Genomic DNA, 115,343 nt, shown 5'->3' on the forward strand with positions numbered 1-115,343 from the left:
GCCCGAGCACCACCGCGCGCGATTCCTTGCCGGTGCGCGTGGCGATCTCGTCCGCCAGCCAGGTGCCGATGCCGCCGAGCCGCACGTGCCCGAACGCGTCCTTCTCGCCGGTCAGCAGCTTCTCCTCGCCGCCCTCGGGCAGCGCGCCCTCGGCGACCACGATGATCGGCGCGTACTCCTTCTCGAACCGCCGCTCGACCCAGGAGACGACCTGGTCCACGGAGAAGTGCCGCTCCGGCACCAGGATCACGCTCGCCCCGCCGGCCAGGCCGGAGTGCAGCGCGATCCAGCCCGCGTGCCGACCCATGACCTCGACCACCAGCGCCCGGTGGTGCGATTCGGCGGTGGTGTGCAGCCGGTCGATCGCCTCGGTGGCGATGGACACCGCGGTGTCGAAACCGAACGTGTAGTCGGTGGCGCCGAGGTCGTTGTCGATCGTCTTGGGCACGCCGACCACGCCGATGCCGTCGTCGGTGAGCCGCTTCGCCACGCCGAGGGTGTCCTCGCCGCCGATCGCGATCAGCGCGTCCACGCTCTGGTCGGCGAGGACCCTGCGGATCTTCTCGACGCCGCCGTCGACGTTGTACGGGTTGGTCCGCGAGGAGCGCAGGATGGTGCCCCCGCGGGTGAGGATGTCCTCGACGTCGGAGAGGCCGAGCGGGCGGCTCTGCCCGGTCAGCGGGCCCTGCCACCCGTTGCGGAAGCCGACGAACTCCCAGTCGTGCACCTCGATGCCCTTGCGGACCACCGCGCGGATCACCGCGTTCAGGCCGGGGCAGTCACCGCCACCCGTCAGCACACCGACACGCATCTGTCGCCTCCGTACTCTTCTCATGGGGAGATTGGGGTCACAACGCGGCCAGCGTAGCGGGTTTCCTCTGGATCGGTGCAGGCCGTACCACCTGCCGAATCGGTCCGCGGCCGGGGGGGTGCCGGCTGTGCTACGGTGGCGCCGTGCAGCGCTATTTCTGGTTTACGAAGCCGGCCCCGGGTGGGTCTGGCGGCGTGACCCTGCGCTGAGCCCCACCCCGAGCCGGAGTAGTTCCCGGCTCGGCGAGTTCCCCGCGGGCCGGTTCCCCCAGAAAGGACCGCCCGCCCATGCCCATCTCCTCTCTCGCCGCCGCCCCTGCCGGGACGAGTGCGCTCGATCAGCAGCGGACCACCTCGGTCAGCCCGCTGCTCTCCCCCGCCCTGCTGCGCGAGGAGTTCCCGGCCGACGCCGCGGTGGCGAAGGTCGTGCGGACCGGGCGCGCGGAGACGGTCGCCGTCCTCGACGGCCGGGACGACCGGCTCGCGGTGATGGTCGGCCCGTGCTCGGTGCACGACCCGGACGCCGCGCTCGACTACGCGCGCCGGCTGGCCGCGAAGGCCGAGCGGCTGCGTGGCGAGCTGCACATCGTGATGCGTGTGTACTTCGAGAAGCCGCGCACCACGCTGGGCTGGAAGGGCCTGATCAACGATCCGGACCTGGACGGCACCTTCGCCGTGAACAAGGGCCTGCGGATCGCGCGGGAGCTGCTGCTCGCGGTGTCCGCGCTCGGGTTGCCGGTGGGCTGCGAATTCCTCGACCCGATCACCCCGCAGTTCATCGCGGACGTGGTGACCTGGGGCTCGATCGGGGCGCGCACCGCAGCCAGCCAGGTGCACCGGCAGCTGTGCAGCGCCTTGTCCATGCCGGTCGGGATCAAGAACTCGACCGAGGGCGACGTGCAGGTCGCGGTGGACGCCACCCGCGCGGCCGCCGCGTCGCACGTGTTCCCCGGCATCACCCTCGACGGGCTCGCCGCGCTGATGACCACCGCGGGCAACCCGGACTGCCACGTGATCCTGCGCGGCGGTTCGGCGGGCCCGAACCACGATCCGGCGACGGTGGCCGAGACCCTCGGCAGGCTCGCGAAGGCCGGGCTGCCGCAGCGCCTGGTGGTCGACGCCAGCCACGGCAACAGCGGGAAGGACCACGTCCGGCAGGCCGGGGTGGTGCGGGAGCTGGCCGCCCGGATCGCCGGTGGGGAACGCGGTATCGCCGGGCTGATGCTGGAAAGCAACCTGCTCGCCGGGCGGCAGGACCTGGTGCTCGGACGGGCCGGCGACCTCGCCTACGGCCAGTCGATCACCGATGCGTGCCTGGACTGGAACGCCACCGACGACCTGCTGGACACCCTGGCCGCGGCGGTGCGCGAACGCCGGTAAATGCGGGACCCCGGCGGATGCACGGCTTTCGCCGGGAGGCCACAGTGGACATACCGGATGGGCGGACCGCAGATCGCCTCCTCGACCAAGTGAGCCGCCCAGCCACCGCGGCGGTCCACCGAACGGTGAAAAGCCGGGCACTACTCGTTCGAGGGATCGCGTTCCGCGCTCCGGAGAGTAATGTTCTGCTCACCGAGAGCATCGATTGCGGACTCGCGGTGTCGCCGGAAAAACCGTGCATTCACCCGCGAATCCCGTGACCTGGCACGGCCGTCCCGGAGCAGGGAAGGAAGACGGAGGCATCGAACGTCCGCGATAGCCCGTTCGATGCCTTTTCCCTGCCCGCGTGCAGACATTTCCACGCGGGTTCGCTCCGGGCGGCCGCAAACCTCACCGTGTCACGAGAGAAAATCCTGTCACGAGAGAAAAGGTATCCCCATGGGATCTCTGTCCCGCATCGGCGGACGGGCATTGGCACTGGCCTGCGCGGCCCTGATCGGTGGCGCCGCGGTGGCCGTGGCCGAACCGGGTGCCGCGCATCGGATCATCATCTTCGACGGCACTGTCCAGGCGGTCCAGGAATCGTCGGGCGCCCCCTTTCTCTGCTCGGTCAATCAGGTGCTGCTGGGCCGGTCGCACAACGGTGACCAGAACGGCGGCGCCACCTACTACTGCGGCCTGGTCCTCGTCGACGGGCAGCAGGTCACGGTGAGCGCGCCGGTCTGGAGCACCGCGCAGCAGGAGAGCAATTCCTCCTTCGCCGCCCCGGCTGATCGCGTCCTGGTCGGCCAGGATTCCGCGAACGGGACCACAAGGTACGCGACCGCCACCATGTCCGCGTGGGGACGCACCGTGCAGCTCGCTTCCCACCGGTGGTCACCGGATCAGAAGGAGAGCAGCAGCTACTCCAAGGGCGGCGACTACGAGGTGATGGTGGGCCGTCAGCACTCCGGCGACCAGCACGGCCAGACCCGCTACCAGTACGCGAAGGTCGTCGGCTGATCGGAGCGTGGCCGTGCGGGTCACGGGCTTCGGCCCGCACGGCCACGCAGGTTCGGCGGCTCGCACACTCGTGGCGGGCAGATCCGGCCGGGCCGAGGAACCTCGCAGCGGCAGCTTCGGTCGGCACCCGGCCGGCCGATTACCCACACTCCCAGGTGATAAGCCCGGGAATGTGGTGACTCTCGGCGACGATGGGGCCCGCGTCGGCCCGGAGCGGGCGATGGCCAGCGGCAAGATCGACATCGCCGCGGGCGAGCCGCCGCATCGGCGCAGGAAACCGGCACCGGGAAAGAACAGGTGACTCCACCAAACGACGGAAAGCCGGGCATGACTCGTTTGAGGGATCACATTCCCGCACCCGGCGAGTAATGTTCTGCACACCGAGAGCGGCAACGGCGGGCTCGCGGTGTCGCCGGAAACGGGCATTCCCCTGCGAATCCTGTGACCTGACCCTTCCGCCCCGAAATCACAGAAGAGGAGACGGAAGCACCGGACGGGAACTCTGTCCGGTGATTTTCCCTGCGCGCGTGAAGACATTCTCACGCGGGCTTTTCCGGCGACTGGCGAAATCAGACTATCACAAGAGAAAAGGAATCCCATGGGATCTCTGTCCCGTATCGGCCTGCGGGCACTGGCACTCGCCTGCACAGCAGGAATTCTCAGCGCCGGCAGCGCCGCGGTGGCAGTAGCCGCACCGAGCACCACCGCCGAGATCATCATCATCGACGGCTATACCCAGACCGTGAAGGAATCGTCGGGCACTCCCGTCCTCTGCCCGACCAACCAGGTCCTGCTGGGCCGGTCGCACAGCGGTGACGAGAACGGCAACACCACCTACTACTGCGGCCTGATCCTCATCGACGGGCAGCAGGTCCGCGTCGGTGCGCCGACCTGGAGCGCCTCGCAGAGGGAAAGCAATTCCTTCTTCGCCGCTCCCGGCGACCAAGTCCTGGTCGGCCGTCAGCATTCCGGCGACGAGAACGGGAGCACGAGGTACGCGACCGCCACCATGTCCGCGTGGGGACGCACCGTGGAACTCACCTCCTACCGGTGGTCGCCGGACCAGAAGGAGAGCAGCAGCTATTCCAAGGCTGGCGACTACGAGGTGATGGTCGGCCGTCAGCACTCCGGCGACGAAAACGGCCAGACCCGCTACCAGTACGCCAGGATCGTCGACTGAGCCGAGCGTGGCCGTGCGGGTCATGGGCTCAGGCCCGCACGGCCACGCAGATCCCGCGGCTTCGCGTACGCGGAGAACCCGGGAATTCCCCGTGAAGACCCCCACCTTCAGGAGAAAACTCATGCGTGCCACCATTTCCGGCCGCCTGCGAAACGCCCCGCGCGGCGTCCTCGCGATCGCCTCGGCCGTCGTGCTCCTGGCAGCCTGCCCCGCGGCGGCGCAGGGCGCCCAGCAGAAGCCCACCGCGATCGTGTCCCTCGGCGACAGCTTCATCTCCGGGGAAGGCGGCCGGTGGCAAGGCAACGTCGACCTGGCCTACAGCACGACCCACGACATGTACGGCACCGACCGGGCCACCGTATGCGGCCAGGCCGGGTGCACGAAAGACCCGTTCGCCATTTACGGGAACACCTATCTGGACCCCACGACGGGCAAGGAGAACGGCTGCCACCGCTCGGATGTCGCTGAGATCGTGTCGTCGGGGATCGCCGCGGACCGCGCGGTCAACCTGGCCTGCTCCGGAGCGGTCACCGACAACGTCCTGCCCGGGTACGCGGGCGGTAAGCCCTTCAAAGGGCAACAGCCGCAGGCAGACGCGCTGCGGGACCTCGCGAGGACGCACGAGATCAAGCTGATCCAGCTCTCCATCGGCGGCAACGATCTCGGGTTCAGCGGCATCATCGAGAGCTGTATCAAGAATTACGTCGCCGGACCGGTAGGCGGATACTGCTGGCAAAAGTGGGACTGGGAAGTCGAAGAGAAACTGGCCCGGGAGGTACCGGACAAGATCGCGAACGTGATCGACCGGATTCGCGAGGTCATGCGCGCGGCCGGGCAACCCGACAACTCGTACACCTTCGCTCTCCAGTCCTATCCCTCACCGGTTCCGGTCGCCGGAAACTACCGGCATCCGGAAAGCTGGACCGGCACTCTCTCCGACCGGTACAGCCCGGGCGGATGCCCGTTCTTCAACCAGGACACCGATTGGGCCCGACGGCGGGTGGTCCCGGGCATCGCCGAGATGCTGGAAAAGGTCGCGACCCGGAAGGGTCTCTTCTACCTGGACCTCCAGTGGGCCTTCGACGGCCACGAGGTGTGCGCCCGGAATGTCCGCCAGGCACGCCAGGGCGAGAGCCTGACGCACCCCGTCCCGGACCGGGACGCGGAATGGATGCGGTTCCTGTCCGTCGGAATCTTCCGGCCGCAAGGGCAGAAAGAGGAGTCCTTCCATCCCGATTCCTACGGCCAGCAGGCGCTGGGGAACTGCCTGCGGGAATTCCACCGGCAGACCCAGGCCACCGGGTACCCCGAGTTCGAATGCCTGAACCGGCCGGGCCAGGGCGTGGCGGGCATGTACCTCGAACGGCTGGACCAGTGACCCCGCAGCGGCTCAGCGGCGGCGGAACGCGGTCTCGATGACGTCCCAGCGGTCCCGGTTGTGCCGGGCGTCGGCGAGGGCATCGTGCTGGTCGGTGGGGGCGGCGGGCAGCTTCGGCTTGCCCGCGTCCTCCCAGCGCTGACGCAGATCGCGGGTGAACCGCGGCAGCTGACGCGGCAGCGCGGGCATCGGGCCCCACAGCTGGGCCAGCGCGACGTGGTCGTAGGCGGCGAACCAGGCCCACAGCTCGATCCCGCCGGGCGGCTTGCCGAAGAACTCCAGCAGGTCGGTGCGGATCCGCTCGCGGCCGCGCCAGGCCGGGTCGGCCGGGGAGGGCAGCTTGGGCAGGACGTTCTCGCGCACCCACGGGCCCGCCTTGCCCGGGTCGAAATCGGTGGACACGGCGTAGAACTCGCGGCCACGCTCGTCAACGACACCGATCGACACCAGATCGATCGTCACGCCGTCCTCGATGAACTCGGTGTCGTAGAAAAAACGCACCGGCGGAGGTTAGCAGCGCCGCAGGGGGTGACCGTGGCGGGCGCTACCCTGCCTTGCGCTCGGGCACGCGGTCCGCGTCCAGGCCCACGGGCTGCGCGGGCACCTGGGGCTGAGCCCCGGCCGCCTCCGCGGCCAGCAGCTCCTTGGCCTTGGCTGCGTAGATGTCCACGTACTCCTGGCCGGACAGCTCCATCAGGGCGTACATGATCTCGTCGGTGATCGAGCGCTCGATGAACCGGTCGCCCGCCATGCCCTCGTAGCGGGAGAAGTCCAGCGGGGCGCCGAACCGGATCTCCAGCCGGCGCGGCCACCACATCTTCGAGCCGATCGGGTTGACCTTGTCCGTGCCGACCATGGCCACCGGGACCACCAGGCCACCCGATTCCAGCGCGATCCGGGCCACCCCGGTCTTGCCCTTGTACAGCCGGCCGTCCGGCGAGCGGGTGCCCTCCGGGTAGATGCCGAGCAGGTGCCCTTCCTTGACCAGCCGGGTGGCGGTGTCCAGCGCGGCCTGCGCGGCGTTGCCGCTGGACCGGTCGATCGGGAACTGGCCGACCCCGGTGAAGAACCACTTCTTGAGCAGGCCCTTGAACCCCGGCTCGGTGAAGTACTCGGATTTCGCCGGGAAGGTGACCTTGCGGCGGACCCGCAGCGGCATGAAGAACGAATCCGCCACCGCGAGATGGTTGCCGGCCAGGATGGCACCCCCGGTGCGCGGGATGTTCTCCGCGCCGACCACCTTGGTGGGCCACAGCGTCTTGAGCAGCGGTCCGATGAACACCCACTTCATCAGCAAGTACAGCACCGCGCGCCAGTCCTTTCACCGCGGGAGATCCGCCGACCAGACAGCCTACGGACCCGGACCGCCGCGGACAACGCGCGGCCACCCGATCACCCCGGGCCAGCGATCGATCTCACAGCGCGGTGCCGGTCCCCCGGCCCGCCCAGCGCGCCCACAACCCGGCTCCGGCGTGAGAGCATGGAAGAACTCCACCGCCACCCCCGATCGGAAGGCGTTCGTCATGGGCGTGCTCGCCGGCGCGGAACCGTTCGCCCTCCCCGGCACGTCCGGTGCGGGCTTCCTGCTCTGCCACGGCTTCACCGCGACCCCGGCCGGCCTGCGCGGCTGGGGCGAGCACCTGTCCGCGGCCGGTTTCGCGGTGCGCTGCCCGCTGCTGCCCGGCCACGGCACGCGCTGGCAGGATCTCAACCGCACCACCTGGCAGGACTGGTACGGCGCGGTCCGCGAGGAGCTGCTCGCGCTGCGCGCCGAATGCGATCAGGTGTTCGTCGGCGGCCTGTCCATGGGCGGCACCCTCGCCTTGGCGCTGGCCCAGGAGTTCGACTGGATCTCCGGGCTCGTGCTGGTCAACCCGTCGGTCACCCGGCTGAGCATGGACGCCAAGGTGCTGCCGCTGCTGGCCAGGGTGATCCCCTCGATTCCGGCGATCGGAAACGACATCGCCAAGCCCGGGGAGACCGAGCTGGCCTACCCGCGCACGCCGGTGCGGGCCGCGGCGAGCCTGGCGAAGCTGTGGCGGGTGGTCCGTACCCGGCTGGATCAGGTGACCCAGCCGGTGCTGCTGCTGCGCTCCCGGGTCGATCACGTGGTGGAGCCGGAGAACGCGCGGATCGTGCTGGCCGGGGTGGCCGGCCCGGACGTGACCGAGGTGGTGCTGGAGAAGAGCTTCCACGTGGCGACCCAGGACTACGACGCGGAGCTGATCTTCAACCGGAGTGTCGAGTTCGCCCGGCGGCTGCGGGCGGGACAGGTGGGTGCCGGATGACCCGCGGAAAGGGCCCGGACGGGCCGGAGGACGTCGACGCCACCTTCGCCGAGATCGTGGCCGATCTGCGCGCCGAGGGCGTGGGCAGCTTCCTGGAGGAAGAGCCGTCCGCCACGCTCCTCGAAGAGGAGCCGCCGGAGGCGAAACCGGCCGCCACGCCGCTGCCGGTCGAGGACGGCTGGCGGACCGGCGGCACCGACTGGGACACCACGATGCTGTCGGAGGACCCGGCCGGCGACGACGAGCACTTCGAGCCGCCGGAGCCGCCGCCGCTGCCGCGCTGGCGCAAGGGTGCGTTCGTGGTGCTGCTGTTCTTCGTGGCAGGACTGCTGCTGCTGATCGTGCCGAACCTGATCGGGGTGGGCCCGGCGCTGGCCACCCCGCTGGGCATCCTCGCGCTGGCCACCGGCATCGCGCTGCTGCTGTTACGGGTGCGGCAGGGACCGCCGCCCGGTGCGGACCCGAGCAACGGCGCCCAGGTCTGACCGGGCGGGCATGCGGATCGATTTCACGCCGTCGGCGCGTTCGACGGTCGGGGCGGAGTGGGAGCTGGCGCTGGTGGACCGGCGCAGCGGCGAACTGCGATCGGTGGCCGGGGAGATTCTCGCGGCCGTGCGCCCGGACGGCGCCGCCGAGCACCCGCGGATCAAACAGGAACTGCTGCTGAACACGATCGAGGTGATCAGCGGAGCGCGGCGCACGGTCGCCGGAGTCAAGGCCGATCTGGCGGCGGCGCTGGACGAGCTGCACCGGGTCGCCGATCCGCTCGGCGTGGAGCTGTTCTCCGCCGGTTCGCACCCGTTCTCCTCGTGGTACCGGCAGAAGGTCACCGACCAGGCGCGGTACGCCAAGCTGATCGACCGCACCCGCTGGTGGGGCCGGCAGATGCTGATCTACGGCGTGCATGTGCACGTCGGCCTCGATCACCGGGACAAGGTGCTGCCGGTGCTGGACGCGTTGCTCTGCTACGCCCCGCATCTGCAGGCGCTGTCGGCGTCCTCGCCCTACTGGAGCGGGGAGGACACCGGGTATGCGTCGAATCGGGCGCTGATGTTCCAGCAGCTGCCCACCGCCGGGCTGCCCTTCCAGTTCCGGGAATGGGCCGAGCTGGAGCACTACGTCGGCGACATGTTCAAGACCGGCGTGATCGACGCGTTCTCCGAGATCCGCTGGGACATCCGGCCGGCGCCGCACTTCGGCACGATCGAGACCCGGGTGTGCGACGGCCTGCCGACGCTGCAGGAGGTCGGTGCCGTCACCGCGCTCACCCAATGCCTGGTGGAGGATTTCAGCACCCGGCTGGACCAGGGCGAGCGCCTGCCGGTCTTGCCGCCGTGGCACGTACAGGAGAACAAGTGGCGGGCCGCCCGCTACGGCACCGACGCGATCGTCATCCTCGACGCCGCCGGTCGCGAGCGGCTGGTCACCGAGGACCTGACCGACCTGCTCGAACGCCTCGCCCCGGTCGCGCGGCGGCTCGACTGCGTCCGCGAGCTGGCCGACGTAGCGGAAATCCTGCGCGTCGGCGCGAGCTACCGGCGGCAGCGGACGGTCGCGGAGAACTGCCACGGTTCGCTGAAGGCCGTTGTGGCTTCGCTGGTGGCGGAGATGCGGGATGGCGTGCCCCACGGCTGAACCAGGCCTTCGGGCCTGCTGACGACAAGCCGAACGCGGACGACCCGGCCGCGGGTCTACGTGCGAGATCACCGCATCGGCTCGGCCCCCGAGCACGAAACCCCGGTGCAAGCACGGACACTCGGCTCTCGCGGCCGATTACCGAAGATCTCGCGGACCTCCTCGGACGGCGGTCCCCGGCTGCGCGGCGACTGGACCGCACCCGCGAGACAGCCGACGTGGCGCAGATCCTGCACGTCGGCGCGAGCCACCGGCGGCGCGCACTGACTGCCACGGCTCGCCCAACCCCGTGCGGTACAGCTGATCTCCGTACCAACGCGACCCGTTGAGGATCAAGCAGTTCCCCGCGGATCAGCTCAGCTCGCGCAGCAACGCACCCGGGCCCAGCACCCCCGCGCCCAGCGCGGACACCCGGCCACGCAGCTCACGATCGGCGGTCGCGACGACCACGTGGTCCGTCGTCCTCGTGCGAGCATCGGCGGTGACCTCGACGATCTTCGAATCGCCGTCCGTGTCCGCCGAAACGACGTCGACGCCAGGAATCGTGGACACTCCCCTGGCCTTGCCCTCCACCACGAGCACCACCCGCGGCCACCATCGCCACTGTGGCCCCGCGCCGATCCCGGTGACCGCGTCGTCCAGGCCTTCGACGGCGAGCCCGGCCAGCTGGTCGCGCAGCCGTTCGGCGGCGCCGCGACGATCCCGCCACCAGCCGTCCGGACGCGAGCCCATCACGTTCGCCGCGTCGACCACCAGGACCAGCTCCCGGCCCAGCTGGGCCCGCAATGTCGGCCAGACCTCGGCGAAATCGCGGTGCAGCTTCAGGTCCGGCACCTCGCCGGGCGGGATCCAGCGCAGTTCGGCGCTCTCCTCGTTCGCGACCCTGGCTTCGAGATCGCTGCCGGTCACGCCGAGCACGGTCGTGTACTGCCACGCTCCGTGATCGAGCACGAAGGCGGACGTCGCCCGGAACGCCGACGAGGGCACGTCGGCCTCTTCCCACGCCTCCCGGGCCGCGGCCTCCCGCACGGTCTCCCCGATTTCGAGCGCACCGCCGGGCAGCGCCCAGGTACTACCGTTGTGCACCCACCAGGCCCGCCGTTGCAGCAGTACGCCGCGCGCGGGATCGCAGAGCAGCAGACCGGCCGCGCCCAGCGCTCCCCAATGCAACCGGCCGCACGAACACCGCACGAAACGGTTGGCGGTCTTCGGCGTCACCTTCTCAGCCTTCCACACCGGCCCGCCAGGCTGTGAAGGGTCCCTTCACGGACTCAGAGTCCGTGAAGGGACCCTTCACAGCCGTGCGGCGGGGGGTCAGCCGGTCGCGCCGAGGGCGGGAGTGCGGGCGGCGTCCAGCGCGAGGGCAGCGGCGCCGACGATGGCCGTGTCGTCGCCGAGGTGTGCGGTGCGGATACGGGCCAGCGGACGGAACCGGGCACCGGTGATCGCACCCGAATAGTGCTCGCGGGCCTCGTCGAGGAACAGCGGCGCGGATTCCGACACCCCGCCGCCGATCACGATGATCTCCGGGTCGAACACGTCGGCCACCAGCGCCAGCCCCTCACCGAGCCACTTCGCCAGCTCGGCCATCGCGCGCAACGCGATCGGGTCGCCGTCGCGGGCGGCGCCGGCCACCCGGCGGCCGGTGACCGAACCCGGGTCCCCGGCGATCTCCCGGGACAGCACGGTGGACTGGCCCGGGTAGCGGGCCAGCAGCTCGACCGCGGTCGCCGCGAGCGCGGTGCCACTGCAGTAGCGCTCCCAGCAGCCGTACTTGCCACACGGGCAGGCCCGGCCGTCCGGCACCACGGTCAGGTGGCCCAATTCCGGCGCCACGCCGTGCGCGCCGCGGTAGATCTCGCCGTCCAGCAGCAGGCCCGCGCCGATCCCGGTGCCGAGCGCGACGAGCGCGGCCACCCCGGCGCCGCGCGCGGCCCCGAACCGGTGCTCGCCGATCACCGCCGAGTTGACGTCGTGCTCCAGCGTGACCGGCAGGCCGACACGCTTGGCGATCCGGTCCGCCACCGGCGCGTCGCGCCACGCCAAGTGCGGCGCGAACATCACCGACCGCCGGTCCCGCGTCACGAATCCGGCGACGGCCAGCCCGACCGCGGCGACCGCGTGCCGGTTGCGCAAGTCCTCGACGACGCCCGCGATGGCGTCCTCAAGCGCGTTCTCCTCACTCGGCGTCGCGACGCGCGCGGTGTCGAGCAGGGAGCCCCGCTCGTCCACCACCCCGGCACGTACGCTGGTCCCGCCGACGTCGACCCCTATGGTCAGCACTCAGTTCTCCTGCTCCGGCCGCCGGTCTTCCCGCCGGCGGACGACGATGCGCTGCACCCGCGGCGACTCCGCGGCAGTGGTTTCCCCGGTCTCCCCGGCCGCCGGGCGCGTGGCAGGCCGGAACCCCGGCATGTGCACTCCCTCGTCCGGTTCCCAGCGGTCCGCGAGCACCGCCCGCAGCAGTGCCACGAGCTGCGCCGCCTGCTCCAGCAGCCGCGCCGCGAACTCCGGCCGCTCGCCACGCACGACGGCGACGATCGCACACAGCGGGCACCAGCCGCACGCCGAGGCCTCCTCTTCGTGGCCCGGCGCACGGTCCGGCTCGCCGTGCCCGGCCGCGACCACCCCGTCCAGCCACGGCGCGGCCCGCTCCAGCACCATCTCGACCAGCAGCCGGATCTCCTCGGCCAGCCGCAGGCCCGCCGGGTCCTCCGCCGTCCCGTCCGTCTCGCTCACCCGGGCCCCCGGTTCCCGGCCAGGGTGATCACCAGGCCCTCGGCATCGGATTCCGCACCGGTGATCCGGCACGGGCGCAGGGTCTCCGGCAGGGCGACCAGCCGGCGGAACCCGTCCACGGTGATCGCCAGATCGTCGTCCACCCGCGCCAGGTCCACTGCCGAGCCCCGCTCCAGCGGGATCGCCACACGCAGCCGGAAACCGTCGTCCACGGCCTGTACGCGCAGCAACGGGGTGACCGGTTTCCCGTTGCCGGACAAGGGATCCCGGCTCCCGTACAGCTCGTGCGCGAGCTGCCCGAGCGCGGCCGGGCCGACCGGCTCGCCCGCCCGGTGTTCCACCAGCGCCAGCTCACCGGGCCGGATCCCGGCGTCCCGCAGTTCGCCGAGCACCGCGTCCTGCTGAGAGCGGCGCGTGCGCAGCCAGTTCGCCGCCGAGCCACGCCAGAACCCGGGCGCGGGCATCAGCCGGTTCACGATCAGCCCGTCCACCGCGATCCCGCGCAACGCCAGCGAAGTGAGCGTGCGGCGGGCCTCGGCGACCACGACCCGTTCCGGGGTGAGCACCAGCCGCACAGTCGTCACGGCCGGATCCGTGAGCAGCTCCCGCAGCGTGTCCAGGTGCGCGCCTAGCCGCCGCACCGAGTCCGCCATCCGACGGCGGCGTCCGCCGTGCACCCGGTTCAGGTAGCCGGAAATCGCCTCCGGCAGGGCGAGCAGCCGCAGTGTCTCCGCGGTGGGGCCGCAGTCGACCACCACGGTGTCCCACGGACCGTGGGTAGCCAGCCGGCGCACCTCGCCGAGCGCGAGCAGCTCGTCCACGCCAGGCAGAACGGTCAACTCCTCGGCGTCCAGCAGGTCCAAGCCGGCGCCGGCGAGCACAGTGTGCAGCTCACGACGCAGCTCGTGCCAGCTCCGGTCGGCAAGTGACCGCGAATCCACCTGCGCCGCCCAGAGCCCGGCCGGGCTCCCGTCGCCACGTACGTCGACTTCGGCCGGTTCGCTGCCCAGCTCGGCACCGAAGGCGTCGCCGAGCGAATGCGCCGGATCGGTCGAGACGACCAGCGTCTTCCTGCCACGGACGGCGAGCGCGAGCGCGGTCGCCGCGGCGAGCGTGGTCTTCCCGACGCCCCCCTTGCCGGTGAACAGCAGGATGCGCATCTAGCCCTCGGCCCGCCGCTTGAGCTCCTTGAGCGCGGTGTCCATCACCATCTTCTCCGCCTTGCGCCGCAGCAGCCCGATCATCGGCAGCGCCAGCTCGACCGACAGCGTGTAGGTGACCCGCGTACGCCCGCCGCCCAGCGGTTCGAGCGCGTACCGGCCGTCCTGTGCCTTCTGCATCTGGCCCTTCACCAGGTGCCAGCTGACGCCGAGGCCGGAGGCGTCCCAGTCGTATTCGAGGGTGTACACGTCCTTGATCGGACCGGCGTCCAGGGTCAGCTTGACCTGCTTCGCCCGGCCGTCGTCGCCGGTGCCCAGCACCTCGGTCTCCCGGACGGCCTTGGCCCACTCCGGGTACGCGGGGAAATCGGCGATCACCGCCAGCACCCGCGCGGGCTCGGCGTCGACCTCGATGGACTGCGTGGACTGCTCGGCCATGAGACGAAGGGTAGCCGGACAGCCGGGTCACCAGCGCAGCACGTAGGGCTGCCCGGTCTCCTTGAAGTGACCGACGTTGCGGCATTCGGTGTGCCCGACCCGCCGCCGCGCGGCCAGTGGCTGGTGCACGTGCCCGAACAGCGACCAGCGCGGCTGCTGCCGCCGGATCAGCCGCAGCAGCGCCTGCGAACCCAGCTCGGACCGCCGGGCGATCACGTCGTAGGTCAGCTCCGGCACCGCAGGCGGGATGTGCGTGCACAGCACGTCGAGATCGGCCAGCCCGGCCACTGCCTCGTCGAACTCCTCGCGCACCCGCAGATAGGGCCGCCAGGCCGCGCCCTTGCGCGGACGGGGGACGACGCCTTCGGGCAGTACTGCGCCACCGACGAAGCCGAAGCGCAGCCCGCCGATGACGGCCGCTTCGCCGTCGAGCACCTGTACCCCGGATCCGGTGAACTCCGGCCACAGCGCGGGCGCGTCGACGTTGCCGGGCGTGGCGTAGGTCGGCGCGGTCATCGCGGCGAACAACGCCGCGTACTGCTCGCGGATCGCCTCGTCCACCGCCGCGGCGGGGTCTGCCAACGTGGTCCAGAGCGTGCGGGAGTAGGCCACGGTGTCCTCACGGGTGCCTTCGCGGCGCAGCCGGGCGAACTCGCCCACCTTGTCCGCACCGAACAGCACGCCCATGATGCCCTTGTCGTGGTCGTGGTAATCCACGAAGTCCAGCAGGTCGCCGAGTACCACCAGGGCGTCCGCCCCGTCCCCCGCCCGCTTCAGCGCGTCGGCGTTGCCGTGCACGTCCGAAACGACGTGAACCCGCACAAGACCTCCCTAGTCACCGGTGCCCGGCTCCCCGGTCCGGGGCGGCACACCCGGCTCGCGCCCGTCCTCGAGGATCTCCTTCAGCCCCAGTGCCACATCTTTCGACGCGCGTGCCCGCCGGTCGATCTCGCGGCGCAGCTCGCGTGGGCGCAACGCACGCGGGGCACCGCCGGGACCGGCGGGCGTCGCGCGCAGGAAGTAGTGCAGCACGGTGCCGTCGAGCACGGGTTCCAGCCAGATCTCCATGGTACCGATCAACGCCCCCGTGACCGTCCAGCGCAGGCCCTTGTCCCCGCGGTCGGTGTAGACCTCGAGCACCAGGTCCGGCCAGTACCGCCGCCAGCACGCGGGGTCGGCGAACGCGGCGGCGAGCGTGCCCGGCGGCACGGCGATGAACGTCTCGTCCACGAGGTCGAGCACAGGCGGTGCGGGAGTCACCGCGTCACGATGTCACGGTCCCGCCGACCAGCCGTGCCGGCATGGTCTTAAGGTCTCCGGCACGCTAAGTTGACCGGCGGGTAACCGCACGCGTCGAACACGGAGGTCCACGTGCGCGAATACAGCGCCCCCACCGGCAAGCCGGTGACCGGCGACGAGAACCTGAGCGACGTCGTCTGGGCGAACGCCGAGCGGTTCTCCGACGTGGTGAGCTTCCGCAGGCAGGTCGAGGGCACCTGGCTGGACGTGACCGCGAAGGACTTCTCCGACCAGGTCGCCGCAGTGGCCAAGGGACTGATCGCGGCCGGGATCGGGCCCGGCGACCGGGTCGGCCTGATGGCCAAGACCCGTTACGAGTGGACGCTGATCGACTTCGCCATCTGGGCGGCGGGCGCGGTCACCGTGCCGGTCTACGAGACCTCGTCGTCCGAGCAGGTGCACTGGATCCTGTCCGATTCCGGGGCGAAGGCCGTGGTGGTCGAGACCGCCGAGCACCGGGATTCGGTGGAACAGGTGCGCGGCCGGCTCGACGGGCTGGCGCAGACCTGGGTGATCGAAGGCGACGCCCCCGCGGTCGACGAGCTGACCGCGCTCGGCGCCGAGGTCTCCGACGAGGATCTGCGCACCCGCCGCCGGGGCGTGACCGCGGACGACATGGCCACCATCGTCTACACGTCGGGCACCACCGGGCGCCCCAAGGGCGCGGTGCTCACCCACCGCAATCTGCTGGCCGAGATCCACGCCGAGATGGAGGCCTTCCCCGAACTGCTGGGGCACGGCAACTCGTTGCTGTGCTTCCTCCCGCTGGCGCACATCCTCGCCCGCGCGATCTCCGTGTCCGCGCTGACCGCGCGGGTCACCCTCGGGCACACGCCGGACGTCAAGAACCTCGTGCCGGACCTGGGCACGTTCCGTCCGACGTTCGTGGTCGCGGTGCCGCGCGTGTTCGAGAAGGTCTACAACACCGCGAAGCAGACGGCGCACAGCAGCGGCAAGGGCAAGATCTTCGACGCCGCCGAAGCGACCGCGGTCGCCTACAGCGAAGCGCAGGAGCGCGGCGGCGTCGGCCTCAGCCTGCGAGCGAAGCACCTGGTGTTCGACAAGCTGGTGTACGGCAAGCTCCGCGCCGCGCTCGGGGGCCGGTGCGTCGCCGCGATCTCCGGCGGCGCCCCGCTCGGCGCGCGGCTGGCGCACTTCTTCCGCGGCGTCGGCGTGCCGGTGTTCGAGGGCTACGGCCTCACCGAGACGACCTCGGCGGCGAACGTGAACACCACCGGGGCGTTCCGCGTCGGCACCGTCGGGCGGCCGGTCTCGGGCACCTCGGTCCGCATCGCCGACGACGGCGAGATCCTGCTCAAGGGCGCCGTGGTCTTCGGCGAGTACCACAACAACCCGGCGGCCACCGCGGAAGCCCTCACCGACGGCTGGTTCCACACCGGTGATCTCGGCGCGCTCGACGAGGAGGGCTTCCTCCGGATCACCGGCCGCAAGAAGGAGATCATCGTGACCGCGGGCGGCAAGAACGTCGCCCCGTCCGGGCTCGAGGACAGCATCAAGGCCGCGCCGCTGATCAGCCAGGCGATGGTGGTCGGCGATCAGCGGCCGTTCATCGGCGCGCTGGTGACCGTGGACGAAGAGTACTTCCCGTCCTGGAAGAGCCGGCACGGCAAGCCCGCCGGGGCGACCGTCGCGGACCTGGCCCAGGACCCGGACCTGCGCGCCGAGATCCAGGCGGCGGTGGACGAGGCCAACAAGCACGTCTCACACGCCGAGGCGATCAAGAAGTTCACCGTACTGGCCAAGGACTTCACCGAAGCGGGCGGCGAGATCACGCCGAGCATGAAGCTGAAGCGGGGCGTGGTGAGCAAGCACTACGCGGCCGACATCGAGGCGCTCTACCAGAAGTAGGGCCCGGCTCGCCGCTCAACACACGCCGGCCCTGGTGCCTCCCGGCCAGGTCTGTGAAGGGGCCCTTCACAGACCTGGCCGGGACACCGCGGCGGCCGGTCCTGCCGCCGCGGTGCCGGGTCACTGCTGCGGGGCCTGGAACTGCTGCTGCGCCGGGGGCTGCTGCGCCTGCTGGTGCTGCGGGGCCTGCTGCGGCGGGTGCGGCTGCTGCGGGGCGCCGTCGGGCACCACGTACACCGCCGTGCCGTACGCGGCGATTTCACTGGCGCTCTGGGCGATTTCGTTGCAGTCGAAGCGCAACGCGAGCACCGCATTGGCGCCCTGCTGCACGGCTTCCTGCGAAAGCCGGAAGAGAGCTTCGTTCCGGGAGTCCGCCAGCAGCTTGGACAGGCCCTTCAGCTCACCGCCCGCCATCGACTTGAAGCCGGCGCCGATGTTGGAGAACAGGTTGCGGCTGCGCACGGTAAGGCCGAACACTTCGCCGAACACACGGACCACCCGGAAGCCGGGCAAATCGTTCATCGTGGACAGCATGACCGGGAACTGCTGGTACGTCGGCTGCTGCGGTGCTGGTGGCGCGGGTTGAGTCATGCCGCGGATCGTAACCGCGCGCGGACGCGCTCACGGGTTGATTCGGCAATCCCAGTCGAGGTGATGTTCGTAGAGCCACCCACGGTCCTCGCCCACGTCCTGCCCGGCGCTCGCCGCCACCAGTTTCTCCACCCGGGCGCGGCGGCGGCCCTCGTAGACGGCGAACGCGGCCGCCGGGTCCGGCAGGTCCCGCAGGCACATACCGAGCACCACCGCGTCTTCGAGGGCCATCGAAGCGCCCTGCCCCGCCGCCGGGGACGCAGCGTGCGCGGAATCCCCCGCCAGCACCATCGTCGAAGTCGACCACCGGCGGGTTTCCGGGAGATCGTAGGAATGCCCGCCATACACTTCGTCCCCGGTCGCGGCGATGATCTCCGCGCACGGCAACGGGTCTCCGGCGAACGCCGCACCGGCGAACTCGCGCCAGCCGGCCGGGGTGACCGCGGCGAGTTCCGCGCGGGGACGTTCGACGTCCGGGATCCGGGCGAACCAGAAGGTCGCCCCGTCGGGCGCGGTGGTGAAGCCGAAGGCAGCGCGGGTACCGCGGATCATCCGGTAAATCCCGGGCGCGGAAGGCAGACCTTGCGCACGGGTGTAGCCGTAGACAACGGTCAGCCCGGTGAACCGCGGGGATCCGGCGGCGGGGTCGATCAGCTTCCGGACCACCGAGTGCAGCCCATCCGCGCCGATCAGGACGGCCCCGGATGCGGTGACGCCGTCGGCGAAGGTCGCGGTCACCCCGTGCTTTCCGGAGGCCACTGAGACCAGCCGCCTGCCGTGCTCGAAGGCAATGCCCCGGCGCTGCGCCTCGGTTTGGAGCGCGCGGTAGCAGGCGGCCCTGGTCAGCGTGCGTGGACCGGCCAGGCCCTCGGTGTCGAACTGACGGGTGCTCACCGTGGCGCCGTCCGGGCCGACCAGCTCGACCCCGAGCGCGGCGAACGAGGATTCGACCACCGGACCGTCGGCGCCGATCGCCCGCAGGGCGTCCATCCCGTTGTGCATCACGGTGAGGAAGGCGCCGGCGTCCGCGCCTCCGGTAGGACGTGCCTCGAAGACCACCGGTTCGTGGCCGGCGCGCTGCAGCGCCATCGCCGTGACCGTGCCCGCGATACCGCCGCCCGCGACGAGAACCCGCATCACGCCCCCTCGAAAACGATCGTGCCGCCGCCACCGTAGCGGGTGGCGGCGGCACGGGTGAAGCCGTTCAGCCGCGCTCGGCGACCGCGAGCCGCAGGCAGACCGCGAGGGCGCGCACGGCCTCCTCGACCTCCGCAGGCTCGGGGAACGACGGGGCGATCCGGATGGTCGAGTCGGCCGGGTCGTCGCCGTGCGGATGGGTGGCCCCGGCCGGGGTCAGCGCGACCCCCGCCGCCTTGGCCAGCCGCACGATCTCCTTCGCGGTGCCCTCGGGCGCGGTCAGCGAGACGAAGTACCCGCCGGCCGGCTTGGTCCAGCTGGCCAGCCCGCTGCCGCCCAGCTCCTCGGTCAGGATCCGGTCCACCGCGGCGAACTTGGGCGCCAGGATCTCCGCGTGCTTGCGCATGTGCGCGCGCAGGCCCTCGGTGTCGGAGAGGAAGAGCGCGTGGCGCAGGTGGTTGACCTTGTCCGGGCCGATGGTGCGCTTGCCGATCAGGCCGAGCCACCACGCGATGTTCGCCTCGGACGAGCCGAAGAAACCGACCCCGGCCCCGGCGAGGGTGATCTTCGAGGTGGAGCCGAACACGAACGCGCGGTCCGGGTTCCCGGCCTCCGCGCAGAGCGCGAGCAGGTCGGCCAGCTCGGGCTCGGCCTCGGTGAGGTGGTGCACCGCGTACGCGTTGTCCCAGAAGATCCGGAAGTCCGGCGCCGCCGTCGGCATCGCGGCCAGCCGGCGGACGGTCTCGCCGGAGAAGGTGACCCCGGTCGGGTTGGAGTACTTGGGCACGCACCAGATGCCCTTGATCCCGGCATCCGCCGCGGCCAGCCGCTCGACCTCGGCCAGGTCCGGGCCGGTCTCGGTGATCGCGACCGGGATCAGCTCGATGCCGAACCGGGCGGCGAGGTTGAAGTGCCGGTCGTAGCCGGGCACCGGGCACAGCATCGCCACGCGCGGCTCGTCGGCCCACCGGCGCTGCCCGCCGGGCAAGGTGGACAGCATCGCCTGGGCGACCGCGTCGTGCATCAGCTCCAGGCTCGAGTTCCCGGCCGCGAGCAGCTGCTCCACCGGCACCTGCAGCGCGTCCGCGAAGATCCGGCGCAGCTCGGGCAGGCCCTTGAGCCCGCCGTAGTTGCGGGTATCCGACCCGTCCTCGGCGCGGTACTCGCCGCGGGGCAGGCTGAGCAGCTCCGCGGAGAGGTCGAGCTGGCGGGGCGCGGGCTTGCCACGGGTGATGTCCAGGGAGAGGCCGCGGTCGACGAGCGCCGCGTATGCGCGGCGGGCGGAGTCGACGTCGACGGAAGCTGTGGTCATGCCTCCACGCTAAACCGCTCGGCAAAGCGGTTTCGGACAGGGTGGGCTAGCGTGGGCGGGTGCGGTACGTAGTGCATGCGGATCTGCGGCAGTTCTCCTTGCGGGACACCAGTGCCTGGCGACCCGGCGACGGCGGCTGGACCGACGAGGCGGTGACCTCGCACCGGATCGCGGTGGAACCCTCGGCACTGTCCGTGGCGACCGCGCGCTCCGATCTGGTCGAGGTCGAGGTGTCCGCGCACCCCGGCCCGCCCCCGGTGCTGCCCGGCGCGGAGCACGTGGTCGAGGCCGACCTGGCCGTCCCCGGCGGCACCCTGACCCTGATCGGTCCGGCCGATTACCCGGACCGATCCCGCCCGCTGCCGCTGCCGCCCGGCCGTTACCGGGTCCGAGTGTCCTATGTGGAGGGTGAACCGCCGGAGGGGTGGCACGAGCACGAGTTCGGCGCGCACCTGCGCTACGTGCTGGACCTGTGGCCGGCCGCGGAACCGGCCCCGGTGACGGTCCTGCGCGCCGGGGCACCGATCTGGGACGGCTGATACCGCCCTGTGGCTGGGGACGACCGATCCGGACGTCTGGTGTTATGGCCGGTCTTCCGCACCGAGGCGAGGGCATTGGTTCGTCCCGCGCAAGCGGCGGCCGGCTGGTGACCCTCCACAGAGAACACACCGCCTGCTCCGGGTTCGGCGACCGACCACGCCGGGAAACGCCCTGTGCCGGTTCACCTGTACCACGCGCTGGATGATCCGACGACTGGCTTGCTCGGCAGCGACTCCCCCGGTCGGGCGACCAGCCCACCCGCGGCAGCGCGACCAGCCCATCCCGGCGACACGACCAGACGCCCGACCGGCTCACTCCGGCGGCGTGATCGGCCGCAACCGGCGCGGACCGGTGTCGGGGCGCGTCGGCGGCGGGCCGAGCACCATCCGGGCGTTGGCCACGAACGCGCCGTCCGGCGAAGCGAGGATCGGGTCCAGCGCGAGCGAGCGGACCTCCGGGTTGTCCTCCGCGAGCGCGGCCACCCGCAGGACCATGTCCTGCAACGCGGCCAGATCCGCCGGTTCGTCACCGCGATACCCGGTCAGCAGCGGCGAGGTACGCGGCTCCCGGATCAGCGTCGCGGCGTCCACATCGGTCAGCGGCACCGCCCGGTAGGCCCGATCCCCCAGCAGCGTGCTGACCAGACCGGAAAGCCCGAACGACACGAGCGTGCCGAAGGAAGGGTCGTCCTGCAGGCCGATCACGCAGGACAGGCCTTTCGGCGCCATCCGCTGCACATACACGTCGTCATCGCCGGAAACCGCGCACAAGTTGCGGTAAGCGACCCGGACCGAGTCCTCGGACGTGAGATCCAGCCGTACCCCGGCGAGGTCCGGCCGTCCGCGCAAACGCTCGTCGAACGCCTTGAGCGTGACCGGGTAGCCCAGCTCCCCGGCCGCCGCGGCCGCATCGTCCACACTGGACACCACGCGGAACGGGACCACGTCCACGCCGTAACAGCCGAGCAACCGCACCACATCGTCGTCGGACAGCAACGTCGCGGTGCCGTCCCCGGGCAGCAGCTCGCGCACGAGTTCCTGAGCCTGCTCGACATGCAGCCCGGCCGGCCGCACCAGCGTGCCCTGTGGACGCTGTCGCCACGCCGCGTACCGGACCACGCGAGCCAGCGCGTTCACCGCGCGTTCCGGGCTGGGATAGGACGGGATCGACCCGCGCACCGGGACGCCGTCCTCCGACAGCACTGCCAGCTCGTCCGGAATCCCTTCCGCGGCAAGGAAAGTGGAAACGATCGGTTTCGTCTGCTCCTGCGCCTGCACGACTTCCCTGAGTGCGCGGGCGTACGCCGTGCCGGGAATCGCCACCGGCGGCGCGAACACCACGATCAGCGCGTCGGTGTCGGCCGAGTCCAGCGCGTCACGGACCGCCGCGGCGAACTCGTCCGGCCCGGCCTGGGGTCCCACGTCGACCGGTTCGAAGGCAGGCCGCAGCCCCTCGGCTCGCGCGGTGTCCGCCGCCAGCAACCCGATCGCACTGGAATTGCCGACGATGCCGATCCGCGGCCCCGCGGGCAACGGCTGGTGCGCGAACACCAGCGCGGTGTCGAACAGCTGCGCCAGCGATTCGACCCGGACCACCCCGGCGTGTTCGAACAACGCCTGCACACTCGCCTCGTCGACCTCGGCCGAGGTCGCCGCCAGCTGCGGGCGCACCGCGTGCCGCCCGGACTTCACCGCGACGATCGGCTTGGACCGTGCCAGCCTCCGCGCGAGCCGGGCGAACTTGCGCGGGTTGCCGAACGATTCCAGGTACAGCAGCACAAGGTCGGTCTCCGGATCGGTCTCCCAGAACTGCAGCAGATCGTTGCCGGACACGTCGGCGCGGTTGCCCGCGGAGACGAATGTGGACACTCCGAGCCCGCGTGCGCCCGCGTCGGCGAGGATCGCCGTGCCAAGCGCGCCGGACTGGCAGAAGAACCCCGTTCGCCCGCGTTTCGGCAGCCGGGGCGCGAGGGTGGCGTTGAGCCGGACGCCCGGGGCGGTGTTGAGCACCCCGAGCGCGTTCGGCCCGACCACCCGCATCCCGTGCGCCCGCGCCTCCCCCACCAGCCGCAGCTCAGCGTGCAGTCCCAGCGGCCCGGATTCGGCGAACCCGCCGGACACGATCACCAGCGTCTTGACCCCCTTGGCGAAGCACGCGTCGAGCACCGCTTCGACGGCTTCCGCCGGCACCGCGACCAGCGCGAGATCGACCGGATCCGGGATGTCCAGCACCGACGGATACGCCCGCACCCCGCGCACCGACCGGTGTTCGGGGTTGACCGGATAGACGGTCCCCGCGAAGTCCGCGACGAGCAGGTTCGCGAACGCCACGTGCCCGACCTTCGCCGGATCCACGGACGCCCCGATCACCGCCACCGACGCCGGATGCAGCAAATTGTGCACACTGCGTGCCTCGGCCGCCTGCTCCCGCGCCCGCGCCACCGCCAGCGATTCCTCCGTCGGGTCGATGTCGAATTCGAGGTGCAGCACCCCTTCCTCGATGGCCCGGCTGACCTGATAGCCGGCGTCCCGGAACACCCGCACCATCGCCGCGTTCTCGCTCAGCACCTCGGCGACGAACCGCCGCACCCCGCGCTCCGAGGCCGCCGCGGCCAGATGCTCCAGCAGAATCGACCCGAGCCCCCGCCCCTGATGCCCGTCGTCGACGAGGAACGCCACCTCCGCCGACGGCCCCCCATCCAGCCGCTCGTACCGCCCCACCGCGACCACGTCGTCCCCCAGCAACGCGACGAACGCGACCCGGTCGTGATGGTCCACAGTGGAGAAATGCTCGAGATCCCGGGCCGGAATCCGCGGGTAGGCGCCGAAATAGCGGAAGTACCGGCTCCGCTCGGACAACCGGCCGTGCAACGCCACCAGCCCCGCGGCATCGCTCGGCACGATGGGCCGGACATGCACCGTGCCCCCATCGGACAGGACGACGTCGGCCTCCCAGGCCCGGGGGTAGTCGAAGGGGTCGCGGCGGGTTTCGGTCGGCTCAGCCGGCCCGGTCGGTTTGGGCGGCTCGGCCCTCCCGCTCGGCTCGCTCGGTCCAGTCTGCCCCCTCGGCTCACTCGGTCCAGTCTGCACGCTCGGCTCACTCGGCCCGGCCAGTCCCCTCGGCTCGCTTGGTCCAGTCGGCTCGGCCGCCCCAGCCGGCTCGCCCAGCTCGGTCGACTCGCCCGGTCCGGTCGGCCCGCCCAGCTCGCCCGGTCCGGTCGACTCGGTCGGTCCGGTCGACTCGGTCGGTCTAGTCGGTCCGACTGCGGCAGCCTCGACGGTCCCCTCAGCCTCTCCGCCCGTTTCACTCGCACTGGCCTCACCGAATCCGCCGGTCTCCGCGGCATCGTGACCGGCGGCGGCATCACCGACAGCGCCGGGATCACCGGCCTCGTGTGCCCCGCGGCTCGCGCCGGCCCCCTCGGCCGCGCCGGCGTCGCACCTGGCCGCCCCGAGTGGGCCGGAAGCGGGGTCGGCGGGCGCCCGGTGAGCGGGGTGCTCCGGTGGATCGGCCGAGTCGTCGGGCATGGTCAGTCCCTCGGGTCATCCGGGTCCAGGCCGTGCAGCGGGAAGACGGCACGGCGGGTGTCGCGAATGGCGATGTCCACCGGTTCGTCGGCGGCGTCGCCCCAGTGTTTGAAGGTGGTGTCCTTTTCGTCCGTCATGGCGCGGGGAATTCTCGCGGCGGGGGCGGCCCGGCCTACCGTGGTGGTCCAGTTCGGGGGGAGCGGCGTCTCCGGCGGGACGTCCCGGTCGAGGACGGTGGCCAGCAGGTGCGTCCACGACCGCGGGACGACGCGGATCAGCTGGTAGCCCCCGCCTCCGACGGCCAGCCAGCGACCGTCCGCATAGCGTTCGGCGAGGTCGCGCAAGGTGCAGTAGATGGCGCGATGCCCGTCGACCGAAAGTGATAGGTCTGCGAGTGGGTCTTCCTCGTGCGAATCGACCCCGCATTGGGTGACGAGCAGCTGAGGACGGAACTGCTCCAGCAGCGAAGGCACCACCGCCTGGAACGCGCGCAGCCATCCGGGGTCACGGGTTCCCGGCGGCAGCGGGATATTCACCGCGGTGCCATCGCGACCGGTCTCCGCGGCGTAGCCGGTGCCGGGCCAGAGGGTGAACGGGTGCTGGTGCAGCGACATGGTCAGCACGCGGGGGTCGTCGTAGAAGGCGGCTTGCACGCCGTCGCCGTGGTGCACGTCGGTGTCGACGTAGGCGATGCGGTCGAAACCGTGGTCGAGCAGCCAGGAAATGGCGATCGCGCAGTCGTTGTAGATACAGAACCCGGCGGCATGGTCGCGCATCGCGTGGTGCAGCCCGCCCGCGATGTTCACCGCGCGCCGCGCCGCGCCGTCGGCGATCTTCCGGGCGGCCAGCAAAGTCGAGCCGACGACCAGCGCGGACGCCTCGTGCATCCCGTTGAACACCGGGTTGTCCGTGGTGCCCAGCCCGTGCCCGACGTCCCAGCCGACCTCCGGTGCCTCCCGCACCGCGGCAAGGTATTCGGGGACGTGCACTCGCAGCAGTTCCTCGTCCCCGGCGGCAGAAGGCACGAGCAAGTCCACCCCGTCCAGGACGCCCAGCTCGGTGGCCAGCCGGATGGTCAGCTCCAGCCGCACGGGGTTGAACGGGTGGTCCCCGCCGAGGTCGTACCCCAGCAGCGCGGCATCCCAGACAACGGCACGCGAGGACATGCCCCGCACTGTACTGGCCGATCGCCGCCCCGGCCCGGTGCCGACGGTCTGATACGCCCGGCCGGGACGGCTCCGGCAGCGCGACCGGACCGTGCCCTGGGCCTCGTCGCCGAGCATCGTCTCGACCCGGCCGCCGCGTCGATGCACGCGATCTGCTGCGGCTCCAAGCTCGCTGGTGACGCAGCCCGCGGCGATTCAGTGATTGGCCCTGGCGGCGGGGTTGGTCGTCGCGCGGTGATACGTCGTGTGTGGCTGTCCTGGCAGTAGCGCGCCGGTGCACGGCGCGCCGATCAGGACGTACCGCCGCACATCTGTGAACACAGGTGGCAACGCGCACGGCCGATCACCGCCACAATGCCCGGCGCAGCAACGGTTTCAGCCACGATCAGACCCGGTCGCGGCCGGACGCTCCGGATCGCGTGACCAGTGCGACCACGAACCCGCGTACAGCGCGGCAGGCACGGCATGCCCGGCAACCTCCAGCGCGAGCACGACCGAAGACGCCGTGACACCCGAACCGCAGTAGGCGCCGACCGGGGCGTCCGCGCTCAGGCCGAGCGCCGCGAACCGCTCGGCGAGTTCGCCCGGCGAGCGCCACCGCCCGTCCACACCGGTGTGCTCGGACGTCGGCGCGCTGACCGCACCCGGGATGTGTCCGGCCCGCGGGTCGATCGGCTCGGTCTCGCCGGTGTAGCGGACGTGGGCCCGCGCATCGAACAGCACGCCCTCGCGAGCCAGCGCGGCCGCGGCGTTGGCCGTCAGCACGGGCATGGCCCCCGGCCGGACCTCGATGTTTCCCGGCTCCGGGGACGGCATCTCGGTGGTCACCGGATGCCCTTCCGCCTGCCACGCCGCGTATCCACCGTCGAGCACTGCCACCTCGCGGTGCCCGGCCCAGCGCAGCAACCACCACGCCCGGGCCGCGACGGACCCGTCCGCGTCGTCGTACACGACCACCGGCTGTCCCGTGCGCACCCCGGCTTTCCGCAGCGCCCGCTGCAGATCGGCAGCCTCGGGGAGGGGATGCCGGCCACCTTCGCCGGACGGCGCGGCAAGCACCGTGTCCAGGTCCGTGAACACCGCGCCGGGCACGTGTCCTTCGCGGTAGGACTCGGCCCCGGGCGGTCCTCCCAGCCTCCAGCGGACGTCGAGGACGACGGGACGCCCAGAGCAGGGGAAGGCCGCGAGCCCGGCGGGCGAGATCAGCGCATGCATGGCCTCCATCCTGCAGGTCCGGCGCAGGTTCACGCACCGCGGCCGGACTTTTCCGCACGGCCGGGTTGTTACCCCCACGCGTGCCATCGCACCCGGAGCCAGCGACTACGATGAGCTACGCGGACGAAGGGGACAGGCGTGAACGATCTCATCGACACCACCGAGATGTACTTGCGTACGATCTACGAACTCGAGGAAGAAGGTGTCGTCCCGCTGCGGGCCCGGATCGCGGAACGGCTGCAGCAGAGCGGCCCGACGGTGAGCCAGACCGTGGCCAGGATGGAACGCGACGGCCTGGTCGTCGTCGCGGACGATCGGCACCTGCAGCTCACCGACCACGGTCGCGAGCTGGCCATCGCCGTGATGCGCAAGCACCGCCTCGCCGAGCGCCTCCTGGTCGACGTGATCGGCCTGGAGTGGGAGCACGTGCACAACGAGGCATGCCGCTGGGAGCACGTGATGAGCGAGGCCGTGGAGCGCAAGCTGGTCAAGCTCCTCGACCACCCGACCACCTCGCCCTATGGCAACCCCATCCCGGGCCTGGACAAGCTCGGCGACGGCGAACCGGCACCGCCGGCGGAGTCCGATCTGGTCCGGCTCGACGAGCTGGCCCGCACCGGCGGCGGCGAGGCGGAGATCCGCCGCATCGCCGAGCACGTACAGCTCGACGAATCGCTGCTCACCGAGCTCAAGTCGGTCGGCATCGTGCCCGGCGGGCTGGTCAAGGTGGGCAAGGTGAGCGGGGGCAGCGTGACCATCCAGGTCACCGGCACCGGCAGTTCCGCGCAGGTCTCGGCCTCCGCGCTGCATGCCGTGCTGGCGCTCGCCAGGTGAGCCCCGCGACCGACGCGGCCGCAGCGTTCCACCGCGTCCACGGGCGGCCCCCGGCCGGGGTCTGGTCCGCGCCGGGACGAGTGAACCTGATCGGCGAGCACACCGACTACAACGACGGGTTCGTGCTGCCGTTCGCCCTTCCCCACCGGCTCGCCTCGGCCGCCTCCCCTCGCGACGACGGCAAGCTCGGCGTCGCCACGCTCGGCGACGACGACCAGCTCCAGCACTCGGGCCTGCTCGACATCGCCACGCTCGCGCCCGGCTCGGTCGAAGGCTGGGCCGCCTACCCCGCGGGGGTCGCCTGGGTGCTGCGCGATCAGGGCTACGCCGGCGGCGCTGACGTGGTCATCGCCGGTGACGTGCCGTCCGGCGCGGGCCTGTCCTCCTCGCACGCACTCGAATGCGCGGTCTCGCTGGCCCTGCTCGGGGTGGCCGGAGTGGAACTCGACGGCAATGCGCCGGACACCCCGAGCCGCCCGCAGATCGCCCGGTGGGTGCAGCGCTCGGAGAACGACTTCGTCGGCGCCCCCACCGGCCTGCTCGACCAGACCGCTTCGCTGTGCTGCCAGGGCTCCCGCGTGCTCTTCCTCGACGTCCGCTCGGGCGAGCAGGAGCAGGTACCGTTCCCGCTGGCCGAGGCCGGGGTCCGCGTGCTGATCATGGACACCCGGACCAAGCATTCGCACGCCGGGGGCGGGTACGGCGAACGCCGCCGCGGTACCGAGCGCGCCGCCGACCTGCTCGGGGTCAAGGCGCTGCGCGATATCACCGTCGCGGGTCTGGGTGAGGCCCTCGCCCGGCTGCCGGAAGACCTCGCCCCGCTGGTCCGGCACGTGGTCACCGAGAACCAGCGCGTGCTCGACGTGGTCTCGTTGCTGCGCGCGGGAAAGCTGGCCGAGATCGGGCCGTACCTCGACGCCTCGCACGTGAGCATGCGCGACGACTACCGCATCTCCACGCCCGAACTCGACCTCGCGGTCGACTCCGCCCGGTCGGCGGGCGCCCTCGGCGCGCGGATGACCGGCGGCGGGTTCGGCGGTTCGGCGATCGCCCTGGTCCGGGAAGACGATCTCGCCGCGGTGCGCACCGCCGTCGAGGCCGCCTACGACCGGGCGCATCTGCGCCGTCCCCGGATGTTCACCGCGGTGCCCTCCCGGGGCGCCGGCCGCGACCAGGTCTGACCACACCGACAATCTCCTCGGCCCCGCCACCGGACGCCACGGTGGCGGGGCCGAGGTGTCTGCCGGAACAACCCCCGGAAGAAGCGGCGCGCCCGGTGCGGGGAACACTGTGCGGCACGGTCATCGCTCCTCATCAGAAAGGCCCAGACGTGTCGGACCAGCAGAACCCCCTGAAACTGATCGTGACGGGCGGCGCGGGGTACGTGGGCAGCGTATGCGCGGCCCGGCTGATCGAAACCGGGCACGAGGTCACCGTCGTCGACGACCTCTCCACCGGGCACGCCGACGCCGTGCACCCGAACGCTCGCTTCGTCCAGGGTGACGCCGCCGAGGTGGCCGCGGACATCCTCGGCGAAGGGTTCGACGGGGTGCTGCACTTCGCGGCCAAATCGCTCGTGGGCGAGTCGATGACCGATCCGGCGAAGTACTGGGAAGGCAACGTCGTCACCTCGCTGCGGCTGCTGGAGGCCATGCAGGCCAACGGCACGCCGCGGCTGGTGTTCTCCTCGACGGCCGCGACGTACGGCCAGCCCGAGGTGTCGCCGATCCAGGAAACGGCGCCAACCCAGCCGACCAACACCTACGGCGCCTCGAAGCTCGCCATCGATCACGCCATCACCAGCTTTGCTCGCGCCCACGGCCTGGCCGCAGTGAGCCTGCGCTACTTCAACGTGGCAGGCGCGTACGGCTCGTTCGGTGAACGGCACACCACCGAAACCCATCTGATCCCCCTCGTTCTCCAGGTCGCCTCCGGCGACCGCGAACACATCTCCCTTTACGGGGACGACTACCCCACCCCGGACCGGACAGCGGTCCGCGACTACATCCACGTGGTCGACCTCGCCGACGCGCACCTGCTGGCCCTGCAGCACGCCACCGCCGGCGCGCACCGCATCTACAACCTGGGCAGCGGCACCGGGTTCTCCGTGCTGGAGGTCGTGGAGTCCTGCCGCCGGGTGACCGGGCACGCGATCCCCGCCGTGGTCGCTCCCCGCCGGGCGGGTGACCCGGCGGTCCTCGTCGCGTCGAGCGCGAAGGCCGGGGAGGAACTCGGCTGGGCCCCGAAGCGGACCGACCTGGACGGCATCGTGGCCGACGCGTGGGAGTTCACCCAGGCCCGCCAGCGCTCCTGACCCGGCGGGCACGCGATCGTTCACGATTCCCCCGCCAAGCCCAGATCGACGCCCGTGGCGAGGGAGGCGAGCCCACCCAACCGTTCCGGGGCGATTCCGGTGTTCCAGGACGCGTGCAGAAGCCGCGCCAGCAGGCTGCTGGGATCGGCTTCGAGCGCGGCGGCCACGGCCATCCCCGCCAGCGCTCCCTCACCACGAAGCAATGTGGCGTAGGTGAGCAGGCAGGCTGCTTCGGCCTGATGGGGTGCGGGCAGTTCCTGTACCAGGGAGAGCCACACCTGCTCGGCTTCGCGGGCAAGCGGGCTTCCGACCGGGAGGGCCGTGGCGAGGCAGGCATCACGGATCGGCTTCAGACTGAGCGCGTGTGCCAGCCGGACGGCCTGTCTGTCACTGGGCGGCCCGAGTCTGGTGCGGTGGCGGAAGAATGCCGATCGGACCTCGGCTGCCGCGAGGTCGAGCAGGACGCGGTGCGGCATCTGCCGGCCCGCATGTTCCGGCGGCGCAGTGGTGATTTCCGGATCGCACAAGGGTGCGGGTGATCGCGCGAGGAGCGCGGCACGGCGAACGAGCGCCCGGGGCGAACGTGGACGGAGCAGGGCCGCGACCTCTTCACGATCGCGGTAGACGACGAATCCTGCCCGCGTGGTGGCTGCCGCGACGACGGTGCCTTGCGGATCGGGCAGCACTCCGCCGCAATCGGGGTCCTGGTAGCACGCCCAAGGCGCGCCTGCCGCGGTTCTCGCCGTCCACAGTGGATGGAACAGCCGGAGACCGTGGTCTTCGAGGGCGCGGGCGAGCTCGGCGACGAAATCCGCGTGCGGTGGTCCGTTGTCGTCCGGGGTGCCGCCGATGAGGACGGCGGTGACCCCGGCGTGCTCTTCGCCGAGGAATCGGGAGGCGAGGGAATCTGCCTGCTCGGCAAGGAGTTCCCGCGGCGGGAGGTCGGCGCGCAGGATCAGTCCGACCGCGGTGCCGGGTACCCGGTGCCCGAGCAGGACGACGGAATCGGCCGGGTGGAAACCGAGCAGGTACGGGAGCGCCGCGATGATCTGGTCCGGAGCGCGGAGGGCGATGCGGTCGGCGCCGGGTGGGGTCGAGGTGGTCACGCACTCCACTGTGCGCCGGGGATCGGGCTTTCGGGGCGGTGGCGGGAAATCTGTGGACAGGGTGGGTGGTTGTGGACAGCTGCGGTGGTGGGTCGGGGTTCGGGCGGGAATTGTCGGTGGGGTGTGCATGGGGTGACGTGGTCGCCGTTCGGGGAGGCGCGGGCAGGTGGGATTGTGGCTGCCGGTGGGACGGGAAGGCGCGGTGCTGGACGCGGTGGGCTTCTGCCGGGCGGCGAGGTGCCAGCGGTGGCGAGTTGTTCGAGCGCAAGGGTTTTCGTCGGGAATGGGTGGTGACGAGTGGGCAAGCCGGAGCGAGGAGGGGCGGGGCGGGCGACCCAGAAACCGACGAGGCGGGGCGGCTCAGAACACGGCGGGGGCGAGGCGACCCAGAGCACGACCGGGGGACCCAAACGGCGGGGAAAACCCAGGAACGCTGGGGCGGGACAAAGAGGACACCCAGCATGCCCCGAAGCCAGGCCACAACAACCGGCACCACCCACTCGACCGCGCCCCGAACGCCGACACCGTTCACCCCCGGAACCGGCGTGCGGGAAGGCGCCGCCGGAAGCCGACATCGTTCGCCCGGAGCCGGCGTGCCAGAGGGTCCCCCGGCAAGCCGGAAAGCCGACACCCTTCGCCCGGAATCGGTGTGCCAGAAGGTGCCCGCCGAGGCGAAAAGCCACACCCGGCCCGGCAAAGCCGGAAGGCAGTACATTTCCCTACAAGCGGGAAGGTGGAACGGATGAACGCACTGCGACGGCTCGAAGGCATCGACTGGGTGCGCTGGGGTCTGGTCGCCATGCCTTCGCTGTTCGCCATCCCGACGGCGCCGAACGGGACGTGGCCGGTGATCGCACTGGTGGCGGTGCTCTCTCTGCCGGTGCTGCTGTTCGATCAGCTGTCCCGGCCGCCCTGGCTGCTCCCGGCGGCGCTGGTCCTGTTGATCGCCGCGACCGGGAGTCTGTGGGTAGTCCACCCGAACGGGTTCACTTCGGTGTCGATGTTCGCGGCCACGTTCTCCACGTTGCGCTCGTTCGGCCGGATCACCTCCGCGCTGGCACTGCTCGCCGCGGCGGCCGCGATCGTGGTGTGGTCGATCAAGGAACAGCTCACGTGGGTGAACGCGGTCGCGCTCCTCAGCGTGCTGATCGTGATGATCCTGCTGGCAGCCAACCGCCGTAGCCGGGTCGAGCGGCTCGAACAGACTCAGCTCGCACTGGCCCGCGCGCAGACCGCGTCGGAGGAGCACGCCCGTGCCGCGGCCCTGGCCGAACGCGCGCGCATCGCCCGCGAGCTGCACGACGTGCTGGCGCATTCACTCGCCGGGCTCGCACTGAACCTGCAGGGCGCCCGCCTCATGCTGGTCCGGGACGGGGCGAGCAGCGAAGCGCTCGCGCAGATCGAGCGAGCGCAGAAGCTCGCGTCGGACGGTCTCTCCGAAGCTCGAACGGCGGTCGCGGCGCTTCGGGAGGATGTTGTTCCGCTGGAACGCACGCTGTCCGATTTGCTCGCCGCGTATCGGCTCGACAGTGGCGTGCGGGCCGACTTGGTCATCGAGGGTGAGCAACGCGAGCTGGACGCGTCCGTGGTGGCGACGTTGGTACGCGCGGTTCAGGAAGCGCTCTCCAACACGCGTAAGCACGCCCCGGGTGCGGCTGTGGACGTGAACCTGATCTTCGGCGCTGAGGCGATCACGGTGACCATCGCCGACCGGCAAGGCAGGCGTCCGCCGAAAGCACCGGCAGAAGGATACGGTTTGCGCGGCATGGGCGAGCGAGTCGCGCTGCTGGACGGGAAGCTCGAAAGCGGGCCAGGGGAGGATGGATGGCTGATTCACCTGACGGTGCCGGCATGACACTGCGCGTGGTGCTGGCCGACGATCAGGCCGTGGTACGGGAAGGGCTGGTCACTCTGCTCGGGCTGCTGCCCGAGGTGGAGGTCGTCGGCGCGGCGGCCGACGGCGTGCAGGCGCTGGAGCTGGTGGCCGAGCACCGGCCGGATGTGCTGCTGGTCGACCTGCGGATGCCCAACCGGGACGGTGTGGAGACCACCGAGCTGGTCCGCGCGCAGTACCCGGAGACCGAGGTCGTCGTGCTCACGACCTACACCGACGACGAGTCGTTGCTCGGCGCGCTCAAGGCGGGCGCGCGCGGGTTTCTCACGAAGGACGCCGACGCCGAAGCGATCGCTCGCGCGCTTCGCTCGGCCGCTGCCGGACAGTCTACTGTGGACGGCCAGCTCCAGGCACGGCTGGTAGCCGCCGCGACAAGCCGCGCACCCGTACGCAAGCAGGAACTCGAAGGGCTGACTGCGCGCGAGGTGGAGGTACTGCGGTTGATCGCGGCCGGGCTGTCGAACACGGAGATCGCGCGCACGCTGGTGGTCAGCGAAGCAACGGTGAAGACCCACGTGAACCACCTGTTCGCGAAGGCCGGGCTACGCGACCGCGCGCAGGCTGTCGCATTCGCGTATCGGGCTGGGATCGCCGACTAGAACGCCTCCCCCAGCGCCGTCTTCCCGCCTACCACGGGCAGCGTCACGTTGGTCCCGGTGAGGTCGAGCGACAGCCCGGCGCCCGGACGTGGGCGAAGCGTGTAGTCATGGTCGCTGGAAGCCAGCACGAACTCCAGCCGGTGCCCGGTCGCCAGTACGTAGTCCTTCGGCATCAGGTCGACCCGGATGGGATACCACCGGCTCGGAGTGATCGGTGTGGTGACTGCGGCGCTTTCGCGGTTCTGTGGGTCGGTCCAGCCGCGGCTGATGACGCGCGACTTGCCGTCGGGAGCACGGTCCAGCAGGACTGCGGTGACGTTCGCCGCCGGGTGATCGAACGAGAGCCGCAGGTCGGTGTGCGCGGTCCCGGACAGCCGCAGCGGACGCTTCGCCGCAGGCGAGGCGTAGCGCAAACGGTTGCCGGAGGACGGGGCATCGGCGAGCTGTTCGATCGTCTTGCTCGCGTCGTCCGCGAGGGACTCGACAGCCGGCTTTCCCGGGACCGCTTGTCCGGTGAGAGTGCCGACCGCGCGACCGCCGGGCGAAGGATGCAGCGAAACGTCCGCAGCTGTGGGAGCGGGCCAGTCCGCCTCGTCGGTCCACGACTTGTCTTCGCGCTGGATCGTCGCCTTCGGCTCGCGTTCGATGCTGTTGTCCACGCCGTACAGGTAATGCGACATCCACTTGTTCAGCGTTGCGAGCCACACGTCGCGGCGGACCTTGATCGGGTCGGTGTGTCCGCCCTGATGCAGCCAGATCTTGTGCGCGACGCCGTGCGCCTTCAGCGCTTCGTACCATTTCGCGACCTGGTCGCTCTTCACGTTCCAGTCGTTGAGCCCGTGCACTGCGAGCACCGAAGCGTGCACCTTGCCGACGTCGTTGCGATAGTTCCGTACGTCCCAGAATCGGCTGTAGTCACCGGTCACGCGATCCTGCGCAGCTGTCAGCTGGTCGATCACCGGACGGCATATGTTCCGATCTGCACGCGTGTACACGTACTTCGCGAGCACGTCGGCGTCTTCGCCTTGGTAACCGCCGGCAGCAACTACCGCGCCGGCGTTGCGGTAGTACTCGTACCAGCTGGAGATGGCACCGATCGGCACGATCGTTTCAAGGCCTTCGACACCAGTGCTGGCGACAGCGTTCGGCAGCGTGCCGTTGTAGGACACGCCCATCATTCCGGTCTTTCCGGTGCTCCAGGCGGCAGCGACAGACGCTCCCGCCGCGTCGCGCGCGGACGCGCGGCCGTTCAACCAGTCGACTACGGAGCGAGCGCCGATCGTCTCGTTCACGTCGCCCGTCGTCGGGCAACCCGTGGATTGCCCGGTGCCGAGGGATTCGCCGTACACCATCGCGAACCCGCGCGCGATGAAGTAGTCCTCGTAGCCCGACTTGATCGGCCCCGCCGCATGCGGCCCGGGTACATAGAGCTCTTTGTCGACGTTGTGGTTCGCGGTGTCGTTGCCTCCGGCAAAGTACGGACTCGCCTCGTACACGACCGGAACCTTCATGCCCTGCTGAGTTGCTTTCGGCCGCACTACTTGGGCGTGTACGACATCAGGGCGGCCGTCGTGGTCACTGTCGACCGGTGCAGTCACCCACACGTCTTCGCGCACTACGTCGGCAGGGTCGAACACTGGCTGCGCCTGTCCGTCTTTGAAGACCGCCGAAGGTGGCGAAGCCGCTTCTGCGACTGTGGGCGCAGCGAGCGCGAGGACGGCGGTGAGAACGACAGCAACGCGAGCAGTGACCCTCACAGGACTCCCAAGCCGGACGACGCACATTAGGACCTGTTCGAGACTTCCGACAACGGCGTACACCGTCAACCGACGAACGTCGGGTCAGCAGATCCGTACGGCGCCTGATCGGCTCAGCCCTCCGAGGGCTTCACCGGCGGCCCTAAGCCACAGTGGACAGTCCGGAAAGGACAGGCGTCCACTGCGGAGATCGAACCTGCGCGCGAGCTGATCGAAGCGCGCGATCAGCCCTGCGCGATGTAGGCCTCAAGCTGCTCCTGGCTGCGTTCGAGCTGCTCCATCCGGGTCTTCACCACGTCCCCGATGCTCACGATGCCGGCCAGCCTGCCCTCGGCCAGCACCGGCACGTGCCGGATCCGCCGCTCGGTCATCAGCACGCTGAGCCGGTCTATCGGGTCGTCCGGCGTGCAGGTGGCGACGAGCTTGGTCATGATGTCGGCAACCGGGCCGTCGAGGACCGCCGGGCCGTGGTCGTGCAGCCGGCGGACGACATCGCGTTCGGAGACGATCCCGGCGAGGCTGCCGTCCGGCGCGACCACCACCATCGCGCCGATGTTGTGCCGGGCCAGCCCGGCCAGCAGCTCGGTCACCGTCGTCCCGGGAGAGACAGTGGCGACGGTCGCGCCCTTGTGCTTGAGCAGCTCCGCGATTCGCATGGCGAACCCCTCTCCTCGGTGAGTTGGGCCACCTCAGATTAGGGCCCGGGAGCCGCGGGCGAAAGTCCGGCAAACCGGACCGGATCGTGCTAAGCGCCGGTTCAGCCACTCGGCCCAACCAGTCAGCCCAGCCGCCCGGCCAGCCCGTCGAGCGCGAGCCGGATGCCTTCGGCGTAGTCGTCCTCGCCCAGCGCGTCCAGCTTCTCCCTGGCGGCGGCGAGATGGCGCCGAGCCGCCTCGAAATCACCCAATTTGCGGTAGTCCTCACCGAGGTTCAGATGCAACGACGGGTAGAACCCGCGGACCGCGAGAGTCGCATGGTGTTCCTGTACGCGGGCGTCGGTGAGGCTGTCCGCCGCAGCCAGCGCCCGCAGGTCCCACTCGAGTTCCTCGGCAGGCTCGTCACAGACGTCCGCGAGATGGTGGGCGAGCGCGCACCGGTGCAGCGGATCGCCGTCCTCCCCGATACGCTCCCACAGCGCGAGGAGATCGATCTTCGCCCCGGCTCGGTCCCCGGCGAGGTGCTTGCGGAGCCCCGCATCGATCGCCACCATCACGTCGTCGGTCATCAATCCCCTTCGCCGAACAGCCGACCGTCCTGTCCCACCGTAGCCGAACCGGCGGCACGTCCGTCCACTTCGGACGGAGTGCGCCTGCGGGCATCAGCTGACCTCGTCCTCCGGCGCCGACCAGGTGTTGCACGCGGCCGGGCCGCCACCCGCGTAGCCCGCCTTCGCCCAGGCGATCTGATGTTCGCGGGTGCCGTGATCACCGCTGTCGTCGGCTCGGCCGTAGTCCGCCACCGCGGCGTTGGCCGTCGCCCGGCTGATCGAACCGCGGCCTGCGGCGGCCGCAAGGAACAGCGCGCCGAAGCAGTTGGCCTGCAGCTCGATCCGCCGGACCACGGCCTTGTCCGCCGCGGACTTCGGATGGTCCGCGCTCATCTTCTCGCCTGCCGCGTCCAGGATGCCGCTCTCGCGCTGTACGTGGTGGCCGTACTCGTGCGCGATGGTCGCCAGGTGCCGCGCGCGATTCAACCCCGCGTCCGACAGCATCCACTCGGTGGGCGCGTAGATCGTCGTGTCGCCGCCGCAGTAGTACGCCACCGCTTCCTCCCGGGACGGCGCCGAGCCACACGCGCTCACCTTCGGCAGCGTGACCGAGACACGGACCTCCCCCGACGGCTCGTCCGCGCGCTCCAGCGCCGGTCGCCACGCTTGTGCCAGGCAGCCGGACAACGCGCGGTAATACTCCGACAGCCGGGGACCGGTGCGGCCAAGCTCCGGCAGATCGCACGAAACCGGGCTGAGCTCGACGTCTCCGGCGAGCAGCGGGTTGGTGCCCAGCTCACGGACCGGGCTCCGGGCGTCCTCCCGGGCGCGCGCCACCGGAGCACCGGACGCCGCCACCGCCTGACCGCGTACCTCGTGCGGAACGACGGCGACCAACCCGGCCGTCACCAGCACGACCACAAGCGCCAGCAGCACCCCGAGCACGCGCCCGCGACGGCGTGGTGGCGGCGAAACGATCATGGATCCCCCTCGCCGTTCAGCATACGGAGGAGGTCCCGCCAGCCGAATCACGAAACGAAAACGCCGACCCACTTGGCCGGACGGCGCGCGGACGGCAAGACTGGGCAGCATGACTGTCGAAGATCCGTACCTGTGGCTGGAGGACGTGACCGGCGAAGCGGCGCTCGAGTGGGTCCGCGCCCGGAACGCTGAGACACTGGACGTACTGACGGCGGGCGAGCGGTTCGGGCAGCTGCGGGACTCGATTCGCGAAGTGCTCGACGCGGGCGGCCGGATCCCGTACGTGGTGCGTCGGGGGCCGTACCTCTACAACTTCTGGCAGGACGCCGAGCACCCGCGCGGGTTGTGGCGACGCACCACTCTGGAGCAGTACCGCACCGCCGAACCCGACTGGGAGCTGCTGCTCGACATCGACGCGCTCGCGGACGCCGAAGGCGAGAACTGGGTGTGGAAGGGCGCCGCAGTGCTTCGCCCCGGCCATCGGCTCGCGCTGGTGCAGCTGTCGCGCGGCGGGGCGGACGCGACCGTCGTCCGGGAGTTCGATGTCGACGCGCATGAGTTCGTCGACGGCGGTTTCACGCTGTCCGAGGCGAAGAACCGGGTCGGCTGGATCGACGCCGACCGGCTGTACCTCGGCACCGACTTCGGTCCCGGCACGCTGACCAGTTCGGGATACCCGCGGATGGTGAAGGAGTGGCGGCGCGGGGCGCCGATCGAAGAAGCGATCCCGGTGTTCGAGGGCAAGCCGGACGACGTCGCGGTCGGCGCCTACCACGACCCGACCGAGGGCTTCGAGCGTGATTTCGTCTACCGCTCGCTGGACTTCTTCCGCACCGAGGTGTTCGAGCGGACCGCGTCCGGGCTCGTGAAGCTGGACCTGCCCGACGACGTCGACGTGTCCGCGCACCGTGAATGGCTGCTCGTTCAGCCGCGTACCCCATGGACCGTTGGCGGCGTCGATCATCCCGCGGGCGCGCTGCTCGCCATCCGGTACGACGCGTTCGTCGCCGGCGATCGGGACTTCACCGCCCTGTTCACCCCGGACGCGCACACGTCGCTGGACTACCACGCCTGGACCCGTCACCATCTGCTGCTCGGCACGCTACGCGACGTGAAGACCGAGCTGCGTGTACTCACCCCCGGCGAGGACGGCTGGACCGAGGCGTCGCTGGCCGGCGCCCCGGAATTCGGCAGCGCGCAGATCGTGGACACCGAGCCCGACCTCGACGACGAATACCTGGTCGACTCCTCCAGCTACCTCCAGCCCGCCACGCTCGCCCGTGGCGTCGTCGGCGGCGACGTCGAGGTGCTCAAGCAGGCGCCGTCGTTCTTCGACCCGGACGGGATCGAGGTGAACCAGTACTTCGCGACTTCGGAGGACGGCACGAAGATCCCGTACTTCGTCGTACGCCCCGAAGACACCGGGGACGGGCCGACGCTGCTTTACGGGTACGGCGGCTTCGAGGTCTCGCTCACGCCGTCCTACAGTGGTTCGATCAGCCGGTCCTGGGTGAAGCGCGGGGGCACGTACGTCGTCGCGAACATCCGCGGCGGCGGCGAGTACGGCCCGGAGTGGCACGCGCAGGCCGTGAAAGCCAACCGGCACAAGGTGTACGAGGACTTCGCCGCCGTAGCGAGAGACCTGGTCGCGCGCGGCATCACCACTCCGGAACGGCTCGGTATCCAAGGCGGCAGCAACGGCGGGCTGCTGATGGGTGTAATGCTCACGAAGTACCCGGAGCTGTTCGGCGCGATCGTCTGCCAGGTCCCGTTGCTGGACATGAAGCGTTACCACCTGTTGCTGGCCGGTGCTTCGTGGATGGCCGAATGGGGCGACCCGGACGTGCCCGCGGACTGGGCGCACATCGCGCAGTACTCGCCGTATCAGAACGTACGGGCGGACCGGGAGTACCCACCGATCCTGTTCGTCACCTCCACTCGTGACGACCGCGTACACCCGGGCCACGCGCGGAAGATGGCCGCCCGCATGCGCGAGCAGGGCCATCCCCGCGTCGAGTACTACGAGAACATCGAAGGCGGCCACGGCGCGGCGGCGGACAACGAGCAGCTGGCCTTCCGCACGGCGCTGGCCTACGAGTTCCTCTGGTCGAAGCTGGCGCGCTAGGCCAGTCCCCGGGGCCGCGCCCGCAACCGCGGCCCCGGGACCGGCGCCGGTCCCCGCCGCAGGTCCACCAGCACCTGCTCGAACAGCGCCCAGGTCTGTGCGGTGAACGCGATCCGCGGCACGCCCAGCGTCCGCAACGCCCTGCCGTGTCCGAAAAGGACGATCGCAAGCGCGGCCGCGGTCGGCACCCGCCACGCCGGCCGCACGACCCGGCGGATCCCCAGCTCCCGAAAGCGATCGACGTGGAAGGGCACATGCCGCTCCTTGTCCGCGAGGATGCGCGCGGCGACGTCCGTGGCAAGCCGGTCACCGGAGCCGTCCCGCAACGCGCGGTGATAGCCCAGCGCGACCAGTTCCGCGATCAGCAGCACCATCAGTTCCAAGCGGACCCCGAGCGCCCGGCGGGCCCGGACGAACAGGGTGTCCGACCAGTGCCCGGCGATCGTGCCGACACCGGCCGTCGCGAGCGGATTCGCCAGCAGCCGCGCGTGGTTACGCTCCTCCTCGAGGAACAACCCGACCGCGACCCGGTGCCGCCCGGCGTCGGCGATCAGGTTCTCCCCGTCACCGGACTCTCCCACCTGGAACCGCTCGACACTGCGCACGACCACCGGGTCCAGCCGCGCACCACCGGACCACTCCGGCTCGGGCCGGGTCCGCCGCCTGCGTGCTTCCGCCTCGAATTCCGCTCTCCAGTCCACGAGGGGCATGCTGCCCGCCGGATGTGCCGCGACGGCGGGGACGGTGTGGAGGTTCGGTGGAGAAACGGGCTGGGTCCGATTCGCTGCGGTGCGCCGGATCTCCGTGCCAGAGTGGGCCGGACGATCCGGGGAGGGTTCGATTTGCACGATGACCTGCTGCACCACGCCAACGGACCGGAGGGCGAACCGGCTGGAGGACTGGGACCCTGACCGGGTCCGGCTCGGACTGGCTTCACGGGCCGAAGGAGGTGATCGAGCACTTCGTCGGCGGCCTGCCTCGCGCACGACCGCTCGCCGCGCCGGCGTGGCCGTACCGGGTCCGGCTGGATTTCACGCCGGAGCAGCATACGACGGATTTTCCTTGCGCTGCTTCAGGAAGTCCTCATCATCCGGCTCCGCCGCCGGGGTTTCCTCGACGGCGCCGTGGCGCTGGACTTTCCACAACGTCCCGGCGGAGGACGGGTCCTGGAACTACACCGAAACCGGCGCGCTGGTCCGGCGGGCGAAGGACGACGACGCGGACGCCGCCGGACTGCAGCTGATCGAGAAACTCGAGACGGCCGTCGCCGCGCACCTGTGGCTGGACACGGCGACGACTGTGCTCGCCGTGCCGGGGCATGTGCGGGGAAAGGCGTCCAGCGTGTTGATCGCCACCCTCCTGGCGCATCATCTCGGCCTGCCGATGGTCGAGCCAGCGGGAACGCAAGGCCGCGAAGCTGATGACGACGGCGGAACGCTCGGCCCTGCCGCAGGGATACCGGGTGCGGCAGGACCTCGGCGGGCAAACGGTGCTGATCGTGGACGACATCTACCAGACCGGCTACACGATGGCCGGCGTCGCGCACGTAGCCCGTCAAGCCGGTGCTTCGACCGTGCTCGGCATCGCCGCGACGCATGCGTTCACCTGGACCACCGCGACGGACCGCAGCCGTGCCAAGCGAAACTGAACGGTCGCCGCGGGCCACCCGGGGGTGGCCCGCAGACGAGCCGATCAGCTGCAGCCTGACGTGGCGCCGCAGCCTTCGCAGGCGTAGCAGGACCCGGCCGGGCGCATCTTCGTGCCACAGGTCATGCACAGCGGTGCGTCGGCGGCCTTGCCGAGGTGCAGCTCCATCAGTTCGGCCGTGCTGTGGGCCGAACCCGGCTCCAGGCGGGCTTCGCCGGGGGCCACGGACGGGGTGGAGTCGACGCTGGTGCGCAGCGCCTCCAGGTCCATGCTCCCGCCGTAGTTCTGTTCGACCTCGGCCGATCGCTCGGCGGCGGTGAAAATGCCCAGCTGCGCCCGCTTCTCGTAGGGCAGGTAGTCCAGCGCGAGACGGCGGAACAGGTAGTCCATCACGCTGGTGGCGATCCGGATGTCCGGGTCGTCGGTCATCCCGGCCGGTTCGAAGCGCAGGTTGGAGAACTTCGAGACGTAGAACTCCAGCGGGATACCGTGCTGCAGGCCGACCGAGATGGACATGGAGAACGCGTCCATCACCCCGGCCAGGGTGGAGCCCTGCTTGCCGAGCTTGACGAAGATCTCGCCGAGACCGTCGTCCGGGTACGAACCGGCGTGCAGGTAGCCCTCGGCGCCGCCGACGGTGAACGACACCGTCTGGCTCGGACGTTTCTTCGGCAGGCGACGGCGCACCGGGCGGTATTCGACGAGTTTCTCCGGCTCGGCCTCGGTCTCGGTGGTCTTCGCGGTGGACAGCGGCTGCCCGACCTTGCAGTTGTCGCGGTAGATCGCGAGGGCCTTGAGGCCGAGTTTCCAGCCCTGGAAGTAGATCTCCTCCACGTCCTCGACGGTGGCCGCTTCCGGCATGTTCACCGTCTTGGAGATCGCGCCGGACAGGAACGGCTGCACCGCGGCCATCATCCGCACGTGCCCCATCGGCGCGATGGACCGCTCGCCGACCGCGCAGTCGAACACCTCGTAGTGCTCGGACCGCAGCCCCGGCGCGCCGACCACGTGACCGTGCTGCGCGACGTACTCGACGATCGCCTCGACCTGCTCGTCCTGGTAGCCGAGCGCCCGCAGCGCCCGCGGCACGGTCTGGTTCACGATCTGCATGGACCCGCCGCCGACCAGCTTCTTGAACTTCACCAGCGAGAAGTCCGGCTCGATGCCAGTGGTGTCGCAGTCCATCATGAAGCCGATGGTGCCGGTGGGCGCGAGCACCGAGGCCTGCGCGTTGCGCCAGCCGTGCCGGCCACCCAGCTCGATCCCGCGCTGCCATTCCTGCGAAGCGAGCGCGCGAACCGCCTTGTCGTTCTCGTGGTAGGTGCGGATCAGCTCGCTGGCCGCGGCGTGCTTGCGCATCACCCGCTGGTGCGCCTCGGCGTTGCGGGCGTAACCCTCGTACGGACCGACCACCTCGGCCAGCTCGGCGGAACGGCGGTAGGAGACCCCGGTCATCAGCGAGGTGATGGCCCCGGCGAGCGCCCGGCCGCCTTCGGAGTCATAGGCGTGGCCCAGCGCCATCAGCAGCGCACCCAGGTTCGCGTAGCCGATGCCCAGCTGACGGAACTTGCGGGTGGTCTCGGCGATCGGCTCGGTCGGGAAGTCCGCGAAGCAGATCGAGATGTCCATCGCGGTGATCACGAACTCGACCGCCTTCGCGAACAGCGGGGCGTCGAAGGTGCCGTCGGCGGACACGAACTTCAGCAGGTTCAGCGAGGCCAGGTTGCAGCTGGAGTTGTCCAGGTGCATGTACTCGCTGCACGGGTTGGACGCGGTGATCCGGCCGGATTCCGGGCAGGTGTGCCAATCGTTGATCGTGCCGTCGTACTGCAGGCCGGGGTCGGCGCACTCCCAGGCGGCGCGCGCCATGCTGCGGAACAGCTTCTTCGCGTCCGTGCGCTCGATGACCTCGCCGGTGAGCCGGGCGCGCAGGCCGAAGTCGGTGCCGTTCTCCACCGCCTGCATGAACTCGTCGGAGACGCGGACCGAGTTGTTCGCGTTCTGGTACTGCACCGAGGAGATGTCCGCGCCGGAGAGGTCCATGTCGAACCCGGCATCGCGCAGGACCTTGATCTTCTCCTCCTCGCGCGCCTTGGTCGCGATGAACTCCTCGATGTCCGGGTGGTCCACGTCGAGCACGACCATCTTCGCCGCACGCCGGGTGGCGCCGCCGGATTTGATGGTGCCCGCGGAGGCGTCCGCGCCGCGCATGAAGGAGACCGGGCCGGACGCGGTGCCACCGGAGGTCAGCAGCTCCTTGGCGGACCGGATGCGGGAGAGGTTGAGGCCGGCGCCGGAGCCGCCCTTGAAGATCAGGCCCTCCTCGCGGTACCAGTTCAGGATCGACTCCATCGTGTCGTCGACCGCGAGGATGAAGCAGGCGGAGACCTGTTGTTTCGACGGTGTGCCGACGTTGAACCAGACCGGCGAGTTGAAGCTGAAGACCTGGTGCAGCAGCATCCAGGTCAGTTCGTGCTCGAAGACCTCCAGGTCGGCGGGGCCGGCGAAGTAGTCGAACTCGGCGGCGGCCTTGACGTAGGTCCGCACCACGCGGTCGATGAGCTGCTTGAGGCTGCTCTCGCGCTCGGCGCTGCCGACGGCACCGCGAAAGTACTTGCTGGTGACGATATTCGTCGCGTTGACCGACCAGAACTCGGGGAACTCGACCCCGCGCTGCTCGAAGTTGACGCTGCCGTCGCGCCAGTTGGTCATCACGACGTCGCGCTTCTCCCAGGCGACCTCGTCGTACGGGTGCACACCCGCGGTCGTGAAGACGCGCTGCACCCGCAGCCCGCCCGCGGCCTTCTTCGCATTGCTCCGCCCGGCATCGGCGCCGGCTCCCACGGTTTCGGTCATGCGGTCCTGTCCCTTTGCTCCCCACGCACGGCTAATCGTCGGCCGTGCGCTCGCTTTCGCTGTCCTCCACGCTGTCCGCTATGGCCTTCCGCAGGTCGGCGATCTCCTTCTCGAAGTCCTCGACCGAGGAGAAGGAGCGGTAGACACTGGCGAACCGGAGGTAGGCGACCCCGTCCAGCTCCCGGAGCGGGCCGAGGATGGCGAGGCCGACCTCGTGGCTCGGGATCTCCGCCAGCCCGGCGGAGCGGATCGACTCCTCCACCCGCTGCGCGAGCTTCTGCAGCGCGTCGTCGTCGACCGGCCGGCCCTGACACGCCCGGCGCACCCCGGTGACCACCTTGTCCCGGCTGAACTGCTCGGTCACCCCGGACCGCTTCACCACGGCCAGCACCATCGTCTCCGACGTGGTGAACCGCCGGCCGCACTGCGCGCACGAACGGCGCCGCCGGATCGCCTGACCCTCGTCCACCTCTCGGGAGTCGACCACCCGAGAGTCCGCATGCCGGCAGAACGGGCACCTCATCCGCCAGTCACCTTCCCTCCACAACGGCCGAATCCTGTTCCCCCGGCCCGATGCCGCCACGCTACGGCCCGGACTTCGATCCCTCCGCGCGACCCCGCGCCTGGTGATCGACATGTGGACAGCCGGTGGATGAACACTCGTCGACTGTGGACAACTGGGTTCAGTCTACCCCTACCTGTGGACCATTCACAGCGGTGTAACTACTAGATATAGGGGTAGACCCTAGATCGGCACTCGAATGGACGCAAGCGGCACGAGTGGGTGAAAGCTGGGTCGGGGGGCTGGGGTCGGGGGGCTGGGTTGGCGGGTTGGGTCGGGGGTCGGGGAGGTCGGTGGGGAGTCGGCAGGTCGGCGGGAGGCAGGAGGCTTCCGGTTCGGGGTCGGTTCCAGGTGGCGGCGGTGGCGGTGGCGGTGGCGGTGGCGGTGGCGCACCGTAGCGGTCACAGTGCAGCAGCGGCGGAGTTAGCGCCGCAGTGGCGGTGAGGCCGGCTGATCGCGGGTGCTGCGTGGTCGGTGGCGGCGCGATCGTTGGCGGCGGCGCGGTGCGGCGGCGACGGCGCGATCGTTGGCGGCGGCGCGATCGTCGTTCGTGGCGGCGGCTGATGTGCGCGTTGACGGCTGGCAGGTTTGCGGCACTGCCGTCGGAGAGACGTTCCCCTGAGCGGGTCCGCCGGCCACGCGACTGTTGACAGACAGGTATTCCCGCGACGCGATCGTTTGCGGCGCAACCATTCTCGCGACACGTAGCGAGATTCGGCCTGCTCCAGGCCGTGCGTCAGAGGCCTTGAGCATCAACGATCTTGCACCGCCCACGGTCTTTGACACGCTGGGCTCGTTTAGGTCATAGGCCTCCCGGGTCTCCGGCAATCGGGACAGTGAGCGGGAATCCGGGTGTCAGGGCGGCGTCGTCCAGGTCGTTGAGCTGTTTGATGCGGGTGACCATGGCCGCCTGGTCGGCGTTGGGGGCATAGCGGGCGGCCAGCGCATTGAGCGTGTCGCCCGAGCGGACCGAGACGGAGGCGGTGCGTTCCGGCACCGGCCCGCCGGTGACTCCCCCGGCGAAGATCCCCAGTGCACTGACGAAGAGGCAGGCCACGGCGGCGACCGCGATCAGCCATGGCCAGCGGACCGGGGCGCGCCGGGGCTGCGGGCACCCTGCCGGGCCACCACGGCGTCCGGCGACGACCCTCTCCCGGGTGGGCGGGCGCAACGGCTCGCCTCGCCGTTCCCGCGCGGTTCGCCCCGGAGCGGGCGGGGCCGCCGCGGGGACGTGCCGGACACCGGTGCGGCGAACGGGAATCTCGCGGACGGCCGGGGCGCCGGATCGGACGGCACCGGGCGCGCCGCCCCCTCGGGATACGGGCCCAAGGGTCGAAACCGCGCGGGCGTCGGTCTCGGCCTCTTCCCGTTCTGTACCAGGTTCGCCGGGCTGGACCAGCCTCAGGGCAGGGCGCGGAACCCCGCCTCGATGGGCTGCGGGGGCACGCCGAGCGGGTGAACCGGCCGGTTTCCGTTCGAAAGATTCACCTTTTCGGGTGAAGTGAGCGCCAGGTGAGGAAGCGTCGTGATCCTCGAGTTCCGCCGCTGGCGAGGTGGAGCCGGAGAGGGTCCGCCACGAGCCGGAATCAGGGCACGACTGAGCGTCGGGGTCGCTGACCTGCCCGGAAGGGGCGGGCCGGAGCGGGCGGACAAACCCACGATCGGCCAGGATCGACATGGCGGAACCTCCTCGTGACCTGCTGATCTGCTCACCCCGGGGACTCGCCGCGACGAGACCGTCCGGGTCGAACAGGCGTTCTATCGAACGTCCGTGCGAAGGTTTACCACCCCGCGCCGACAAAATCGAGAGGACACGGCGTGTCGATCGAACAGATGTTTGAAATCGTCGCTCGGAGTGACTAACGTCGTCGATCAGGAGATCTGCTCGGGCAGATCACGCCGGCTCACGGAGCGGAGCCGGCGCGAGCGGGAAAGCGCGGAACGCCTGCCGGCGGCCGCGGAGGAGCTGGAGGCGACGCAGCGTTGGAGAAGGACACGGTGAAGAACACCGCGGCGAAAGGGGCCGGCGGCGGTCCCGGCCGGAGCGGCGGGGGCAAGGCAGGCGCCCTGCCGGAGGTGTACGACGTGGACGAGACGCTGACCGTCCGCCAGCAGCAGGTGCTGGACGTGATCCGCACCTGGGTGAGCCGGTTCGGGTACCCGCCGAGCGTCCGCGAGATCGGCGAGGCGGTGGGGCTCACGTCCACCTCCTCGGTGTCGCACCAGCTGCGTGCCTTGCAGCGCAAGGGATACCTCCGCCGGGATGCGAACCGGCCACGGGCGGTCGGGGTACTCGCGTCCACCGACGACAATCCGATGGGCATCGACATCGACCAGCAGCCGTCCGTGCCGAAGGCCGCGTACGTACCGCTGGTGGGCCGGATCGCGGCCGGAGGGCCGGTGCTCGCGGAGCAGTCCATCGAGGACGTCTTCCCGCTGCCCCGGGAGATCGTCGGCGAGGGCGAGCTGTTCCTGCTGAGCGTCACCGGTGATTCGATGGTCGACGCCGCCATCACCGACGGCGACTGGGTCGTGGTCCGGCAACAGCCCGCGGCGGAGAACGGCGACATCGTGGCCGCCATGATCGACGGCGAGGCCACGGTGAAGACCTTCAAGCGCAAGGACGATCACGTCTGGCTGATGCCGCACAACGAGGCCTACGAACCGATCCCGGGCGACGACGCGACGATCCTGGGCAAGGTCGTGGCCGTGCTGCGCAGGCTCTGACCCACGGCGGGGCGGCGAGGCGGCAGACTCGGCGCCCTCGCGTCCGGCCGGGGCCGGGGTGAGCGGGAAATGCTTGGGTACCAAGCGCATCCGCTTTTCGGCGTCCGGGGTTCGGTAGGCCGCAGCACACGCAGCACACGCAGCACACGCAGCACACGCAGCACACGCAGCACACGCAGCACACGCAGCACACGCAGCACACGCAGCACACGCAGCACACGCAGCACACGCAGCACACGCAGCACACGCAGCACACGCAGCACACGCAGCACACGCAGCACACGCAGCACACGCAGCACACGCAGGGAGGAGCCTGCCACCGGCCAGCCGCCAGGACCACAAGACCGGCCATGAATCCGGGCCAAGAATCCGGGCCGGCAGCCGCGTTCGCCGAGATCACGGCGAAAGATATCGAACCCACAAAACCCAAGTCACAGAAGCAAAACCGCGGCCCGAAGCTGCGAACCCAGCGTGCCGGGAGGCGAAGCGGTCAGCGGCGGCGGAGCCGGCTCAGGAGGAACCACCCCGCCAGGACCACCGCCACGGCGATCCCGGCGGCGGGCAGGATCGGGACACCGCCGTTGTCTTGAGCAGCGCCGGAGTCAGCACCGGATTCAGCACCAGCCGACGGCGAGCCGGGGGACTGCGGAGACACCAGCGCGGCGGCGTTCCGGAGTGCGCGGACCGGTTGCCCGGTTCCCTCGCTGGCCGACAGCAGCGTGCCATCGGGGTCGAAAGCGATTGCCTCGCCTTGTTTCTCGTCCGGTAGGGGGATGCGCACGGGGTCGCGGCGCAGGGCGGCGGCCACGTCACCGTCGGGGGCCGGGTAGAGGTAGGCGTCCGTATAGGTGCGCAGGGCAACGACGGTGCCGTCCGCGCTGGTCGCACCGCCGGTCACGAGGACTGAGCCGAACGCGCCGATCGGGCCGCCGGGGGTATCCGTGCTGTGCACCCGGAGCGTGCCGACCTGTTCCAGCGAGGTCGGGCCGGGAGTCGTCAGTGGGCCGGCCGGGCGGTAGACCTTCGCATCGCCCAGGACGTCCTTCGTCACCAGGTACGGGACGCCGGAACGGTCGAGCAGCAGTGCTTCACCGTCGTGGGCGCCGTCGGGATAGGTCAGGCGATGCAGGACCGCTGGGCCGCCGGACGGCTTCAATTCCAGGAGCGCCACCGTGCTGCGCTGATGACGGTTGTCGCCGGTGTCGGACAGCCACAATGTGCCGTCCGCGGCGCGGGCGAGGTCCTCGACGTCGTACGGGTCGGCCGGGTCGGTCCGCACCTGCTGCACCCGGCAGCTCCGGTCGAGGACGAAGACCTGCACCTGCGTGCCGCCGTCGTTGATCGCATACCAACGCTCGCCGTCGGAGGCCAGGCCGGATAGCTCGTCCAGACGCGAATCGGTGATCCGGCAGACGGTCTCCGGTGCCGGCACCGGGGCCGCCGAAGCGGGCAACGCCCCGAACACCAGCAAGGCGAGCACCACCGGCAGCACGCGTACCCAGTCACCTCCGTAGTGCGCGGGCCGAGATGCCCGCGCACTACGGAAGACGTTCAGAGCGCCGAGGAGTTGGTCTCGAACTGACGCAGGGCCGCGGCCAGATCCGGGCGGACCCGCACCAGCAGCCGCGTGCCGTCGGCGACGTGCTCCTCCTCCAGCACCTCGCCTTCCGCGTGCGCACGGGCGACGAGCTCGCCGCGCGCGTAGGGCACCAGCACGTCCACCTGCCGGTCCGGCCGGGGCAACCGCTCCGCGAGTACCTCGGCCAGCTCGGTCATCCCGGCACCGGTGCGGGCGGACACCTGCACCGAGCCGGGCAGCGCGTGCCGCAGCCGGGCCAGGGTGACCTCGTCCGCGGAGTCCGCCTTGTTGATCACGAGCAGCTCTGGTGGCAGCGATTCCTTACGGCTGCGGGTGATCTCGCCGAGCACCTCGCGCACCGCGTTGACCTGGTCCTCCGGCACCGGATCGGCGCCGTCGACCACGTGCAGCAGCAGGTCGGCGTCGGCGGCCTCCTCCAGCGTGGACCGGAACGCGTCCACCAGCTGATGCGGCAGGTGCCGCACGAACCCGACGGTGTCGGTGAGGGTGAACGCGCGCCCGTCCGCCGTGCGCGAACGCCGGGTGGTCGGGTCGAGGGTGGCGAACAGCGCGTCCTCCACCAGCACCCCGGCCCCGGTCAGCGCGTTGAGCAGGCTCGACTTCCCGGCGTTGGTGTAGCCGACGATCGCCACGCTCGGCACCTCGTTGGCCAGCCGGCGGCCGCGCTTGGTCTCGCGGATGGTGTCCATCGCGGCGATCTCGCGGCGCAGCTTGGCCACGCGCTTGCCGATCCGCCGCCGGTCGGTCTCCAGCTTCGTCTCACCGGGACCGCGCAGGCCCACGCCGCCGTTCGCGCCGCCCGCACGGCCACCGGCCTGCCGGGACAGCGCCGAGCCCCAGCCCCGCAGCCGCGGGACCAGGTACTGCAGCTGGGCCAGCTCGACCTGGGCCTTGCCCTCCCGGGAACGGGCATGCTGGGCGAAGATGTCCAGGATCAGCGCGGTCCGGTCGATCACCTTGACCTTGACCTTGTCCTCCAGCTGACGTAGCTGGCCGGGCGAGAGCTCCCCGTCGCAGACCACCGTGTCGGCGCCGGTGGCGACCACCACCTCGCGCAGCTCCCGCACCTTGCCGGAGCCGATGTAGGTCGCCGGGTCCGGCTTGGTGCGCCGCTGGACGAGCCCTTCGAGCACCTCGGAACCGGCCGTCTCGGCCAGCCTGGCCAGCTCGGCCAGCGAGGCCTCGGACTGCGCCGCGGTGCCCTCGGTCCACACCCCGACGAGCACGACGCGTTCCAGCCTCAGCTGCCGGTACTCGACCTCGGTGACGTCTTCGAGTTCGGTGGACAGGCCCGCGATCCGGCGCAGGGAGGCGCGGTCTTCGAGCTCCATCTCGCCGACGGAGGGATCGTGGCCGGCGAAGTCGGTTTCGTTGGGATCGTTGTGGGTGAGTTCTGTCATCGTGCCTCCATGCTCCCACGATTCGGCGCGGGAGCCGAGCGGATTACCGGCTGGGATAGATCGAGAGGTACACGGCGGTGCGGGCGGCGGCCGGATCCGGCGGCCGGGACTGGAACTCGTCGAGCAGCTCCGTGATCCGCCGGGTGAACTCCGTGACCTCGGCCGGCGCGAGCTGCAGCACCAGCCTGCTCGCGTCGACCTCGGCCGGTTCGGCCTCGGCCAGCTCGGCCAGGAAGGCCTCCAGCATCGCCTCGCCGACGGCGGCCGCGGCGGCCGCCGAATGGTTCGACAGGTGCCAGGAGAGGCCGGTCGAGCGGTACGGGATCTCCTTCGCCCCGCGCGTGCCGCGCCGCGGCGGGAGCGGGACCAGGAAACCGGTGTCCACCAGCCGCCGCACGTGGTGCAGCGTGGTCGCCGGATCGCGGCCGAGCCGCTGTGCCAGCTCCTGGTTGGTCATCGCCTCGAAGGAGGTCAGCCGGATGATGCGCAGGCGTATTCCGGAGGCGAGCGCGGCCGCCTCGGCTTCGGTGGAAGGTCGTTGTTTCCGCACCACGCCCGCAGCCTAGTTCGCCCGAGTGATTGACACTTTCCAATCACTTGATGACACTCGTTCAGGTGAGACCTGACTCGCTGCTGCGCCATCCCGGCTTCCGGCAGCTGTTCGCCGGCGACTCGGCGAGCCAGCTCGGCACCTTCGTCGGCATGACGGCGATCCCGCTGCTGGCCGCGGTCACGCTCGCCGCCACGCCGTTCGAGATGGGCCTGCTGACCACGGCCGAGACGCTGGGGTTCCTGCTCATCGGCCTGCCCGCCGGGGTGTGGGTGGACCGGCTGCGCAAGCGTTCGCTGATGCTGACCGCCGACCTGGTGCGCGGGGGCCTGCTGCTGAGCATCCCGATCGCGTGGTGGGCCGGGGTGCTGACCATGCCGCAGGTGCTGGTGATCGTCCTGCTCACGAGTTTCGCCACGGTCTTCTTCGACGTCTCCTACCAGGCCTACCTCCCCGCGCTCGTGGGCCGCGAACGGCTCTTGGAGGGCAACGCGAAGCTGCAGGGCGTGCAGTCCTCCGCGCAGATCGCCGGGCCGAGCGTGGCCGGGGTGCTCGTCCAGTTCCTCGGCGCGGCGAGCACGGTCGTGCTGACCGGGGCCGGTTATCTCGCCTCCGCGCTGTGCCTGTGGCGGATCCGCACGGTGGAACGGCGGCCCCCGCGGACCGGGCACGCACGGCTGGTGCCGCAGATGCTGGAGGGGCTCCGATTCGTCGCGGCCGATCGGCCCCTGCGCGCGATCGTCGCGTGCACCGCGACCGCGAACATGTTCGGCGCGGCCGCGCAGGCGGTGGAAGTGCTGTTCCTGACCCGCACGGCCGGGCTTTCCCCGGCCGAGGTCGGGATGCTGCTGGCGGTGGCCGGCGTCGGCGGGATCGGTGCCGCGCTGTGCGCCGGGCCGATCGTGCGATGGTTCGGGCAGGCGCGGTCGATCTGGCTGCTCCCGCTGCTGACCTGGCCGGGCGGCCTGCTGGTACCACTGGCCGGGCCGGGGTGGGGGCTGGTGCTCGCCGGTTTAGGGCTGGCCCTCACCGGATTCGGCGTGATCCTCTACAACATCGCGCAGGTTTCCTACCGCCAGGCGATCACCCCGGATCGGCTGCTCGGCCGGATGAACGCGAGCGTCCGGTTCGTGGTGTGGGGCGCGATGCCGCTGGGTGGGCTGCTGGGCGGCGCCCTCGGCGAAGGGCTCGGCCTGACCGGCGCGCTGTGGGTGGCTATGGCCGGGCAGACGGCCGGTGCGCTCTGGGTGGTCTGCTCGCCGTTGCGGCGCATGCGCGATCTTCCCGTCGCCGAAAAGGAAGCGCAGGAAACTGCTTTACCGACCGCCTAAGGTCGGGTTCATGAACGCCACTCCCGAGGTCCCGCGCAAGGTCGGTGTCGACGGACTCGAAGCCAAGTGGGTACCGGTATGGGAGCACGACGGCGTCTACCGCTTCGACCGCGCGCAGAGCGACGTCTACTCGATCGACACCCCGCCGCTGACCGCGAGCGGGTCACTGCACATCGGGCACGTCTTCTCCTACACGCACACCGACGTTCTCGCGCGCTACCAGCGGATGCGCGGGCGTTCGGTGTTCTATCCGGTCGGCTGGGACGACAACGGCCTGCCCACCGAACGCCGGGTGCAGCACCACTTCGGCGTGCGCTGCGAACCGGCCCTGCCCTACGACCCGTCGTTCATCCCGCCGGAAAGGCCGGGCAAGGCCGTGATTCCGGTGTCCCGGCGGACCTTCGTGGAGCTGTGCCGCGAACTGTCCGAAAAGGACGAGAAGGTCTTCGAGGAGGTCTGGCGCCGGATCGGGCTGTCCGTGGACTGGACGCTGGCCTACCAGACCATCGACCCGTCGACCACGCAGATCTCGCAACGCGCGTTCCTGCGCAACCTCGCCCGGGGTGAGGCCTACCAGTCCGAAGCACCGACGCTGTGGGACGTCACCTTCCGCACCGCGGTCGCGCAAGCCGAACTCGAAGATCGCGAACGTCCTGGGGCATACCACGATCTGGCGTTCACCACCGCCGACGGCGCGGAGGTGCTGATCTCCACGACCCGTCCCGAGCTGCTCCCCGCCTGCGTCGCCCTCGTGACGCACCCGGACGACGAGCGGTATCGCCGTCTCGCCGGGCAGACCGTGCGCACCCCGTTGTTCGGCACCGAAGTGCCGGTACACGCGCATCACCTGGCCGATCCGGAGAAGGGCACCGGCATCGCGATGGTGTGCACCTTCGGCGACACCACCGACGTGACGTGGTGGCGTGCGCTGCAGCTGGACACCCGGCCGGTCCTCGGACGGGACGGGCGATTCCGGCCCGAAGCACCGCATGGGGTGTCCGCCGAGGCGTACGCGCCGCTGGCCGGCAAGACTGTCCACACTGGACGGCAGATCCTGGTGGACAGGTTGCGGGAGACCGGTGCGCTGCGTGGGGAACCACGGCCGATCACGCATCCGGTGAAGTTCTACGAGAAGGGCGACAAGCCGCTCGAAATCGTCACCAGCCGGCAGTGGTACCTGCGCAACGGCGGACGCGACGAGGCCCTGCGCGCGAAACTGCTCGGCCGTGGCGAGGAGCTGAACTGGGTGCCGCCGCACATGCAGGTCCGGTACCGCAGCTGGGTGGAGGGGCTCACGAGCGACTGGCTGATCAGCCGTCAGCGGTTCTTCGGGGTGCCGATTCCGGTCTGGTATCCACTCGACGAGCACGGCGAGCCCGATCACGACGCCGTGCTCACCCCGGACGACGCGAGCCTGCCGGTGGACCCGAGCACCGACGTGCCACCCGGGTACACCGAGGCGCAGCGCGACGTGCCCGGCGGGTTCACCGCCGAGCCGGACGTGATGGACACCTGGGCCACCTCGTCGCTGACCCCGCAGATCGCCGGCCGCTGGAGCCTGGACGACGACCTGTTCCGCCGGGTCTTCCCGTACTCGCTGCGGCCGCAGGCGCACGAGATCATCCGGACCTGGCTGTTCTCCACGGCCGTGCGCGCGGAGCTGGAAGAAGGCGTCCTGCCGTGGCGGGACGCGGTGATCTCCGGCTGGGTGCTCGATCCGGACCGGAAGAAGATGTCGAAATCGACAGGCAACGTGGTGACCCCGGCCGATCTGCTCGACCGGCACGGGTCCGACGCGGTGCGGTACTGGGCGGCGAGCGCCCGCCCCGGCGTGGACACGGCGGTCGACGAGGGACAGATGAAGGTCGGCCGACGGCTCGCGATGAAGTTGTTGAACGTCAGCCGGTTCGTGCTCGGGCTCGGGCTGCCCGCCGCGGATGCGGTCGCCACGGAGGCGCTGGACCGGTCGGTGCTCGCCGCGCTGGGCCGGGTGATCACCGAGGCGACCGCGGCGTTCGAGGCGCTCGACCAGGCCCGGGCACTGCAGGTGACCGAGACGTTCTTCTGGACCTTCTGCGACGACTACGTCGAACTGGTGAAAGGCCGCGCGTACGGCGACCGAGGGGAGTCAGCAGCCGAATCAGCCCGGGCTGCGCTGACGACGGCGCTCTCCGCGCTGGTTCGGATGCTCGCGCCGGTGCTGCCGTTCGCAGCCGAGGAAGTGTGGTCGTGGTGGCAAGAGGGTTCCGTGCACCGCGCGCCCTGGCCGACCGCTCCCGGCGGGGACGGTGATCCCGCGCTGCTGCCGCTCGCCGGCTCGGTCATCGGCGCCGTGCGCCGGGCGAAGACCGACGCGAAGGTGTCGATGCGCTCCCCGGTAGACGAACTCGTGGTGACCGCTCCGGCCGGCTCGCTCACCGGCTTCGCCGAGGTGGCCGATGACGTCCGGATCGCCGGAGTGGTCACGTCCATGGCCACCCGCGAAGGCGACCTTGCCGTGAAGGTGACACTCAGCGGCGCGCGCTGAGGCTGTGAAGGGGCCCTTCACGGACTCAGCGTCCAGGGTGTCGGCAAAGTCGGTGTGAGGGGCCCTGCGCAGACTGCGGAGGTCTGTGAAGGTCCGTGAAGGGACCCTTCACGGACTCTGAAGCTGTGAAGGGGCCCTTCACAGACCCGAGACAGGTCCGGCGCACAGCGCGAGGTGGTCGCGCCTCGAATAGCTCCGCATCGTCCGTTGCCGGGCGTGATCGACGAAGAGGGCAGGCGCCATCGATGATGACGCGGCAGCCACGGCTCACTCTGCTGATCACGGGTCCTCGACCAACTTTGCCGGAACCCTGGCCTCAAAGTCCGTGAAGGGGCCCTTCACAGCCTCTGAGTCTGTGAAGGGCCCCTTCACAGACCGCCGGGAGCGCCCGCCGCGGCCCACCAGGCCTCGTCCAGCTCACCGTGCGCGACGATCTCCGCCGGGCCGGTGAGCGTGGCCGCGCCGCGCTCCACGGTGACCAGCACCCGGCCGCCAGGGATGTCCACACTGGCCTCCCCGGCGTCGGTGCCGGCCAGGTGCAGGGTGGCGGCGACGGCGGCCACCGTGCCGGTGCCGCAGGCACGGGTCTCCCCCACGCCGCGTTCGTGCACGCGCATCCGCAACGCGCCCTCGCCGAGCACGTTGACGAACTCCAGGTTCACCCCGGACGGGAACACGTCGTGGTCGTACTCGGGCTGCTCACGCAGGTCGAGCCCGGCCACGTCGTCGTCCAGCGCGGTCACCAGGTGCGGGTTCCCGACGTCGACGGCCACCCCGGAGAACGGCCGCCCGGCGACCATCGTGACCGAGGTGCCGGTGATCGTGGCCGGTCCCATGTGGACGGTGACGGAACGGTCCGGGTGCACCACGACCGGCCGGTCGCCGGCGCGGGAGCCCACGGTGAACTCGCCCTGCTCGGCGAGGCCTGCGTCGACCAGGTGACGGGCGAAGACCCGCACTCCGTTGCCGCACATCTCCGCGATCGAACCGTCCGCGTTGCGGTAGTCCATGAACCATTCGCCCGCCGACTCCACGCCGAGCGCGCTCGCCCGCACCACGCGCAGCACGCCGTCCGCGCCGAGGCCGCGCCGGCGGTCGCACAGCGCGGCGACCCGCTCCGGAGTCAGGTCCAGCCGCGCGGAAGGGTCGGGCAGCAGCACGAAGTCGTTCTGCGTGCCGTGGCCCTTCAGGAACTCGATACCGCCCATCGGACCAGTTTACTGGGCCAGCGCGGCGAGAACCCGCGCGGCCAGGTCTGCTTCGCCACCGTCGAACCAGCGGATCCGCTTGTCCCGGCGGAACCACGAACGCTGCCTGCGCACGAACCGGCGGGTGGCCTGCGCGGTCGCCGCCGCGGCCGCCGCGAAGTCCTCCGCACCGTCCAGCTCCGCGAGCACCTGCTGGTAGCCGAGCGCCCGCGAAGCGGTCTTGCCCTCGCGCAGCCCACGGCCGGCCAGCTCGCGTACTTCGGCGACAAGACCGGCCTCGAACATTCGCTCGACCCGCAGGTCGACTCGCTCGTCGAGAGCGGCGGGCTCGCGATCCACACCGATCAGCACGGTGCCGTACCGGGCCGGTCCCGGCTTCGGCAGATTCGCCGAGAACGGTTCGCCGGTCAGCTCGATGACCTCCAGCGCCCGCACGATGCGGCGGGTGTTCGTGGGCAGGATCGCGGCCGCGGCCGCCGGGTCCCGCTCCGCCAGCCGCGCATGCAACGCGGCGGTGCCGAGGTCGGCCGCCTCGGCGTCGAGCCGGGCGCGGATCGCCGGATCGGTGCCGGGGAAGCGCAGGTCGTCGAGCACCGCCTGCACGTACAGGCCGGAGCCGCCGGCCAGCACCGGTACCCGGCCCTGGGCACGGATCCGCTCGATGGTGGCCCGGGCGTCGCGCTGGTAGGCGGCGACCGACGCGGTTTCGGTCACGTCGAGGACGTCGAGCAGGTGGTGGGGCACCCCCTGGCGTTCCTCCGGGGTCGCCTTGGCCGTGCCGATGTCCATCCCGCGGTAGAGCTGCAGCGCGTCCGCGTTCACCACTTCGCCGCCGAGCGCCCGCGCCAGCCGGACGGCCAGCGCCGTCTTCCCGGTGGCGGTGGGGCCGACGACGGCCACCGGGACGGGCGGTTGAGCGGGGCTGATCACGGTGGCGAAGGGTACCCGGGCGGGTCCGGGCACGGGCACGGAGCGCCACGGAGAAGTAGGATCAACGCCTTCGGGCAGCTCACCAGTACCACGGCGGGCGCTGAGCTGCTTGAATGCCGCTGGGGCACCTTGCCCCCGCACGAGAAGCGCAACCCGGCCCCGCTCCCGCGGCGGGGCGCCCGCAGCTGCGGGCGTACAGGCGATAAGGAGCCTGCGATGGCCCAGGAGAACACGTCCCCCGGCACCCCGGCGCCACACCCGGTGCCGCACGCGCACAGCGCTGGCCATGCCGCACCGTCCGTGCCGCCCGCCGAACCCACCCCGGCCACGTGGGGACGGGTCGACGAGGAGGGCACCGTCTACGTCTTCACCGCCGAAGGCGAGCGGACCGTCGGGGTCTGGCAGGCCGGTACGCCCGAGGAGGGGCTGCTGCACTACGCCCGCCGCTTCGACGACGTGCGGACCGAGGTGGAGCTGCTCGAAACCCGGCTGAACTCCGGGGCCGGCGACCCGAAGCACGCGCTGACCAGCGCGACCCAGATCCGGGACGGGCTGGGTGAGGCCGCCGTGGTCGGCGATCTCACCGCGCTGGCCGCCCGGATCGAGTACGTGATCGGGGTCGCGGAGAAAGCGCTGGCCGCCGTCAAGCAGGAGCGCGAGCAGGCGCGGACCGCGGCCATCGCCCGTAAGCAGGCGCTGGCCGACGAGGCGGAGAAGATCGCCGCCGAATCCACGCAGTGGAAGGTCGCGGGCGACCGGCTGCGCTCGATCCTGGACGAGTGGAAGACGGTCAAGGGCGTCGACCGCAAGACCGACGACGAGCTGTGGAAGCGGTTCTCGAAGGCGCGCGAATCGTTCAACCGGCGTCGTGGCTCGCATTTCGCCGAGCTGGACAAGCAGCGGGCGAGCGCGAAGCACCGCAAGGAAGAGCTGATCGCCGAGGCCGAGGCGCTGTCCGATTCGGACGACTGGGGCGCCACCGCGGGCCGGTACAAGGACCTGATGGCCGAGTGGAAGGCCGCCGGCCGGGCTCCGAAGGACAGCGACGAAGCGCTGTGGCAGCGCTTCCGCGCGGCGCAGGACGCGTTCTTCGCACGCCGTTCCGCGGTGTTCTCGGAACGGGACGCGGAGTTCGCCGGCAACGCCACGCGCAAGGAAGAACTCCTGGTCGAGGCCGAGAAGATCGACGCCGGGGCGAACCTCGAAGCGGCGAAGTCCGCACTGCGCCGGATCCAGGAGCAGTGGGACGAGATCGGCAAGGTGCCCCGCGAGCGGATCCGCGAGCTGGACGGCCGGCTGAAGGCCGTGCAGGACAAGGTGAAGTCGGCCGAGGACAGCCGCTGGCGCCGCACCGACCCGGAGGCACAGGCGCGCGCCGCGCAGTTCCGTGAACGCGTGGAGCAGTTCGAAGCCCAGGCCGAGAAGGCCCGCGCGGCCGGCGACGAACGCCGTGCGAAGAAGGCCGACGAGCAGGCCGCGCAGTGGCGCGAGTGGTTGAAGGCCGCCGAAGCCGCCGTCGCGGACCGCTGAGGGGTCCCCGCTTAACGCTGTGAAGGGGCCCTTCACGGACTCTGAGTCCAGGGTGTCGGCAAAGTCGGCGTGGAGGGCCCCGCGCAGCTGCGGAGGTCCGTGAAGGGCCCCTTCACAGACTCTGAGTCCGTGAAGGGGCCCTTCACGGACCCGAAACCGGCCGGGCAGCCACGGCTCTCTCTGCTGATCACGGGCCCTCGACCAACTTTGCCGGGACCCTGGACTCTGCGGCGATGAAGGACCCCTTCACGGACTCAGGCGCGGGAGAAGGCGGTGCGCATCCAGAGCGAGGCGAGGATGATCGTGACCACCCAGGCGATGATCATCCCGACGCCCGGGCCGCTGCCGGTGGCCCCGTTGGCGTGCGCGGACTGCTGGGACCAGATGGCCAGCAGGCCGTCGACCGAGGCGAACCAGCCGCCGGCCGCGCTGCACCAGGCCACCCACCAGCGGCGGGTCACCAGGGCCACGGCGCCGACGAGCACTCCGACGCCGGTGGAGGTCACGGCGAACAGCTGGGGGATGCCGCCGGCCGCACCGGCCAGCGTCTGCCAGCCCGCGTGCCCTTCGGCCCACGGCAGCAGCTGCACCACCAGCAGCGCGAAGATCAGCAGCGAGATGGTGAACCCGCGCCTGCCCAGCTCCACGGTCCGGGCCACGCGCCGGCCCGCCTGGTCGATCTCCTCGCTCAGCTCGTGGTCGAACTCGGCCGGGACACTCGGTTCACTCATCGTGCACACTCGCTCACCGGGGCCGGCTGCACCGGCGGAGCGCCGAAGCCGGGCAGGCCCAGCGCGACCCCGTTCGTCGTCGGCCGAAGACCCGCTTCGGCATTGTCGCCCGCGCGAGTACGGCGGTGCGCGCGAAGATCACCGTCGGCGACCAGGTGGTGCGGCGCGCCGTACGTGAGCACCGTCCGCACCACGTCGCCTGGGCGCACCGCGCGGTCCACGGCCGGGCCGGTCGGCGTGAAGTGCACGAGCCTGCCGTCCCGGGCACGCCCGCTCATCCGGCGCGTCTCGGCGTCCTTGCGTCCTTCGCCCTCGGCGACCAGCAGCTCGACCTCGCGCCCGACGAGCGCCCGGTTCTCCGCCCAGGAGATCTCGTTCTGCAGCTCGACCAGCCGCTCGTACCGCTCCTGCACGACCTGCTTGGGCACCTGGTCCGGCATCGTCGCGGCGGGCGTGCCGGGCCGCTTCGAGTACTGGAAGGTGAACGCGCCGGCGAACCGGGCCTCGCGGACCACGTCCAGCGTCGCCTGGAAGTCCTCCTCGGTCTCGCCGGGGAAGCCGACGATGATGTCCGTGGTGATCGCCGCGTCCGGCATCGCCCCGCGCACCTCTTCGAGGATGTTCAGGAACCGGGTGGACCGGTACGACCGGCGCATCTCGCGCAGCACCCGGTCCGAACCGGACTGCAGCGGCATGTGCAGCTGATGGCACACGTTCGGCGTCGCGGCCATCGCCTCGATCACGTCCGACGTGAACGCCGCCGGGTGCGGCGAGGTGAACCGCACGCGCTCCAGGCCCGCGATCCCGCCGGTCGCGCGCAGCAGCTTGCCGAACGCGAGCCGGTCGCCGAACTCCACGCCGTAGGAGTTCACGTTCTGGCCGAGCAGCGTCACTTCCAGCACGCCTTCCGCGACCAGCGCCTCGACCTCGGCGAGGATCTCGCCCGGCCGGCGGTCGCGCTCCTTGCCGCGCAGCGACGGCACGATGCAGAAGGTGCAGGTGTTGTTGCAGCCGACCGAAACCGACACCCAGCTCGCGTACGAGGACTCACGCCGGGCGGGCAGCGTGGACGGGAACGTCTCCAGCGATTCGAGGATCTCCACCTCGGCCTGGGCGATGTGCCGCGCGCGCTCCAGCAGCGCCGGCAGCGACCCGATGTTGTGCGTGCCGAACACGACGTCCACCCACGGCGCACGTTTGACGATCTCGCCGCGGTCCTTCTGCGCGAGGCAGCCGCCGACGGCGATCTGCATCCGCGGGTTCGCGATCTTGTCCGGGCGCAGGTGCCCGAGCGTGCCGTACAGCTTGTTGTCCGCGTTCTCCCGCACCGCGCAGGTGTTGAACACGATCAGATCCGGGCTGCCGGCGCTGCCCGCGGGCACGTAGCCCGCCTGCTCCAGCTGCCCGGCGAGCCGCTCGGAGTCGTGCACGTTCATCTGGCAGCCGAAAGTGCGGATCTGGTAGGTTTTGCGAACCTGGGTCTCGGTCATCGCCCTCCAGGATATCCCCCGCCCCACCTGCCGGAACCGGCCCCTGCCACCGGTGCGGGCGAACCGCCGTTACCGTCCATTCCCGACAGTGCGCGCGCACGCGTGCGCCCGGCCCGCGCGAGGTCTGGCACGATCTCGGGATGCGGACGTTGCGGAGGCGCACGGCGATGATGGCCGCGCTGGCGGCGGCCGGGTCGCTGCTGGCCGGCTGCGGCCCGGACTTCCCGGGGCTGCGGCTGCGCATCGCGGCGGGCGCGGTCGGCGGGGTCTACCACGATCTGGCCGGGCCGCTGGCCGGGGCGTGGGCCGGCGGGCTCGACATCGAACGGCCGACGGTGCTGGCCACCCACGGCTCCGGCGACAACCTCAACCGGGTGCTCGCCGGGACCGCCGACGTCGCGTTCGTGGCCGCGGACCTGGCCAGCGATTCGGCCGCCGCGCATCCGGGCAAGCTGGCCGCGCTCGCCCGGATCCACGACGACTACCTGCACATCGTGGTGCGCCGGGACTCGCCCTACACCTCGGTGCCGATGCTGCGCGGGCAGCAGATCGCGGTCGGCTCGCCGGAGTCCGGCGTGGAGTACATCGCCCGGCGGGTGCTGCAGGTGGCCGGGTTGAGCAGCGCGGTCACCGTGCGCAGCCTCGGCCTGGAGGACTCGCTCACCGCGCTGGTGGAGCACAAGGTGGACGCGCTGTTCTGGTCCGGCGGGCTGCCCACTCCGCTGATCACGGAGTACACCCACACGATCGGCCTGCGGCTGCTCGACATGAGCGGGCTGATGCGTGGCATGCAGCGGTTCAGCCCGGTCTACGGCAACGCGACCATCCCGGCCAGCACCTACGACCAGCCCGGCCCGGTGACCACGCTGGTGGTGCCGAACTTCCTGGTCGTGCCCACCTCGATGCCCGCCGACGTGGCCGAGGAGCTGACCAAGGGCCTCTACGCCGCCCGTCCGGAACTGGCCGCGGCCAATCGCGCGGCGCTGTCCATCGACGTGCACCCGGGCATCGAGACCGCCCCGGTCCCGCTGCATCCCGGCGCGCTGAACTACTACCGCGCGGAGAAGCTTTAGCGTCAGGCGTGGTCCTGCGCCACGGGAAAGTCCATGGTGATCTGCAGCCCGCCGCCCTCGGGCAGGGACAGCCGCAGCTCGCCGTCGGAGTGCCGGACGATCTCGCGCACGATCGCCAGGCCGAGGCCCGAACCGGGCACGTTCTGGTGCGCCGTGCTGCGCCAGAACCGGTCGGTGGCCCGCTCCAGCTCCTCCTCGCGCAGACCGGGACCGTGGTCGCGGACGGACAGCGTGACCCGGTCGGCGGCCCGGTCCGCGGCGACCCGCACCGAACTACCCGAAGCGGTGAACTTGAGCGCGTTGTCCAGCAGCGCGTCGAGGATGACCTCCAGCCCGCGCGGCGGTGCCTGCACCCGCGCACCGTCGACGGTCACCTCGCTTTCGAGCGTGACCTCGCGCGCCGCGCCGACCACCGACCAGTCCGCGACACGGTCGGCGATCACCGCGGCGAGGTCCTCGGGCACCAGCTCCCCGCCGGCCGCTTCCGCCCGTGCCATGGACAGCAGCTCGTCGAGAATCTGGTTCAGCCGCTTGGCATCCACTTGCGCGGCGGCGAGATCGGCGGCCGCCACCTCGTCCCCGACCTGACCCTTCAGGTTGCCCAGCCGGATGTTCAGCGCGGTCAGCGGATTGCGCAGCTGATGGGAGGCGTCCGCGACGAACGCGCGCTGCGCGGCCAGCGCCTCGGACACGCTCGCCGCCATCTGATCGAACGACCGGCCTAGCTTGCGCAGCTCCGGCGGGCCACTGCTCTCCCCCACCTTGACCGCCGGCCGCCCCCCGACCACGGACGCCACGAGCGCGCCGGTCGCCTCGTCGAGCCGCCGCACCGGACGCAGCGTCCAGCGCACCACCGGGATCCCGACGAGCAGTGCGAGACCGAAGGCGATCACCGCCCCCGCGGCCAGGAACAGCCACCGCCACAACAGCACCGTGCGTACGTGCCCAGTGCCCGATTCGGTGACCACCACACCGCGCACCTCGCCGTCGATCAGGATCGGCTCGGCCAGCACGAGCGGATCGGCCTTCCACGGCAGCAACAGCGGGCCCGGCACCGGCGGGCGGCCGGCCAGCGCCTCGTTCACCGTTGTCCGGATCGCCGCCTGGTCGACGCGGGCCGCATCGGTGCCGCCGTAGGAGCTGAGCACCGGGGCGCCGTCCTGGTTCACCACGACCACCTGCACGTCGTAGACCTCGGTGTAGCGGCGCAGCTCGGGTTCGAGCAGGCTCAACCGGTCGTCCAGCAGCGGTCGCTGAGCGAGCGAGGCGAACCGCGAGGCATCGGTGAGCCGGTCGAGGAAGAGCTGCTGCTGCAGGCTGCCGGCGATGCTCAGCGCGAGCGGGATGCCCAGCCCGAACACCAGCAGCGCGACGAGCGTGACGACGATTCCCTGCAGCCGGACCCGCACGGCTCAGCCTCCTCCGCCCAGCCGGTAGCCGACCCCGCGCACCGTCTCGATCAGCGCCGGGCGGCCCAGTTTCGTGCGCAGCGTGGCCACGTGCACGTCCAGCGAGCGGCTCTCCGCGGCACCCCGGTGCCCCCACACCTCGTTGAGCACCTGCTCCCGCGAGCACACCGCGCCGCGCGCGGCGGCGACCAGCGCCAGCACCTGGAACTCCTTGCGGGACAAGGCGACCACCGCCCCGGCCACCACCACCTCGTGCCGCGCCAGGTCGATCCGCACGTCGCCGACCTCCACCACCGGCGCCGCGGCCGCCGCCGGCTCGCCGCGGCGCCGCCGGACCGCCTCGACCCTGGCCAGTAGCTCCTCCACGTCGTAGGGCTTGACCAGGTAGTCGTCCGCGCCGGCGCGCAGGCCCTGCACCCGGTCGTCCACCTCGCCGCGCGCGGACACCACGATCACCGCCACGTCGCTGACCGAACGGATCTGGCGGCACAGCACCACACCGTCCACATCGGGCAGCCCGAGATCGAGCAGGACCACGTCCACGTCATGCACCCGCTCCAGCACCCCGGCGCCCGAGGGCAGCCGCTGCATCACCAGACCGCGCCGAGTCAGCGCGGGCACGAGCGCACCGGCGACCCGGTCGTCGTCCTCCACCAGCAACACCCGCACGCGCTCGCCTCCCCGGTGATCCGGACCACGGTAGCGGGGAACTCTAGGACACCGCGCCGAACCCCGTTCCCAGGTGGCGGCCGGACCGCGCGCGACTAGGCTGAGCAGCACCGGACGGGGTCCGGCGGCCGGGTTCGAGACATAGTTGAGACCCTAAGGGTTGGTCAAGCCGTCTTTACATGTCGCCCGACCGGAGTAGGTTTCCGCCATCGACGTGGGAGCCCCGGCCCCGCAGCCGCCAAAGACGACGAAGATGCAACCCTGGAGGCCTGATGACCACGGACGTGGCGACGCCGATGATCAAGGCGGTCGCCGTCAACAAGTACTTCGGCGACCTGCACGTACTGCGGGAGATCACCCTCGAGGTGCCGCGTGGCCAGGTCGTGGTGGTACTCGGACCGTCCGGATCGGGCAAGTCCACCCTGTGCCGCGCGATCAACCGGCTGGAGCCGATCAACTCCGGCGAGATCGCGGTGGACGGGGTGCCGCTGCCCGCCGAGGGCAAGGCGCTCGCCGCGCTGCGCGCCGACGTGGGCATGGTCTTCCAGCAGTTCAACCTGTTCGCGCACAAGACGATTCTCGAGAACGTCATGCTCGCGCCGGTGAAGGTGCGCAAGACTTCCACCGCCGAGGCCCGCAAGACCGCGATGGAACTGCTCGAGCGGGTCGGCATCGCCAACCAGGCGGACAAGTACCCGGCCCAGCTGTCGGGCGGCCAGCAGCAGCGGGTGGCGATCGCCCGCGCGCTGGCCATGCGGCCCAAGGTGATGCTGTTCGACGAGCCCACCTCGGCACTGGACCCGGAGATGGTCCAGGAGGTGCTCGACGTGATGACCGGCCTGGCCAAGGACGGGATGACCATGCTCGTGGTCACCCACGAGATGGGCTTCGCCCGCCGCGCCGCGGACCGGGTGCTGTTCATGGCCGACGGTGAACTCGTCGAGGACACCACCCCGGAGGAGTTCTTCACCAAGCCGCGCAGCGAGCGCGCGAAGGATTTCCTCGGCAAGATCCTGACCCACTGACCCGTCCAGACCGGGGTTCGCAGGGACCCCCGGACCGATCCAGGAGAGATTCAGATGAGGATCCGCACCCTCGCGGTGGGACTGCTGGCCGGCGGCCTGCTGCTCACGGCCTGTGGCAAGGAAGGCACCCCGGCCTCCGGTGGTGACCAGGGCGGCCCGAGCTCGGCGGCCGCCCCGCTGCCGACCTACCCCGTCGCGTCGAACGTGGACCTGCCGGACTCCCCGGTGTTCGCGAAGATCAAGGCCGCGGGCAAGCTGGTCGTCGGTGTCAAGGACGACCAGCCGGGGCTGGGCCAGAAGGACCCGACGACCGGGCAGTACGCCGGGTTCGACATCGAGATCGCCAAGCTGATCGCGGCCGGGCTGGGCTACGCGCCGGACAAGATCACCTACAAGGTCGTCGACTCCGGCGCCCGTGAGCAGGCGATCCAGAACGGCGACGTCAACTACATGGTGGGCACCTACACCATCAACGACAAGCGCAAGCAGCTGGTCTCCTTCGCCGGTCCGTACTACCAGGCGGGCCAGGACCTGCTGGTGCGCAAGGACGACGACACGATCACCGGGCCGCAGTCGCTCAAGGGCAAGAAGGTCTGCTCGGTCACCGGGTCCACCCCGATCCAGCGGGTGCGCCAGCAGCAGCTGACCGAGCCGGGCAACATCGTCGAGTTCCAGAAGTACTCGCAGTGCGTGGAGAAGCTGTCCACCAAGGACGTGGACGCGGTCACCACCGACGACGCGATCCTGCGCGGCTTCGCCAAGCAGGACCCGGAGAGCTTCAAGGTCGTCGGCAAGCCGTTCTCCCAGGAGCCCTACGGCATCGGCCTGGACAAGAACGACAAGGTGCTGCGCGACAAGATGGACGACATCCTGCAGAAGGCGCTGGACGACGGCACCTGGCAGAAGATCTACGACGCCACCCTCGGCACGCCCGGTTCGACCGTGGCGAAGCCGACAATCCAGAAGTACTGATCCGAGATCACGGCCGGTGGACGGGGTTCCCGTCCACCGGCCGTTCCACATCGATTTCCGTCCCACGGACGCGGGGAAGGCGCCATGGACGTCCTGCTCGACAATCTGGACCTGTTCGGTCCGTTCTTTCTCACCACGATCGAACTGTTCCTGATCGCCGGAGTCGCCAGCCTGGTGCTCGGCACGATACTGGCCATGCTGCGGGTGAGCCCGGTACCGGCGCTGCGCGCGATCGGCACGGTCTACGTGACCCTGCTGCGCAACACGCCGCTCACCCTGGTGTTCGCGTTCCTCGTGTTCGCCTACCCACTGCTGGACATCGTCAAGATCGACTACTTCCCGACCGCCGCGGTCGCGCTGACCCTCTACACCTCGGCGTTCATCTGTGAGGTGGTGCGGTCGGGCATCAACACGGTGCCGGTCGGCCAGGCGGAGGCGGCCCGTGCGCTGGGCCTGCACTTCGGCCAGGTGCTCGGCCAGGTGGTGCTGCCCCAGGCCCTGCGGTCGGTGGTCCCGCCGATGATCAGCACGCTGATCGCGCTGCTGAAGAACACCACGATCGCCAGTGGGTTCTCGGTCGCCGAAGCCGGCGCGATCCGGCAGTACATCTCCGAGCGCGGGGGCAACCAGCTGGTCGCCCTGCTGTGGGTGGCGCTCGGCTTCGTCGTCCTGGTGCTGGTGCTCTCGCTGCTCCAGCGCAGCCTGGAGAAGCGCTGGAGCGTGGCCCGATGAGTTCCGTTCTGTTCGACGCCCCGGGGCCGAAGTCCCGGACGCGGCACCGGATCTACGCGGTGGCCGGCATCGCCGTGGTGCTCGCGCTGGTCGCGTTCGTGATCTACCGCTTCGCCGACACCGGGCAGTTCTCGGCGCGCAAGTGGGATTGGCTGCAGTACTCCCAGGTCCAGAGCGATCTCGGCAACGCCGTGCTCTCCACGATCGAAGCGTTCGCGCTGGGCGCGGTGCTCGCGGTGCTGTTCGGCTCGATCTTCGCCGCCGGGAGGCTGTCCGATCGCGCGTGGCTGCGCGGGATCTGCACCTTCGTGGTGGAGTTCTTCCGCGCGATCCCGTTGCTGATCCTGATGTTCCTGTTCTACTACGGCATGCCGACGTTCGGGGTGCAGACCTCGCCGTTCTTCGCCGTGGTGCTCGGCCTGACGCTGTACAACGGCTCGGTGCTGGCGGAAGTCTTCCGCGCCGGCGTGATGTCCCTGCCGAAGGGACAGAGCGAAGCCGCGTACGCGCTCGGCATGCGCAAGACGCAGGTGATGTTCACCGTCCTGCTGCCGCAGGCGATCCGCGCGATGCTGCCGTCGATCATCAGCCAGCTCGTGGTGCTGCTGAAGGACACCGCGCTCGGCTTCCTGGTGCTGTACCCGGAGCTGCTGTACTACGCGCGCTACATCGGCTCGCAGGGTGCTTTCGGGCGGCCGATCGTGCCGTCGACGCTGGTGGCCGCGGCCATCTACATCGTGCTGTGCCTGCTGCTCACCGCGCTGGCGAAGTACCTGGAGAAGCGCAACCGGCGCAACAAGAAGGTCATCGACATCCCGGAAAACCCCGCTGAGCAGATCACCCTCGGCACCGCCGCCGGTGGCGGTGTGGCCGGCGGCGGCGTTTAGCTTCGCCGGCACTGTGGAAACGCCCGGCCGGGTATCCGGCCGGGCGTTTTCCGTGTGACTACTGGTAAGGATCGAGAATCCGCTGAATATCGGTCCGGTAATTCGGCAGGTTGATGAAGTTGTGGTCACCCGGCAGGCCCGCGTTCTTCTCGATGGTCTTGATCACCCGGGTGATTGTGTCGCTCTTGGGCAGCAGGGCCACGGTCGGGCACAGCTTCAGATTCTCGATGACCACCCAGTTGATCGCGTAGCCGAGTGATTGCACCCAGTTGAAGTAGTCCGACTCCGCGATGACCGGCGCACCGCCGAGCGCGCGCAGGATGGTGTTCTTGTATTTTCCGGACTCGGTTTTGGTGGAATCCTTCCCGTCGGCCTGCTTGTAGTCACCGCCGCCACCGATTCCGTTGAAGCGTGCTTCGACGGAGGCGCCGAAGTCCTCGCTTTCCTTGGTCGACTCCTCGAAGCTGGTGATCGTCGTCGATTCCTTGGCGTAGATCGCGCCACCCAGCGTGAACTCCAGGGGCACGTAGTAGCCCCAGTCGTCCAGCACCTCCAGAAGCTTGGCATAGTGGGAGCTGTCCGGCTCCGTCTTGTACGCCACGGCCTCCTCGACCTCCTGGGCGAACCCCGGGCGGGCGGTCATGGTCTTGCGGTCGACGCGCAGGAAGATCTTCCTGACCCACATCCGGCTGACCAGATGTTCGCTGGCATCCTTCTTGTTGACGGAATGCTCTTGCGAGTACTTGTACTCTGCTTTCGCGTCCGCGAAGGGCGTCGCCACCGAAACCGAGCCGGACTTCATACCGGAGATGGTGAGGCTGCTGGTGAACTCGGAGAACGTGTATTCGGTGGACTTCTCCGAAGTGACCGTGGGCTGGGTGGGCGTGGGCAGGCCGCTCCAGGTGCACACGTCACCACGAGTGCTGCGCGTGAGGCCGTCGTTCGACAGGATCAGCCCGCGGTAGATGTACACACTGTCGAACAGCGCTTTCTTGTCCGAGCCGGTCAGCTGGTTGTACTTTTCCACACCGTCCTGACTCTTCAGGTTGCCGTGCTGCCCGATGTAGATGGTCGTTCCGGATTCTCCGAGCAGGTCGGACAGTTTGATGTCCTTCTCCTGCTTGTGATCGACCGGAGCTTTGTTGAACAGGAAGCTGTCCTCCGGTGTCATGAAATTGTCTTTGCTCAGCTCGGCGCGCACCACATCGAGCGTGGCGGCGACGTCGAGCGGGACCGCCCGGCTGCCGCCGCCGATCTTCTCCACGTCGATCAATTTCTTGGTTTCCAGCTTGGTACCACTCATGTCAGCATCCCTTGAGTCGATTGGCCGGCTATTCCCAGGTCTGTTCGGGCGGCGGATTGTAAGCGCCGGTGATCACCTTGGCGCTCTGCTCGTCCTTGAAGACGAAGAAATAGACGGTGACCGATCCCGATGCTTTGTCCCACGGGTCGACCTGGACGTTGTCAATCCCACCGAAGGTTTCCTTCGAGTCCGGCCCCTTGATCGGGCCGCCGTGTATGATTCCCCCGCCGGAAATACCGCCGAAGAACTTGCCGCCACCCACGTACGAAAAGTCGTCGTCGTACTTGTACGACTGGCCATTCATCTCGTAGGAGTGCACAGTGCGCGTGGCGAACGTGACCGTCGAAAAGGCCACCTTGTCGTGATCGGGCAGCGTCTGCGTGTCCGCTCTGGCGATTTGAATCGTCTTCTGCTCGCTTTGGTAACGGTGCAGGACCGTCATGTGCTCCTTGCCCATCTCCGCCTTGTCCGTCACGACGCTGTAGAGATCGTCGACGATCATCGTGCCCTTGCCCTGCTGGACCTTGAACCCGAACCCGGCTCCGCCGTAGGCCTTGATGTCGAAGTCGACGACGCTGTCCGCCACGACCACACAGACGTTTTCGTAGAGGCCCGGCGTATCGGTCGTGGGATGCACGTTCGACAGGACCAGCGGTGTCATGGCACCGACTTTGTCGTTCTGCTTCTTGGCCTCCGGGTCGGTCGTGTTCAGCCGGACCCGGACCTTGAGCTTCCGGTCCTGCAGCCACTCGGTGGAGGTGCCCACGAGATCGGGCAGCTTGCCCTTGATATCGGTGAGGATGACCGTGTTCCGGGACGGAACGATGGCCTTCTTGAGCGAAACATCGTCTTCGAGATTCTGTTCGATGATCGCCTTGTTCTTGGAGATCTCTTCTTTTGTCGCGTATTGATTCAGGAAGCGATACTGCGGACCGTTCGGCGCGTCGGCAGGCATGAAGCCGGACGATTGCAGGGCCGCCCGCACTTCCTTGAGCTTGGTGGACTCGGAGAAGTCCTTACTGGTGTGCTCATCGTCCGTCACACCCTTGTAGAAGTCGAAAGCCGACATTCAGCAGATCCTTTCGGTTACAGGGCCCGGAACCGGCTCACTTGGTACAATCCTTCAGGGCACCGATCTGCCGGAAAGTGTGATAATGGTCCGGCGTATAGGAATAGCAGGAAGGCTGGCCGCTCTTGTCCGGCGCCCCGACCACGATCCGTTCCAGTCCCCGGTTTCCGGGAATCGTCGGGTAGCACTGGACGTCGTACTCGTGAAATGGCGCGTACTTGGCCTTGAGTAGTTGTTCGTTGTTGCTGAACTCGCCGCCCGCATAGCAGTAGACACCGCCGATCTTGCGCCACCCCTGGCTCTGCGGCCAGCCCTGCCGCCGCCACCGGGTGACGGCATCTTCGGGAGTACTGGCCAAGACGGTGACGGGAGTGGCCACGCTTACCGAAGGGGTGCTCCTTGCCTGTGCCGCGAACGCGGCGCCCGAAGGAATGAGTGCGGCCGAGGCGGCAAGGACGCAGCCGAGGGACACGATCCGAAACTTGGTCACACGTGTGCTCACCGAAGGTTCCTCTCTGGTATGGGCATTCCGGATTCCGCAGCAAGCAGGCGGTCATCCACCGACTCAGCATCGCGTATCGGATCGAACCCCCGGGACCTACGGGTGATAGGACCGCTCGGACGGGTAAGGCACCGCCATAGCGTGACCCGTCGTGATATTCCGGCGAATACCTTCTCGCAGAGCGGGAAAATCGGCGCACTGGTCTGCGCCGGCGAGTGAGCGGATCGACGGGGATTCGCACGCACGATGACGACCATTCCGAAAGGTGGTCGAACGCCGCATCAACCTGATGACCCCCAGGTGGGGGCCGGATCGCGAGCCGGAACACCCCATCGGGCGGCGCTCACCCGGGTACACCGGCCGACTGGCGTGCCTCAGCCGATCAGCCCGGAAATCACCGGCCGGCTCCACACCGGAAAAGCAAGTCGCCGACAAGAACTCAGCTCTCCGTCAAAGCCCCTGCTCGGTGGCAGACCCTACGCCCAAGAACACGCGTATCTGGCAATCGGCAAACAACCCGGCAAGCCCGCACCGATCTCCGGTTCGGCAGCGATCTCCGGAATGAGGACCGCACACCCAGGGATCAGTGCCCGGCGGCCCGTGGGTGCTTCGGCTCATACAGCGGCACGGTGGTCCCGCTCGGCAGCCGGACCCGGGCAATCGTGCCCCACCGCGCGTGCTGGTGGTCCCCTTCGATCGCGGCACCCTTTTCCGCAAGTTCGGCGAGCGTCGCATCGAGATCGGTGCACATCAGGTACAACTCCTGCCGCGGCGCGCCCTCGGCCGGATGCACCGCGACTTCGGCGGGCGGCAGCTCGAAGATCAGCCAGCCGGCTCCGGCATCGACGTGCCCGAGCCCCAGCACGTCCCGCAGGAACGCCCGGTCGGCCTCCGGATCCTGACTGTAGATGATCACATGCGCACCGTCGATCACGCGGCCTCCTCCTCGACGCGCACGCGGTGGCTCACCGATTGCGCCGGAACAGCTTGTCGCCGAGCCAGACGATCGGGTCGTACTTGCGGTCGGCCACCCGTTCCTTCATCGGGATCAGCGCGTTGTCGGTGATGTGGATGCCTTCCGGGCACACCTCGGTGCAGCACTTGGTGATGTTGCAGAAGCCGAGCCCGTGCTCGTCCTGTGCGGCGTCACGCCGGTCGGCCGCGTCGAGCGGGTGCATCTCCAGCTCCGCGATGCGCATCAGGTACCGCGGCCCGGCGAAGTTCTCCTTGTTCTCCTCGTGATCGCGGACCACGTGGCAGGTGTTCTGGCACAGGTAGCACTCGATGCACTTGCGGAACTCCTGCGAACGTTCGACGTCCACCTGCCGCATCCGGTACTCGCCCGGCCCCAGGCCCGCCGGCGGGGTGAACGACGGGATCTCGCGGGCCTTGGTGTAGTTGAACGACACGTCGGTCACCAGATCGCGGATCACCGGGAAGGCGCGCAACGGCGTCACGGTGATCACCTCGTCCTCGGCGAAGGTGGACATCCGCGTCATGCACAACAGCCGCGGCCTGCCGTTGATCTCCGCCGAGCAGGATCCGCACTTGCCCGCCTTGCAGTTCCAGCGCACCGCCAGATCGGCGGCCTGGGTGGCCTGCAACCGGTGGATGATGTCGAGGACCACCTCGCCCTCGTTCACCTCGACCCGGTAGTCCCGCAGGTCGCCGCCGGCCTCGTCGCCCCGCCAGACCCGGAAGCTCGCCTGGTAGCTCATGCCGTCCTCCCCGGATGCCCGGCCAGCTCGGCCTCGGTGAAGTACTTGCCCAGCTCGTCCAGCTCGAACAGCTCCAGCAGGTCCGCGCGCAGCGGGAGCTGTTCCTGCTCGGCCACCTCGACCCCGGGGATCACCGGATCCGGCCCGGCGACCGCGGAGCAGACCAGCAGCTTGTGCCGCCACTCGGCGTCCATGCCCGGGTAGTCGTCGCGGGTGTGCCCGCCGCGGCTCTCCGTGCGCAGCAGCGCCGCGCGGGCCACGCATTCACTGACCAGCAGCATGTTGCGCAGGTCGACGGCGAGGTGCCAACCGGGGTTGAACTGCCGGTGCCCCTCCACGGTGACCTGCTTCATCCGTTCCCGGATCTCGCCGAGTTTCGCCAGCGCCTCCCGGATCTCCGGGGCCCGGCGGATGATGCCGACCAGATCGTTCATCGACTGCTGCAGCTCGGTGTGCAGCGCGTACGGGTTCTCCGCGGCGCCTTCGGCGGGCGGGTCGAACGGGGCCAGCGCGGTCTTCGCCGCGAAGTCCACATCGGACTCGGCGACCTGCGGCCGCGCCGCGCCCAGACCGTCCACATAGGACGCCGCACCGAGCCCCGCGCGGCGGCCGAACACCAGCAGATCCGACAGCGAGTTGCCGCCGAGCCGGTTGGACCCGTGCATGCCGCCGGAGCACTCGCCCGCGGCGAACAGCCCGGGCACGCTCGCCGCGCCGGTGTCCGGGTCGACCTCCACCCCGCCCATCACGTAGTGGCAGGTCGGGCCGACCTCCATCGCCTCTTTGGTGATGTCCACGTCGGCGAGTTCCTTGAACTGGTGGTACATCGAGGGCAGCCGGCGCTGGATCTCCTCGGCGGGCAGCCGGCTGGCGATGTCCAGGAACACCCCGCCGTGCGGCGAACCCCGGCCCTCCTTGACCTCGGAGTTGATCGCCCGGGCCACCTCGTCGCGTGGCAGCAGGTCCGGCGTGCGGCGGTTGTTGTCCGCGTCGGCGTACCAGCGGTCGGCCTCTTCCTCGCTGTCCGCGTACTGGCCCTTGAACACCTCCGGCACGTACCCGAACATGAACCGCTGGTCCTCGGAGTTCTTCAGCACGCCGCCGTCGCCACGCACGCCTTCGGTGACCAGGATGCCCTTCACACTCGGCGGCCAGACCATCCCGGTGGGGTGGAACTGCACGAACTCCATGTTGATCAGCTTGGCGCCCGCGCGCAGGGCCAGCGCGTGCCCGTCGCCGGTGTACTCCCACGAGTTCGAGGTGACCTTGAACGACTTCCCGATGCCACCGGTCGCGAGCACCACCGCAGGCGCCTCGAAGAGCACGAACCGGCCACTCTCCCGCCAATAGCCGAACGCGCCCGCGACCGCGCCGCCGTCGAGCAGCAGCTCGGTGATCGTGCATTCGGCGAATACCCGGATCCGCGCTTCGTAGTCACCGTAGGACTTGAAGTCTTCTTGTTGCAGCGAAACGATTTTCTGCTGCATCGTGCGGATCAGTTCGAGCCCGGTGCGGTCCCCGACGTGCGCGAGCCGCGGGTAGGTGTGCCCGCCGAAGTTGCGCTGGCTGATCCGCCCGTCCGCGGTGCGATCGAACAGCGCGCCGTAGGTCTCCAGCTCCCAGACGCGGTCCGGCGCCTCCTTCGCGTGCAGCTCCGCCATCCGCCAGTTGTTGAGGAACTTCCCGCCGCGCATGGTGTCGCGGAAATGCACCTGCCAGTTGTCGTTCGGGTTCGCGTTGCCCATCGACGCCGCGCAACCGCCCTCGGCCATCACCGTATGTGCCTTGCCGAACAGCGATTTGCACACCACCGCCACCCGCAGGCCGCGTTCGCGCGCCTCGATCACCGCGCGCAGACCGGCGCCGCCGGCACCGATCACCACCACGTCGTAGCTGTGCCGTTCGACCTCGGTCATGAAGTGAGCCACCTCGAAGCTGGGGGTCTTGACTGCGAAGGAAGGGAGCGGAGGCTAGCCGACGAACCGCGGATCCGCGATCGCGCCGCTGGAGACCAGCAGCACGTACAGATCGGTCAGCACGAGCGTGCCGAGCGTGATCCAGGCGAGCGTCTGGTGCCGGGTGTTCAGTTTGGTCACCTGCGTCCAGATCCAGTACCGGACCGGATGCCGGGAGAAATGCTTGAGCCGCCCGCCGGTGACATGCCGGCACGAATGGCAGGACAGCGTGTAGGCCCAGAGCAGCACCACGTTCGCGACCAGGATCAGGTTGCCCAGCCCGAAACCGAACCCGCTGGGACTGTGGAAGGCGATGATCGCGTCGTAGGTGTTCACCAGCGACACGAGCACCGCGACGTAGAAGAAGTACCGGTGCACGTTCTGCACGATCAGCGGCAGCCGGGTCTCCCCGGTGTAGCGCGCGTGCGGCTCGGCCACCGCGCACGCGGGCGGCGAGAACCACACCGAGCGGTAGTAGGCCTTGCGGTAGTAATAGCAGGTCAGCCGGAAGCCGAGCAGGAACGGCAGCACCAGCGTGCCGAGCGGGAGCCAGCTGGGGAAGGCACCGAACCAGTGCCCGAAGTGGCTCGATCCCTCGACGCACGAAGTGGAGACGCAGGGCGAGTAGAACGGCGTCAGGTAGTGGTAGTCCGGCACCCAGTACGCGGTGCGCACGAACGCGCGGATCGTCGCGTAGACGATGAAAGTGGCCAGCCCCAGCACAGTCAGCAGGGGCTGCAGCCACCACCGGTCGGTGCGCAGCGTGCGCTCGGCCAGGCGCGCCCGCCCCGGGGAGCGGACGCCGGTACCGGCCCGGCTGACGTCTTCGTCAGCGGGCGCGCTCACCGCTGATCGCGCTTGTAGCCGCCGACGCCTTCGTCATCGGCGCCGCTCCACAGCGCCGGGTCGTACGGGGTGTCCGGGACGGGTACCCGCTCCGCGGGTTTCGCCTGCACAGGGACCGCCTGCGGATGGTCGTCGAGTTCGGCGGTGTCGATGTCGAGCCGTTCGACGTCGTTGGCCAGCCGCCGCACCGCCGAGGCGTCGCCGTATCGGGAGCGCAGGGCGCCCACGCACTGCCGTAACTGGCCGATGGTGCGCCGCAGTTCGGAGAGTTCTGTGGTGGACATCGATAGCCTCCCTGGTGGGTGGGGCCGTGCAGTGCGGGCCGAGGAATCACCTCGTCCCTCACGACTCTGCCTCGCGTCGTGCCGTGTGACAAGTAGCACATTTGCCGGAGTGGCGCTGGGCGAGCGGAGAGTACTGGGGTAGGGGCGCAGATAGGGGCCGCTGGCAGAGGCTGCCGACGTCTTCCGCACCTAGGCTGCGAAGTGAGCGAGTCAAGGCGTTGGTGTGACACGTATCACTCGCGGGTTAGCCGACCGATTCGCTTCAAAGCGCCGTGGATACGCACGGTGACCACTCGGTGACAGAGCTTGCCGGGGCCACCGGCCCTGCCGGCCGAAAACTGCGACTCGATACCGAGGTCGTCGGACCACGGGAGGCCCATGGATTATTCCACGACGACGAACTGTGTTCGTCTTTACGTATCATTCATTCGGGAACAGAAACACCTGAACGGATCATTCGTTGATCACTGCGCTTTGAGTAATCTCGATTCAGTGCGCTGAGGGGGCAGTGCGATACCCGTACCGCTCCCTGGTCGACGGTCGGCCTGCGCCGTTGGGGGGCGATGTCGTGGTCTTCACGATCTTCTCGATGCCCGGATGCACCGACGCGGTGAAGCACGCCCGCGAGATCGGAAATCCGTCGAGAACCCGCCAGGAAAGCAGACTGCCGGGGATCGCCGCCGCGCGGTGAAGCACGACGGGATCCGCAGCGAAAACCAGTCTGCGAGCACAACCCAACCATCCGTGCGAAGTTCCGGCTCGGGCCGGTACCCGGCGACCGGGCGGGACGAGGGGAGCACGTCTGATTCGCATGTCCAGTACCGAAAGTTGTCAGATCGACACACCCGTCCCGGCCACTCCGTCCGGTTCCGGCGAGCTGGGATTTCCCGCCACGCACGCGCCGACGGTGATCCGGCTGTCCGGCTCGGTGGAGGTGGTCCGCGGCGGCACCGTCCGGCCCATCCGGCCGGGCGCGCTGCGCGCCGTGTTCGTCGCGCTGGTGCTCGAAAACGGCCGTTATGTGTGCCGCCAGCGGCTGCTCGATCTCTTGTGGGACAAGTGCCCGCGGTCGGCGCCGGTCAACCTGCGCGGCTGTATCTCCCGGCTGCGCCACGATCTCGCCGCCATCGATCCGGTGCTCGGCGCGTCGCTGGTGACGCTCAAGGGCGCGGGCTGCCACTACGCGCTGCAGATCCCGGACGCCGCGGTGGACGTCCGGCATTTCCAGCACCACGCCGAACGCGGTGATCAGCAGCGAAGAGCCGGCGACCGCTGGGGCGCGGCACGGCATTTCCACGCCGCACTGTCCGCGTGGTGCGGCCCGCTGGGCCCCGGATGCGCCGGGTCGAGCCGGCTGGACGCCCTGTTCGAGACCTACCACGAGCGGTGCCTCACGGTGCGCGAGCGATACGCCGAATCCCTGCTCCAGCTCGGCCATACGCTGGAGCTGGTACCCGGTCTCCGGGACCTGCTGCGCAGCGCGCCGTTGCGGGAAGGGGCCTGGTGCCTGCTCCTGCGCGTGACCTATCTCGGCGGGGATCTCGACGCCACCATGGGCGCGTGGCACGAGGCCGTCGCCACCCTGGCCGACCACGGTCTGAACCCTTCCGCGGAGATGGTCCGGCTGCACCTGGCGATCCTCCGCCGCGACGACGCGGCGATCCGGAATCCGTACCACATACCCGGTAGCCGGGCGCCCCGTTAGCGCGGATCGTCCACCAGGTTGTTCCGCCAGGCCCAGACGGCGACCTCGACCCGGTTGCGGGCGCCGATCTTCTGCTGCGCCGTGGTCAGGTGCCCTTTCACCGTCGAAAGAGAAAGGTGGATTTCCGCGCAGATCTCGGTATTGCTGAGCCCTTTTCCGGCCGCCGCGACGATTTCGCGTTCCCGTTCGGTCAGCACGTCCGGGCCCGGCCCGGCGCCCGATCGAATGCCTTTCAGTTTCGTCAGCAGGGTGAGCGTGATCTGCGGGGAGAGCAACGCGTCCCCGCGCACGGCCGCGCGTACCCCGGCGATCAGCAGCTCGGGTTCGGAATGCTTGAGAATGAAGCCGAGCGCCCCGTTGGTCAGCGCCTCGGTGACGTAGGACTCCAGATCGAAGGTGGTCAGGATGACCACCTTCGGCGCGGCGGGCAGCTCGGTGAGCCGGCGGGTCAGGGTCAGCCCGTCGAGCCGGGGCATCTGGATGTCCACCAGGCACACGTCCGGCTGAGTCTGCTTGGCCAGCCGCAGCGCCTCCACCCCGTCCCCCGCCTCGGCCACGACCTGGAGATCCTCGTGGCTGTCGAGGATGAACCGGAATCCCGCGCGGACGAGTTCCTGGTCGTCGGCCAGCAGGATCCTGATCACGGCCTGCGCACCGGCAGCATCGCCTCGACCTCCCAGCCGGTGTCCGACCGGCCCGCGTGCAGCTCGCCTCCGTGCAGCTGCGCCCGCTCGACCATGCCGATGATGCCGTATCCCCGGCGCCGCTCCGGGCGGCCCCGCGTGCCCGGCGCCCCGTCGTCGCACACCCGCACGCAAAGCCGCCCTGCGCCGGTGACAGCGATCTCGACGACGGCCCGGGTGGCGTCCCGCGCGTGCCGGCTGACGTTGGTGAGCGACTCGGTGACGATGCGCAGCGCGGAACTCTGCAGCTCGCCCGGCAGCCGTCCGGGTAGATCGATCCGCACGTCCACCGGCACCGCGCAGCGCCTGGCGGCCTGCGCCACGGCGTCGGCGAGATCGGTACTGCCCGGGCTCTCCTCGAACCGCAGGGTCTGGACGAGCTGACGGGTCGCTTCGAGTGCCGCAGTACCCTCGCGCACGATCAGCTCGACGAACGGCGAGCCGGTCCCGTCGTCCCGGTTCGCCCAGCGCTGCGCGTTCGCGGTGACCACGATGCTGGTCACGTGGTGCGCCACCACGTCGTGCACCTCGCGGGCCATCGCCAGCCGCTCCGCCTGGCGGGCCGCGGCGACCTCCGCGGCGGCGGCCCTGGCCCGATCGGCGACCCGGCCACGCAGGAACAGCCCGCCGAGCACGCTGCCCGCGCACAACGCCAGCCCGAATCCGGTGAGTTCGACCGGCCGGATCCCGGCGGCCACCCCGAGCATGCCGAACTGCACGCCCGACGCCGCGATCAGCACCGCGGCCGCGCCCCCGGCGGCCGTGGCCGGATTCGAGCCGATCACCTCGGCCGCGACGACCACGAGACTGGCCAGGCTGGCGACGTGGAGGCCCACCGAGCCGTGTTCGACGCTGGTGAGCAGCGCGCTGCCGATGATCACGGCCAGCGCGGCGAGGATCGCGACGCGCTGGGGATGCAGCACCGAGAGCACGGCGAGCACACAGGTGACGAGCATCTGCGTGACCGCGATGAAGGTGCCCGCGGTCCACGAGCTGGTGCCGGTGAGGTCGGCCGCGATCAGGACCAGCAGCACCACCGCGACCGGCCACTGGCGACGCACCAGCGTGGCCGCCGTCGCGCTCAGCTCACCCGACACCGCAGTGCTTTCCCTCCGTCCCCGGCCCGGCGGGACTGCCTCTCGCGTCACCAGGTAACCGGCAGCTTCCGCGCTCCGTAGACTACCGCGTACGGAGAGTACTCGGGTTCAGCGGCGACCGGCGCGAGTCCGGGGAACCGGCGGAACAGCCGTGGCAGCGCCGTTTCCAGCTGTGTCCGGGCCAATGGCGCGCCGAGGCAGTGGTGCAAGCCGTGCCCGAACGCGACGTGCGTCGCCCGGCCGCGCCGGATGTCCAGCCGGTCCGGATCCGGGGTGTACGCGGGATCGCGGTTGGCTGCCGGCAGCGAGCACAGGACGAGGCTGCCCTCGGGCACGGTGGTGTTCTGCAGCCGGATCTCCGCGGTGGTCAGCCGCAGCGTCGCCGAATGAACGACCGACAGCCAGCGCAGCAGCTCCTCCACCGCGGGCCGGACGGCCGCCGGGTCGTCCCGGACGAGCGCCAGCTGGCCGGGATGCCACAGCAGGGCCTGAGTGCCGAGCGCGAGCATGCTCGCCGTGGTCTCGTGCCCGGCCACCAGCACCAGGGTGGCGATGCCGGTCAGCTCGTCGCGGGTGAGTTCGTCCGGATGGTCGCGGACCAGCCTGCCCAGGATGTCGTCGCCCGGTGCGGCCAGCGCCGCCGCGGCCAGCGATGCCATGTACTCCCGGTTCTCCCGCGCCGCGGCCAGCCGGCTCCCGGTCTCCAGCGAGACGTCGAACAGGCGGCCCGAGCGGGCCTGGAACTCCGCGCGGTCGGCTTCCGGGACCGCGAACAGCTCGCAGATCACGAGCAGTGGGATCGGCATCGCGAACTCCGTGACCAGGTCCGCCGGCCGGCCCGCGGCGGCCAGCGCGTCCAGCCGGGCGTCCACGATCTGCTCGATGCGCGGCCGCAGATCCCGCATCCGGGCCTGGGTGAATTCCCTGGCCAGCAACCGGCGCAGCCGGGTGTGCTCCGGCGGGTCCTGCACCAGGATGTTGCCCGCCCGGGCCCGGGCGAGCTGCTCGGGCGAGGCCGGTTCGGCGCCGCGCCGGCGCGAGAAGTCAGCGGCGTTGCTGAAGCGGGTGCTGTCCCCGAGCACCGCGCGCACGTCCTCGTACCGGGTGACGAGGAAGGCCGGTTGCCCGAACTCGGTGTCCACAGTGGACAGCTCGGCCCGCGCACGGCAGGCGTGGAGTTCCGGCACCGGGTCGACCCCGCATCGCCGCATGTGCATCGGCATGTCCGGCATTCCGGGCTGGTCGGTCATCTTTGGCCCCGTTCCGCCAGCAGCGCCGTGACGAGCGGGAGCAGCTCGCCGAACGGGCAGGGCGCGCCGACGTTGTCCGCCCCCGTCCGCATGCTGTACCCGGCTCGCGGCTCGGCGATGCGGATGTGCGGCCGGGATTCGAGGCGCTGCCGGTGATCCCGGTAGGCGGCGCTTTCGAACCCGCCCGGCGGCAGCGAAGGCGCCAGCACGATCGGCGCGGTGGTGCATTGCAGCGCCAGCATGACCGGGGTGTCGCACTGGCCCAGCGCCAGCTTCGACAGGAAGTGCAGCGTCGCCGGGTACACGAGGATCACGGTGGCCCACTGCGCGATGTCCACGTGATCCGGGTTCAGCGGCTCGTCCGTCCCCCATTCGTCGACGAAGGCCTTGCGCCCGGTCACCGCGGTGAGCGTGGTCCTCGTCAGGAAGCGCAGGCTCTGGCGGGTGAGCGCGATCCGGATCGGCCCGCCGCCGGTGAGCGCCTCCAGCTCCAGCACCCCCGCGGGCAGCGCGGAGACGGCGGGCGCTCCGGTGCCGATCACCAGGAACCGTTGCCCGGCAAGCTGATCGGCGATCTCCGGGGGTGGTTCGGGCCGGGTCATCGGGGCGCTCCGACGGGGCGCGGTCCGCGGCACCGCGGCACCGGGCGGTGCCGGCGGCGGCAGCCGGGTAGGGGGGCGGTCATCGCCGATCCTCCTTCGAATGCGGGGCCACGGCGTCGCGGCACTCGGCGGTGACGCTGCCGGCAACCGGAGAGCCTCTGCGGGCCACGGCGTCGCGGCACTCGGCGGTGACGCTGTCGGCCACCTGGGAGCCTCAGCGCCACCCTCCTTCGGATCCGGACCAAAACCGCACCGCCGAAGGACACATCCACCCAGGCGCCCCCGGACGATCCCCGGCCCCGGCAGGCCGCTCCGGCTCCCGCGGAGTCCGTGAAGGGCCCCTTCACAGCTTTGGGCAGGGATAAGCGCGGCAGCCGCGCCTCCGCGACCACTCGGCGACGGCACGGCACCGCCAGGCGTCTCCCCCAGCCGCCCGGCAACCGCACGCATCGCCGCTCCCCTGCCCGGCGCCGGCCGCGCCGCACCCCCGGGCAGCCCATCACCCCTCCCCCTCCGGGCCGGCCGCGAGCCACAGCGGCGACGGCACCCGCCCCGGCCACGCGGCTCGCAGCAGGGTCAGGCAGACCCCCGCCTTGCCCATCATCAGGCCGGGCGCGTTGGTGCCGCTGACCTTGCCGAAGGTGAACCCCTCCGCCCGGATCCCGGTGCACAGGCCGCGCAGCAGGAGTGCCCGGTGCCGCGCCGCGAGATCGGCCGCCGGGTCGCCGTCGAGCACCTGCGCGGCGAGCGTGAGGAACTCGATCGAGCCGGCGGTGCCGTGGCACAAGGACTGACCGGGCAGCGCACCCGCCTCGGCGACCGCGGTCACCGCCGCCGCGGCTTCCTCCCGGAACCGTTGTTCGCCGGTGATCCGGTAGGCCAGCAGGCGCGAGATTCCGATCCCGGTCGCGCCGTGGCACCACAACGTCGGATGCCGCTGGCCGCTGCCGGTGTTGTCCGGGAAATCGCGCAGATCCCGCCACACCGGACGGCCGGGAATCCGGAGCGACGCGTCGTAGGTGAGGCCCCGCAGGCCCAGTTCCATGGCGGACGGGTCGTCGAACCGGTCGCCCGCGCGCAGCAGCGCCCAGCCGACTCCGGCGCTGCCGTGGGAAAATCCACCGAGCAACGGGTCGCCGGGGCGGGGCGCCCAGCCGACGCCACCGCCGGCGGGCACGGCCAGCTCCCCGAGCCGTTCCACGCACACCGCGGCCAGCTTCGCCAGCGTCGCCTGCTCGACCTCCGTGCGAGTCTCCAGTGTGGCGATGACCGCGAGACAGCCCGCGACGCCGGAGATCAGGTCCGGTGAGGTGGTGATCCGGACCGCGTCGTACAGACGTCCGGCGACGGCCGCTACCAGCGCGCGGTGTGCGTCGTCTGCCGTGCATCGGCCCACTTGGTCCACTGTGTACAGCGCGCCGGCCAGCCCGGCATAGGCGCCGAGCGGAAGGCTGCCACCGGACTCGGCGAAGCGCGTCAGCTCGGCGAGGACCGGCTGCAAGGCCCGCCGGCCGAGGTCGGCGTGGCGAGCGGACCCGGTGAGCGCCGCCGCATGCGTGTAGACCAGCGCCATACCGGCGAGCCCGTCGTAGAGCGAGGTGGTCAGCGGCTTGAAGGTGAGGGATTCGTCGGCGGCTCCGTCCAGGCCGATGCCGATCCAGGTGACGTCGTCGCGGCCGGTCAGCGCGCCTTCCGCCACCTGGTCCAGACCTGCTTCGGCCAGCTCGGCCACCGAGGAGCCCCCGGCCGACGGCACCGTTTCCCCCAAAGCGGGCGGGCAACCCGGCAGCGCGGACAGCGAGTCGGCGATGATCTGCAGCTGGACCGCGCGATGCGTGCCGCCGAGCCCGGCCAGGGTCCGCTCCACGTGACGGATCGGCGGCTCGGCCCAGTAATCCGGGGCCACCACGGTGTTCTCGGCCCGCAGATGCCGGGAATCGGCCCGGCAGGTGAAGCTGGGGATGTCGCCGGCGAGCAGCTGACGGCGTTCGGACTCGACCACCGGCGCCAGCGACGGCCGGTCGAGCACCGCGGTCCACAGCTTGTCGAGCAGCTCGTCCTGGTCCTTGCCGTCCCGCAGATGACGCGGGTGCCGGGCTTCGTAGAGGAACAGGTCGTAACGCCGGGTGTTGCGCAGGACCACCCGGATCGGCGTCGAGGCGAATTCCCCGACCAGCGCGGCGAATACGTCCCGATGCCCAGCGATGGCGTCGTAGGCCTCGGTGAAGCCGGACAGGATCGCCGGCGCGTGCGGCCCGGGCGTCGCGGGCACGCCGCCCACCGTGGGTCGCCCGGACGACTCGCCGAGTTCACGATGGCGCGCCTCGATCGCGGGCTCGTCGGTGAACGCGCCGGTAAGCCACGGCAGCGGACGGGCCGAGCGGCATCGTCCCCCACCGCCGATCGCGCTGAAGTCCGCCCCGGGGCTGACCCCGTCCCCGAATGCCCGCTGCGGCAGCATCGCCGTGGCGAGCACACTGCGCCCCAGCAGGTCCACGGCCCGGTCGTAGGCGCCGGTGGCCTCCGGACCCGGGGTGTCCGGCGGCTGGAAGACAGTCTCGAGGTCGATCGGCACCGGCTGATCGGCGGCCGCGATGAGATTGCCGGTGTGCAGATCGGTGGTGCCGAACACGTGCAGCACGGCCAGTACCGCGCCGAGCCGGCGGTAGAACCGGTCGAGCGCGGCCGGTTCCGCGGCATCCTCCCTCGCCACGTGTTCGCACCAGCCGTATCCGGGACGGGCCAGCACCTTCGCGGCCCGCAACCCGGATCCGGTCAGTCCATTGAGGACTTCGACGGCGCGGGCGTAAAGCTGCTCGGGCTCGACCGGCCGCGGCTTGTAGACCAGCCGGGAGCCGTCCTCGAATTCCAGCAGGCTCGCCGTCCGGCCGTGATGATGCCGGTCCCCCAGGCCCGGCCGGATCGCGACCAGCGGGCCCGCGTCCACCGGCAGCAGCTCCGTCTTCCGCACCAGGACGTGGTCCTGATCGAACCGGCGCAGCACCTCGCGACTCGACTCCAGCCAGGTGCGGCCCGCTTCGACGAGCATCCGGCCGAGCACCGGATACCGGCGCCAGAGCCCGGCGAGATATCCCGGATCGGCCAGGATCCGGGTGTCGTAGTCGAGGTAGCGATCCCGTGAGGTGGCACCCCGAAGCAGCCCGGCCTCCCGGAACCGGTGCACCTCGGTGATCAGCGGCCGGTGCACCACCGTGACGAGCAGGTCGTCCAGATCCATGGCCAGCGCCCCGAGCACCGTGGGCGCACAGGGATGCTTCAGCGGCGACCGGTGCAGCTCGACGGCGAGCCGCGCCGCATAGTGATCGGAGATCGGGCGGACCACCCCGGCGAACAGCAGCTCGTCGTAGGTTTCCCCGTACAGCCGGGTCTTCCGCGGTTCGTCCCGGGAAAACGGCATCGCCGCCAGCGCGGCGCGCAGCTCGCCCGGCCAGTCGGGCACCGTGTCCGCGGCGCGATAACTCACCGCGGTGATGAGCGTGGCGAACGATTCCGCGGTGTGCCCGGCCGCGCTCAGCCGCCGGTGAAAAGTCTTTTCGTCGAGATACGCGGAATCCCGCCACCGGCGCATTTCGCCGGGATCGGGTTCGGCGCCGTCCCGGGGCACGGCGATCCGCTCATGCAGAAAACTCGACCTCGCCACGCTTCCGGGAATCACCGGTGTTCTCCCTTCTCCGAGGCCGGCCCGGGCGGACGGGCCCGGGCCGGCCCGGCGCATTCCGGACAGATCAGCAGTTGCACTCCGCGGTGAGGGTGCAGATGAAGCCGCTGCTCAGCAGCGACGGCGTGCGGGTCTCCCGCAGCTCGTCCGCGGCCAGTTCACCGAAGCCGGCGCCCGCCCGGTCGGCGAACTGCTCACCCGTGTCGGCAAAGGAAATCTCGTTCATTTGAGTTTCTCCGTTCCCTCTCGGTATCGCCCGGCAGCATTGCCGAGCTCATTCCACGGTAAGGAGCGGAAGTACAGCGCGAGTACACCGTGCGTACATCGGGCCGCGCCGGTTCATTCGTCGGCCAGCGCCGCGACCACGGAAATCCTGGTCGCATTCCGGGTGGGCAGCAGGGAGGCGAGCGCGGCCGCCGCCCCGGCTCCGGCGACGAGTGCGATCAGCACCCCCCACGGCACGGTCAGCGTGATCCGGGTGTTGATGACGTGCGCCGCGGCGAGCCCGAACGCCGTGCCGAGCACGACCCCGAGCACCCCGCCGATCAGCCCGAGCAGCAGTGCCTCGGTGGTCAGCATCCCCCGGATCTTGGCGATCGGGAACCCCAGCGCACGCAGGACCGCGGTCTCCCGGGTCCGTTCGAGCACCGACAGCGTCATCGTGTTGGAAATACCCAGCAGGGAGATGACGATCGCCAGCGCCAGCAGCGCGGTGACGAAGGACGTGACCTGGCCGAGGGTCTGGGCGAGCTGGTCGTGCGCGTCGTAGGTGGAGGTGACCCGCGCGGTCGGGAAGGCCGCGGTGGCCGCGTCGACCACCGCCCTGGCGTCGGCCGGGCTGGTCCCGGCGGCGAAGTCGACGAGGACCAGCGCGTCACCGGTGCCGGGGAACAGCGCGTCGAACCGGTCCGGGGACACGATCGTGCGGGGCACCGCCGGTCCGGTCACCACCGCCGCGACCGGCATCGCGACGGTGCGGTCCCCGATCCGGAAGCCGACGGTGTCCCCGGCCCGCACCCCGAGGTCCTGCGCCCGCTCCGGCCGCAGGGCGACCCCGCCGTCGCGGAGCCCGTCCAGCGATCCGCTGAGCACCTTCGGCCGGATCGCCCCGGCGAGGGTGCTCACCATGGTCTCGCCGTCCTTCGCCACGGCCGGCGCCTCGCGGACCTCGGTGACGACCGCGCCGGGAGCCGCCTGCAGCTGCCCGGCCACCGCCCGCGGGATGACCGGCCCGTTGTTCGCGCCGGGACGCTGGATCAGGAAGTCCGCGGGCAGCGCCTGCCCGATGCCGACGTCCACAGAGGACTCCAGCGAACTCGTGATCACGGTGATCCCCGCGGTCAGCGTGATCCCGATGACCAGCGCCAGCGCGGTGGTGGCGGAGCGGCGGGGCTTGCGCAGGGCATTGCCGGCGGCGAGCCTGCCGGGCACGCCCAGCGCCCGGCGCAAGGGGAATCCGGCCGCCCGCACCAGGATCCGGACCAGCGCCGGCCCGGCCGCCACCGTGCCGAGGAAGAACAGGATCCCGCCCAGCCCGACCAGGACCAGCCCGGACTGGCCGTTGCCGCCGGACAGCCCGGCCAGCGCGGCGAGCAGCCCTGCCACGCCGAGCCCGGCGGCGAGCACCCGGCGCACCCAGCCCAGCTTGCCGCCCGCCGAGGGCTCCTGACCCGCGGTCAACGCGCTGACCGGTTTCGTCGCGGTCGCCACCCGGGCCGGGACCAGCGCGGCCCCCACCGTCGCGAGGGTGCCCGCGGCGAAGCTGAGCAGCAGCGCGCCCGGGCCGACCGAGAGGGAGTCCATCGCGACCGCGCCGCCGAGGGAGTTCACGATCGGCATGAGGAGCCAGGCGACCCCGACGCCCAGCGCGCTCCCGAGGAGCGACGCCACCGCACCGACGATCGCGGACTCGGCGAGCACCGCGCGGAACACCTGCCCGCGGGAGGCACCGAGGCACCGGGTGAGCGCGAGTTCCCGGGTCCGCTGCGCGACCAGGATGATGAACGTGTTGTAGATGACGAACCCGGCCACGAACAGGGCCACGATCGCGAACAGCACCAGCCCGGCGCGCAGCACCACCGGATCGACACCGCTGCCCGCGGCCTGGTCACGGGCGAAGTCCTGGCCGTCGACGACCCGGTACGGCCCGTTCCCGATCGCCGTGCGCATCGCGGGGACGAGCGCGGCGGGGTCGGCACCGGCGACGTCGATCTCCGCGTAGCCGGTCTTCCCGGTGACCGCGCGGGCGTCCGCTTCGGTGAAGCCCATCGCCCCGTGCAAGGAGAAATCCCCCTGCCCGCGCACGTTTGCCGTGCCGGACACGCGGAACTGCCGCGGCTGCCCGCCGGCGAAATCGAGCACCGACACCGTACCGCCGATCTGCACGCCGAGCGCGGTCGCGGTCTGATCGGCGAGCACCGTCTCCCCGGCGGCGGGCAGCCGGCCGCCGGACAACGTCGTCCGCAGGGTGGTGGAGAAGCCGACCGGCGCGTCCCGGCGCGGACGGCCGTCGGCGCCGAGCACGGTGACGTCCCCGCTCACCATGCCGTCCGCCTGGCGCACTCCGGGGAGACCGGCGATCCGGCCGAGCGATTCCGGCGGCAGCGGGCGCAGCTGGTTCTCCGTGGTGGCGACCGCGGACACCTTGGCCGCGTTCCCGACCACCTGACTGTCCACAGTGGCCTGAAGAGTGTCCCCGAGCACCAGCGTGCCCGCGACGAACGCGGATCCGAGCAGCGTGGCGAGCGCGGCCAGCAGCATCCGCCGGTAGTTGCCGCGCAGATTCGCCAGGAGCAGCCGCTTCACCGGCGGACCGCCCGTCCGAGCGCCTTCATGGTGTCGAGCACCTGTTCCTCGGTGGGGCGCAGCAGCTCGCCGGCGACCAGGCCGTCGCGCAGGAAGACCACGCGATCGGCGCAGGCCGCGGCGAACGGGTCGTGCGTCACCATGACGATCATCTGCCCCAGCTCCCGCACCGAGGCCTGCAGGAAGCGCAGCACGTCGGTACGGGACACCGAATCGAGGTTGCCGGTCGGCTCGTCCGCGAAGATGACCTCCGGCCGGGCGATCATCGCGCGCGCCACCGCCACCCGCTGCTGCTGGCCGCCGGACATCTCCGAGGGCCGGTGGCCGAGCCGGTCGGTGAGGCCGACGATCCGGACCACGTGGTCGAACAGCCGTTCGTCCACCGGTTTCCCGGCGATCTCCAGCGGCAGCAGGATGTTCTCCCGCGCGGTCAGTGTGGGCAGCAGGTTGAAGCTCTGGAAGATGAACCCGATCCGGTCCCGGCGCAGCGCGGTCAGCCCGGCGTCGTTCAGCTGCTCCAGCTTGGTCCCGTGGATCTCCACACTGCCCGAGGTGACCGAGTCCAGCCCGGCCAGGCAGTGCAGCAGCGTGGACTTGCCCGAGCCCGACGGTCCCATCAGCGCGGTGAACATCCTGGGGTGGAACGACACGTCGACCCCGCGCAGCGCCTCGACGAGGCCGGGCCCGGTGCCGTAGCTCTTGCGGACGCCGCGCGCCCGGACCGTGGCGGTGGTGGTGGCCTGCGGTGGGCTCGACAAGTTGGTGTGGATCACGGCACCATGGTCCGGCGCGGGGGCGTCGCGCACACCGGCCTGCGGGCCGGTCCTCCCGGCCTGGAGGCCGGAATTCCGGTGCTGCACGCTCGTCCGGATGGCGAGGCGAAGGGGGATCATGGGGAAGCCTGCACTGCCCTGCGGTTCGTGGCCGACACCGCTGACCTCCGCGGCGGTGACCACTGCGGTCGCCGGTACTGGGGAAGCCGTTCCCGGTACGGGTGTGTTCTGGGCCGAGATGCGGCCGGACGAGGCCGGGCGCACCGTGGTGCTGCGCCTGCTTGACGACGTCCGATCCGAGGTGCTGCCCGCGGGCACGGACGTGCGCAGTTCGGTGCACGAGTACGGCGGCGGCGCGTGGTGGCTCCACCCGGGCAGCCCGGGTGCGGTCTGGTACGTCGACGGCGGCGACCAGCGGGTGCGGGTCCTCGAAGCGGACGGCGAGCTGGTGCCGCTGACCCCGGAACCGGCGTTCCCCCGCGCGGATCGCTACGCCGACGGGCACGTCAGTCCCGACGGCAGCTGGCTGGTCGCCGTGCGAGAGCGGCATCAGGTGCCGGGCGGCCCGCCGGATCAGGTGAGCAACGAGGTGGTCCGGCTCCGCGCGCATGTCCCCGGCGAGCCGGAAGTTCTCGTCACCGGCTCGGATTTCGTTGCTGCGCCCCGGATCTCCCCCGACGGGCGGCAGCTGGCCTGGCTCGCCTGGGATCATCCGTCGATGCCGTGGGACGATGTCCGGCTGCAGGTGCGCGACCTGGCCTCGGGCACCGAGTCCGTGGTCGCCGGCGGGCCGGGGGAAGCGGCCGCGGAACCACAGTGGCAGCCGGACGGTTCGCTCACTTTCCTCTCCGATCGCACCGGATGGTGGAACCTCTACCGCTGGACACCCGGCCACGGCGTGACCCCGCTCGTGATGCTCGACGCGGAGATCGGCGTGCCGGGCTGGTCGCTGGGTGGTTCGCGCTACGCCGTCCTCGATGATGGCCGGATCGTGTACGCCTGTTCCCGGACCGGGTCCGACTCGCTCACCGTGCAGTGGCCGGATGGCGGAAGGACCGAGCTGGACCTGCCGTTCACCGCGATCCGTTCGGTGCGCGCGGACGGCCCGGCGGCCTTCGTGTGCGTCGCCGGCAGCCCGGCGACGGAGCCTCTGGTGTACCGCGTGACGCTGTCCGGGGACGGCGCAGAGGCGAGCGCCTTGCAGCCCCGCCGGGAACTCGGCCTGGCCCCCGCGGACATCTCCGTCCCCGAGCCCGTCGACTTCCCGTCGGTCGATCTGGCCGGCGCGCCCCGCACCGGCCACGCACTGTACTACCCACCGGCCGGTCCCTGCCGCGCGGCCGAAGGCGAACTGCCACCGCTGCTGGTGGTTCTGCACGGCGGGCCGACCGCAGCGGCGATGCCGGTCTTCGACGCCGGCCTGCAGTACTGGACCAGCCGCGGCTTCGCGGTCGCAGACGTCAACTATGCGGGTTCATCCGGGTACGGCCGGGCCTACCGAGAGCAGCTACGTGGCGCCTGGGGTGTGCTGGACGTAGCGGATTGTGTTGCCGTGGCACGGCTTCTGGCCGGCACTGGGCGCGTCGACCCGCGCAGGATGGCCATCCGCGGCAGCTCGGCGGGCGGCTTCACCACGCTGGCTGCGCTGGTCGCGGAGGACACCCCGTTCTCCGCCGGCGCCGACCACTTCGGGGTCGCCGACCTCGAAGCGCTGGCCGGGGAGACGCACAAGTTCGAATCGCGCTATCTGGAAGGCCTCGTCGGCCCCTACCCCGCGGAGCGGGAACGCTACCGCGCGCGTTCGCCGATCACCCGGGTGGACCGGTTGCGCACCCCGCTGATCGTGCTCCAGGGGGACGAGGATCCGATCGTGCCGCGCGCTCAGTCGGAGATGCTGGTGAACGCCCTGCGCAAGCACCGCGTTCCGGTGGCCTACCTGAGGTTTCCCGGGGAGCAGCACGGATTCCGGCAGGCCGCGAACGTCTGCCGCGCGCTGGATGCCGAGCTGTGGTTCTACTCGCGGATCTTCGGCTTCCCCGCGCCACCGGACGTCGCACCGGTGGAGATCGAGAACCTCTGAGCGGACCTGCCCTTCGGTGCGCCCCCGGTGCGGTGGGCGGGCAGTCTTTCTGAATCGATTTTGTTTCCCAGGGGTTTCCAGGCTACGGTGGTAACCGTCACGTTCCAGCGACGCCACCGCCGCCGTCCCGCGAACCCCATCATTCGTGAGCCGGGAGCCGGAGATGAGCCACCCGACCGTCGCTGTCCATCCTGTCGTCGCCGAAGTCACCGATCGTATCGCCGCACGGAGCGCGGAGACGCGCGCGGCGTACCTCGCCCGTAGCGCCGCCGCCTACGAAGAGGGACCCGTACGGCGCGGCCTTGCCTGCAGCAACCTCGCGCACGGATTCGCCGCGATGGAGGGCGTGGACAAGCAGGCGCTCCGACAGCTGCGCGCACCCGGTGTGGCGATCGTGTCGTCGTACAACGACATGCTCTCCGCGCATCAGCCGATGCAGGACTACCCGTCGTGGCTGAAGAAATCCGTGCGTACGGCCGGGGGCGTCGCGCAGTTCGCCGGCGGTGTGCCCGCGATGTGCGACGGCATCACACAGGGGCGGACGGGCATGGAGCTGTCCCTGTTCAGCCGCGAAGTGATCGCGATGGCGACGGCGATCGCGTTGTCGCATGACATGTTCGACGCGGCGCTGTTGCTGGGCGTGTGCGACAAGATCGTGCCGGGGCTGTTGATCGGGGCGCTGTCGTTCGGGCATCTGCCGGCGATCCTCGTGCCGGCCGGGCCGATGAACTCGGGCCTGCCGAACAAGGACAAGGCAGCCGTGCGACAGCGGTACGCGGAGGGCCTCGCCACCCGCGAGGAGCTGCTCGACGCCGAAGCCGCGTCGTACCACTCGGCCGGCACCTGCACGTTCTACGGCACCGCCAACTCCAACCAGATGGTGGTGGAGGTGATGGGCCTGCACCTGCCGGGCGCGAGCTTCGTGCAGCCGAACACCCCGCTGCGCCAGGCCCTCACCGAGGAGGCCGGGCGACGCGTCGTCGCGCTGTCCCGTGGCGAGGAGTACACGCCGGTTTCGCAGGTGCTGGACGAAAAAGCGTTCGTGAACGGCATCATCGCGCTGCTGGCCACCGGCGGGTCGACGAACCACACGATGCATCTGGTCGCGATCGCGGCGGCTGCGGGGATTCAGCTGAGCTGGGACGACTTCTCGGACCTGTCTGCCGTGGTTCCGTTGCTGGCGCGGGTGTACCCGAACGGCAGCGCGGACATCAACCACTTCCACGCCGCCGGCGGGATCCAGTTCCTGGTGGGCACTCTGCTCGACGCCGGTCTGCTGCACGAGGATGTGCACACGGTCGCGGGCTTCGGGCTGCGCCGCTACACGCAGGAACCGATCCTGTCCGACGGCGAGCTGGTGTGGCGCGATGTGCCCACGCGCAGTCTCGACGAAAAGGTGTTGCGTCCGGTGTGGCGTCCCTTCGCGTCGGACGGCGGATTGCGAATGGTGGCAGGGAATCTGGGCCGCGCGGTCACGAAGGTGTCGGCTGTCGCGCCGGAACACCGCGTCGTGGAGGCGCCGGCGCGGGTGTTCACGACGCAGGAAGAGTTCACCGCTGCGTTCCGGGCCGGGGAGCTGGATCGGGATGTGGTCGTGGTGGTGCGGCAGCAGGGCCCGCAGGCCAACGGGATGCCGGAGCTGCACGGCCTGACGCCCGCGCTGGGCGTGCTGATGGATCGCGGATTCCGCGTCGCGCTGCTCACCGACGGCCGGATGTCCGGCGCCTCGGGCAAGGTCCCGGCGGCGATCCAGGTGACGCCGGAGGCCGCGGTGGGCGGCCCGATCGCCCGGATCTGCGACGGCGACCTGATCCGCTTCGACGCCCGGACCGGCACCCTCGATGTGCTGGTCACCGACGATGAGCTGGCCGCCCGCGCCCTGACCGACGCGCCACCGTCGGAAGCGGCGTGGCACGGCACCGGACGGGAACTCTTCGGCGCGCTGCGGCGCGCCGTCGGACCGGCCGACCAGGGCGCGAGCGTTTTCGGCGCGCTCACTCCGGAACTGGACCTCGCCCGGGGAGTTCCGGCGTTCGGCCAGGGAACAATGACAGTGCCCTCGTACGCGCTCCACACCCAGGAGGTCGGTCAGTGACCACCGGCACGGACTTGCTCACCCTCTCCCCCGTCATGCCCGTTGTGGTGATCGACGACGTTGACGACGCGGTGCCCACGGCCCGTGCTCTGCACGCCGGCGGGATTGGGGTGATCGAGCTGACGCTGCGTACGCCGGTCGCGCTCGACGCGATCGAGCGCGTGGCCACCGAGGTCCCGGACATCGTCGTCGGCGCGGGCACGGTGACCTCGCCGGAGCAAGCCCGGCAGGCCGCCGACGCGGGCGCGAAATTCCTGGTGACCCCGGGGTGCACGGACGCTCTGCTGGACGCCGCGTTCGCGACCGGTCTGCCGTTCCTGCCGGGTTCGAGCACGGTGTCGGAAGCCATGCGACTCGCCGAGCGGGGGTTGCGTGCGCTGAAGTTCTTCCCGGCGGAGGCCAGCGGGGGCGCGGCGTTCCTGAAGTCGATCGCCGGTCCGCTGCCTCGGCTGCAGTTCTGCCCGACGGGCGGCATCACGGTGTCGTCGGCGCCGTCCTACCTCGCACTGCCGAACGTCGGCTGCATCGGCGGCTCGTGGCTGACCCCGGCGAAACTGCTGGCGGCCAAGGACTTCGCTGCGGTCGAGAAGCTGGCCGCGGAGGCTGCCACCCTGCGCTGAAGTCGTTGGGGGACCCGTCGCCTTTTCATTGGGGCGGCGGGTCTTCGGGCAGCGGGGCTTCACAGCGGCCTTCGCGTGTCCTGGTTGGCACGCCCTGATTCGCGCGCCCGGCTTTCGCGCGTCGGGCCTCCGCACCTGACTTTGCGCGCCCGACTTCACACATCCGGCTTTCGCGCGTCGGGGTTCTCCACACGAGGCTCAGCGATCAGCCGCACGCACCCGACCTTCACTCAGCGAGAGCCTCCGCACGAGGCTTTCCACGCCCAGCTCTGCATACCCAACCTTCGTGCGCCGAAGGCCTCCACATCGGACCTCACGCGCCCGCATTCGCGCGCTCGGTCTTTCGCGCACTCGGCCTTTCGCGCACCGAATCTCCACCGGACTTCGCTCACCCGAGTTCACGCACCCGACCTTCGCACGCATCCGGTTTCTATTCCCGGTTTCGTGTACGTGGCTTCGCGCCCTGCCTCGTATGCCGGGGGCTTCATGGGCATCCGGTTTCACACTCCCGGCTCCCACGCGTCCGGCCTTCGCGCGCATCAGGTTTCGCACTCCACCTTCACGCGTCAGGTCTTTACGCATCCCGGCTTCACACGTCTGACCTTCACTCACTCGGTCTTTCGTGGACTCGTCATCGCGTATCGGACCTTCGCACACCGGTCTTTGCGCGTTCGGTTCCTCCGCGCGTTCGTTTCTTCGTATCCGGGTTCTCCTTGGCTGTGCGCCGGTCTCCGTGTGCCCTATTCCTTTATGCAGGTACCGTTCCCCCGTTCCCCCGTTCCCCCGGCCCGTGGTCAGTCGATCGCCGCGTCGTCGAGCAGCGTGGATTCCGCACCGAACTCGCGAAGCTCGTCCCGGATCACGGTGTAGGCCAGCCCTTGCGGATACCCTTTCCGCGCGAGAAACCCGAGCAACCGGCGGATCGCGGTCTGCTCGTCGACATTTCCAAGGGACCCGAGCCGTTTGCGTACCAGCTCGCGAGCGCGTTGTTCCTCGGCGTCCCGATCGACCTCCTCCGCGGCCTGTGCGGCGATCTCGCCGTCGACGCCCTTGCGCCGCAACTCCGCGACGAGCGCGGTGCGGGACAGTCCCTGGTAGGCATGCCGGTTGCGTACCCAGGCTTCGGCGAACTCGGCGTCGTTGACGAGACCGGCCCGGTCGAGCTTGCCGAGCAGGGTTTCCACGGTGTCGCTGTCGAAACCCTTGCGCTGCAACGCCTGCCGCAGCTCCTCGACGGTGCGGGGACACGCGGCGAGGAGGTCGAAACAGACCTCCTTGGCCTTTTTCGCCCGCTCCTCCGGCGGCAGCTCCGCCGGTTCGACCTTCGGCATCCTGGCCACGACCGCACTCCCGTTTCCCGGTCCCGCCGTTCCCGGCGACACCCTCACCTCAGGCTCCGCTTCCACCGTTCCGGCCTCGACCACCGCGCCCGCCGACAACGCACCACCCGGCCACGCCCCCGGCACCTTCGCCGAAAACCAGCCGCGGCACCGGAACGCACGACCGCGGCCGCAGCTGCCACGACCGGCACACCCGCCGAGCCAGGCCGGACCGGCAGAGCACAGCCGCCCGCAGCCGCCGGGCAGGACCACATCCGGAGCCCGGGGAGGAATCCGGCCGAACCCCTCCCCTCCCCGGATCAGAAGTCGACGGGGGCGGGCGCCGCTTCGGCTTCGGCGTCGAGCTGCGGGCCGATGCCGAGCTTCTCCTTGATGCGCTTCTCGACCTCGTTCGCGATGTCCGGGTTGTCGCGCAGGAAGCGGCGGGCGTTCTCCTTGCCCTGGCCCAGCTGGTCGCCCTCGTAGGTGTACCAGGCGCCCGACTTGCGCAGGATGCCCTGGTCGACGCCCATGTCGATGAGCGAGCCCTCGCGGGACACGCCCTGGCCGTAGAGGATGTCGAACTCGGCCTGCTTGAACGGCGGGGCCACCTTGTTCTTGACCACCTTGACCCGGGTGCGGTTGCCGACCGCCTCGCCGCTGTCCTTGAGCGTCTCGATGCGGCGCACGTCGAGCCGGACCGAGGCGTAGAACTTCAGCGCCTTGCCACCGGTGGTGGTCTCCGGCGAGCCGAACATCACGCCGACCTTCTCGCGCAGCTGGTTGATGAAGATCGCGGTGGTGCCGGAGTTGGACAGCGCACCGGTGATCTTCCGCAGCGCCTGGCTCATCAGGCGGGCCTGCAGGCCGACGTGCGAATCACCCATCTCGCCCTCGATCTCGGCGCGCGGTACGAGCGCCGCGACGGAGTCGATGACCAGGATGTCGAGCGCGCCGGAGCGGATCAGCATGTCCGCGATCTCCAGCGCCTGCTCCCCGGTGTCCGGCTGGGAGACCAGCAGCGCGTCGGTGTCCACGCCGAGCGCCTTCGCGTACTCCGGGTCGAGCGCGTGCTCCGCGTCGATGAACGCGGCGATCCCGCCGTTGCGCTGCGCGTTGGCCACCGCGTGCAGGGCGACGGTGGTCTTACCGGAGGATTCCGGGCCGTAGATCTCGATGACCCGGCCGCGCGGCAGGCCGCCGATCCCGAGCGCGACGTCCAGCGCGATCGCGCCAGTGGGGATCACCGCGATGGGCGGGCGGGTGTCCTCGCCGAGGCGCATCACCGAGCCCTTGCCGTACTGCTTGTCGATCTGCGCAAGGGCGAGTTCGAGCGCCTTGTCCTTGTCGGGTGCTGCTGCCATGGAAGTCCACCTCGCTGGTTGGGGCCTGTGTGTGTTCGGTTGTCCGGCGAGCCCGCCTGAGGAGTCGGGCTCCGGTCCGACGCTACGGGGAGGGACCGACAATTCCCGGCGCGGCGACCGATCTGTGGATCGCTGGCCCCGTTGCGGACAACACCATAGACGAACAGATGTTCGAGGATTTCAGCGACACGCCCGGCCCCTGCGGATTTTTCGCCGCGCCGCCCGAGCCCCGGGGAAGCCGCAGGTCAGCGCCGTTCCGGCGGGACGTCGAAGGCGGCGCAGACCGCGCGCCAGATCTCCTTGGCCGGGATCCCCGCCGCCAGCGCCTGTTCGACCGTCCGGCCGCCGAGCCCGCTGAGCACATGGTCCTGCGCGAGCACATCGGCGCGGCCGGGTCCGAATTCCTCGGCCATCAGCCGCCGGAACACCGTGATACGCATCGGCCGAATGCTAGCTCCCGCCCCGGCGCCGGGGATCACTCCCCCGGCTGCACGCTCTGCTCGAAGTAGTCCGCCGGCGCGCTCGGCGTAGTCGCCTGGTCCCCGGAATTCACCTGATAGAGGAACCCGGCGAGCGGCCGGTCCTGCACCGTGAACACGAGCACCGCCGAGGTCTGCCCGACCGCCGAGGCGTAGTGCCCCTGCAGGCCGTTGCCCTTCCAGTCCGCTTCGACGCGGTCACCGGCCGCGGAGCCAAGCAGCCCGTCGGTGTAGGTCTTCAGATCCGCTGCCGACTGTCCTTGGATGTACGTCACTTGCGTACCCGCGCGACCCGGCGCCGCACACGTCGCAGCTGTCCCGAGGCTCTTCGCCGGTGCAGCCGGACCGTTGCCCGTACCGGCCTGGCAGCCGCCCGAATCGGCGACCTTCCCGGCGAGCTGACGCATGCACCCGATCAGCCCCGACGAGTCGGCCTGTCCCTGCGTACGGCACTCGTCAGCCGTGTACGTGTAGACGAACTCGTAGTGAGGAACACCGTGAGACCCGCAGCGAGCAACACCACGGCGGCTGCGGGGATACCGATCCAGAGCTTCCGGCGGCTCTTCTTCTGCGGCACAGCAGGCGTGTACGTCGGGAAGTTGGTCGGTGCCGGGAAAGGCGGCGCATACGCCGGGTAGTTGCGCTGTGGGGCAACGGGCGGCGCGCCTGCCGCCACCTGACCCGCAACGTTCTGTGTACGCATGGACAGTCCGTCAGGCGCCACGTGGTGCGCGCCCAATGCGACAGCTGTTTCCGACTGATCAAGGCTCGCGGGTGTCGGCAAAGTCAGTGTGAGGGGCCCTGCGCCGACCGCGGAGGTCCGTGAAGGGGTCCTTCACGGACTCAGAGTCTGTGAAGGGCCCCTTCACGGACCCGGGACAGGTCTGGCGGGCGCCGTCGATGATGACGCGGCAGCCACGGCTCTCTCTGCTGATCACGGGTCCTCGACCAACTTTGCCGGGACCCTCGTGCGGGTGCGTGAGCCGTACTTCGTCCGGCTGTTCGCCACCGAGCTGACGCGTAGTCTCGTCGAGCACCCGGCGCAGAATCGCGGCGAGTGCCTCGTTGACGGGCACAACGTCGGTGCCGAGCAGGAGCGTCTGCTCGTCAACGCGCCGTTTGGAGTTGGGCTCGAAACGCGTCGGGTCGAGCCGTGCGCGACGCTCGGCATCACGGCCCACCATGAGCGTGCCGTCCTCGCCCGCGAACACTGCGGACGGCATGGTGCCCGACCCGTCCGCTTCTACGACGCGAGGTAGCCTGCCGTGCGCGGAAAGGACGGCAACGGTGTTGGACGTCCCCAGGTCTACTGACAGGATCCGCACAGCAACTTCCCCTCAGGCTCGAACAGCGCTGGCGGAGATGCTGCCACGTACCCGGTCACAGTGTGTGCGGAGCGCGAAACTCGCGACGCGCCCGACTTGCGGCGAACGCAAAAGGTCCATCCCGGTGAAGACGAGGAGACCATGACAGAGCTCGCGGACAGGCCCCCGTTCGGGCAAACGTTGACGAGCAGTCCGTCGCACCCGCTGCGGGTGATAGCGAGCAAGCTGGCCGGATCCGGTTACGTACGCGCGGCAGCGCTGTTCCTTGCGGTAAGGCTGATCGGCGTCAGCGTGCTCGCCGCCATGGCTGCGCCGCGCGGCATGCCGTTGATCGAACGGCTGCAGTCCTGGGACGGCTGGTGGTACTTGCAGATCGCCCAGAACAACTATGGGGGCGTAAGCAACCCCACGGACGTTGTCGGGCTCCCGTACCGCGACGCGCCGTACGGCTTTTTCCCGCTGTACCCCTCCATGACCGGGCTGATCGCGGAGCTGCCCGGGATGTCCTTCGTCGCCGCGGGCATCATCCTGTCCACAGTCGCCGGGATCGCTGCAGCAGCAGCGCTGTACCGCATCGGCCGGCTGGTCGACAGCCCGCGTTCGGGACTGCTACTCGCTGTGTTGTGGGGCGCCGCGCCCATGGCGATCACGCAGAGCATGGTGATGACCGAAGCGCTCTTCACCGCGCTGGCCGCGTGGGCACTCGTCGGTGTCCTCGAACGCAACTGGTCTCTTGCCGCCGTTACGACGCTCCTCGCCGGGCTCACGCGGTCGACGGCCACCGTGCTGATCGCTGTCGTGGTCATAGCCGCGGCGATAAGCGTGTGGCGAAACCGGCAACGGTGGGCCGCCCTCGCATGCATCGTCACCGCGCCACTCGGCCTGCTCGGGTATTGGGCTGTGGTCGCGGCACAGATCGGCAGTGTGACCGGTTGGCAGGACATCGAACTCCGCGGGTGGAACACGCGTTTCGATGGCGGCGCCGAAGCGTGGGACTGGCTCACGCGCACGCTCTTCGGGCCGGGCAACGCATGGGAGACGCTCGTTTCGCTCGTGACGCTCGCCGCGGTCGTACTCGCCGTCGTCGCGGTGACCGGCCGCAGGATGCCGTGGCCGCTGGCCGCCTACGCGGCAGGCGTCGTGGTGCTGGTCCTGTGCAGTGCCGGGCTGCCGTTCCTGAAATCGAGGTTCCTCCTCCCCGGCTTCGCGCTGCTGCTCCCGATCGCGATCGGGCTGGCGCACCGCCGGACGTCCACGATGATCGTCACGACCACAGCGTTCGTGCTGGTCGGAGCCTGGTTTTCGGCCTATTCGCTGACCGTGTGGCAGTACGCGATCTAGGCCGTTTCGTCACCCACACGAGGGGATCCGGGGCGGGCTGCCCCCGGCGGGCCGCGGAAATTGTCGGGGGTGCCGCGCATGATGGATCCCGTGGCAACCGACGTCCTCGACCTCTTCTCCCCGGCGACCCGCACCTGGTTCGCCGGAGCCTTCGCCGCCCCGACGGCCGCGCAGGAAGGGGCCTGGCGGGCAGCACACGCCGGGCAGCATTCCCTGGTCGTGGCTCCCACCGGGTCCGGCAAGACGCTGTCCGCGTTCCTCTGGGCACTGGACCGGCTGTCGGTGGAACCGGCTCCGGCGAACCCGCGCGAGCGGTGCCGGATCCTCTATGTCTCCCCGCTGAAAGCACTGGCGGTCGACGTGCAGCGCAACCTGCGCGCGCCGCTGGCCGGCATCTCCCAGGCCGCGCGGCGGCTCGGCCTGCCGGTGCCGGAGATCGAGGTCGGCATGCGCACCGGCGACACCACGGCGGCCGAGCGCCGGTCGTTCGGGAAGACCCCGCCCGACGTGCTGGTCACCACGCCGGAGTCGCTGTTTCTCATGCTCACCTCGTCGGCGCGGGAATCGTTGACGGGCGTCGAGACCGTCATCGTCGACGAGGTGCACGCGGTCGCGGGCGGCAAACGCGGCGCGCATCTGGCGTTGTCGCTGGAGCGGCTCGACGCGCTGCTGCCCCGGCCGGCCCAGCGCATCGGGTTGTCGGCGACCGTGCGCCCGGTCGACGAGGTGAGCGCGTTCCTCGCCGGCGGGCGACCGGTCACGGTGGTGCAGCCGAAGCTCGCCAAGACGATCGAGGTGCGGGTGGAGGTGCCGGTCGAGGACATGGCCAACCTCGACGGTCCGGCCCCGTCGCCGATGGAGCGGCTCGACGACCTCACCTCGCTGTCCCAGCTCCCCGCCGAAGACGAGGACGGCGCGCAGGACGACGCTGCCGAGGCGCGTCGGCCGTCGATCTGGCCCGCGGTCGAGGAACGGGTGCTGGAGCTGATCCGCGCCCATCGCTCCACCATCGTGTTCGGCAACTCGCGGCGGCTCACCGAACGGCTCACCGCGCGGCTCAACGAGCTGGCCGCCGGAGAGACCGGGCCGGGCCCGGGCGAGGGGTTCCCGGCCGAAGCCGTCGGGCAGTCCGGCGTCACGACGGGTGCGGCGCCGGTGATCGCCCGGGCGCACCACGGGTCGATGTCGCGCGAGCAGCGCACCCATGTCGAGGAGGAGCTGAAGTCCGGGCGGCTGCCGTGCGTGGTGGCCACGTCGTCGCTCGAACTCGGCATCGACATGGGCGCGGTCGATCTGGTGGTGCAGATCGAGGCCCCGCCCACCGTCGCTTCCGGCTTGCAGCGCGTGGGGCGGGCCGGGCACCAGGTCGGCGCGGTGTCCTCCGGCGTGATGTTCCCGAAGTTCCGCGGGGATCTCGTGTCGTGCGCGGTGGTCGCGGAGCGGATGGCGGCCGGGGCGATCGAGGCGGTGCGCTATCCCCGCAACCCGCTCGACGTGCTGGCCCAGCACGTCGTAGCGATGGTGGCGCTCGAACCGTGGACCGTGCCGGAGCTGGCGGCGCTCGTCCGGCGGGCCGCGCCGTTCAGCTCGCTGCCGGACGACGCGCTGCACGCCGTGCTCGACATGCTCGCCGGCCGCTATCCGAGCGAGGAGTTCGGGGAGCTGCGGGCCCGGATCACCTGGGACCGGGTCGGCGGCGAACTGCACGGACGGCCGGGTTCGCAGCGGCTGGCCGTCACCTCCGGCGGCACCATTCCCGATCGCGGGCTGTTCACCGTGATGACGCCGGGAGAGGAGGGCAGGCCAGGGTCGCGCGTCGGCGAGTTCGACGAGGAGATGGTGTACGAATCGCGAGTCGGCGACACCATCCTGCTCGGCACCTCGTCCTGGCGGATCACCGACATCACCCATGACCGGGTCCTCGTCGTGCCCGCCCCCGGCCAGCCCGCGCGGATGCCGTTCTGGAAGGGCGACGCCGCCGGACGGCCGCTGGAGCTGGGGCGGGCGCTCGGCGCGTTCGTCCGCGAACTGTCCACTTCGGACACAGCGGGAGCACGTGAGCGGGCTGCCGCGGCCGGGCTGGACCAGCGGGCATGCGACAACCTGCTGGCGTACCTGGAAGAGCAGAAGTCCGCGACCCGGCACGTGCCGAACGACCGCGTCATCCTGCTGGAGCGCTACCGCGACGAGCTGGGCGACTGGCGGATCGTGCTGCACTCGCCGTTCGGCGCGCAGGTGAACGCACCGTGGGCGCTCGCGATCGCCGCGCGGCTGCGGGAGAACCGCGGGGTCGACGCGCAGGTGGCGCATTCCGACGACGGCATCGTGCTGCGGCTGCCCGATGCGCTGGACGCCGAGGGTGGCGAAGTCACCATCGGCGCCGACGACGTGCTGCTCGATCCCGAGGAAGTCGAGCAGCTGATCGTCGCGGAAGTCGGCGGCTCGGCAGTGTTCGCGGCGCGATTCCGGGAGTGCGCGGCCCGGTCGCTGCTGCTTCCGCGGCGTGATCCCCGTCGGCGCACACCGTTGTGGCAGCAGCGGCAACGGGCGTCGCAGCTGTTGTCGGTCGCCGCGAAGTACGAGCGGTTCCCCGTCGTACTGGAGGCCATGCGCGAGGTCCTGCAGGACGTCTACGACGTGGGCGGTCTGCGGGAGCTGATGGCCGACGTCCGGGCGCGCAAAGTCCGGCTGGTCGAAGTGGAGACGCCGGCCGCGTCGCCGTTCGCGCGGAGCCTGCTGTTCGGCTACGTCGGGATGTTCCTTTACGAGACCGATGCCCCGCTCGCCGAGCGGCGGGCCGCGGCGCTGTCGCTGGATTCCGCGCTGCTGGCCGAATTGCTGGGCACCGAGGCGATCCGGGAGCTGCTCGATCCCGAGGCGGTCGCCGAGGTCGAACGGTCGCTGCAGCGGCTCGATCCGGACCGCCACGCCCGTTCCGCCGAGGAGACGGCCGACCTGCTGCGGTTCCTCGGCGACCTGTCCGTCGCGGAGGCGGCGGAACGCGGGATCCGGCCGGAATGGCTGGCGGAACTAGCATCGGCGCGGCGCGCGATCCGGGTGCGCATCGGCGGCGAGGAGCGGTATCTGGCCATCGAGGATGCCGGGCGGGTGCGGGATGCGCTGGGCGTCGCGCTCCCGGTCGGTGTGCCCGAAGCGTTCACCGAACCGGTCGCCGATCCGCTCGGTGACCTGCTCGGCCGTTATGCGCGGACCCGCGGCCCGTTCCCCGCGGCGGCCGCCGCCGGCCGGTTCGGGCTGGGTACCGCGGTGGTCACCGGCGTGCTGGACCGGCTGACCGGCGAAGGCAGGCTGGTGCGCGGTGAGCTGAGCCCGGTCGGCCATCCGGACACCCACGGCGTCGGAGTCGAGTTCTGCGACGCGGCCGTGCTCCGGCGGCTGCGGCGGGCGTCGCTCGCGCGGCTGCGTGCCGAGGTCGAACCGGTGGAACCCGCGGCGCTGGGCCGGTTTTTGCCCGCCTGGCACGGCATCGGCGCACGAGTCCGGTCCGCGCCGACCGCCGATGACGTGCTGTCCGTGGTCGAGCAGCTGGCCGGTGCGCCGTTGCCGGCCAGTGCCGTGGAGTCGCTGATCCTGCCGAGCCGGTTGCCGGGCTACTCGCCGGCGCTGCTCGACGAACTCACCACGGCGGGCGAGGTCACCTGGGCCGGCTGCGGGGCGCTCTCCGGCGGCGACGGCTGGCTGGCACTGGCCCCGTCCGACGTGGCCGATCTGCTGCTGCCCGAGGTGGAGGAGAATCCGCCGGACAGTCCGCTGCACGAGGCGATCCTCGCGGCGCTGGAAGGTGGGGCGCTGTTCTTCCGGCAGCTCGTGGACCGCGCCTCGCCGCTGGTGGAAACCCCGCCGGACGATGGCGCCGTGGTGGCAGCGCTGTGGGATCTGGTGTGGGCCGGGCTGGTCACCGGCGACACGCTCGCGCCGCTACGAGCCCAGGTCGCCGGCGGTGGCGCGCACAAACCCCGCCGGGCCGCGCCCCGTGGCCGGTACGCGCGGATGCGGGCGGGACGCCCGGCCATGCCGTCCCGCACCGGCCCGCCGACCGTCGCCGGGCGGTGGGCGCTCACCCCGCTCAGGGAGACCGACCCGACCCGGCGTGCCCATGCGCGGACCGAGTCCTTCCTGGAACGCCATGGCGTCCTGACCCGTGGCGCCCTCGACACCGAGCGGGTCACCGGGGGTTTCTCCGGTATCTACAAGGTGCTGCGCGGGATGGAGGACGCCGGGCAGGTGGTGCGCGGGTACGTGGTCGAAGGGCTCGGTGCGGCGCAGTTCGCCGCCAAGGGCGCCGTCGACCGGTTACGCGCATCGTCCGGAGCCTCGCCGTCCGGACCGTCGCCGATGGACCGGGGTCACCAAAGCGCGGTGGTCCTCGCGGCTGCGGATCCGGCGCAGCCCTACGGCGCCGCGCTGCAGTGGCCGGCCGCGACCGGCGACACGAAACACCGACCGGCCCGCAAAGCCGGCGCCTTGGCCGTACTGGTCGACGGAGTACCTGCCCTGTACGTCGAGCGAGGTGGCCGTTCCCTGCTGAGCTTCACCGAGGAACGGGCGCCCTTGCAGGCGGCCGCGGCCGCGCTGTCCACCGCGGTGCGCGAAGGCTGGCTGGGCCAGCTGGCGGTCCAACGCGCCGACGGCGAGCACGCCCTGACCTCGGAGCTGGCCGGAGTCTTGCAGGAAGCCGGTTTCCGGGCCACCCCGAAGGGGCTCCGTCTGCGTGCCTGACCCGATCGATCGCAGAAAGGATTCCGAGACGACGACAATCGCGCGCGGTTGATCCGCGCATACCCCGCCGGGCGGGCGATCCGCGGTCAGTAAGCTGCACGACGGCCCTTCGGTGAGCTAAGGACGTTGTGAACATGGCTATGCGCGAGCTGCGCTACTTCGGTGACCCGGTGCTGAAGTCCGTCTGCGAGCCGGTGACCTCTTTCGACGGCAAGACCGCGGCGCTGGTGAAGGATCTGCTGGACAGCGTGCAGCCGGAGGGGCGCGCGGGGCTCGCGGCGCCGCAGATCGGGGTCGGGCTGCGGGTGTTCAGCTACGACGTCGGCAAGGCGACGGGGTACGTCATCAACCCCGAGGTCGTGCACGTTTCCGAGGAGACGCGGGAGATCGGCGAGGGCTGCCTGTCCGTTCCCGAGCTGTGGTTTCCCACGGTGCGGCCGGACTACGTGGTGGTGCGCGGGGTCGATCTGCGCAACGAGCCGATCCAGGTCGAGGGCACCGAGGTGCTCGCCCAGTGCCTGATGCACGAGACCGATCACCTCGACGGCAAGCTCTACCTCGACCGGCTTACCCCGGAACGGAAGAAGCAGGCCCTGCGCGAAGCACGCGGCAAGGACTGGTTCTGGAACCGGTGAGTCACCGCGGCGACGGGATCTCCAGCCGTACCGTTTCCGGGTCGTCCGGTGCCGGGGCGGCGTGCAGTCCGGCCCGGAGCGCGGTGCGGATCATCGCGTCGTCGCCGGGGAGGCGGTGCGCGGTGAGCCCGGTGATCGACCGTGCCGCCGCCAGTACGGTCATCCTCGCCAGTAGTGCGGTGCCGATTCCCTGACGTTGCCAGGAATCCTCGACCAGGAGCGAGATCTCCGCGGTCCGGTCCGGCTGCGGGATGAGCCGGCCAAGCCCGAGGACGTCCCGGCCACAGACCGCGAGCACGCTCACGCCGCCCGGCGGCAGGAGCAGTTTGTGCAGCCAGTTTCGCGGCACGGTGCGGATTCCGGTGTGGTAGCGGCTGAACAACGTCGTGCTCGAACATCGCCGGTGCAGCTCGGCCACGGCTTCGGTGTCCCGGAGCGTGCCGGGGCGCAGGACGACCGCGGCGCCGTCACGGCGATCGAGCACGACAGCGCCCGACAGGTTGTCGCGCGCTGCGGTGAGGAGATCGATCAGCGTGGCCACGCGGGTCAGTTCGAGCTCGACGAACGGCGCCCAGCGGCGGCGGGCGACCAGCACTTTCGTTGTGTCGAGCGGGAAAACGGCCCGGTTCCCGCCTTCGGTGCGATCGGGGTTCGCCTCGGCGGCCGGGAGGAGGGTGACGAGGTCGGCCGCCAGTACTTGACGCACCGCTTCGATGAGCTGCGGAGGCGCGTCTACTGCTTGCTTCGCAGCGAGAAGCATGGCGGTTGGTGGATCCCGTAGTTCGTGCACGTCCGCTTCGACGATTCCTGAACAGGTGCAGCCCTCCTCCCGGATAGCGGCGGCAAGCACGTGCTTCGGCAGGCCGTCCGCCGGGCGTAGCACGATCTCGTCGAGCACCCCGCCGGGAACCGGGAACACGGTGAGCCCAAGGACGTTGCACTCCAGATCAGCCAGCCGGACGGCGATGCGCGCGAGCGTGCCGGGCCGGTCGTCCATCCGCACCCGGAGCCGCCACACCGGCATCACCGGTTCCGTTCCGGATGGAAGGGCCTGCGCCGTTCGTGCTCGGAATGTCTCCATGGCTCCACGATCCCCGTCGCGGGTAACCGGCCTGCTCCCCGAATGTTTCGCCCATGTCAGCAGTCACGCGCGATCGGTGATCCGGACGAAACATCCACCGGCGTTAACCGGTTGACCGGCATGCGATCGTCGATCTTCGTGAGCGAACAGGACTTTGCCACGCTCCGGGAACTCGCCGGGCTGGCCACTCCGATGGCATTACGGGTCGCGGTCACCTTGGGGCTGCCCGATCGGCTGCGCGGGGACGGTGCGGACATCGAGCAGATCGCGGCGGAACTCGGGGTTTCGCCGGTCGCGCTCGAACTCCTGCTGGGGCACCTCGGCACGCTCGGCGTCGTCGACCACGGACCCGGCGGCTACCGGACCACCGCCTATGGCGCGGCCTTGTGCGCGGACGCGGGCAACGGCCTGGCGAACCTCCTGGACCTGACCACCGCGGGTGGGCGAGCGGAGCTGGCCCTTACCGAACTGCTGCACAGCGTCACCACCGGCGAAGCCGGGTACCCCCGGCTGTACGGGCAGGATTTCTGGGCGGATCTCGCCGCGCAGCCGCGCCTGCGGGAATCGTTCGACCGGCAGATGACGTACCGGTTCCGGGACCAGGTATCGCAGATCGCCGCCGGGCACGACTGGGGCAGGTACTCCGGCATCGTGGACGTCGGGGGCGGGCGCGGCACTCTCCTCGCCGCGATCCTGCTCGCGCATCCCACGGTGCGGGGTCACCTGATCGACCTGGCCCCCACTGCCGCCGCGGCCGAGCGCACTTTCCACGGCCACGCCCTCGGCGACCGGGCACGCGTCACCGCGGGAAGCTTCTTCGACCCTCTCCCGGCCGGCGCGGACGCCTATCTGCTGTCCGACATCCTGCACGACTGGGACGACGAGCACGCCCACCGGATCCTGGCCCGCTGCGCCGAAGCCGCCACCGCCACCGCCACCGCCACCGGCCGCATCCTGATCATCGAACCGGTCGGCGGCCGCCGCGGGGAAACTGCCATGGACCTGGCCATGCTCACGATCTTCGGCAGCCGCGAACGCCGAGTCGACGAATTCCGCACTCTCGCCGCCGCCCACCGCCTGATCCTGGACCAGGTGACCGATCTGAGCGACCAACGGTGCCTGCTGGAATTCCGCCTCACCGACCACTGATCCACGACGGTTGCCGCCGCGCCCGGTTGCCGTTCCGCCCCGGTGCCCTTCCGCGGCACAACCCTTGCGAGACAACGCATCGGCGAGATCGATCGCGTCACCGCGCGAACCGCGGCCAGGCTCTCGGCCGCAGCGGGAGAAACGAGGCTCGGTGGCTCGGTGGCTCGGTGGCTCGGAGCACACCGGGCGACAATCGACCAGCCAACGAACCCGGAAATCCAGCAGCGCAAGCCCGACGGAAGAAGAAACCCCGGTTCAGCGGGTGGCCAGCCGGAGCAATGCCCAGAGCTGCGCGGACAGCTCGTGATCCCCCTCGGTATGGGTCGCTGTCACCGGTGTCCGGCCCCACAGCCAGAGATACACGGTGGCGGGAGAACCGGTGACCACGGCGTCCGCAGTATCCGCTTCGGACTGGGCACAGCGCCAAGCCTCGGTTTCGCCGGGGCCGGCGCGGGTGATCCAGCTGTGGCCTCCCGTGCGGAAACCCCCGGCGCGGTAACCCTCGGTGTGAAAGCCCACGGTGCCGTGACGGGTACCGGAGATGCCCATGGTGGTGAGGCGGTGTCCAAAGTAGAGAGTGAGCGCCTCGTCCACGCCGTCGGTGGCCAGGTCTTCCGGGACCGACGGGACGCCGATGGCCGCGGCGCGTTCGGCGTCCACCCGGTGGATCAGGGTTTCGTGCAGGGCGCGGCGGCGCCAGAAACCGTACGTCGGATCGGCGGGCCACCAGGTGGCGGCGCGGGTCCCCGGGTCGTGCGCGGCCAGCTCGGCGGCCAGCTCCGCGTGCCCGGACTCGTAGAACCCGGCCACGGACTCGCCCGCGGCCGGAGCCGTCTGCCATCGCCCGGGACGGCGGCCCCGGCGCAGCCACGCCACCGCGTACCGGTGGATGCTGCCGACGTGCTGGAGCAGATCGTTCAGCGTCCACCCGGGGGTGGCCGGCACGGGAACGTCCGGCGACGCCGCGTGGGCCACCTCGCCCAGCAGGCGGGCCTCGATCCGGAACGCCTCGAGCAACCGGCCGTGATCGACCGTGCCGAGTTCACGCGACATGGGCTTCGCCGGAGATCGGCAGGCCGTGCACGACCCGGCGGACCAGCTCGAGGAACCGGCCGGTGGCCTGCAGCAGAGCGGCGGCCGATTCGGCGGTGACGCGGCCGGTGATGCCCGCCTCGGCGGCGGCCCTGGTCTCGGAGTTGGCGGCGAAGAACGCCGACCAGTCCCGCAGCTCGGGTGCCACCGCGTCGAGCAGCACCCAGCCGCTGGCCGGGCGGCCCCGGCCCCGGCGCGGCCGCCCGCGGGCGGCGAGCACCGCCCCCGCCCCGCGCAGCGCGGCCAGGTAGGCGCCGATGAAACGCTCGGCCGGATCACGTTCGTTCGCGGCGTGCGCCAGACCGCGCTTCGCCTGGGTGAGCAGGGCCGCGGCGGCCGGGTGCGCCGGCGGGCGCAGCGACAGCGGCAGCTGCGGCTGCCCGCGGCCGGGGGGACCATCCGCGGGGGACACGGCCGAGACGGACATGACGACCCTCCTCCTGCTCGGGCGGGACCGGTCCGGCCACGAGGCGCTTCCCCCACCCCGGGGCCGGTCCGGGATTTCCCACCGGATGTCGAACGTCTGTTCGAACGATTCCAGAATAGCTCCGGGGGCGGGCGGGCTCAACCCCGGCGGGGAAATCCAGGGCGTGGCTCCGGACACGACCACCCCGGCGTGGTCTCATAACCGCATGAGCTCCCACGATCACCCCGCCGTCGCCAAGGTCACCGCCGCACTGGCCGAGGCGGGTCACCAGGCCGCCGCCGACCGGGTGCGGATGCTGCCCGCCGAGGTCCGCACCGCCGCGCAGGCCGCGGCGGCGCTCGGCGTCCCGGTCGGCGCCATCGCCAACAGCCTGGTGTTCCGCGCCCGCACCGCGGACGGCAAGGAGGCCGCGCTGCTCGCGCTCACCTCGGGGGCGCACCGGGCGCGGGAATCCCGGATGGCCGAGCTGGCCGGCTTCGCCGAGGTGGGCAAGGCCGACGCGGCGTTCGTGCGGGAGCACACCGGGCAGGCGATCGGCGGGGTCGCCCCGATCGGGCACCCGGTCCGGCTGGTCACGCTCGTGGACCCCGCGCTGCGCGAGTACCCCGAGGTGTGGGCCGCGGCCGGGCATCCGAAGTCGATCTTCCCGGCCACGTTCGACCTGCTCGTCGAGCTCACCGGGGGTATCGCGGGCGCGTTCGCCGGAGAAGGGGAGGATGGACGGCTGTGACCGCCATGTCCTCCGGATGCTCCCGCTATGTACGGCTCTCCGCGGACGAGTTCCGCGCGCGGTTGCAGGAAGCCCTCGCGATCTACGTGCAGGCCATGCAGTACCCCGAGGGCACGGCCGAGCAGCGCGCGCCGATGTGGCTCACCCACGCCCTGCGCGAAGGCTGGCGCTGCATGGCCGCGCTGGACGGCAACGGAGTGCTGCTCGGTCTCGCCTACGGGTACCACGGCCGTGCCGGGCAGTGGTGGCACGAGCAGGTCCGGCAGGGCCTCACCCGGCGTTCCGGGCGGCAGAAGGCGGACGAGTGGCTGTCGGACTACTTCGAGCTCACCGAGATCCACGTACGCCCGGAGAACCAGGGCAAGCAGATCGGCGAGGGCCTGTTGCTCGGGCTGCTCGACGGCGTCGAGAAGTCGAAGGTGCTGCTCTCGACGCCCGAGGGCACCAACCGTGCGTGGAACCTGTACCGCCGCACCGGATTCGTCGACGTCCTGCGTGACTACCACTTCACCGGCGACCCACGGCCGTTCGCGATCCTCGGGCGGCAGCTGCCGCTGGAGCGGCGCTGAATTCACCGCGGTTCGGGCCGCCAGTAGCCCACGGCGGACAGGAAGGCGACCGGCAGGACGGTTGCAGTGAGCGGTTCCAGCAGCGCGTACAACGCCCCAAGCACCGGGTACGCGTGGGTAAGGCCGTAGAAGTACGCAGCGGCTGTCGGCACGATGCCGAAGTACGCGGCGGCAGGGGCGAGCAGCGCTCCGCCGAAGAGGCAGCCGTACACCGTGGTGGCCATCGGGTCCAACCCGGGTACCGGCTTCGCAGTGACGAGCGTGAATACGGCGAAACCTGCCGCGGCCAACCGAGCGAGATCGCCGCCCAGCAAGAGCCGTTACGTGGCACCGAAAACGGAGCCATCCCCACGAGCCGCCCGAGGAGCGACCACCTGATTCCGTGAAGGGCCCTTCACGGAACCAGAGTCCAGGGTCCCGGCAAAGTTGGTCGAAGGGCCTGTGATCAGCAGAGTGCCGAGGCTGCCGCGTCATCATCGGCGGTACCTGCCATCTTCATCGGCGGTACCTGCCATCTTCATCGGCGGTACCTGCCATCTTCGTCGATCACGCCCGGCAGCGGGCGATGCGGTTGCGTTCGAGATGCGCGACCACCTCGTGGTGTGCGCCGGACCTGTCTCAAGTCCGTGAAGGGGCCCTTCACAGACTCTGAGTCTGTGAAGGGCCCCTTCACGGACGGCCTCGCGGCAGGCTGCCCCGAACCCCGCAGCCCCAGTACTGGCTCAGTCCAGCTGTGCCAGTTGCTCCCGAAGCGTGTCCAGCCCCATCCCGCCCATGCGCAAAGCCTTGGTGTGGAACTGCTGCAGGTCGAACGCCGCACCCTGCCGGTGGCGGGCTTCTTCGCGGGCGGCCAGCCACAGGCGTTCACCCAGTTTGTACGCCGGTGCCTGGCCCGGCCAGCCCAGGTAGCGATCGATCTCGTCGCGGACGTGGGCCTCGTCGGTGATCGTGCGGGTCAGCATGAATTCCAGGCCCAGGTCCGGGGTCCAGCGTTCGCCCTCGTGGAAACCGGTGCCGGCGGGGATGGTCAGTTCCAGGTGCATGCCCAGGTCGACGACCACGCGGGCGGCGCGGAACAGCTGGTCCGACAGCATGCCCAGCAGGTTGCCGTCGTCGGAGAGATAGCCCAGTTCCCGCATCAGGCGCTCGGCGTACAGCGCCCAGCCCTCACCATGCGCGGAGACGAAGGTCATCAGGCGCTGGTACTTGGTGAGCGTCGCGGCCTGGTTCACCGCGGTCGCGATCTGCAAGTGGTGGCCGGGCACGCCCTCGTGGTAGACGGTCGAGACCTCGCGCCAGGTGATGAAGTCCTCGCGGTCGGCGGGGACTGACCACCACATCCGGCCGGGGCGGGTGAAGTCCTCGCTGGGCCCGGTGTAGTACGCGCCGACGCCTCCGCCCGGCGGGGCGATCCGGCAGTCCAGCGCCATCAGCCGGTCCGGGATGTCGAAGTGCTTGCCGCGCAACGACTTCAGCGCGTCGTCCGACAGGGTCTGCATCCAGGCTTCGAACTGCTGCCTGCCGTGCACGTGGTAGCGCGGGTCGGCGTCGAGCACCTGCGCCGCCTCGGCGACCGAGGCGCCCGGGCGGATCCGGCCGGCCACCTCGCGCATGTCCGCCTCGATCCGGGCGAACTCCGCCCAGCCCCATTCGTAGGCTTCCCGCAGGTCCAGCTCCGCGCCGATGAAGTAGCGCGACCACAGCCGGTAGACGTCCTCGCCGACCGCGTCCTTCGCGGGGGCCTCCGGAGCCAGCTCGGCCCGCAGGAAGCCGGCGAACTCGGCGAACGCCTCCCCGGCCGCGCGGGCACCGGCGTCCAGGTCACCGCGCAACGCGTCGATCTTCGCGCCGGACACCAGCTCGCGGAAGAACCCGCCGCCGTTCTTGAGCCCGGCCCAGGTCTCGCACTGTTCGGCGACCTTGGCGACCTGCCGCAGCGCCGGCACCCGCCCGTCTCCGGCTGCGCTGAGCAGCGACGCCCGCATTCCGGCCAGCGCCTCCGGGACCGCGCGCAGCCGGGCCGCGATGTTCGCCCAGTCCTGCTCGGTCTCGTCCGGCATCAGGTCGAACACCATGCGCAGGCTCTGCACCGGGCTGTCGATCACGTTGAGCGCCGACATGTCGAGGCCCGCGTCGTGGATCTCCAGTTCGAGACCGGTCCGCTCGGCGAAGACCGCCTTGGCGACCCGCTCCCCCGCGTCGGCGGGCTCCGCGGCGGTGATCGCGGCCAGCGCCCGACGGCCCAGCTCGGCACGCGCCGCGTGGCCCTCGGGCGAGTAGTCGGTGAGCCGGTCGTCGTATCCGGTGACGCCGAGCATGGTCGCCGCGACCGGGTCCACGGCCGCGTAATCGTCGACGTACCGGTCGCAGATGCCCGGCACGCTCTGTTCGGTGGAAGCCATGCCCGGCACGCTACCGCCCGGCGCCACCCGATCAGGCCCGCGCGGGGACGAGTCCCAGCCGGGTCACCACCTCACGCGTGGCCTTAGCCCGGTTGAACGTATAGAAGTGCAGGTCGGGCACGCCTTCGGCGAGCAGCTTCTCGCACATTTCGGTGACCGCGTCCAGCCCCGCGGCGCGGAACGCCTTCGGGTCGTCCGACAGCGGTTCGAGCCGGTCCAGCAGCCGCTGCGACGCACTCGTGCCGGAAAGCTTGATGGTGGTACGCAGGGTCCGCGGCGTGGTCAGCGGCATGATGCCGGGCAGCACCAGCGCGTCGCAGCCGGCCGCGGCCACCCGGTCGCGCAGCCGCAGGAAATCCTCGGCCTCGAAGAACAGCTGCGCGATGGCGAAGTCCGCGCCCGCGCGGAATTTCCGGACCAGGTACTTGGTGTCGGTCTCCAGGTCGGCCGAGCGCGGGTGGCCGTAGGGGAACGCGGACACGCCCACGCAGAAGTCGCCGAGCGAGCGGACCAGCTCGACCAGTTCCTCGGCGTAGGTGAGGCCTTCGGGGTGCGGAACCCAGTCGCCGTAGACGTCGCCGGGCGGGTCGCCGCGCAGGGCGAGGATGTTGCGCACGCCGACCGCGGCGTACCAGCCGATCACGTTCCGCAGTTCGGCCACCGAATGGTCGACCGCGGTCAGGTGCGCCATCGGGCACAGCGTGGTCTCGGTGGCCACGCGGGCGATGCTGCGGATGGTGCCGTCCCGGCTGGAGCCACCCGCACCGTAGGTGATCGACATGTACGCCGGGTCCAGCGGCTCCAGTTCCCGGATCGAGCGCCACAGCACGGCCTCGTCCGCCTCGTCCCGGGGCGGGAAGAACTCGATGGAGAACGGGGGCGCGTCCCCCTGCAGCCGCTCGATCACCGACGTCATACCGTGAAATGGTAGTAGCTTGCCTCGAAGCCCGGCAGGTCCGCCACGTGGCCCCGGCCCCCCGCCCGGGCGTACCGTCGGGTCCGGGAGCCTCCGGAAGGAGTCACCGGTGAGCAGCGAAGACGACCTGGCCTGGGACGAAGACGTGCGGCTGGCGGTGTACCAGGCGTTCGCCACCCGTGGCGCTCCGCCCACCGCCGCAGAGCTGGCGGACGCCGCGCACGGTTCGCTCGCGGTGGCCAAGCAGGCGCTGCACCGGATGGCCGACCCGCACTGGCTGTGGCTCGACGAGCGGGAGCACGTCGCACTGGCCGCGCCGTTCGCCGCGGTCCCGCTCGGGTTCGCCGTGATGGGCGAGCACACGCTGTGGTGGGGCGGCTGCGCGTGGGATTCGTTCGCGATCCCGCACGTCGTGCCGGGGGAGCCCGAGGTGCTGGTCGCGACCCGCTGTCCCGGCTGCGGCGAGCCGTCCGCGCTGGTCGTGCGCCGCGACCGGCCGCCGCCGGACGGGCCGCAGGTCGCCTGCTTCCCGGACTCCCCCGCCCGGCTGGCCGGACAGCGCGCGAGCCAGCGGCTGTATTGCGATGAGTCCTGTGTGGACAGTTCGGGCGAGCTGCTCGGCCTGCCCGCGCTGTGGCATCTGGCCAAGGACTGGTACACCGGCTGCCTGGACCCCGGCTACCGGCCGCGCGGGCCGGAGGCGGCCGCCGGGTACTTCGCCTCCGCCGGGCTCACCGGTGCGTTCTGGAGTGCGTGAGCACGTCTGGTTCGCCACATCCGGGGCCACCCGCCGCGAGCATGGGCACCGGCGTCGGTGAGGATGGCGGTATGGACGGATTCGACGCCGATCTCCCCGCGCATGTGGAACGCGCGCTGGCCGCCTTCCTCGGTCACGCGGGCCAGCAGATCGTGCGCACCGAACCGAGCGTGGCGGCCGGGATCGACGCGCTGTCCGGCTTCGTGCTGGGCGGCGGCAAGCGGATCCGGCCGACGTTCGCCTGGTGGGGCTGGCGCGGTGCGGGCGGCGCGTCCGCCGGGCCTGCGGCCGAGGGCGCGCTGCAGGTGGTGTCGAGCCTGGAGCTGATCCAGGCCTGCGCACTGATTCACGACGACCTCATCGACTCCTCCGACTCCCGCCGCGGCAACCCGACGGTGCACGTCGCGTCCGCGAAGCTGCACGCCGACCACGGGTGGCTCGGCTCGCCCGCGACGTTCGGCCTGGCCAGCGCGGTGCTGGTCGGGGATCTCGCGCTCGCGTGGGCCGACGACATGTTCGCCGAAGCTCCGCTGCCCGCAGCCACGCTCGCCGCGGCGCGGCCGGCCTGGCGCGCGATGCGTACCGAAGTGCTCGCCGGGCAGTACCTCGACGTGCGTACGCAGGCAGTGGGCGACGCCTCCCCCGAAGCCGCCCTGAGGATCGACAGGCTGAAGACCGCCGCGTACACCGTGCAGCGCCCCCTGCACCTCGGTGCCGCCCTCGCCGGTGCCGGCGAGGAGCTGATCACCACCCTCCTGGAGTTCGGCGGCGAGGTCGGCGTGGCTTTCCAGCTGCGTGACGACCTGCTCGGCGTGTTCGGCGACCCATCGGTCACCGGAAAGCCCGCGGGCGACGATCTGCGCGAGGGCAAACGCACCCTGCTCGTGGCGCTGGGCCTGCAGCTGGCGGCCGAGCAGGGCGACGACGCGGCGGCGCAGGTGATCGCCGACGCGATCGGCGCCACGGACCTCGCCGGCGCAGCCGTGGACCGCGTACGCGAAGCGCTCACGTCCGTGGGCGCGGTGGCTGCGGTGGAGCGCCGGATCGACGAGCTGACCACGTCCGCAGCGGACGCGCTGGAGCGCGCACACCTGGCCGAGCCCGCGCCGTCGGCGCTGGCCGAGCTGATCCGGCTGGCCACGCAACGGACCTCGTGATGCGGACTGTCGGCACGTACGCCGACCATGTGGTGGTCGTGGGTGCGGGGCTGGCCGGGCTGTCGGCGGCGCTGCACCTGCTCGGCGCGGGGCGCCGGGTCACGCTGCTGGAGCAGCACAAGACGCCCGGAGGACGGGCCGGGCAGCAGGATTTCGGTGCGAACGCGGTGGACACCGGTGCCAGCGTGCTGACCATGCCGGAGCTGGTGGACGAGGCGTTGCATGCGGTGGGCGAATCGCTCGCGGACACCGTGCCGCTCACCCGCCTTGATCCGGCTTACCGCGCCCGGTTCGCCGACGGCAGCACGCTCGCGCTACGTACGGACGGCGAAGCGATGGAAGCCGAGATCCGCGCGTTCGCCGGTCCGGCCGAAGCGCTGGGATACCGGAAGCTGCGACAGTGGCTCACCGCGCTGTACGCGGTGCAGAAGGACCGCTTCATCGGCACCAACTTCGACTCGCCGTTTGATCTCGTCCGGCCGGAGCTGGTGAAGCTCGCCGCGTTGGGCGGCTTCGGACGTCTCGGGCCACGTGTCGCAAGGTTTCTTCGCGACGAACGCGTGCAGCGGCTCTTCTCGTTCCAGGCGTTGTACGCAGGTCTCGAACCCGCGCGCGCTTTGGGCGCCTACGGCGTGATCGCGTACATGGACACTGTCGGCGGCGTTTACTACCCACGCGGCGGTATGGGCGCCATCGCCCGCGCGATGTCCGACGCCGTCACGCGCGCAGGTGGCGAACTGCGGTTTGGTACCGAAGCTGCGTGGCTTGAGCGGGTTTCCTCTCGCGTACGCGCCGTACGTACGCGGGCGGGCGAACGCATCGCCTGTGACGCCGTGGTGCTCGCGACGGAGCTATCGGCCGCGTACCGCTTGCTCGGCGCGCGCCCGCGCCGTGTGCTGCCACTGCGGTACTCGCCTTCGGCCTTCGTGTTGCACGGGCACGCGCGCCGTTCCTGGCCGGAGCTGGAGCACCACACGGTCTTCTTCGGCGAAGCCTGGCATCGGACTTTCGCCGAGATAGTCCGCGAAGGCACACTGATGAGCGACCCGTCGCTGCTCGTGACCCGGCCGACCGCGACAGAGCCGGCGCTCGCCGGGGAAGGCGGCGAGATCGTCTCCGTGCTCGCTCCCGCGCCGAACCTGCGCACCGGCCGCCAGGACTGGGCGAGTATCGGCCCTGCCTATCGCGAAGAACTCCTTCGCACGCTTGAAGCCCGTGGGCTCACCGGGTTCGCCGAAGAGTTCACTGTGGACGAACAGCTCACCCCGGCGGACTGGGCGGCCCGTGGGCTCGCCGCGGGCACGCCGTTCTCTCTCGCGCACACCTTCGCCCAGACCGGCCCGTTCCGCCCCGCCAACCTGGTACGCGCGGCAGGCAACGTGGTGCTCGCCGGCTGCGGCACCACGCCCGGCGTCGGCATCCCGCCGGTGCTCATCTCCGGACGTCTCGCCGCGG

Annotated in this window: 99 protein-coding genes (2 of these 99 cut by a window edge); 39 read left to right on the forward strand and 60 right to left on the reverse strand. The window is 70.6% G+C overall.

Features of this window, described 5'->3' with window-relative positions:
- Window positions 1-811, reverse strand: the 5' portion of a protein-coding gene (locus ATK36_RS06360; RefSeq protein ID WP_098510414.1) for a 6-phosphofructokinase. It extends 215 nt beyond the left edge of the window; only the first 811 of its 1,026 coding nucleotides appear in the window; its start codon is at window positions 809-811; the stop codon falls past the left edge of the window.
- A gap of 287 nt (window positions 812-1,098) precedes the next feature.
- On the opposite strand from ATK36_RS06360, the gene ATK36_RS06365 reads away from it, so the two are divergent.
- From ATK36_RS06365 to ATK36_RS06380, 4 genes are all read left to right on the forward strand, one after another.
- Entirely contained in the window at window positions 1,099-2,190 is a 1,092-nt protein-coding gene (locus ATK36_RS06365; RefSeq protein WP_098510415.1) for a 3-deoxy-7-phosphoheptulonate synthase, read from the forward strand.
- Window positions 2,191-2,628: 438 nt separating this feature from the next.
- A complete protein-coding gene (locus ATK36_RS06370) occupies window positions 2,629-3,192 on the forward strand; it encodes a hypothetical protein (RefSeq protein ID WP_098510416.1) in 564 nt (187 codons plus the stop codon).
- Between the two features lie 598 nt (window positions 3,193-3,790).
- Entirely contained in the window at window positions 3,791-4,372 is a 582-nt protein-coding gene (locus ATK36_RS06375) for a hypothetical protein (RefSeq protein ID WP_098510417.1), read from the forward strand.
- A gap of 121 nt (window positions 4,373-4,493) precedes the next feature.
- A complete protein-coding gene (locus ATK36_RS06380) occupies window positions 4,494-5,750 on the forward strand; it encodes an SGNH/GDSL hydrolase family protein (protein WP_170069642.1) in 1,257 nt (418 codons plus the stop codon).
- 12 nt (window positions 5,751-5,762) lie between these two features.
- On the opposite strand, the gene ATK36_RS06385 is transcribed toward ATK36_RS06380, so the two are convergent.
- On the reverse strand, window positions 5,763-6,251 hold the full coding sequence (locus tag ATK36_RS06385; RefSeq protein ID WP_098510419.1) for a polyadenylate-specific 3'-exoribonuclease AS: 489 nt from the start codon (window positions 6,249-6,251) through the stop codon (window positions 5,763-5,765).
- Window positions 6,252-6,294: 43 nt separating this feature from the next.
- Window positions 6,295-7,056, reverse strand: coding sequence for a lysophospholipid acyltransferase family protein (locus ATK36_RS06390; protein ID WP_098510420.1), 762 nt, complete (start codon window positions 7,054-7,056; stop codon window positions 6,295-6,297).
- Window positions 7,057-7,273: 217 nt separating this feature from the next.
- Between ATK36_RS06390 and ATK36_RS06395 the strand changes: the two genes are divergently transcribed.
- From ATK36_RS06395 to ATK36_RS06405, 3 genes are read left to right on the forward strand one after another with little or no spacing between them, the layout of a single operon-like run.
- The gene (locus ATK36_RS06395; protein WP_098510421.1) at window positions 7,274-8,038 is read left to right on the forward strand and encodes an alpha/beta hydrolase; all 765 of its coding nucleotides are present in this window, start codon (window positions 7,274-7,276) and stop codon (window positions 8,036-8,038) included.
- Window positions 8,035-8,523 (forward strand): hypothetical protein, encoded by a 489-nt coding sequence (locus ATK36_RS06400; protein WP_098510422.1) that lies wholly within the window; start codon window positions 8,035-8,037, stop codon window positions 8,521-8,523. The genes ATK36_RS06395 and ATK36_RS06400 overlap by 4 nt, the downstream gene beginning before the upstream one ends.
- A 10-nt stretch (window positions 8,524-8,533) precedes the next feature.
- On the forward strand, window positions 8,534-9,673 hold the full coding sequence (locus tag ATK36_RS06405) for a glutamate--cysteine ligase (RefSeq protein WP_098510423.1): 1,140 nt from the start codon (window positions 8,534-8,536) through the stop codon (window positions 9,671-9,673).
- A 351-nt stretch (window positions 9,674-10,024) separates the two neighbouring features.
- Here the strand turns inward: ATK36_RS06405 and ATK36_RS06410 are convergent, their stop codons facing one another.
- The 7 genes from ATK36_RS06410 to ATK36_RS06440 form a co-directional block, all read right to left on the reverse strand.
- Complete coding sequence (locus ATK36_RS06410) at window positions 10,025-10,891, reverse strand: NUDIX domain-containing protein (RefSeq protein WP_098514685.1); 867 nt, start codon at window positions 10,889-10,891, stop codon at window positions 10,025-10,027.
- Window positions 10,892-10,987: 96 nt separating this feature from the next.
- Window positions 10,988-11,956 carry an ROK family protein gene (locus tag ATK36_RS06415; RefSeq protein ID WP_098510424.1) on the reverse strand — a complete coding sequence of 323 codons (969 nt, stop codon included), beginning with the start codon at window positions 11,954-11,956 and terminating at the stop codon, window positions 10,988-10,990.
- A complete protein-coding gene (locus ATK36_RS06420; RefSeq protein WP_098514686.1) occupies window positions 11,957-12,337 on the reverse strand; it encodes a hypothetical protein in 381 nt (126 codons plus the stop codon). It abuts the gene before it with no gap.
- A gap of 71 nt (window positions 12,338-12,408) precedes the next feature.
- Window positions 12,409-13,572, reverse strand: a complete 1,164-nt coding sequence (locus tag ATK36_RS06425; RefSeq protein WP_098510425.1) for an ArsA family ATPase — start codon at window positions 13,570-13,572, stop codon at window positions 12,409-12,411.
- Window positions 13,573-14,010, reverse strand: coding sequence for an SRPBCC family protein (locus ATK36_RS06430; RefSeq protein WP_098510426.1), 438 nt, complete (start codon window positions 14,008-14,010; stop codon window positions 13,573-13,575).
- A gap of 27 nt (window positions 14,011-14,037) precedes the next feature.
- A complete protein-coding gene (locus ATK36_RS06435; protein WP_098510427.1) occupies window positions 14,038-14,832 on the reverse strand; it encodes a metallophosphoesterase family protein in 795 nt (264 codons plus the stop codon).
- Between the two features lie 9 nt (window positions 14,833-14,841).
- Window positions 14,842-15,270, reverse strand: a complete 429-nt coding sequence (locus ATK36_RS06440; RefSeq protein WP_098510428.1) for a polyketide cyclase / dehydrase and lipid transport — start codon at window positions 15,268-15,270, stop codon at window positions 14,842-14,844.
- A gap of 111 nt (window positions 15,271-15,381) precedes the next feature.
- On the opposite strand from ATK36_RS06440, the gene ATK36_RS06445 reads away from it, so the two are divergent.
- The gene (locus ATK36_RS06445; protein WP_098510429.1) at window positions 15,382-17,178 is read left to right on the forward strand and encodes an AMP-dependent synthetase/ligase; all 1,797 of its coding nucleotides are present in this window, start codon (window positions 15,382-15,384) and stop codon (window positions 17,176-17,178) included.
- 120 nt (window positions 17,179-17,298) lie between these two features.
- Here the strand turns inward: ATK36_RS06445 and ATK36_RS06450 are convergent, their stop codons facing one another.
- The 3 genes from ATK36_RS06450 to ATK36_RS06460 form a co-directional block, all read right to left on the reverse strand.
- On the reverse strand, window positions 17,299-17,769 hold the full coding sequence (locus ATK36_RS06450) for a YbjQ family protein (protein WP_098510430.1): 471 nt from the start codon (window positions 17,767-17,769) through the stop codon (window positions 17,299-17,301).
- 30 nt (window positions 17,770-17,799) lie between these two features.
- On the reverse strand, window positions 17,800-18,906 hold the full coding sequence (locus tag ATK36_RS06455; RefSeq protein ID WP_098510431.1) for an FAD-dependent oxidoreductase: 1,107 nt from the start codon (window positions 18,904-18,906) through the stop codon (window positions 17,800-17,802).
- Window positions 18,907-18,973: 67 nt separating this feature from the next.
- Complete coding sequence (locus ATK36_RS06460; protein ID WP_098510432.1) at window positions 18,974-20,218, reverse strand: aspartate aminotransferase type Ic; 1,245 nt, start codon at window positions 20,216-20,218, stop codon at window positions 18,974-18,976.
- A 59-nt stretch (window positions 20,219-20,277) separates the two neighbouring features.
- On the opposite strand from ATK36_RS06460, the gene ATK36_RS06465 reads away from it, so the two are divergent.
- Window positions 20,278-20,757 carry a hypothetical protein gene (locus tag ATK36_RS06465; protein ID WP_098510433.1) on the forward strand — a complete coding sequence of 160 codons (480 nt, stop codon included), beginning with the start codon at window positions 20,278-20,280 and terminating at the stop codon, window positions 20,755-20,757.
- 312 nt (window positions 20,758-21,069) lie between these two features.
- On the opposite strand, the gene ATK36_RS06470 is transcribed toward ATK36_RS06465, so the two are convergent.
- The 3 genes from ATK36_RS06470 to ATK36_RS06480 form a co-directional block, all read right to left on the reverse strand.
- Entirely contained in the window at window positions 21,070-23,694 is a 2,625-nt protein-coding gene (locus ATK36_RS06470) for a bifunctional acetate--CoA ligase family protein/GNAT family N-acetyltransferase (RefSeq protein WP_098514687.1), read from the reverse strand.
- Between the two features lie 593 nt (window positions 23,695-24,287).
- A complete protein-coding gene (locus tag ATK36_RS06475) occupies window positions 24,288-25,451 on the reverse strand; it encodes an acetoin utilization protein AcuC (protein WP_098514688.1) in 1,164 nt (387 codons plus the stop codon).
- Window positions 25,452-25,826: 375 nt separating this feature from the next.
- Entirely contained in the window at window positions 25,827-26,666 is an 840-nt protein-coding gene (locus tag ATK36_RS06480) for a sulfurtransferase (protein ID WP_098510434.1), read from the reverse strand.
- Window positions 26,667-26,804: 138 nt separating this feature from the next.
- Between ATK36_RS06480 and ATK36_RS06485 the strand changes: the two genes are divergently transcribed.
- The 3 genes from ATK36_RS06485 (at window position 26,805) to galE (ending at window position 29,814) form a co-directional block, all read left to right on the forward strand.
- Window positions 26,805-27,500, forward strand: coding sequence for an iron-dependent transcriptional repressor DtxR (locus ATK36_RS06485; protein ID WP_098510435.1), 696 nt, complete (start codon window positions 26,805-26,807; stop codon window positions 27,498-27,500).
- Window positions 27,497-28,681 carry a galactokinase gene (gene galK / locus ATK36_RS06490; RefSeq protein ID WP_098510436.1) on the forward strand — a complete coding sequence of 395 codons (1,185 nt, stop codon included), beginning with the start codon at window positions 27,497-27,499 and terminating at the stop codon, window positions 28,679-28,681. Before ATK36_RS06485 ends, galK begins: the two co-directional genes overlap by 4 nt.
- A 149-nt stretch (window positions 28,682-28,830) precedes the next feature.
- Entirely contained in the window at window positions 28,831-29,814 is a 984-nt protein-coding gene (galE, locus tag ATK36_RS06495; RefSeq protein WP_098510437.1) for a UDP-glucose 4-epimerase GalE, read from the forward strand.
- Between the two features lie 20 nt (window positions 29,815-29,834).
- Here the strand turns inward: galE and ATK36_RS06500 are convergent, their stop codons facing one another.
- Window positions 29,835-30,920 (reverse strand): DUF4192 domain-containing protein, encoded by a 1,086-nt coding sequence (locus ATK36_RS06500; RefSeq protein ID WP_098510438.1) that lies wholly within the window; start codon window positions 30,918-30,920, stop codon window positions 29,835-29,837.
- Between the two features lie 742 nt (window positions 30,921-31,662).
- Between ATK36_RS06500 and ATK36_RS06505 the strand changes: the two genes are divergently transcribed.
- Window positions 31,663-32,775 (forward strand): sensor histidine kinase, encoded by a 1,113-nt coding sequence (locus tag ATK36_RS06505; RefSeq protein ID WP_098510439.1) that lies wholly within the window; start codon window positions 31,663-31,665, stop codon window positions 32,773-32,775.
- A complete protein-coding gene (locus ATK36_RS06510) occupies window positions 32,772-33,413 on the forward strand; it encodes a response regulator (RefSeq protein ID WP_098510440.1) in 642 nt (213 codons plus the stop codon). The genes ATK36_RS06505 and ATK36_RS06510 overlap by 4 nt, the downstream gene beginning before the upstream one ends.
- On the opposite strand, the gene ATK36_RS06515 is transcribed toward ATK36_RS06510, so the two are convergent.
- From ATK36_RS06515 to ATK36_RS06530, 4 genes are all read right to left on the reverse strand, one after another.
- Complete coding sequence (locus ATK36_RS06515) at window positions 33,410-35,197, reverse strand: Xaa-Pro dipeptidyl-peptidase (protein ID WP_098510441.1); 1,788 nt, start codon at window positions 35,195-35,197, stop codon at window positions 33,410-33,412. The two genes, ATK36_RS06510 and ATK36_RS06515, sit on opposite strands and share 4 nt — an antisense overlap.
- 197 nt (window positions 35,198-35,394) lie before the next feature.
- Window positions 35,395-35,826: a CBS domain-containing protein gene (locus tag ATK36_RS06520; protein WP_098510442.1), complete on the reverse strand. Its 432-nt coding sequence runs from the start codon at window positions 35,824-35,826 to the stop codon at window positions 35,395-35,397.
- 122 nt (window positions 35,827-35,948) lie between these two features.
- On the reverse strand, window positions 35,949-36,395 hold the full coding sequence (locus ATK36_RS06525; protein ID WP_098510443.1) for a hypothetical protein: 447 nt from the start codon (window positions 36,393-36,395) through the stop codon (window positions 35,949-35,951).
- 93 nt (window positions 36,396-36,488) lie between these two features.
- Window positions 36,489-37,358: a neutral zinc metallopeptidase gene (locus tag ATK36_RS06530; protein ID WP_098510444.1), complete on the reverse strand. Its 870-nt coding sequence runs from the start codon at window positions 37,356-37,358 to the stop codon at window positions 36,489-36,491.
- Window positions 37,359-37,467: 109 nt separating this feature from the next.
- Here ATK36_RS06530 and ATK36_RS06535 point away from each other — a divergent pair, with 109 nt between their 5' ends.
- Window positions 37,468-39,483 carry a prolyl oligopeptidase family serine peptidase gene (locus tag ATK36_RS06535; RefSeq protein WP_098510445.1) on the forward strand — a complete coding sequence of 672 codons (2,016 nt, stop codon included), beginning with the start codon at window positions 37,468-37,470 and terminating at the stop codon, window positions 39,481-39,483.
- Here the strand turns inward: ATK36_RS06535 and ATK36_RS06540 are convergent.
- Window positions 39,480-40,193 (reverse strand): hypothetical protein, encoded by a 714-nt coding sequence (locus tag ATK36_RS06540; protein ID WP_098514689.1) that lies wholly within the window; start codon window positions 40,191-40,193, stop codon window positions 39,480-39,482. The two genes, ATK36_RS06535 and ATK36_RS06540, sit on opposite strands and share 4 nt — an antisense overlap.
- A gap of 707 nt (window positions 40,194-40,900) precedes the next feature.
- On the opposite strand from ATK36_RS06540, the gene ATK36_RS06550 reads away from it, so the two are divergent.
- Complete coding sequence (locus tag ATK36_RS06550; protein ID WP_342752083.1) at window positions 40,901-41,131, forward strand: phosphoribosyltransferase; 231 nt, start codon at window positions 40,901-40,903, stop codon at window positions 41,129-41,131.
- A 44-nt stretch (window positions 41,132-41,175) separates the two neighbouring features.
- Here the strand turns inward: ATK36_RS06550 and ATK36_RS06555 are convergent, their stop codons facing one another.
- From ATK36_RS06555 to ATK36_RS33310, 3 genes are all read right to left on the reverse strand, one after another.
- Window positions 41,176-43,986 (reverse strand): vitamin B12-dependent ribonucleotide reductase, encoded by a 2,811-nt coding sequence (locus tag ATK36_RS06555; protein WP_098510448.1) that lies wholly within the window; start codon window positions 43,984-43,986, stop codon window positions 41,176-41,178.
- Window positions 43,987-44,017: 31 nt separating this feature from the next.
- The gene (gene nrdR / locus ATK36_RS06560; protein WP_098510449.1) at window positions 44,018-44,509 is read right to left on the reverse strand and encodes a transcriptional regulator NrdR; all 492 of its coding nucleotides are present in this window, start codon (window positions 44,507-44,509) and stop codon (window positions 44,018-44,020) included.
- An 841-nt stretch (window positions 44,510-45,350) separates the two neighbouring features.
- Entirely contained in the window at window positions 45,351-45,719 is a 369-nt protein-coding gene (locus tag ATK36_RS33310) for a LysM peptidoglycan-binding domain-containing protein (RefSeq protein WP_141544388.1), read from the reverse strand.
- A gap of 896 nt (window positions 45,720-46,615) precedes the next feature.
- Here ATK36_RS33310 and lexA point away from each other — a divergent pair.
- Complete coding sequence (gene lexA, locus ATK36_RS06570) at window positions 46,616-47,275, forward strand: transcriptional repressor LexA (RefSeq protein WP_098514690.1); 660 nt, start codon at window positions 46,616-46,618, stop codon at window positions 47,273-47,275.
- 490 nt (window positions 47,276-47,765) lie between these two features.
- Here the strand turns inward: lexA and ATK36_RS06580 are convergent, their stop codons facing one another.
- Genes ATK36_RS06580 through ATK36_RS06590 form a run of 3 tightly spaced genes read right to left on the reverse strand, consistent with a single transcriptional unit; the run spans window position 47,766 to window position 50,828 of the window.
- The gene (locus ATK36_RS06580; protein ID WP_170069643.1) at window positions 47,766-48,767 is read right to left on the reverse strand and encodes an esterase-like activity of phytase family protein; all 1,002 of its coding nucleotides are present in this window, start codon (window positions 48,765-48,767) and stop codon (window positions 47,766-47,768) included.
- 59 nt (window positions 48,768-48,826) lie between these two features.
- Window positions 48,827-50,275, reverse strand: coding sequence for a GTPase HflX (gene hflX, locus ATK36_RS06585; RefSeq protein ID WP_098510452.1), 1,449 nt, complete (start codon window positions 50,273-50,275; stop codon window positions 48,827-48,829).
- 43 nt (window positions 50,276-50,318) lie between these two features.
- Window positions 50,319-50,828 (reverse strand): ArsR/SmtB family transcription factor, encoded by a 510-nt coding sequence (locus tag ATK36_RS06590; protein WP_098510453.1) that lies wholly within the window; start codon window positions 50,826-50,828, stop codon window positions 50,319-50,321.
- A gap of 62 nt (window positions 50,829-50,890) precedes the next feature.
- Between ATK36_RS06590 and ATK36_RS06595 the strand changes: the two genes are divergently transcribed.
- Both ATK36_RS06595 and valS read left to right on the forward strand, forming a co-directional pair.
- On the forward strand, window positions 50,891-52,156 hold the full coding sequence (locus ATK36_RS06595; protein WP_170069644.1) for an MFS transporter: 1,266 nt from the start codon (window positions 50,891-50,893) through the stop codon (window positions 52,154-52,156).
- 10 nt (window positions 52,157-52,166) lie between these two features.
- On the forward strand, window positions 52,167-54,683 hold the full coding sequence (gene valS, locus ATK36_RS06600; protein ID WP_098510455.1) for a valine--tRNA ligase: 2,517 nt from the start codon (window positions 52,167-52,169) through the stop codon (window positions 54,681-54,683).
- 368 nt (window positions 54,684-55,051) lie between these two features.
- Here valS and dapF read toward each other — a convergent pair whose 3' ends face one another.
- Complete coding sequence (gene dapF, locus ATK36_RS06605) at window positions 55,052-55,891, reverse strand: diaminopimelate epimerase (protein WP_098510456.1); 840 nt, start codon at window positions 55,889-55,891, stop codon at window positions 55,052-55,054.
- A gap of 9 nt (window positions 55,892-55,900) precedes the next feature.
- On the reverse strand, window positions 55,901-56,821 hold the full coding sequence (gene miaA / locus ATK36_RS06610) for a tRNA (adenosine(37)-N6)-dimethylallyltransferase MiaA (RefSeq protein ID WP_098514692.1): 921 nt from the start codon (window positions 56,819-56,821) through the stop codon (window positions 55,901-55,903).
- Window positions 56,822-57,037: 216 nt separating this feature from the next.
- On the opposite strand from miaA, the gene ATK36_RS06615 reads away from it, so the two are divergent.
- Entirely contained in the window at window positions 57,038-58,351 is a 1,314-nt protein-coding gene (locus tag ATK36_RS06615) for a DUF349 domain-containing protein (protein WP_098510457.1), read from the forward strand.
- A 254-nt stretch (window positions 58,352-58,605) separates the two neighbouring features.
- Here ATK36_RS06615 and ATK36_RS06620 read toward each other — a convergent pair whose 3' ends face one another.
- Together ATK36_RS06620 and miaB are read right to left on the reverse strand one after the other, a co-directional pair.
- On the reverse strand, window positions 58,606-59,082 hold the full coding sequence (locus ATK36_RS06620; RefSeq protein WP_098510458.1) for an Rv2732c family membrane protein: 477 nt from the start codon (window positions 59,080-59,082) through the stop codon (window positions 58,606-58,608).
- The gene (gene miaB / locus ATK36_RS06625; RefSeq protein WP_098510459.1) at window positions 59,079-60,572 is read right to left on the reverse strand and encodes a tRNA (N6-isopentenyl adenosine(37)-C2)-methylthiotransferase MiaB; all 1,494 of its coding nucleotides are present in this window, start codon (window positions 60,570-60,572) and stop codon (window positions 59,079-59,081) included. The genes ATK36_RS06620 and miaB overlap by 4 nt, the downstream gene beginning before the upstream one ends.
- A 140-nt stretch (window positions 60,573-60,712) precedes the next feature.
- Between miaB and ATK36_RS06630 the strand changes: the two genes are divergently transcribed.
- Window positions 60,713-61,645, forward strand: coding sequence for a TAXI family TRAP transporter solute-binding subunit (locus ATK36_RS06630; RefSeq protein WP_245914459.1), 933 nt, complete (start codon window positions 60,713-60,715; stop codon window positions 61,643-61,645).
- A gap of 2 nt (window positions 61,646-61,647) precedes the next feature.
- On the opposite strand, the gene ATK36_RS06635 is transcribed toward ATK36_RS06630, so the two are convergent.
- Complete coding sequence (locus ATK36_RS06635) at window positions 61,648-63,054, reverse strand: sensor histidine kinase (RefSeq protein ID WP_098510461.1); 1,407 nt, start codon at window positions 63,052-63,054, stop codon at window positions 61,648-61,650.
- Window positions 63,055-63,057: 3 nt separating this feature from the next.
- A complete protein-coding gene (locus ATK36_RS06640) occupies window positions 63,058-63,723 on the reverse strand; it encodes a response regulator transcription factor (RefSeq protein ID WP_098510462.1) in 666 nt (221 codons plus the stop codon).
- 296 nt (window positions 63,724-64,019) lie between these two features.
- Here ATK36_RS06640 and ATK36_RS06645 point away from each other — a divergent pair, with 296 nt between their 5' ends.
- The 4 genes from ATK36_RS06645 (at window position 64,020) to ATK36_RS06660 (ending at window position 67,339) form a co-directional block, all read left to right on the forward strand.
- Window positions 64,020-64,748 carry an amino acid ABC transporter ATP-binding protein gene (locus tag ATK36_RS06645; RefSeq protein WP_211292003.1) on the forward strand — a complete coding sequence of 243 codons (729 nt, stop codon included), beginning with the start codon at window positions 64,020-64,022 and terminating at the stop codon, window positions 64,746-64,748.
- A gap of 54 nt (window positions 64,749-64,802) precedes the next feature.
- On the forward strand, window positions 64,803-65,720 hold the full coding sequence (locus ATK36_RS06650) for a glutamate ABC transporter substrate-binding protein (RefSeq protein WP_098510464.1): 918 nt from the start codon (window positions 64,803-64,805) through the stop codon (window positions 65,718-65,720).
- A gap of 84 nt (window positions 65,721-65,804) precedes the next feature.
- On the forward strand, window positions 65,805-66,452 hold the full coding sequence (locus ATK36_RS06655) for an amino acid ABC transporter permease (protein ID WP_098510465.1): 648 nt from the start codon (window positions 65,805-65,807) through the stop codon (window positions 66,450-66,452).
- Window positions 66,449-67,339: an amino acid ABC transporter permease gene (locus ATK36_RS06660; protein WP_098510466.1), complete on the forward strand. Its 891-nt coding sequence runs from the start codon at window positions 66,449-66,451 to the stop codon at window positions 67,337-67,339. Before ATK36_RS06655 ends, ATK36_RS06660 begins: the two co-directional genes overlap by 4 nt.
- Before the next feature lie 58 nt (window positions 67,340-67,397).
- Here ATK36_RS06660 and ATK36_RS06665 read toward each other — a convergent pair whose 3' ends face one another.
- The 8 genes from ATK36_RS06665 to ATK36_RS06700 form a co-directional block, all read right to left on the reverse strand.
- Window positions 67,398-68,642, reverse strand: a complete 1,245-nt coding sequence (locus tag ATK36_RS06665; RefSeq protein WP_098510467.1) for an MAC/perforin domain-containing protein — start codon at window positions 68,640-68,642, stop codon at window positions 67,398-67,400.
- Between the two features lie 28 nt (window positions 68,643-68,670).
- Entirely contained in the window at window positions 68,671-69,711 is a 1,041-nt protein-coding gene (locus tag ATK36_RS06670; protein WP_098510468.1) for a hypothetical protein, read from the reverse strand.
- Window positions 69,712-69,748: 37 nt separating this feature from the next.
- The gene (locus ATK36_RS06675) at window positions 69,749-70,213 is read right to left on the reverse strand and encodes a ribonuclease domain-containing protein (RefSeq protein WP_170069645.1); all 465 of its coding nucleotides are present in this window, start codon (window positions 70,211-70,213) and stop codon (window positions 69,749-69,751) included.
- 583 nt (window positions 70,214-70,796) lie between these two features.
- Window positions 70,797-71,147 carry a VOC family protein gene (locus tag ATK36_RS06680; protein ID WP_098510470.1) on the reverse strand — a complete coding sequence of 117 codons (351 nt, stop codon included), beginning with the start codon at window positions 71,145-71,147 and terminating at the stop codon, window positions 70,797-70,799.
- A gap of 31 nt (window positions 71,148-71,178) precedes the next feature.
- Entirely contained in the window at window positions 71,179-71,931 is a 753-nt protein-coding gene (locus ATK36_RS06685; protein WP_098510471.1) for a succinate dehydrogenase/fumarate reductase iron-sulfur subunit, read from the reverse strand.
- Window positions 71,928-73,847, reverse strand: a complete 1,920-nt coding sequence (locus ATK36_RS06690) for a fumarate reductase/succinate dehydrogenase flavoprotein subunit (RefSeq protein WP_098510472.1) — start codon at window positions 73,845-73,847, stop codon at window positions 71,928-71,930. The genes ATK36_RS06685 and ATK36_RS06690 overlap by 4 nt, the downstream gene beginning before the upstream one ends.
- Before the next feature lie 54 nt (window positions 73,848-73,901).
- A complete protein-coding gene (locus ATK36_RS06695) occupies window positions 73,902-74,732 on the reverse strand; it encodes a hypothetical protein (RefSeq protein WP_098510473.1) in 831 nt (276 codons plus the stop codon).
- Complete coding sequence (locus tag ATK36_RS06700) at window positions 74,729-75,016, reverse strand: hypothetical protein (protein ID WP_098510474.1); 288 nt, start codon at window positions 75,014-75,016, stop codon at window positions 74,729-74,731. The genes ATK36_RS06695 and ATK36_RS06700 overlap by 4 nt, the downstream gene beginning before the upstream one ends.
- Before the next feature lie 811 nt (window positions 75,017-75,827).
- Here ATK36_RS06700 and ATK36_RS06710 point away from each other — a divergent pair.
- On the forward strand, window positions 75,828-76,721 hold the full coding sequence (locus ATK36_RS06710) for an AfsR/SARP family transcriptional regulator (RefSeq protein ID WP_098510476.1): 894 nt from the start codon (window positions 75,828-75,830) through the stop codon (window positions 76,719-76,721).
- Here the strand turns inward: ATK36_RS06710 and ATK36_RS06715 are convergent.
- The 8 genes from ATK36_RS06715 to ATK36_RS06745 form a co-directional block, all read right to left on the reverse strand.
- A complete protein-coding gene (locus tag ATK36_RS06715) occupies window positions 76,718-77,365 on the reverse strand; it encodes a response regulator (RefSeq protein WP_098510477.1) in 648 nt (215 codons plus the stop codon). The genes ATK36_RS06710 and ATK36_RS06715 overlap by 4 nt on opposite strands.
- Window positions 77,362-78,501, reverse strand: a complete 1,140-nt coding sequence (locus tag ATK36_RS06720; RefSeq protein WP_098510478.1) for a sensor histidine kinase — start codon at window positions 78,499-78,501, stop codon at window positions 77,362-77,364. Before ATK36_RS06720 ends, ATK36_RS06715 begins: the two co-directional genes overlap by 4 nt.
- Window positions 78,502-78,548: 47 nt before the next feature.
- Window positions 78,549-79,751, reverse strand: a complete 1,203-nt coding sequence (locus ATK36_RS06725) for a cytochrome P450 (RefSeq protein ID WP_098510479.1) — start codon at window positions 79,749-79,751, stop codon at window positions 78,549-78,551.
- Window positions 79,748-80,353: a flavoprotein gene (locus ATK36_RS32050; RefSeq protein ID WP_170069646.1), complete on the reverse strand. Its 606-nt coding sequence runs from the start codon at window positions 80,351-80,353 to the stop codon at window positions 79,748-79,750. Before ATK36_RS32050 ends, ATK36_RS06725 begins: the two co-directional genes overlap by 4 nt.
- Before the next feature lie 499 nt (window positions 80,354-80,852).
- The gene (locus tag ATK36_RS06735) at window positions 80,853-84,029 is read right to left on the reverse strand and encodes a type 2 lanthipeptide synthetase LanM family protein (protein ID WP_170069647.1); all 3,177 of its coding nucleotides are present in this window, start codon (window positions 84,027-84,029) and stop codon (window positions 80,853-80,855) included.
- 70 nt (window positions 84,030-84,099) lie between these two features.
- A complete protein-coding gene (locus ATK36_RS32055; RefSeq protein ID WP_170069648.1) occupies window positions 84,100-84,258 on the reverse strand; it encodes a hypothetical protein in 159 nt (52 codons plus the stop codon).
- 113 nt (window positions 84,259-84,371) lie between these two features.
- Window positions 84,372-86,837 (reverse strand): ABC transporter permease, encoded by a 2,466-nt coding sequence (locus ATK36_RS06740; RefSeq protein ID WP_098510482.1) that lies wholly within the window; start codon window positions 86,835-86,837, stop codon window positions 84,372-84,374.
- Window positions 86,834-87,610 (reverse strand): ABC transporter ATP-binding protein, encoded by a 777-nt coding sequence (locus ATK36_RS06745; protein WP_386999724.1) that lies wholly within the window; start codon window positions 87,608-87,610, stop codon window positions 86,834-86,836. Before ATK36_RS06745 ends, ATK36_RS06740 begins: the two co-directional genes overlap by 4 nt.
- A gap of 118 nt (window positions 87,611-87,728) precedes the next feature.
- On the opposite strand from ATK36_RS06745, the gene ATK36_RS06750 reads away from it, so the two are divergent.
- The 3 genes from ATK36_RS06750 (at window position 87,729) to eda (ending at window position 92,405) form a co-directional block, all read left to right on the forward strand.
- Window positions 87,729-89,690: a S9 family peptidase gene (locus tag ATK36_RS06750; protein WP_098510484.1), complete on the forward strand. Its 1,962-nt coding sequence runs from the start codon at window positions 87,729-87,731 to the stop codon at window positions 89,688-89,690.
- A gap of 163 nt (window positions 89,691-89,853) precedes the next feature.
- Window positions 89,854-91,785, forward strand: a complete 1,932-nt coding sequence (edd, locus tag ATK36_RS06755) for a phosphogluconate dehydratase (protein WP_098510485.1) — start codon at window positions 89,854-89,856, stop codon at window positions 91,783-91,785.
- The gene (gene eda / locus ATK36_RS06760; protein ID WP_098510486.1) at window positions 91,782-92,405 is read left to right on the forward strand and encodes a bifunctional 4-hydroxy-2-oxoglutarate aldolase/2-dehydro-3-deoxy-phosphogluconate aldolase; all 624 of its coding nucleotides are present in this window, start codon (window positions 91,782-91,784) and stop codon (window positions 92,403-92,405) included. Before edd ends, eda begins: the two co-directional genes overlap by 4 nt.
- A 794-nt stretch (window positions 92,406-93,199) precedes the next feature.
- Here eda and ATK36_RS06765 read toward each other — a convergent pair.
- From ATK36_RS06765 to ATK36_RS34605, 4 genes are all read right to left on the reverse strand, one after another.
- Complete coding sequence (locus ATK36_RS06765) at window positions 93,200-93,736, reverse strand: regulatory protein RecX (protein WP_098510487.1); 537 nt, start codon at window positions 93,734-93,736, stop codon at window positions 93,200-93,202.
- A 308-nt stretch (window positions 93,737-94,044) separates the two neighbouring features.
- Window positions 94,045-95,088, reverse strand: a complete 1,044-nt coding sequence (gene recA / locus ATK36_RS06770; protein WP_098510488.1) for a recombinase RecA — start codon at window positions 95,086-95,088, stop codon at window positions 94,045-94,047.
- 245 nt (window positions 95,089-95,333) lie between these two features.
- Window positions 95,334-95,528 carry a DUF3046 domain-containing protein gene (locus ATK36_RS06775; RefSeq protein WP_098510489.1) on the reverse strand — a complete coding sequence of 65 codons (195 nt, stop codon included), beginning with the start codon at window positions 95,526-95,528 and terminating at the stop codon, window positions 95,334-95,336.
- A 35-nt stretch (window positions 95,529-95,563) separates the two neighbouring features.
- Window positions 95,564-95,974 (reverse strand): hypothetical protein, encoded by a 411-nt coding sequence (locus ATK36_RS34605; RefSeq protein WP_425427367.1) that lies wholly within the window; start codon window positions 95,972-95,974, stop codon window positions 95,564-95,566.
- A 567-nt stretch (window positions 95,975-96,541) separates the two neighbouring features.
- Between ATK36_RS34605 and ATK36_RS34610 the strand changes: the two genes are divergently transcribed.
- From ATK36_RS34610 to def, 4 genes are all read left to right on the forward strand, one after another.
- On the forward strand, window positions 96,542-96,826 hold the full coding sequence (locus ATK36_RS34610; protein WP_211291823.1) for a hypothetical protein: 285 nt from the start codon (window positions 96,542-96,544) through the stop codon (window positions 96,824-96,826).
- 207 nt (window positions 96,827-97,033) lie between these two features.
- A complete protein-coding gene (locus tag ATK36_RS06790; RefSeq protein ID WP_098510490.1) occupies window positions 97,034-98,233 on the forward strand; it encodes a hypothetical protein in 1,200 nt (399 codons plus the stop codon).
- A gap of 78 nt (window positions 98,234-98,311) precedes the next feature.
- Window positions 98,312-102,973, forward strand: coding sequence for an ATP-dependent helicase (locus tag ATK36_RS06795; protein WP_098510491.1), 4,662 nt, complete (start codon window positions 98,312-98,314; stop codon window positions 102,971-102,973).
- 134 nt (window positions 102,974-103,107) lie between these two features.
- Window positions 103,108-103,608: a peptide deformylase gene (gene def, locus ATK36_RS06800; RefSeq protein ID WP_098510492.1), complete on the forward strand. Its 501-nt coding sequence runs from the start codon at window positions 103,108-103,110 to the stop codon at window positions 103,606-103,608.
- Window position 103,609: 1 nt separating this feature from the next.
- Here the strand turns inward: def and ATK36_RS06805 are convergent, their stop codons facing one another.
- Window positions 103,610-104,632: a GNAT family N-acetyltransferase gene (locus tag ATK36_RS06805; RefSeq protein ID WP_170069649.1), complete on the reverse strand. Its 1,023-nt coding sequence runs from the start codon at window positions 104,630-104,632 to the stop codon at window positions 103,610-103,612.
- 177 nt (window positions 104,633-104,809) lie between these two features.
- Between ATK36_RS06805 and ATK36_RS06810 the strand changes: the two genes are divergently transcribed.
- Complete coding sequence (locus ATK36_RS06810) at window positions 104,810-105,838, forward strand: methyltransferase (RefSeq protein WP_098510494.1); 1,029 nt, start codon at window positions 104,810-104,812, stop codon at window positions 105,836-105,838.
- Between the two features lie 255 nt (window positions 105,839-106,093).
- Here the strand turns inward: ATK36_RS06810 and ATK36_RS06815 are convergent, their stop codons facing one another.
- Together ATK36_RS06815 and ATK36_RS06820 are read right to left on the reverse strand one after the other, a co-directional pair.
- Window positions 106,094-106,891, reverse strand: coding sequence for a maleylpyruvate isomerase N-terminal domain-containing protein (locus ATK36_RS06815; RefSeq protein WP_098510495.1), 798 nt, complete (start codon window positions 106,889-106,891; stop codon window positions 106,094-106,096).
- A complete protein-coding gene (locus ATK36_RS06820) occupies window positions 106,881-107,357 on the reverse strand; it encodes an SAV_6107 family HEPN domain-containing protein (RefSeq protein WP_098510496.1) in 477 nt (158 codons plus the stop codon). Before ATK36_RS06820 ends, ATK36_RS06815 begins: the two co-directional genes overlap by 11 nt.
- 205 nt (window positions 107,358-107,562) lie before the next feature.
- Here ATK36_RS06820 and ATK36_RS06825 point away from each other — a divergent pair, with 205 nt between their 5' ends.
- The gene (locus tag ATK36_RS06825) at window positions 107,563-108,087 is read left to right on the forward strand and encodes a YbaK/EbsC family protein (protein WP_098510497.1); all 525 of its coding nucleotides are present in this window, start codon (window positions 107,563-107,565) and stop codon (window positions 108,085-108,087) included.
- Window positions 108,084-108,656, forward strand: a complete 573-nt coding sequence (locus ATK36_RS06830) for a GNAT family N-acetyltransferase (protein ID WP_098510498.1) — start codon at window positions 108,084-108,086, stop codon at window positions 108,654-108,656. Before ATK36_RS06825 ends, ATK36_RS06830 begins: the two co-directional genes overlap by 4 nt.
- A gap of 2 nt (window positions 108,657-108,658) precedes the next feature.
- Here the strand turns inward: ATK36_RS06830 and ATK36_RS06835 are convergent, their stop codons facing one another.
- From ATK36_RS06835 to ATK36_RS06845, 3 genes are all read right to left on the reverse strand, one after another.
- Window positions 108,659-108,880 (reverse strand): hypothetical protein, encoded by a 222-nt coding sequence (locus tag ATK36_RS06835; protein ID WP_386999734.1) that lies wholly within the window; start codon window positions 108,878-108,880, stop codon window positions 108,659-108,661.
- A 498-nt stretch (window positions 108,881-109,378) separates the two neighbouring features.
- Window positions 109,379-111,058 carry a DUF885 domain-containing protein gene (locus ATK36_RS06840; protein WP_170069650.1) on the reverse strand — a complete coding sequence of 560 codons (1,680 nt, stop codon included), beginning with the start codon at window positions 111,056-111,058 and terminating at the stop codon, window positions 109,379-109,381.
- Between the two features lie 31 nt (window positions 111,059-111,089).
- A complete protein-coding gene (locus ATK36_RS06845) occupies window positions 111,090-111,974 on the reverse strand; it encodes a methylenetetrahydrofolate reductase (protein ID WP_098510500.1) in 885 nt (294 codons plus the stop codon).
- Between the two features lie 109 nt (window positions 111,975-112,083).
- On the opposite strand from ATK36_RS06845, the gene merB reads away from it, so the two are divergent.
- The 3 genes from merB to crtI all read left to right on the forward strand — a co-directional run.
- A complete protein-coding gene (gene merB / locus ATK36_RS06850) occupies window positions 112,084-112,731 on the forward strand; it encodes an organomercurial lyase (RefSeq protein WP_098510501.1) in 648 nt (215 codons plus the stop codon).
- A gap of 71 nt (window positions 112,732-112,802) precedes the next feature.
- A complete protein-coding gene (locus ATK36_RS06855; protein WP_098510502.1) occupies window positions 112,803-113,888 on the forward strand; it encodes a polyprenyl synthetase family protein in 1,086 nt (361 codons plus the stop codon).
- Window positions 113,888-115,343: the 5' portion of a phytoene desaturase family protein gene (gene crtI, locus ATK36_RS06860; RefSeq protein WP_098510503.1), read on the forward strand. Its footprint extends 20 nt past the window's final position; the window shows 1,456 of its 1,476 coding nt (coding positions 1-1,456); it begins with the start codon at window positions 113,888-113,890; its stop codon lies beyond the right edge, outside the window. Before ATK36_RS06855 ends, crtI begins: the two co-directional genes overlap by 1 nt.

The organism is Amycolatopsis sulphurea (assembly GCF_002564045.1).
Taxonomy (GTDB): Bacteria; Actinomycetota; Actinomycetes; order Mycobacteriales; family Pseudonocardiaceae; genus Amycolatopsis; species Amycolatopsis sulphurea.

Coding starts and splice junctions, on each gene's coding strand:
- ATK36_RS06365 (WP_098510415.1), top strand. CDS start 1,099: ATGCCCATCTCCTCTCTCGCCGCCGCCCCTGCCGGGACGAGTGCGCTC.
- ATK36_RS06370 (WP_098510416.1), top strand. CDS start 2,629: ATGGGATCTCTGTCCCGCATCGGCGGACGGGCATTGGCACTGGCCTGC.
- ATK36_RS06375 (WP_098510417.1), top strand. CDS start 3,791: ATGGGATCTCTGTCCCGTATCGGCCTGCGGGCACTGGCACTCGCCTGC.
- ATK36_RS06380 (WP_170069642.1), top strand. CDS start 4,494: ATGCGTGCCACCATTTCCGGCCGCCTGCGAAACGCCCCGCGCGGCGTC.
- ATK36_RS06395 (WP_098510421.1), top strand. CDS start 7,274: ATGGGCGTGCTCGCCGGCGCGGAACCGTTCGCCCTCCCCGGCACGTCC.
- ATK36_RS06400 (WP_098510422.1), top strand. CDS start 8,035: ATGACCCGCGGAAAGGGCCCGGACGGGCCGGAGGACGTCGACGCCACC.
- ATK36_RS06405 (WP_098510423.1), top strand. CDS start 8,534: ATGCGGATCGATTTCACGCCGTCGGCGCGTTCGACGGTCGGGGCGGAG.
- ATK36_RS06420 (WP_098514686.1), bottom strand. CDS start 12,337: ATGGTGCTGGAGCGGGCCGCGCCGTGGCTGGACGGGGTGGTCGCGGCC.
- ATK36_RS06425 (WP_098510425.1), bottom strand. CDS start 13,572: ATGCGCATCCTGCTGTTCACCGGCAAGGGGGGCGTCGGGAAGACCACG.
- ATK36_RS06430 (WP_098510426.1), bottom strand. CDS start 14,010: ATGGCCGAGCAGTCCACGCAGTCCATCGAGGTCGACGCCGAGCCCGCG.
- ATK36_RS06450 (WP_098510430.1), bottom strand. CDS start 17,769: ATGACTCAACCCGCGCCACCAGCACCGCAGCAGCCGACGTACCAGCAG.
- ATK36_RS06455 (WP_098510431.1), bottom strand. CDS start 18,906: ATGCGGGTTCTCGTCGCGGGCGGCGGTATCGCGGGCACGGTCACGGCG.
- ATK36_RS06460 (WP_098510432.1), bottom strand. CDS start 20,218: ATGACCACAGCTTCCGTCGACGTCGACTCCGCCCGCCGCGCATACGCG.
- ATK36_RS06475 (WP_098514688.1), bottom strand. CDS start 25,451: ATGTCCTCGCGTGCCGTTGTCTGGGATGCCGCGCTGCTGGGGTACGAC.
- ATK36_RS06480 (WP_098510434.1), bottom strand. CDS start 26,666: ATGCATGCGCTGATCTCGCCCGCCGGGCTCGCGGCCTTCCCCTGCTCT.
- ATK36_RS06505 (WP_098510439.1), top strand. CDS start 31,663: ATGAACGCACTGCGACGGCTCGAAGGCATCGACTGGGTGCGCTGGGGT.
- ATK36_RS06510 (WP_098510440.1), top strand. CDS start 32,772: ATGACACTGCGCGTGGTGCTGGCCGACGATCAGGCCGTGGTACGGGAA.
- ATK36_RS06515 (WP_098510441.1), bottom strand. CDS start 35,197: ATGTGCGTCGTCCGGCTTGGGAGTCCTGTGAGGGTCACTGCTCGCGTT.
- ATK36_RS06520 (WP_098510442.1), bottom strand. CDS start 35,826: ATGCGAATCGCGGAGCTGCTCAAGCACAAGGGCGCGACCGTCGCCACT.
- ATK36_RS06525 (WP_098510443.1), bottom strand. CDS start 36,395: ATGACCGACGACGTGATGGTGGCGATCGATGCGGGGCTCCGCAAGCAC.
- ATK36_RS06530 (WP_098510444.1), bottom strand. CDS start 37,358: ATGATCGTTTCGCCGCCACCACGCCGTCGCGGGCGCGTGCTCGGGGTG.
- ATK36_RS06535 (WP_098510445.1), top strand. CDS start 37,468: ATGACTGTCGAAGATCCGTACCTGTGGCTGGAGGACGTGACCGGCGAA.
- ATK36_RS06540 (WP_098514689.1), bottom strand. CDS start 40,193: ATGCCCCTCGTGGACTGGAGAGCGGAATTCGAGGCGGAAGCACGCAGG.
- ATK36_RS06555 (WP_098510448.1), bottom strand. CDS start 43,986: ATGACCGAAACCGTGGGAGCCGGCGCCGATGCCGGGCGGAGCAATGCG.
- nrdR (WP_098510449.1), bottom strand. CDS start 44,509: ATGAGGTGCCCGTTCTGCCGGCATGCGGACTCTCGGGTGGTCGACTCC.
- hflX (WP_098510452.1), bottom strand. CDS start 50,275: ATGACAGAACTCACCCACAACGATCCCAACGAAACCGACTTCGCCGGC.
- valS (WP_098510455.1), top strand. CDS start 52,167: ATGAACGCCACTCCCGAGGTCCCGCGCAAGGTCGGTGTCGACGGACTC.
- dapF (WP_098510456.1), bottom strand. CDS start 55,891: ATGGGCGGTATCGAGTTCCTGAAGGGCCACGGCACGCAGAACGACTTC.
- ATK36_RS06615 (WP_098510457.1), top strand. CDS start 57,038: ATGGCCCAGGAGAACACGTCCCCCGGCACCCCGGCGCCACACCCGGTG.
- ATK36_RS06620 (WP_098510458.1), bottom strand. CDS start 59,082: ATGAGTGAACCGAGTGTCCCGGCCGAGTTCGACCACGAGCTGAGCGAG.
- miaB (WP_098510459.1), bottom strand. CDS start 60,572: ATGACCGAGACCCAGGTTCGCAAAACCTACCAGATCCGCACTTTCGGC.
- ATK36_RS06630 (WP_245914459.1), top strand. CDS start 60,713: ATGCGGACGTTGCGGAGGCGCACGGCGATGATGGCCGCGCTGGCGGCG.
- ATK36_RS06645 (WP_211292003.1), top strand. CDS start 64,020: ATGATCAAGGCGGTCGCCGTCAACAAGTACTTCGGCGACCTGCACGTA.
- ATK36_RS06650 (WP_098510464.1), top strand. CDS start 64,803: ATGAGGATCCGCACCCTCGCGGTGGGACTGCTGGCCGGCGGCCTGCTG.
- ATK36_RS06655 (WP_098510465.1), top strand. CDS start 65,805: ATGGACGTCCTGCTCGACAATCTGGACCTGTTCGGTCCGTTCTTTCTC.
- ATK36_RS06660 (WP_098510466.1), top strand. CDS start 66,449: ATGAGTTCCGTTCTGTTCGACGCCCCGGGGCCGAAGTCCCGGACGCGG.
- ATK36_RS06665 (WP_098510467.1), bottom strand. CDS start 68,642: ATGAGTGGTACCAAGCTGGAAACCAAGAAATTGATCGACGTGGAGAAG.
- ATK36_RS06670 (WP_098510468.1), bottom strand. CDS start 69,711: ATGTCGGCTTTCGACTTCTACAAGGGTGTGACGGACGATGAGCACACC.
- ATK36_RS06685 (WP_098510471.1), bottom strand. CDS start 71,931: ATGAGCTACCAGGCGAGCTTCCGGGTCTGGCGGGGCGACGAGGCCGGC.
- ATK36_RS06690 (WP_098510472.1), bottom strand. CDS start 73,847: ATGACCGAGGTCGAACGGCACAGCTACGACGTGGTGGTGATCGGTGCC.
- ATK36_RS06700 (WP_098510474.1), bottom strand. CDS start 75,016: ATGTCCACCACAGAACTCTCCGAACTGCGGCGCACCATCGGCCAGTTA.
- ATK36_RS06710 (WP_098510476.1), top strand. CDS start 75,828: ATGTCCAGTACCGAAAGTTGTCAGATCGACACACCCGTCCCGGCCACT.
- ATK36_RS06725 (WP_098510479.1), bottom strand. CDS start 79,751: ATGACCGACCAGCCCGGAATGCCGGACATGCCGATGCACATGCGGCGA.
- ATK36_RS32050 (WP_170069646.1), bottom strand. CDS start 80,353: ATGACCCGGCCCGAACCACCCCCGGAGATCGCCGATCAGCTTGCCGGG.
- ATK36_RS32055 (WP_170069648.1), bottom strand. CDS start 84,258: ATGAACGAGATTTCCTTTGCCGACACGGGTGAGCAGTTCGCCGACCGG.
- ATK36_RS06750 (WP_098510484.1), top strand. CDS start 87,729: ATGGGGAAGCCTGCACTGCCCTGCGGTTCGTGGCCGACACCGCTGACC.
- edd (WP_098510485.1), top strand. CDS start 89,854: ATGAGCCACCCGACCGTCGCTGTCCATCCTGTCGTCGCCGAAGTCACC.
- ATK36_RS06765 (WP_098510487.1), bottom strand. CDS start 93,736: ATGCCGAAGGTCGAACCGGCGGAGCTGCCGCCGGAGGAGCGGGCGAAA.
- recA (WP_098510488.1), bottom strand. CDS start 95,088: ATGGCAGCAGCACCCGACAAGGACAAGGCGCTCGAACTCGCCCTTGCG.
- ATK36_RS06775 (WP_098510489.1), bottom strand. CDS start 95,528: ATGCGTATCACGGTGTTCCGGCGGCTGATGGCCGAGGAATTCGGACCC.
- ATK36_RS34605 (WP_425427367.1), bottom strand. CDS start 95,974: ATGCGTCAGCTCGCCGGGAAGGTCGCCGATTCGGGCGGCTGCCAGGCC.
- ATK36_RS06790 (WP_098510490.1), top strand. CDS start 97,034: ATGACAGAGCTCGCGGACAGGCCCCCGTTCGGGCAAACGTTGACGAGC.
- ATK36_RS06795 (WP_098510491.1), top strand. CDS start 98,312: ATGATGGATCCCGTGGCAACCGACGTCCTCGACCTCTTCTCCCCGGCG.
- def (WP_098510492.1), top strand. CDS start 103,108: ATGGCTATGCGCGAGCTGCGCTACTTCGGTGACCCGGTGCTGAAGTCC.
- ATK36_RS06805 (WP_170069649.1), bottom strand. CDS start 104,632: ATGCCGGTGTGGCGGCTCCGGGTGCGGATGGACGACCGGCCCGGCACG.
- ATK36_RS06810 (WP_098510494.1), top strand. CDS start 104,810: ATGCGATCGTCGATCTTCGTGAGCGAACAGGACTTTGCCACGCTCCGG.
- ATK36_RS06815 (WP_098510495.1), bottom strand. CDS start 106,891: ATGTCGCGTGAACTCGGCACGGTCGATCACGGCCGGTTGCTCGAGGCG.
- ATK36_RS06820 (WP_098510496.1), bottom strand. CDS start 107,357: ATGTCCGTCTCGGCCGTGTCCCCCGCGGATGGTCCCCCCGGCCGCGGG.
- ATK36_RS06825 (WP_098510497.1), top strand. CDS start 107,563: ATGAGCTCCCACGATCACCCCGCCGTCGCCAAGGTCACCGCCGCACTG.
- ATK36_RS06835 (WP_386999734.1), bottom strand. CDS start 108,880: ATGGCCACCACGGTGTACGGCTGCCTCTTCGGCGGAGCGCTGCTCGCC.
- ATK36_RS06840 (WP_170069650.1), bottom strand. CDS start 111,058: ATGGCTTCCACCGAACAGAGCGTGCCGGGCATCTGCGACCGGTACGTC.
- ATK36_RS06845 (WP_098510500.1), bottom strand. CDS start 111,974: ATGACGTCGGTGATCGAGCGGCTGCAGGGGGACGCGCCCCCGTTCTCC.
- ATK36_RS06855 (WP_098510502.1), top strand. CDS start 112,803: ATGGACGGATTCGACGCCGATCTCCCCGCGCATGTGGAACGCGCGCTG.